109 protein-coding genes, 2 tRNA genes and 3 pseudogenes (1 of these 114 running past the window's edge) are annotated in these 115,343 nt (G+C 32.4%); 50 read left to right on the top strand and 64 right to left on the bottom strand.

The genetic code is table 11. From position 1 onward, the window contains the following. A protein-coding gene (sov, locus tag HNQ03_RS07945; protein WP_173779140.1) for a T9SS outer membrane translocon Sov/SprA crosses the window boundary here: on the bottom strand, positions 1-6,846 show its 5' portion. Its footprint begins 195 nt before the window's first position; 6,846 of the gene's 7,041 nt are visible here — the first part of the coding sequence; its start codon is at positions 6,844-6,846; the stop codon falls past the left edge of the window. A 4-nt stretch (positions 6,847-6,850) separates the two neighbouring features. Beyond that, on the bottom strand, positions 6,851-7,435 hold the full coding sequence (gene ruvA / locus HNQ03_RS07940; RefSeq protein WP_173779139.1) for a Holliday junction branch migration protein RuvA: 585 nt from the start codon (positions 7,433-7,435) through the stop codon (positions 6,851-6,853). Positions 7,436-7,654: 219 nt separating this feature from the next. Here ruvA and HNQ03_RS07935 point away from each other — a divergent pair, with 219 nt between their 5' ends. Continuing rightward, positions 7,655-8,323 carry a hypothetical protein gene (locus HNQ03_RS07935; RefSeq protein ID WP_173779138.1) on the top strand — a complete coding sequence of 223 codons (669 nt, stop codon included), beginning with the start codon at positions 7,655-7,657 and terminating at the stop codon, positions 8,321-8,323. A gap of 48 nt (positions 8,324-8,371) precedes the next feature. Here HNQ03_RS07935 and HNQ03_RS07930 read toward each other — a convergent pair whose 3' ends face one another. From HNQ03_RS07930 to HNQ03_RS07920, 3 genes are all read right to left on the bottom strand, one after another. Further along, complete coding sequence (locus HNQ03_RS07930; RefSeq protein ID WP_173779137.1) at positions 8,372-10,657, bottom strand: NADP-dependent malic enzyme; 2,286 nt, start codon at positions 10,655-10,657, stop codon at positions 8,372-8,374. Between the two features lie 127 nt (positions 10,658-10,784). Next, the gene (locus HNQ03_RS07925; RefSeq protein ID WP_173779136.1) at positions 10,785-11,636 is read right to left on the bottom strand and encodes a BadF/BadG/BcrA/BcrD ATPase family protein; all 852 of its coding nucleotides are present in this window, start codon (positions 11,634-11,636) and stop codon (positions 10,785-10,787) included. 86 nt (positions 11,637-11,722) lie between these two features. Further along, complete coding sequence (locus tag HNQ03_RS07920; protein ID WP_173779135.1) at positions 11,723-11,962, bottom strand: hypothetical protein; 240 nt, start codon at positions 11,960-11,962, stop codon at positions 11,723-11,725. A 198-nt stretch (positions 11,963-12,160) separates the two neighbouring features. Here HNQ03_RS07920 and HNQ03_RS07915 point away from each other — a divergent pair, with 198 nt between their 5' ends. The 4 genes from HNQ03_RS07915 (at position 12,161) to HNQ03_RS07900 (ending at position 16,397) form a co-directional block, all read left to right on the top strand. Beyond that, the gene (locus HNQ03_RS07915; RefSeq protein ID WP_173779134.1) at positions 12,161-12,619 is read left to right on the top strand and encodes a GtrA family protein; all 459 of its coding nucleotides are present in this window, start codon (positions 12,161-12,163) and stop codon (positions 12,617-12,619) included. A gap of 120 nt (positions 12,620-12,739) precedes the next feature. Beyond that, positions 12,740-13,468, top strand: a complete 729-nt coding sequence (locus tag HNQ03_RS07910; protein ID WP_173779133.1) for a lysophospholipid acyltransferase family protein — start codon at positions 12,740-12,742, stop codon at positions 13,466-13,468. Positions 13,469-13,510: 42 nt separating this feature from the next. Next, entirely contained in the window at positions 13,511-15,346 is a 1,836-nt protein-coding gene (locus tag HNQ03_RS07905) for an MFS transporter (RefSeq protein WP_173779132.1), read from the top strand. After that, on the top strand, positions 15,318-16,397 hold the full coding sequence (locus HNQ03_RS07900) for a DUF3810 domain-containing protein (RefSeq protein WP_226927463.1): 1,080 nt from the start codon (positions 15,318-15,320) through the stop codon (positions 16,395-16,397). The genes HNQ03_RS07905 and HNQ03_RS07900 overlap by 29 nt, the downstream gene beginning before the upstream one ends. Before the next feature lie 349 nt (positions 16,398-16,746). On the opposite strand, the gene HNQ03_RS07895 is transcribed toward HNQ03_RS07900, so the two are convergent. The 7 genes from HNQ03_RS07895 to greA all read right to left on the bottom strand — a co-directional run bounded on the left by HNQ03_RS07895 (position 16,747) and on the right by greA (position 22,829). Continuing rightward, positions 16,747-16,820 (bottom strand) — tRNA-Met (locus HNQ03_RS07895). Positions 16,821-16,865: 45 nt separating this feature from the next. Beyond that, the gene (locus HNQ03_RS07890) at positions 16,866-18,155 is read right to left on the bottom strand and encodes a TlpA family protein disulfide reductase (protein WP_173779131.1); all 1,290 of its coding nucleotides are present in this window, start codon (positions 18,153-18,155) and stop codon (positions 16,866-16,868) included. A 59-nt stretch (positions 18,156-18,214) separates the two neighbouring features. Continuing rightward, positions 18,215-18,433, bottom strand: a complete 219-nt coding sequence (locus HNQ03_RS07885; RefSeq protein WP_173779037.1) for a signal peptidase — start codon at positions 18,431-18,433, stop codon at positions 18,215-18,217. A gap of 10 nt (positions 18,434-18,443) precedes the next feature. After that, positions 18,444-20,441: a T9SS type A sorting domain-containing protein gene (locus HNQ03_RS07880; protein ID WP_173779130.1), complete on the bottom strand. Its 1,998-nt coding sequence runs from the start codon at positions 20,439-20,441 to the stop codon at positions 18,444-18,446. A gap of 96 nt (positions 20,442-20,537) precedes the next feature. Next, positions 20,538-21,713 carry an ATP-dependent Clp protease ATP-binding subunit ClpX gene (gene clpX, locus HNQ03_RS07875; protein WP_173779129.1) on the bottom strand — a complete coding sequence of 392 codons (1,176 nt, stop codon included), beginning with the start codon at positions 21,711-21,713 and terminating at the stop codon, positions 20,538-20,540. A gap of 207 nt (positions 21,714-21,920) precedes the next feature. Further along, positions 21,921-22,313, bottom strand: coding sequence for an HIT family protein (locus HNQ03_RS07870; protein WP_173779128.1), 393 nt, complete (start codon positions 22,311-22,313; stop codon positions 21,921-21,923). A gap of 45 nt (positions 22,314-22,358) precedes the next feature. Next, positions 22,359-22,829, bottom strand: a complete 471-nt coding sequence (greA, locus tag HNQ03_RS07865) for a transcription elongation factor GreA (protein WP_173779127.1) — start codon at positions 22,827-22,829, stop codon at positions 22,359-22,361. 97 nt (positions 22,830-22,926) lie between these two features. Here greA and HNQ03_RS07860 point away from each other — a divergent pair, with 97 nt between their 5' ends. After that, the gene (locus tag HNQ03_RS07860) at positions 22,927-23,382 is read left to right on the top strand and encodes a hypothetical protein (protein WP_173779126.1); all 456 of its coding nucleotides are present in this window, start codon (positions 22,927-22,929) and stop codon (positions 23,380-23,382) included. A 9-nt stretch (positions 23,383-23,391) separates the two neighbouring features. Next, positions 23,392-23,841, top strand: a complete 450-nt coding sequence (dtd, locus tag HNQ03_RS07855) for a D-aminoacyl-tRNA deacylase (RefSeq protein ID WP_173779125.1) — start codon at positions 23,392-23,394, stop codon at positions 23,839-23,841. Positions 23,842-23,988: 147 nt separating this feature from the next. Here the strand turns inward: dtd and HNQ03_RS07850 are convergent, their stop codons facing one another. From HNQ03_RS07850 to HNQ03_RS07685, 35 genes and pseudogenes are all read right to left on the bottom strand, one after another. Beyond that, a complete protein-coding gene (locus HNQ03_RS07850) occupies positions 23,989-24,501 on the bottom strand; it encodes a hypothetical protein (RefSeq protein WP_173779124.1) in 513 nt (170 codons plus the stop codon). Between the two features lie 84 nt (positions 24,502-24,585). Beyond that, entirely contained in the window at positions 24,586-25,809 is a 1,224-nt protein-coding gene (locus HNQ03_RS07845; protein ID WP_173779123.1) for a cation:proton antiporter, read from the bottom strand. Positions 25,810-25,920: 111 nt separating this feature from the next. Further along, complete coding sequence (locus tag HNQ03_RS07840) at positions 25,921-26,118, bottom strand: hypothetical protein (protein WP_173779122.1); 198 nt, start codon at positions 26,116-26,118, stop codon at positions 25,921-25,923. A gap of 54 nt (positions 26,119-26,172) precedes the next feature. Further along, entirely contained in the window at positions 26,173-26,628 is a 456-nt protein-coding gene (locus tag HNQ03_RS07835; RefSeq protein ID WP_173779121.1) for a thioredoxin family protein, read from the bottom strand. Between the two features lie 18 nt (positions 26,629-26,646). Continuing rightward, the gene (locus HNQ03_RS07830) at positions 26,647-28,782 is read right to left on the bottom strand and encodes a TonB-dependent receptor plug domain-containing protein (RefSeq protein ID WP_382405000.1); all 2,136 of its coding nucleotides are present in this window, start codon (positions 28,780-28,782) and stop codon (positions 26,647-26,649) included. Between the two features lie 138 nt (positions 28,783-28,920). Next, positions 28,921-29,922: pseudogene (locus tag HNQ03_RS16105) on the bottom strand (DUF4153 domain-containing protein); the annotation flags it as partial. Between the two features lie 18 nt (positions 29,923-29,940). Next, positions 29,941-30,297: a hypothetical protein gene (locus HNQ03_RS16100; RefSeq protein ID WP_226927461.1), complete on the bottom strand. Its 357-nt coding sequence runs from the start codon at positions 30,295-30,297 to the stop codon at positions 29,941-29,943. 167 nt (positions 30,298-30,464) lie between these two features. Further along, on the bottom strand, positions 30,465-30,953 hold the full coding sequence (locus HNQ03_RS07820; RefSeq protein ID WP_173779120.1) for a Coq4 family protein: 489 nt from the start codon (positions 30,951-30,953) through the stop codon (positions 30,465-30,467). 107 nt (positions 30,954-31,060) lie between these two features. Continuing rightward, positions 31,061-31,354 (bottom strand): hypothetical protein, encoded by a 294-nt coding sequence (locus HNQ03_RS07815; RefSeq protein ID WP_173779119.1) that lies wholly within the window; start codon positions 31,352-31,354, stop codon positions 31,061-31,063. A 15-nt stretch (positions 31,355-31,369) separates the two neighbouring features. Next, the gene (locus tag HNQ03_RS07810) at positions 31,370-31,768 is read right to left on the bottom strand and encodes a hypothetical protein (RefSeq protein WP_173779118.1); all 399 of its coding nucleotides are present in this window, start codon (positions 31,766-31,768) and stop codon (positions 31,370-31,372) included. Between the two features lie 91 nt (positions 31,769-31,859). Then, on the bottom strand, positions 31,860-32,153 hold the full coding sequence (locus HNQ03_RS07805; protein WP_173779117.1) for a winged helix-turn-helix domain-containing protein: 294 nt from the start codon (positions 32,151-32,153) through the stop codon (positions 31,860-31,862). Position 32,154: 1 nt separating this feature from the next. Continuing rightward, positions 32,155-32,604 carry a hypothetical protein gene (locus tag HNQ03_RS07800; protein ID WP_173779116.1) on the bottom strand — a complete coding sequence of 150 codons (450 nt, stop codon included), beginning with the start codon at positions 32,602-32,604 and terminating at the stop codon, positions 32,155-32,157. 180 nt (positions 32,605-32,784) lie between these two features. Next, entirely contained in the window at positions 32,785-33,858 is a 1,074-nt protein-coding gene (locus HNQ03_RS07795) for a DUF6688 domain-containing protein (RefSeq protein ID WP_173779115.1), read from the bottom strand. Positions 33,859-33,869: 11 nt separating this feature from the next. Further along, positions 33,870-34,484, bottom strand: coding sequence for a hypothetical protein (locus HNQ03_RS07790; RefSeq protein ID WP_173779114.1), 615 nt, complete (start codon positions 34,482-34,484; stop codon positions 33,870-33,872). A 120-nt stretch (positions 34,485-34,604) separates the two neighbouring features. Then, entirely contained in the window at positions 34,605-35,372 is a 768-nt protein-coding gene (locus tag HNQ03_RS07785) for an enoyl-CoA hydratase/isomerase family protein (RefSeq protein WP_173779113.1), read from the bottom strand. Between the two features lie 34 nt (positions 35,373-35,406). Further along, positions 35,407-36,098 (bottom strand): annotated as a pseudogene (locus HNQ03_RS07780) (SMUG2 DNA glycosylase family protein). Between the two features lie 674 nt (positions 36,099-36,772). Further along, positions 36,773-37,153 carry a GxxExxY protein gene (locus tag HNQ03_RS07775; protein ID WP_173779112.1) on the bottom strand — a complete coding sequence of 127 codons (381 nt, stop codon included), beginning with the start codon at positions 37,151-37,153 and terminating at the stop codon, positions 36,773-36,775. A 99-nt stretch (positions 37,154-37,252) separates the two neighbouring features. Then, positions 37,253-39,745: a phenylacetic acid degradation bifunctional protein PaaZ gene (gene paaZ, locus HNQ03_RS07770; RefSeq protein WP_173779111.1), complete on the bottom strand. Its 2,493-nt coding sequence runs from the start codon at positions 39,743-39,745 to the stop codon at positions 37,253-37,255. 618 nt (positions 39,746-40,363) lie between these two features. Continuing rightward, entirely contained in the window at positions 40,364-41,188 is an 825-nt protein-coding gene (locus tag HNQ03_RS07765; protein ID WP_173779110.1) for an alpha/beta hydrolase, read from the bottom strand. Between the two features lie 181 nt (positions 41,189-41,369). Beyond that, the gene (locus HNQ03_RS07760; protein WP_173779109.1) at positions 41,370-42,062 is read right to left on the bottom strand and encodes a nitroreductase family protein; all 693 of its coding nucleotides are present in this window, start codon (positions 42,060-42,062) and stop codon (positions 41,370-41,372) included. After that, positions 42,062-42,961, bottom strand: coding sequence for a BRCT domain-containing protein (locus HNQ03_RS07755; protein WP_173779108.1), 900 nt, complete (start codon positions 42,959-42,961; stop codon positions 42,062-42,064). Before HNQ03_RS07755 ends, HNQ03_RS07760 begins: the two co-directional genes overlap by 1 nt. 29 nt (positions 42,962-42,990) lie before the next feature. Beyond that, positions 42,991-43,404, bottom strand: coding sequence for a PaaI family thioesterase (locus tag HNQ03_RS07750; RefSeq protein WP_173779107.1), 414 nt, complete (start codon positions 43,402-43,404; stop codon positions 42,991-42,993). Beyond that, positions 43,401-43,604 carry a hypothetical protein gene (locus HNQ03_RS07745; protein ID WP_173779106.1) on the bottom strand — a complete coding sequence of 68 codons (204 nt, stop codon included), beginning with the start codon at positions 43,602-43,604 and terminating at the stop codon, positions 43,401-43,403. Before HNQ03_RS07745 ends, HNQ03_RS07750 begins: the two co-directional genes overlap by 4 nt. Beyond that, positions 43,594-43,848, bottom strand: coding sequence for a hypothetical protein (locus tag HNQ03_RS07740; RefSeq protein WP_173779105.1), 255 nt, complete (start codon positions 43,846-43,848; stop codon positions 43,594-43,596). Before HNQ03_RS07740 ends, HNQ03_RS07745 begins: the two co-directional genes overlap by 11 nt. Beyond that, a complete protein-coding gene (locus HNQ03_RS07735; RefSeq protein ID WP_173779104.1) occupies positions 43,845-44,981 on the bottom strand; it encodes a 3-hydroxyacyl-CoA dehydrogenase NAD-binding domain-containing protein in 1,137 nt (378 codons plus the stop codon). Before HNQ03_RS07735 ends, HNQ03_RS07740 begins: the two co-directional genes overlap by 4 nt. Continuing rightward, positions 44,981-45,805: a GLPGLI family protein gene (locus tag HNQ03_RS07730; protein WP_173779103.1), complete on the bottom strand. Its 825-nt coding sequence runs from the start codon at positions 45,803-45,805 to the stop codon at positions 44,981-44,983. Before HNQ03_RS07730 ends, HNQ03_RS07735 begins: the two co-directional genes overlap by 1 nt. Positions 45,806-45,848: 43 nt before the next feature. Further along, positions 45,849-46,646: an enoyl-CoA hydratase/isomerase family protein gene (locus tag HNQ03_RS07725; protein ID WP_173779102.1), complete on the bottom strand. Its 798-nt coding sequence runs from the start codon at positions 46,644-46,646 to the stop codon at positions 45,849-45,851. A gap of 162 nt (positions 46,647-46,808) precedes the next feature. Continuing rightward, a complete protein-coding gene (gene paaD, locus HNQ03_RS07720) occupies positions 46,809-47,285 on the bottom strand; it encodes a 1,2-phenylacetyl-CoA epoxidase subunit PaaD (RefSeq protein WP_173779101.1) in 477 nt (158 codons plus the stop codon). Positions 47,286-47,601: 316 nt separating this feature from the next. Then, positions 47,602-48,351, bottom strand: a complete 750-nt coding sequence (gene paaC / locus HNQ03_RS07715) for a 1,2-phenylacetyl-CoA epoxidase subunit PaaC (protein WP_173779100.1) — start codon at positions 48,349-48,351, stop codon at positions 47,602-47,604. A 69-nt stretch (positions 48,352-48,420) separates the two neighbouring features. Then, positions 48,421-48,702 carry a 1,2-phenylacetyl-CoA epoxidase subunit PaaB gene (paaB, locus tag HNQ03_RS07710; protein WP_173779099.1) on the bottom strand — a complete coding sequence of 94 codons (282 nt, stop codon included), beginning with the start codon at positions 48,700-48,702 and terminating at the stop codon, positions 48,421-48,423. 133 nt (positions 48,703-48,835) lie between these two features. Further along, positions 48,836-49,141 carry a hypothetical protein gene (locus HNQ03_RS07705; RefSeq protein WP_173779098.1) on the bottom strand — a complete coding sequence of 102 codons (306 nt, stop codon included), beginning with the start codon at positions 49,139-49,141 and terminating at the stop codon, positions 48,836-48,838. A 28-nt stretch (positions 49,142-49,169) separates the two neighbouring features. Beyond that, positions 49,170-50,111, bottom strand: coding sequence for a 1,2-phenylacetyl-CoA epoxidase subunit PaaA (gene paaA / locus HNQ03_RS07700; protein WP_173779097.1), 942 nt, complete (start codon positions 50,109-50,111; stop codon positions 49,170-49,172). Positions 50,112-50,240: 129 nt separating this feature from the next. Next, complete coding sequence (locus HNQ03_RS07695; RefSeq protein ID WP_173779096.1) at positions 50,241-50,504, bottom strand: hypothetical protein; 264 nt, start codon at positions 50,502-50,504, stop codon at positions 50,241-50,243. Continuing rightward, on the bottom strand, positions 50,488-50,757 hold the full coding sequence (locus tag HNQ03_RS07690) for a hypothetical protein (protein ID WP_173779095.1): 270 nt from the start codon (positions 50,755-50,757) through the stop codon (positions 50,488-50,490). The genes HNQ03_RS07695 and HNQ03_RS07690 overlap by 17 nt, the downstream gene beginning before the upstream one ends. Positions 50,758-50,819: 62 nt before the next feature. After that, a complete protein-coding gene (locus HNQ03_RS07685; RefSeq protein ID WP_173779094.1) occupies positions 50,820-51,908 on the bottom strand; it encodes an FAD-binding oxidoreductase in 1,089 nt (362 codons plus the stop codon). A gap of 214 nt (positions 51,909-52,122) precedes the next feature. Between HNQ03_RS07685 and clpB the strand changes: the two genes are divergently transcribed. Together clpB and HNQ03_RS07675 are read left to right on the top strand one after the other, a co-directional pair. Beyond that, positions 52,123-54,714, top strand: a complete 2,592-nt coding sequence (gene clpB / locus HNQ03_RS07680; RefSeq protein WP_173779093.1) for an ATP-dependent chaperone ClpB — start codon at positions 52,123-52,125, stop codon at positions 54,712-54,714. A gap of 148 nt (positions 54,715-54,862) precedes the next feature. Further along, a complete protein-coding gene (locus tag HNQ03_RS07675; protein WP_173779092.1) occupies positions 54,863-55,441 on the top strand; it encodes a YdeI/OmpD-associated family protein in 579 nt (192 codons plus the stop codon). Positions 55,442-55,672: 231 nt separating this feature from the next. Here HNQ03_RS07675 and HNQ03_RS07670 read toward each other — a convergent pair whose 3' ends face one another. The 6 genes from HNQ03_RS07670 to HNQ03_RS07645 all read right to left on the bottom strand — a co-directional run bounded on the left by HNQ03_RS07670 (position 55,673) and on the right by HNQ03_RS07645 (position 61,843). Then, complete coding sequence (locus tag HNQ03_RS07670) at positions 55,673-57,895, bottom strand: M1 family metallopeptidase (protein WP_173779091.1); 2,223 nt, start codon at positions 57,893-57,895, stop codon at positions 55,673-55,675. Positions 57,896-57,989: 94 nt separating this feature from the next. Beyond that, positions 57,990-59,180, bottom strand: coding sequence for a DUF3570 domain-containing protein (locus HNQ03_RS07665; RefSeq protein WP_173779090.1), 1,191 nt, complete (start codon positions 59,178-59,180; stop codon positions 57,990-57,992). A 29-nt stretch (positions 59,181-59,209) separates the two neighbouring features. Further along, a complete protein-coding gene (locus HNQ03_RS07660; protein ID WP_173779089.1) occupies positions 59,210-59,431 on the bottom strand; it encodes a DUF4266 domain-containing protein in 222 nt (73 codons plus the stop codon). After that, entirely contained in the window at positions 59,428-60,321 is an 894-nt protein-coding gene (locus tag HNQ03_RS07655; protein WP_194305170.1) for an FAD:protein FMN transferase, read from the bottom strand. Before HNQ03_RS07655 ends, HNQ03_RS07660 begins: the two co-directional genes overlap by 4 nt. A 39-nt stretch (positions 60,322-60,360) precedes the next feature. Continuing rightward, positions 60,361-60,801, bottom strand: coding sequence for a thioredoxin family protein (locus HNQ03_RS07650; RefSeq protein WP_173779087.1), 441 nt, complete (start codon positions 60,799-60,801; stop codon positions 60,361-60,363). Between the two features lie 160 nt (positions 60,802-60,961). Then, a complete protein-coding gene (locus HNQ03_RS07645) occupies positions 60,962-61,843 on the bottom strand; it encodes an SDR family oxidoreductase (protein WP_173779086.1) in 882 nt (293 codons plus the stop codon). Between the two features lie 124 nt (positions 61,844-61,967). Between HNQ03_RS07645 and HNQ03_RS07640 the strand changes: the two genes are divergently transcribed. Further along, complete coding sequence (locus HNQ03_RS07640; RefSeq protein WP_173779085.1) at positions 61,968-62,480, top strand: hypothetical protein; 513 nt, start codon at positions 61,968-61,970, stop codon at positions 62,478-62,480. Between the two features lie 50 nt (positions 62,481-62,530). Further along, entirely contained in the window at positions 62,531-62,725 is a 195-nt protein-coding gene (locus HNQ03_RS07635) for a hypothetical protein (protein ID WP_173779036.1), read from the top strand. Positions 62,726-63,079: 354 nt separating this feature from the next. Here HNQ03_RS07635 and HNQ03_RS07630 read toward each other — a convergent pair whose 3' ends face one another. The 3 genes from HNQ03_RS07630 to HNQ03_RS07620 form a co-directional block, all read right to left on the bottom strand. Further along, positions 63,080-63,847, bottom strand: coding sequence for a TatD family hydrolase (locus HNQ03_RS07630; protein ID WP_173779084.1), 768 nt, complete (start codon positions 63,845-63,847; stop codon positions 63,080-63,082). 299 nt (positions 63,848-64,146) lie between these two features. Beyond that, positions 64,147-65,103, bottom strand: coding sequence for a GSCFA domain-containing protein (locus HNQ03_RS07625; RefSeq protein WP_173779083.1), 957 nt, complete (start codon positions 65,101-65,103; stop codon positions 64,147-64,149). 106 nt (positions 65,104-65,209) lie between these two features. After that, on the bottom strand, positions 65,210-66,181 hold the full coding sequence (locus HNQ03_RS07620) for a polyprenyl synthetase family protein (RefSeq protein WP_173779082.1): 972 nt from the start codon (positions 66,179-66,181) through the stop codon (positions 65,210-65,212). Positions 66,182-66,319: 138 nt separating this feature from the next. Between HNQ03_RS07620 and HNQ03_RS07615 the strand changes: the two genes are divergently transcribed. After that, positions 66,320-67,186: a GLPGLI family protein gene (locus HNQ03_RS07615; RefSeq protein ID WP_173779081.1), complete on the top strand. Its 867-nt coding sequence runs from the start codon at positions 66,320-66,322 to the stop codon at positions 67,184-67,186. 2 nt (positions 67,187-67,188) lie between these two features. Here HNQ03_RS07615 and mqo read toward each other — a convergent pair whose 3' ends face one another. Together mqo and HNQ03_RS07605 are read right to left on the bottom strand one after the other, a co-directional pair. Continuing rightward, positions 67,189-68,691: a malate dehydrogenase (quinone) gene (mqo, locus tag HNQ03_RS07610; RefSeq protein WP_173779080.1), complete on the bottom strand. Its 1,503-nt coding sequence runs from the start codon at positions 68,689-68,691 to the stop codon at positions 67,189-67,191. A gap of 2 nt (positions 68,692-68,693) precedes the next feature. Further along, entirely contained in the window at positions 68,694-69,725 is a 1,032-nt protein-coding gene (locus HNQ03_RS07605; RefSeq protein ID WP_173779079.1) for an NAD(P)H-dependent glycerol-3-phosphate dehydrogenase, read from the bottom strand. A gap of 163 nt (positions 69,726-69,888) precedes the next feature. Here HNQ03_RS07605 and HNQ03_RS07600 point away from each other — a divergent pair. The 7 genes and pseudogenes from HNQ03_RS07600 (at position 69,889) to HNQ03_RS07570 (ending at position 78,497) form a co-directional block, all read left to right on the top strand. Continuing rightward, positions 69,889-70,882: pseudogene (locus HNQ03_RS07600) on the top strand (M23 family metallopeptidase). A gap of 278 nt (positions 70,883-71,160) precedes the next feature. Beyond that, a complete protein-coding gene (locus tag HNQ03_RS07595) occupies positions 71,161-73,278 on the top strand; it encodes a type IA DNA topoisomerase (RefSeq protein ID WP_173779078.1) in 2,118 nt (705 codons plus the stop codon). A 149-nt stretch (positions 73,279-73,427) separates the two neighbouring features. Then, on the top strand, positions 73,428-73,922 hold the full coding sequence (locus HNQ03_RS07590; RefSeq protein WP_173779077.1) for an FKBP-type peptidyl-prolyl cis-trans isomerase: 495 nt from the start codon (positions 73,428-73,430) through the stop codon (positions 73,920-73,922). Between the two features lie 627 nt (positions 73,923-74,549). After that, positions 74,550-75,944 carry an RtcB family protein gene (locus HNQ03_RS07585; RefSeq protein ID WP_173779076.1) on the top strand — a complete coding sequence of 465 codons (1,395 nt, stop codon included), beginning with the start codon at positions 74,550-74,552 and terminating at the stop codon, positions 75,942-75,944. 309 nt (positions 75,945-76,253) lie between these two features. Beyond that, the gene (gene prfH / locus HNQ03_RS07580) at positions 76,254-76,952 is read left to right on the top strand and encodes a peptide chain release factor H (RefSeq protein WP_173779075.1); all 699 of its coding nucleotides are present in this window, start codon (positions 76,254-76,256) and stop codon (positions 76,950-76,952) included. After that, a complete protein-coding gene (locus tag HNQ03_RS07575; protein WP_173779074.1) occupies positions 76,939-77,454 on the top strand; it encodes a tetratricopeptide repeat protein in 516 nt (171 codons plus the stop codon). Before prfH ends, HNQ03_RS07575 begins: the two co-directional genes overlap by 14 nt. Positions 77,455-77,507: 53 nt before the next feature. After that, positions 77,508-78,497 (top strand): M28 family peptidase, encoded by a 990-nt coding sequence (locus tag HNQ03_RS07570; RefSeq protein WP_173779073.1) that lies wholly within the window; start codon positions 77,508-77,510, stop codon positions 78,495-78,497. A 227-nt stretch (positions 78,498-78,724) separates the two neighbouring features. Here the strand turns inward: HNQ03_RS07570 and HNQ03_RS07565 are convergent, their stop codons facing one another. Together HNQ03_RS07565 and HNQ03_RS07560 are read right to left on the bottom strand one after the other, a co-directional pair. Beyond that, positions 78,725-79,480 carry a murein L,D-transpeptidase catalytic domain family protein gene (locus HNQ03_RS07565; protein WP_173779072.1) on the bottom strand — a complete coding sequence of 252 codons (756 nt, stop codon included), beginning with the start codon at positions 79,478-79,480 and terminating at the stop codon, positions 78,725-78,727. Positions 79,481-79,725: 245 nt separating this feature from the next. Continuing rightward, complete coding sequence (locus tag HNQ03_RS07560; protein ID WP_173779071.1) at positions 79,726-80,667, bottom strand: DUF4349 domain-containing protein; 942 nt, start codon at positions 80,665-80,667, stop codon at positions 79,726-79,728. 265 nt (positions 80,668-80,932) lie between these two features. Here HNQ03_RS07560 and HNQ03_RS07555 point away from each other — a divergent pair, with 265 nt between their 5' ends. From HNQ03_RS07555 to HNQ03_RS07540, 4 genes are all read left to right on the top strand, one after another. Then, the gene (locus HNQ03_RS07555; protein ID WP_173779070.1) at positions 80,933-83,056 is read left to right on the top strand and encodes a Tex family protein; all 2,124 of its coding nucleotides are present in this window, start codon (positions 80,933-80,935) and stop codon (positions 83,054-83,056) included. Between the two features lie 86 nt (positions 83,057-83,142). After that, positions 83,143-84,075, top strand: a complete 933-nt coding sequence (locus HNQ03_RS07550; protein WP_173779069.1) for a fatty acid desaturase family protein — start codon at positions 83,143-83,145, stop codon at positions 84,073-84,075. Next, positions 84,065-84,667 (top strand): hypothetical protein, encoded by a 603-nt coding sequence (locus tag HNQ03_RS07545; protein WP_173779068.1) that lies wholly within the window; start codon positions 84,065-84,067, stop codon positions 84,665-84,667. Before HNQ03_RS07550 ends, HNQ03_RS07545 begins: the two co-directional genes overlap by 11 nt. Before the next feature lie 2 nt (positions 84,668-84,669). Next, positions 84,670-85,533, top strand: a complete 864-nt coding sequence (locus tag HNQ03_RS07540) for a KamA family radical SAM protein (protein WP_173779067.1) — start codon at positions 84,670-84,672, stop codon at positions 85,531-85,533. A 143-nt stretch (positions 85,534-85,676) separates the two neighbouring features. On the opposite strand, the gene HNQ03_RS07535 is transcribed toward HNQ03_RS07540, so the two are convergent. From HNQ03_RS07535 to mce, 3 genes are all read right to left on the bottom strand, one after another. Continuing rightward, entirely contained in the window at positions 85,677-85,931 is a 255-nt protein-coding gene (locus HNQ03_RS07535; protein WP_173779066.1) for a SemiSWEET transporter, read from the bottom strand. A 136-nt stretch (positions 85,932-86,067) separates the two neighbouring features. Beyond that, a tRNA-Ile gene (locus HNQ03_RS07530) sits at positions 86,068-86,141 on the bottom strand. Positions 86,142-86,217: 76 nt separating this feature from the next. Continuing rightward, entirely contained in the window at positions 86,218-86,616 is a 399-nt protein-coding gene (mce, locus tag HNQ03_RS07525; RefSeq protein WP_173779065.1) for a methylmalonyl-CoA epimerase, read from the bottom strand. Positions 86,617-86,955: 339 nt separating this feature from the next. Between mce and rbfA the strand changes: the two genes are divergently transcribed. The 7 genes from rbfA to HNQ03_RS07490 all read left to right on the top strand — a co-directional run bounded on the left by rbfA (position 86,956) and on the right by HNQ03_RS07490 (position 95,418). Continuing rightward, positions 86,956-87,318, top strand: a complete 363-nt coding sequence (gene rbfA / locus HNQ03_RS07520) for a 30S ribosome-binding factor RbfA (RefSeq protein WP_173779064.1) — start codon at positions 86,956-86,958, stop codon at positions 87,316-87,318. Between the two features lie 6 nt (positions 87,319-87,324). Beyond that, positions 87,325-88,530, top strand: coding sequence for an ABC transporter permease (locus HNQ03_RS07515; protein ID WP_173779063.1), 1,206 nt, complete (start codon positions 87,325-87,327; stop codon positions 88,528-88,530). A 47-nt stretch (positions 88,531-88,577) separates the two neighbouring features. Further along, positions 88,578-90,353, top strand: coding sequence for an endonuclease (locus HNQ03_RS07510; protein ID WP_173779062.1), 1,776 nt, complete (start codon positions 88,578-88,580; stop codon positions 90,351-90,353). Between the two features lie 138 nt (positions 90,354-90,491). Beyond that, positions 90,492-91,214 carry a shikimate dehydrogenase family protein gene (locus HNQ03_RS07505; RefSeq protein ID WP_173779061.1) on the top strand — a complete coding sequence of 241 codons (723 nt, stop codon included), beginning with the start codon at positions 90,492-90,494 and terminating at the stop codon, positions 91,212-91,214. 87 nt (positions 91,215-91,301) lie between these two features. Next, positions 91,302-93,347 carry a DUF349 domain-containing protein gene (locus tag HNQ03_RS07500; RefSeq protein ID WP_173779060.1) on the top strand — a complete coding sequence of 682 codons (2,046 nt, stop codon included), beginning with the start codon at positions 91,302-91,304 and terminating at the stop codon, positions 93,345-93,347. A gap of 169 nt (positions 93,348-93,516) precedes the next feature. Then, positions 93,517-94,542 carry a bifunctional diaminohydroxyphosphoribosylaminopyrimidine deaminase/5-amino-6-(5-phosphoribosylamino)uracil reductase RibD gene (gene ribD / locus HNQ03_RS07495; RefSeq protein ID WP_173779059.1) on the top strand — a complete coding sequence of 342 codons (1,026 nt, stop codon included), beginning with the start codon at positions 93,517-93,519 and terminating at the stop codon, positions 94,540-94,542. A 273-nt stretch (positions 94,543-94,815) separates the two neighbouring features. After that, on the top strand, positions 94,816-95,418 hold the full coding sequence (locus tag HNQ03_RS07490) for an IMPACT family protein (protein WP_173779058.1): 603 nt from the start codon (positions 94,816-94,818) through the stop codon (positions 95,416-95,418). Here HNQ03_RS07490 and HNQ03_RS07485 read toward each other — a convergent pair. Next, the gene (locus tag HNQ03_RS07485; protein ID WP_173779057.1) at positions 95,415-96,122 is read right to left on the bottom strand and encodes a zinc metallopeptidase; all 708 of its coding nucleotides are present in this window, start codon (positions 96,120-96,122) and stop codon (positions 95,415-95,417) included. The two genes, HNQ03_RS07490 and HNQ03_RS07485, sit on opposite strands and share 4 nt — an antisense overlap. A 110-nt stretch (positions 96,123-96,232) precedes the next feature. On the opposite strand from HNQ03_RS07485, the gene HNQ03_RS07480 reads away from it, so the two are divergent. The 20 genes from HNQ03_RS07480 (at position 96,233) to HNQ03_RS07385 (ending at position 115,275) form a co-directional block, all read left to right on the top strand. Continuing rightward, positions 96,233-97,357, top strand: coding sequence for a GNAT family N-acetyltransferase (locus HNQ03_RS07480; RefSeq protein WP_173779056.1), 1,125 nt, complete (start codon positions 96,233-96,235; stop codon positions 97,355-97,357). 14 nt (positions 97,358-97,371) lie between these two features. Next, the gene (locus tag HNQ03_RS07475; RefSeq protein ID WP_173779055.1) at positions 97,372-97,668 is read left to right on the top strand and encodes a hypothetical protein; all 297 of its coding nucleotides are present in this window, start codon (positions 97,372-97,374) and stop codon (positions 97,666-97,668) included. 178 nt (positions 97,669-97,846) lie between these two features. Beyond that, a complete protein-coding gene (locus HNQ03_RS07470; protein ID WP_173779054.1) occupies positions 97,847-98,290 on the top strand; it encodes a ferritin-like domain-containing protein in 444 nt (147 codons plus the stop codon). A gap of 182 nt (positions 98,291-98,472) precedes the next feature. Next, positions 98,473-98,661 carry a hypothetical protein gene (locus HNQ03_RS07465; RefSeq protein ID WP_173779053.1) on the top strand — a complete coding sequence of 63 codons (189 nt, stop codon included), beginning with the start codon at positions 98,473-98,475 and terminating at the stop codon, positions 98,659-98,661. A 116-nt stretch (positions 98,662-98,777) separates the two neighbouring features. After that, positions 98,778-99,149 (top strand): NADH-quinone oxidoreductase subunit A, encoded by a 372-nt coding sequence (locus HNQ03_RS07460; protein ID WP_173779052.1) that lies wholly within the window; start codon positions 98,778-98,780, stop codon positions 99,147-99,149. Between the two features lie 87 nt (positions 99,150-99,236). Then, positions 99,237-99,794 (top strand): NADH-quinone oxidoreductase subunit B, encoded by a 558-nt coding sequence (locus HNQ03_RS07455; protein ID WP_173779051.1) that lies wholly within the window; start codon positions 99,237-99,239, stop codon positions 99,792-99,794. 46 nt (positions 99,795-99,840) lie between these two features. Beyond that, positions 99,841-100,335 (top strand): NADH-quinone oxidoreductase subunit C, encoded by a 495-nt coding sequence (locus tag HNQ03_RS07450; protein ID WP_173779050.1) that lies wholly within the window; start codon positions 99,841-99,843, stop codon positions 100,333-100,335. A gap of 72 nt (positions 100,336-100,407) precedes the next feature. After that, positions 100,408-101,631 (top strand): NADH-quinone oxidoreductase subunit D, encoded by a 1,224-nt coding sequence (locus tag HNQ03_RS07445; RefSeq protein WP_173779049.1) that lies wholly within the window; start codon positions 100,408-100,410, stop codon positions 101,629-101,631. A 91-nt stretch (positions 101,632-101,722) separates the two neighbouring features. Then, on the top strand, positions 101,723-102,229 hold the full coding sequence (locus tag HNQ03_RS07440; protein ID WP_173779143.1) for an NADH-quinone oxidoreductase subunit NuoE family protein: 507 nt from the start codon (positions 101,723-101,725) through the stop codon (positions 102,227-102,229). 11 nt (positions 102,230-102,240) lie between these two features. Continuing rightward, complete coding sequence (gene nuoF, locus HNQ03_RS07435) at positions 102,241-103,596, top strand: NADH-quinone oxidoreductase subunit NuoF (protein WP_173779048.1); 1,356 nt, start codon at positions 102,241-102,243, stop codon at positions 103,594-103,596. 50 nt (positions 103,597-103,646) lie between these two features. After that, positions 103,647-104,501, top strand: coding sequence for a hypothetical protein (locus HNQ03_RS07430; protein ID WP_173779047.1), 855 nt, complete (start codon positions 103,647-103,649; stop codon positions 104,499-104,501). Between the two features lie 171 nt (positions 104,502-104,672). Then, positions 104,673-105,677, top strand: a complete 1,005-nt coding sequence (locus HNQ03_RS07425) for a 2Fe-2S iron-sulfur cluster-binding protein (protein ID WP_173779046.1) — start codon at positions 104,673-104,675, stop codon at positions 105,675-105,677. Continuing rightward, positions 105,674-106,735, top strand: coding sequence for an NADH-quinone oxidoreductase subunit NuoH (gene nuoH, locus HNQ03_RS07420; protein ID WP_173779045.1), 1,062 nt, complete (start codon positions 105,674-105,676; stop codon positions 106,733-106,735). Before HNQ03_RS07425 ends, nuoH begins: the two co-directional genes overlap by 4 nt. Before the next feature lie 54 nt (positions 106,736-106,789). Next, on the top strand, positions 106,790-107,338 hold the full coding sequence (locus tag HNQ03_RS07415) for a NuoI/complex I 23 kDa subunit family protein (RefSeq protein WP_173779044.1): 549 nt from the start codon (positions 106,790-106,792) through the stop codon (positions 107,336-107,338). Further along, positions 107,339-107,836 carry an NADH-quinone oxidoreductase subunit J family protein gene (locus HNQ03_RS07410; protein ID WP_173779043.1) on the top strand — a complete coding sequence of 166 codons (498 nt, stop codon included), beginning with the start codon at positions 107,339-107,341 and terminating at the stop codon, positions 107,834-107,836. It abuts the gene before it with no gap. 3 nt (positions 107,837-107,839) lie between these two features. Next, positions 107,840-108,166 (top strand): NADH-quinone oxidoreductase subunit NuoK, encoded by a 327-nt coding sequence (nuoK, locus tag HNQ03_RS07405; RefSeq protein ID WP_173779042.1) that lies wholly within the window; start codon positions 107,840-107,842, stop codon positions 108,164-108,166. A 3-nt stretch (positions 108,167-108,169) separates the two neighbouring features. Continuing rightward, positions 108,170-110,065 carry an NADH-quinone oxidoreductase subunit L gene (gene nuoL, locus HNQ03_RS07400; protein ID WP_173779041.1) on the top strand — a complete coding sequence of 632 codons (1,896 nt, stop codon included), beginning with the start codon at positions 108,170-108,172 and terminating at the stop codon, positions 110,063-110,065. A gap of 3 nt (positions 110,066-110,068) precedes the next feature. Then, complete coding sequence (locus HNQ03_RS07395; protein WP_173779040.1) at positions 110,069-111,562, top strand: complex I subunit 4 family protein; 1,494 nt, start codon at positions 110,069-110,071, stop codon at positions 111,560-111,562. A 103-nt stretch (positions 111,563-111,665) separates the two neighbouring features. Beyond that, entirely contained in the window at positions 111,666-113,045 is a 1,380-nt protein-coding gene (locus HNQ03_RS07390; protein ID WP_173779039.1) for an NADH-quinone oxidoreductase subunit N, read from the top strand. Positions 113,046-113,157: 112 nt separating this feature from the next. After that, positions 113,158-115,275 carry an HD domain-containing protein gene (locus HNQ03_RS07385; RefSeq protein WP_173779038.1) on the top strand — a complete coding sequence of 706 codons (2,118 nt, stop codon included), beginning with the start codon at positions 113,158-113,160 and terminating at the stop codon, positions 115,273-115,275. The last annotated feature ends 68 nt before the right edge of the window (positions 115,276-115,343 follow it).

Genomic DNA, 115,343 nt, shown 5'->3' with positions numbered 1-115,343 from the left:
GTCTAGTAAAATATTGGATATCATGGTTCTATTGTCACGCAATTCTACATCTCCACGGATATTTAAATCGCTGGTTGTTCTAGCTCCTCCTCTTCCTGTTGGTCCGCCAAGATTGCCTAGTCGGAAATCTTTGATAATATATCCAAAACCTAAAACGTAGCCAGTACCGCTATCTTCTGTAAGTGTATGATTGACCAAACCGAGCATAAATAAACGATCTCTATTATATTGTGCACGAAATTGCACATTATTCCTCATCGTAACGTCTACTCCAATCAGTGGTGCAAACTGTTCTACATATCCAACTTGAGAAAATGTGTATGGATTGTAGAAATCTCCATTTACATCTCGAGTTCCGGGATTGTTGAAAAAATCTATACCAGATTGTACACCAGTTGCGGTATAGGTTGAATTGTAGGAATGCTGAATGTCAAATTTTGCAAATTGCCCACTTATGATTGGTATATTTTTAAGTCCAGAATAGATTAACCTCCAGTTTGGAATTGGAATGCCGGATTTTGTGGGATTTCCGAGGGGGCTTTTGGAAGATCTTCCTTCCACAGCTGCACGGAAAGCAGGAATTAATACATATGAATTTGATAATCCGTAACCATCTACAAAACCATCTGCACCTACAGCTCCGGGTATTTGTTGAGAAATTTCCTTAGCATTTGCAATCAAATTCGCGTAAATATCTTCTCCACTTTTGAAAGCGGTTTTCGCCATGATTGCGGTGTTGGAATAGGTTACAAATTCTGTAGCGAACGTAAAATCGTGATTTGCTGTGTTTAAATTTTGTTGAGAATTAAAACCAGATTGGCTGAAATTTCTATTATAAGTGGATAAAACATTAAAATCTATTCTTAAATCGTTTGCTGGAATTACTTGCAAATTTGCAGTGAGAGTTCTATTGCGCAATTGAAGGTAAGGATCCGTCATGAATTCTGAGGTACTCAACCAACCATTTTCTAAGGCTGTTCTTCTAATATCTGCTTGTGAACCGAATAGAAAACCGTACGTTGGGCCACCCAAAGTTTGACCGTATCCTACATAATTAGGTGCAGAAAGTAAACCTGGCAGTACAGTTCCATTATTTTCGGAATAATTAAAATCTAATTGTTTGATTGCTGTAAATGCATAAGCAACCGCCTGCAATGGTTTTAGTTTATTTTTGAACTTGTAGGGTTTGTATGCGTACGATCCCTTCTCCCAAGATTTTGTGTAGGCGTTATTTAAAGAATCTACTTCTCGTTTTCTACCAAGCATTACACTATCAATTTTTTGAAAATATTTGAATTTTTTGAACAATTTTGGAAAATCTACTTTTCCAGTTGCAATTTTATCATTTGTATTTTGCCCAATTGAACCCAAACTTCCATCTGGACTATTGAGTAAAGCAGTAGATCTTGCATTCCAGTTGTAAGCGAAACCATAGCTTAATTCTGCACTAATAAAATCTATCGCAGGTATCAATTGGAATGGCACTCTGTAATTTGCTTGTACCTTGTGATTGTATAAAACTGGTCTCCCTGCTCGGAATGCATTTTGGAATATAGATCTATTGTCCAGAAGATTTACATCTTGATCATCATTTAAAGTTCTGGTGGCAGAATTAATTTCTACTTTGAAGGATTTTGTGAAATTAAAACCTAATGCATATTGCCAACCGAAATAGAAGTTTCTGTTTTTAAGTACATCAAAATCATTTCCAAAATTCCCGTTGATGATGGATTCTATATTTCTAAACTCTAGTTCGTTGTAATTTCTATCTATATCTGTGCGGAAGGAAAATCTTGTAGGAACTGGATTAAAATTAAAATCTTTTATGAATTTATATTTTTTTGCAGATTTTGCGGTATCGCTTATTAATTTATTGAAAGGTTTTATCACAAATGGTTTGAAGCTATAGTTGTATTCCAAATATCCATTTAAATACTGACGATAGTTTCTTTTTGTATAGATATCTCTATAGAAATCGTCATTATAAATCATGGTTAATGATAGATTTTCTACATCATAAGGTCTTGGTTTTCTTGTGGTGTTGGTAATTTCTTTACGCATATTCACAACTCCAATGCTTCTTTGCTGTGTGTAAGTTCTAGCAACTTCTTTCAATTGTTCTTGGTTTGCAGCTTCGGCAAAGGTAACATCTGTATCCAAGGGATTGTATTTTGGATCTTCGATAGTTTGTGAATAAGAATACGTTAAAGGAATTTTCATTCCAGATTTTTCTGGCAAAAATTTATCTACATTAATAGTAGTATTTACACTGTAAGCAGATTGTGACGCTTGACTTCTTTCGGCTGGTCTGGAATCTATGTTTCCAAAACCTACAGATGAGTAAGAAGCATTGGCATTCACGACGGCAAAATCTCCAAGATTAAAATTCAAACTGGCATTTCCTGCATATCCACCTTCATTTTCTATATCTGAAAGTCGTATTTCGTTTACCCAAAGAACTACATCTTTAGAACGTTCTCCAATAGAACTCCCATTTTTTCTTACACCAATCATGATGGTTGAAACATTGCCCAGACTTGGTCTACCTTTTACGTATATTTTTTTATCCGTATCTCCATAATCTGCATCCGTATATCTATTTAAAATAACGCTAGAATTTTTATCTCTTCTAATTTTAAGATCAATGAAATTTTGCAGTTCCAGGTTTACCTCATTTTCTGCGGGCCAAATATCTAAAGGCGAAGTTGCAGAGAAATCTGTATATTGTAAAGAAGATTCGTATTCGTAATAATTGTCTGTTGCATCACTACCAAATCTTATAAAAAATTTAGTGGAAGGATCTAAATAAGAATTTTTATTAATTAAATCTTCTGCGTGTACGAACATTTGAAGCTTTTTGTATCTTCTCATATCCAAAGAAATATTCTTGAAAACACCTCTTGCTTCTGCATTCACATTTCCTAATCCTGTAGCTTTTAAATAAAGAGATGCTTCATTTTGTCTTTGAGCTCCTGCGCTACCAGAAAGCACTTGTCTATCAATTCCCGGAGGCAAAACATAAGGTGGTTGGTTCAGTCCGTTTTCTTCTAAATTTACAGAACCTACTTCAAAATTAGAATTGTCTATCAATTGTGTTCCTTCTTCTGGACCTGCAACTGGGAATATGTTTTTCGTGTATCTTCTGTAGTCTGATCTTACCAAATCAAAAGTACCGAATCTTACTGTAGAAGCTGTTTCAAAACCTGTAAGCAACATTCTAGCAAAACGTACATTATTTAATACAGAAGGATCTGCATCACCACCAATTGTAGATGGATCATAAGCTTCTACTGGAATTCTGAAAAGATACCATTTTACATCCGACTCTTGTCCGTTTTCGAAGGTAGCTTTTACTGTTTTTTCATTAACGATATTATTTTGACCTACTACCAAGCTGCTTTTTTCTAAATTGATGGTGTACTGGTTGTAATTTTCGCTTTGATCTAAATTATAATCTCGGTTGATATCTTCTGCATCTGGTGTTTGAGAAGCTACTTCTAAAGTATTACTCTTAGAATTCCCTTCTAAATTTCGAAAGTATTTGTAACGAGAAGGCACATAAGAAGCTAAATTTCCTTGAAAAAGATCTGATAAATAAAATACAAAATCATCTGCTGATGGATCTGGTGTATTTAAAACTGGATTTACAAAAGTACTTGGGAATTTTGCTGCTTCTTGTGCATTTGTAAGTCCATCATATCCTGCATCTTGTTCTGCTCTTTCTGCACCATCACTAGAAAATGCATATAAAATTGGTGGCTGATTTGGTTGTGTTCCAAGATTGGAGCTGGTTGTAGTAGAAGGAGTAGTAGCTGTAGGCAATCCGTTTTCGTATTGCAAAAGTCCATCTTTTAGTACATCTTCAGAAACGTTTCCTAGTTGTAGTAGAACTTTTGGGTTTGTACCTATTGTGTTTCCATCTGCGTAAGGATCCATCATCCAAAATTCTACATATTCTATATTAGAATTTACAAAATTGGAAACCGAAATAGGTCTCATTAGTCCAGACCATCTTTGTTGTGGCGTTTCAGTATTATTATTATAATTGTAAGGACCTCTTTCTGCAGGGAAAAAACTTAGGTCAAATGTATTGGTGAAAATTTGCTCACCTGCCACAAAATCTCTTGTCGCGAATAGTTCATCCAATCTCACACGTCTAGAAGCGTGATTAGAAACTGCTTGAGCGTCTATTCCATCTGGTGCTTTCCCACCAACGCCATAAAATCTTGGATCAATGTTGTACCATGTTAGCAAACCTCTTCCATTTCCATTTGCCAACGAGTTGTTTTGTCCAGCACCTGCAAATATGGGGTTGTTTTGATTTTTTTCTGGTTTGGAAGCAAGATTCCAAGCGGAAGGTTCTTTTAAAGAAATTTTGGAACTTGTTTGTTCGAAATCATCAATATAGGATTCGCTATTTGTAGCATTATTTAAACCTGGAAAGAGATAGGCTGCCTCCATTTTGAAATTTAAATTGGAAGGTGCTTCAGTATTTATTAATGGTATTTTATCCGTTATTCTCGTTAAAAATGGCAATTTATTATTATACAAGATATTAAAGCCAGCCATTGTATTATTCACCGCTTCTTGCCCAAAATTCACTTTTTGAGTTAAAGGTGTTTCGGAGTAATTTACTACAGATGCAGCAATGAGGAAATTATCGCTTACTTTTCTTTCTAAATTTAAGCCTACAAAACGTTTTCTTTGAGTATTAAATGTTAAATTATTTTCTAAAGAAATATTGATGGCTTGTCCAGATTGTTTTACTTGTTCATTGATAATAGTTACAGATCCTAAAAGATAATTCACCGTATAATCTATCCCTTCTTGAAGTTGAACACCATTTGCCGTAACTTGTACAGAACCTTCTGGTACATTGATAGCTCCTAAGGAAATTCCATCTCCTTGTGCTCCTTTGTATCTACCTTCCATTGTATATCGCAGGGCAAGGTTGCTTTGCGAGGCTACTTGTTTTTGCTGATCATACAGATCATTAAAAACATATTGCGGATTGTTGCTTCCCAAAACGCTTTGCATAAAACTACCAAACGGCTCTACTTTGGTGAAAATTACTTTACCTTCATCTCCTTTTACTGTGATACCTTCTACAAAATCAAAAAGACCATCTCCTGTAGTTGTTCCATTATTTTGAACGTCATTATTAATATTTAATCGATCCCAATTGAATAATTTCAAAAGATTGGTATCTTCTACAATCGTGTTTGGCAGATAATTAACTTTACCTCCGGTTTGAGGATCTCTATAATAAACATTTAAAATAAAACCATCTGGATTTACCTGATAAGCATCTAATGGATAGATATTCTTCATCATTAAATCCCACATTGGCGAGGTGGTTTTTACATTTGTATTTGGTTTTAATACTTTGGTAATAATTACCGGACTTTCCTCTGCAAATTCTCCTACTTTGTAGACTTTATTGCTTCCATTTACGGTGTAAGAAAAAGATGTTGCTAAAAGTTGATTGTCATTCAATCTAGAATTTAAAGAAATATAGCCTAATTGTGGATTGTAGCTGTATTCATTAGAATTTAATTTTCTAGCCTTTCTATTAAATATAAATTGCTCCCCATCTTGGTAAGATTCTGGAACGCCATTTGCGTTTGGGAAAGATTGTCCATTGATGGTATTATAGGCAGTATTTGCATCACGAAGTGGGGCTCCCAAAGCAGAAACAGATTGAAATAGATTATTTTGAGAATTGTCTGGCAAACCAGAAACACCATCTCCTAAATCTCTTACTCCTACAATACTTTTTTGAAAAGCTAAACTTCCGTTTCCTTGATCTAGCACCCAAACTTCCATTTTGGTAATGCTAATTTTTGAATTTATTTGAGGATAATTTAATAAAGATTGATCATAATTATCTCGAAAATAATGCCCGATGAAATAATGTTGATTATCTTCATAATCAATCGCATTTACTTTAAAAGTGCTCAAAACACCTCCTCCTTGCACTACAATATTTCTGGCTTCACCTTGTTGCTGAGAAAATACGGCAGTTCCATTTGTTTTCCCTAGTTGAAATTCTGTTTTCAGACCAAACAAAGATTCTGATCCTCGTATCAAACTGGTAGAAAGTGGCATATTGATATTTCCAAATTCTACTCTCTTTATAATTTTATCTTCACCCGTAATTTTCGGGTTATTGACGCCATTTTGTTGTAAATCTTGCCAAGTTCCTTTGTTTTGGTAGATAAGATTTGTTCTATTTTCGAAGGCAAAACCACTTTGAGTATCGTAATTTGCTTTTAGCGTAAGGTTTTCTCCTACTTTCCCTGTCAATCCCAGTTGTATTCTTTGCTCTATATCAAAAGCAAAGCTGGTTCTATTTTGGGGTAAAATTAATGGATTATCAATTTTTTGATACAAGCCACCAAGATCAAACGAGGCAAAACCATTTGGGATAATTTCTATCGTATTTCCGCCAAATATAGTTTCAAAAATTCTATTTCTTACGTTTAATGTTTGGATAAGTCCTCTTCTTTGAGCTTCCGTATTATCTTTACGAAAAAGGGAACTGTATGCTGCAGATTTATCTTTGTAATACGCTTTTGCTGCTTGAGCCAACATGAATTTTTGATATTCTTCTGGCGTCATCACTATTGCATTTCCGACAATTAATTCACCAATTTTTGGATAGACGTAGTAGACGCCAATTTTTATGTCGTAAAATCCTTCATAATATGTTGGATCTGGTAGTTTGTATTCTTGTCGAACGCTATTTTTACTATCGTCATCTTCTTGTGCAAAAGCAAAAAAGCCAGTGCAAAGCAGAAAAGCGAGTCTTGAAAACTGATATATTAAATATTTTAATCTATACAAAGTGCTACATGTTTTTTAAGATTTGTTTTACCAAATCTTCTATAGAAATTTCTGGATTTAGCTTCAAAATTTTGTCGGCAATTTTCTCGCTCATTCTTTTGGAAATACCCAAAACCTCTAAAGCTGATAACGATTCTTCTTTTACTTTATTATTTACAAAGGAAGAATTATTTTCATCTGAGGTAGAAAATTTCGCCAATTTATCTCGTAAATCTACAATTATTCTTTCTGCTGTTTTTGTACCAACACCTTTCACTTTTTGCAACAAACCGCTGTTTCCAGATTGTATGGCTGTCGCAATTTCCTGTAAACTAATGGAGGATAGCAATATTAAAGCGGAAACCGCTCCTACTCCATTTACGCTGATTAAAAGATTGAACATCTCTTTTTCAGATTGCGTATGAAAACCAAAGAGCAAATTGGCATCTTCTCGTATTATCTGCTGTATATAAAGGAAGGTTGGCTGATTTAAAACTAATTTTTCAGAAGTTTGCAGGCTGATTCCCACATAATATCCAACACCTTGCACATCTAATACGGTATATGTTGGTGAAAGTTCGTGCACTTTTCCTTGTAAAAAATAAATCATAAAACAAGTTTGCGCAAATGTAAAGAAATTAAATAAAAAAACAATGTTCCAATATATCAGCTATTTTTCGGAATTAATTTTAAAATTCAACCAAAATAATTTTTTCCATTTTATAAAAAATTTATGAAATTATGAATTTAGGTACCATTTTTGCAAAAGAACAATTAATTAACAGATAATTAATCTTTTTTATTACTTTTGCATTATTAAAATAATTACATGAAAAATTTATTCATACCAATACTTTTAGGAGTTGCTGTATCATCTTTCGGACAAAATATACGATCTATAGATGATATGCAAAATGGTGGTTACATTTCTTATACCGCTGTGAGCAATTCTGGAACCATCAAATATTCCGACATTGACGGCACACCTTATTTAAATAAAAATTTAAGAATCACTACTATCGCCAATGATTACGAAAAAGTGACTGCTAGATATGATTCTTACCAAGATGTTGTAGAATTTAAACAAAACGATGAGTTGCGAGTTTTGCCAAAAGAAGCTCAATTTAGCCGTATAGAATTTACATCTCCCTCAGAAACTCTAGTGCTAGAAAATTTCCCAGACAATCCTTTGGGCTACTATTTTTTGCTTGTTGAAGGAAACGCATCCTTATATAAAGAAGTGCGAACCGTTTTTAATGAAGCCGAAAAAGCAAAATCTCCTTATGCGGATGATAAACTTGCAAATTTCAAATTAATGGATCCTTCTTATTACATTAAAGTTGGTTCTAAGATTTTCAAAAAACCAAAGAATCAAAAAGAGATTATAGAAGCTTTGCCAGGAAAAAAATCTGAAATTAATAGCTTTGTCAAAAAAAATAATATTAAATTTAATGACGAAAAAGATTTAGTTCGATTCGTGAAATTTTTAAATCAATAAAAAAAAGACTGCAAATTGCAGTCTTTTTTTTTCGTTTGATTTAAACTTCTATGCTTCTTCTCTTCTTTGCGCATCCAAAACTGCTATAGTTGCCAGATTTACAATCTCATCTACGCTTGCGCGCATTTGCAAAACGTGAACAGGTTGCTTCAATCCCATTAATATTGGACCTACTACTTGTGCTACTTTCATTCCACGGATGAATTTATACGATAGATTTGCACTTTCCAAATTGGGGAATATAAATGTATTGGCTGGTTGATCTCCTAATTTCGAAAATGGATAATCGCTCAAGTGGTCTGCACTCATCGCAAAATCTGGTTGTATTTCTCCATCTACAATCATTTTTGGAAATTTCTCATGCAACATCTTAACAGCTTTTGCTACTTTTTTAGATGTTTCAGATTTGCCAGAAAAATTGGTGTATGAAAGCATCGCAATTCTTGGGTTTATGGCAAAAGATTTTACCGTGAAATCTGCCATCTTTGCAATGTTTACCAAATCTTCTGCAGTTGGATTGATATTGATAGAAGTATCTGCAAAAAACATCGGCTTTTTTTCTGTTAAAATCATCATCATAGATGCAATTTTATCAACCCCTTTATCTTTTTCTATTATTTCTAAAATTGGTTTCAACACCGATGCATAGCTTTTAGAAAATCCAACGATAAGAGCATCTGTATCTCCTTTTTTGAGCATCATCGGGCCAAAATAATCTCTTTGGCGCATAAATCTACGCGCTTTATATTCGTTCATGCCTTTTCTTTGGCGGGCTTTCCAAAAATCTTCGCGGTAGATTTTTCTTCTTTCGGCTTGATCTTCATCAGAAGGATCTACAATTTCCACTTGCATATCCATACCATACAATTCCATTTGCTCTTGGATGAATTTTTTCTCGCCCAATAATATTGGCTCAGCAATACCTTCTTCGTAGAGAATTTGCGCAGCTTTTAATACATTATATTCTTCTGCATTTCCGAAAGCAACACGTTTTGGGTTAGATCTTGCTCTGTTTTGCATCATTCGGATGAGTTTTTCGTCTCGTCCCATTCTATCCAGCAATTGATTTTCGTATTCTGCGAAATTTTCAATTGGTTTTTGAGCAATTCCACTTTCCATTGCTGCTTTTGCAACAGCTATAGAAACCTTTGTAATCAAACGATTATCAAAAGGTTTTGGAATAAAATATAAAGTACCGAATTGTAAGTTTTTCACGCCGTAAGCTAAAATCACAGCTTCTGGAACGGGTTCTTTTGCTAAATCTGCTATTGCATGAACAGCAGCAAGCTTCATTTCTTCATTAATTCCAGTTGCCTGTACATCCAAAGCACCACGGAAAATATAAGGAAAGCCTAGTACATTATTTACTTGGTTGGGATAATCGCTCCTTCCCGTTGCCATAATTACATCTTCTCTGGTAGAAATTGCCAAATCGTAGTCTATTTCTGGATCTGGATTTGCCAAACCAAAAACGATAGGGTTTTTCGCCATGGACAATAGCATTTCTGGAGACATTACATTTCCTTTGCTTAAACCGATAAAAACATCTGCATTGCGCAAAGCATCTTCCAGCGTTTCAAGATCTGTATCTGCGACGAAATCTAATTTCTCGGATGTTAGGTTTGTCCTATTTTTATTGATGATACCTTTGCTATCACACATCAAAATATTAGATTTTTTTAAACCTAAAGCGATGTACAAATTCGTACAAGCAATGGCAGCTGCTCCTGCTCCATTAATCACGATTTTTACTTCGTCTATTTTCTTTTCAGAAATTTCTAATGCATTAATCAGAGCTGCGGCAGAAATAATAGCAGTTCCATGTTGATCATCGTGCATCAAAGGAATTTTCAGAGCTTCTTTTAGTTTTTGTTCTATATAAAATGCTTCTGGAGCTTTAATATCTTCCAAATTAATACCACCAAAAGTTGGTGCTATTCCTTTTACGATTTCTATAAATTTATCAGGATCTTTTTCATCTATTTCTATATCAAAAACATTGATGTCTGCAAAAATTTTAAAAAGTAAACCCTTTCCCTCCATTACGGGTTTAGATGCTTCTGCGCCAATATCTCCCAAACCAAGCACCGCAGTTCCGTTGGAAATAACGGCTACAAGATTTCCCTTTCCTGTATAATCATAAGCTTTCTTCGGATCTTTTTCTATTTCTAAACACGGAATTGCGACTCCAGGAGAGTATGCTAAAGATAAATCTCTCTGTGTAGAGTGTGGTTTAGAAGGTACCACTTCTATTTTTCCTTTTGGAGATGCACTGTGATAATCTAGTGCGGCTTGATTAAATTGTTTTTCGTCTCGTTGCGTTTTCCTCGCCATATTTCTTTATTTTTTATGATTTTTTTGCTCGCAGATTTGTCTGAACAAGCAGATTTTTAAATTTTGAATTTTTATTCTTGATTTTTTTTGTAGGTTCTTATTTTTAGACTTTTAAGTCTTCATCCTATCAAAGAATATATTTCCGATGATAATTGACCAAACTTTCGATGGGTTTTTGCACGATGAAACCTACATTTAGATTTAGTTCTGCTGCCGCTGCTTTTAGAATATCTTCGTAAAAGTAGGCAATAGAACCGATGAAATTGATTTCGGCAGTGGCAGATTCTGGATAAGGTACAACATGATAATCAAAGAAATTTTTCATTTCATCAAATATCATATTTTGAAAGTACGGATGCTGCTTCCTTTCCACTACAAATTTATTGAAATCTGCGAGATAAGCATTTGCTCGTGGGTTGTGATACATGTTTTGCAAAGCATCTTCTATGGATAGATTGTAAACTTTCACAAAATCATCATGTAAATCTTTTGGTAATTTTTTCATGAAAAACCTTCTTAGCAAATGTTTTCCAATCGCACTTCCACCTCCTTCATCACCAATTAAAAAGCCAAGAGATGGTAAAATACTTTTCACATTTTCTCCATCAAAAAAGCAAGAATTAGAGCCAGTACCCAAAATACAAACAATAGCAGGTTTCCCGTTGTATGCAGAATAAGCAGCTGCTGTAAGATCTTCGCTCACCAATATTTCTGCAAAAGGAAAAGATTTTTGCAATTCTCGTTGCACAATCGCTCTATTTTCTGCAACACCGCAACCAGAACCATAGAAATATATCTTCTGCAAAGAATTTTTTAAAAGATGTAGTTTGTGATGATTATCAATTTCGGAAGAAATGAGATTTGCTTGTATAATATTTGGATTGAAACCTATCGTTTCTGTTTTGAGATGCATTTTCAGATTTTCATCGAGTATTACCCAATCACATTTTGTGGAACCTCCATCTATAATACCAATCATAGTTTAGCTTTTTATAATGCTAAAGTAATCATTAATACTGAAAATTATATGTAAATATACAGCAAACTTAATTTTAAGATATAAGCCTATGCTTTTTCTAGCAATATAAAGGTGATTTCATCTTCTAAATAGTTGGTTTCCACCTTTATATAATTAATAAAATCGTCTGTAATAGATATCCCTTCTGTTTGCTCTAGATCCCAAAGATTATCCGATAAATAGTCATATTCTTCGTAAATTCTCTTGAATCTTGAATTTTCTTGTAAGAGTGTTTGTACTTTTTCTCTTTGAGATTCGAATTTTTTGCAAGGATTTTGAGTATTCATGGACGAATTTTAACTTTTTTATTTAGAAAACTATCATTTTGTAAGGGAGTTTCAAGATTGGAAATAAATTTCTTCTCAGGTAAATTTGCGTATAATTAAAGAATAAATTTATATAAAATTTGGCAATGAACAAATATTTCTTTACAAAATTTTAAAAGTTTAACATATAATTATAACTTTGCAGCTTTACTATAATTAATGAAAAAATTGCTATTAAAGCACAAACAGATACTTTTTTTCGGATTGGCGGGAGCAATAAGTGCTGTAATAGAGATTGGTAGTTTCAAAATTTTCAGTGTTTTGCTGCCTACATTTATTCCGAAAGAGCCAAATTTTCATGGTGTTTTTTATCCTTTGAGCAATATATCTTCTACTACTTGTGGTATTATAACCAATTATTTTTTGAGCATTTGGTTTGTTTTTGCTCGTGGCAAACATTCTAAAAAAAGAGAGTTCGTTTATTTCATGATCCTCTCCGTATTCTCTACTATTTTAAGTTTGCTTTTCTTTCAAGTTTTCTACAAATATGTTTTCAAATTTAATTTTGATATTAAATATTTCACTTTAAGTTCCGAGATCATGAGTAAAATTTCTGCAATTGTAGTAGTTTCTATTTTGAATTATTCTTTGAAGAAAAAAATTGTTTTCAACGGTTGAAAATAAATAAATTTGGAAAAATGCGAAACTTTGCAGCCCGACTTGAGTGGAAATCCTTTTTTGACAAAAAAAGATTGGGAACGGAAGGCGGATTAAGCTGCCCAAAAAATTAGATAATTGATGACTAAAATTTTAAATTATATTTGGAGAGGCTGGTTTGTATTGCTTGGCTTCATTTTACTTTGTATCTTCTTTATTCCTGTCTACCTATTTTCTTTCCGGAAAAAAGATTATAAATATGCGTACATTTTTATTAGACTTTGGTGCTTCGGGATGTTCTATGGCATGGGTTTTCGGTTTTCTTTGACGAAACTGACGGATAAAAAAATTGATAAAAATAAACAATACGTTTTTATCGCCAATCATACTTCCATCATGGATGTGATGCTTCCTGTAATTATGCTACCAAATCATCCTATTTGTTTTGTAGGAAAGAAGGAATTGGAGAAATTACCAATTTTTGGAACGATATACAAAAGAATTTGCGTGATGGTAGATAGAACTTCCCCAAAAAGCCGCGCAGAAGTATACACAAGATGCGCAGAAAGAATGGAGGAAGGCGATACTATAGTTCTTTTTCCGGAAGGTGGCGTTTCGGATGATGCTTCTATTGTGCTAGATCAATTTAAAGATGGAGCATTTATTTTGGCAGAAACACATCAAAAATCTATTTTGGTTTTTACTTTCGTGGGCTTGAGAAAAATGTTTCCTTTTGATAATAGCAAAGGATTTCCTGGTAGAGTTCAGGTTTATTTTAATGATATTTTGGAGCCAAACCAATCTGTAAGTGAACTAAAATCGACGGCGCATCAAGAAATTAAAAATACGCTCGTTAAAAACAATCCTTGAAATATTTAATTATATTTGTTTTCTAAAAAAATTAACAAAATTATGTCTCAAAATCAAAAAACGAATTTCCCTGCGTTGTATACGCTCATTATTGTATTTTTCTTTTGGGGCTTTATCGCTGCAGGAAATAGTGTTTTCATACCTTTTTGCAAACATTATTTTCATCTAGACCAATTTCAATCTCAACTAATTGATTTTGCTTTTTACACAGCCTATTTTATAGGAGCTTTGCTATTATTTGTTTTAAGCACTATAAAAGGATTTGATATTGTGAGCAAATGGGGATTTAAAAAATCTATTGTCTACGGTTTGTTATTTTCGGCATTTGGCGCAGTTGTGATGATCATTGCAGTTTTGATGAATGTATACTCCGGAATGCTTTTAGGTTTATTCATCGTTGCATTAGGTTTTTCTTTGCAGCAAACTGCAGCCAATCCTTTTGCAGTTTTATTGGGAGATCCCAAAACTGGAGCCTCTAGAATCAATCTAGGAGGAGGCATCAATTCTTTCGGAACCACCATCGGACCGTTGGTTGTAGGTTTAGCTTTATTCGGAACAACTGCAGCAATATCTGATAATGCAATTTCTAAACTTCCTTTAGATAAGGTGGTAATTTTATATGGCGCAGTTGGTTTGCTATTTATTCTTGCGGCAGCTTTGTTTCATTTTTCTAAAAAAGTTCCTGCTGGTATCAATACAGAACCAATGGAGAAAGCTGGAAAGGCTATGAAAACGTTGATAATAATGACATTTTTATTGGTTATTATGTTTGTGCCTGTTTTTATGAGCTACAATTCTGCATCTGCAAAAGAAATTGTAAAAATTGAAGAACGCATAAAACCAAATACCGATATCATTCAAAAAAACATTGATGAAATAGTAAAAACTAAGCACGACGAAAAAATAGAAGAGAACGTAAAACTAACAAAAATTGAATTTTTAGAAGCTATAATTAATAATGAGGAAGCAAAGATAATAACAGAAAGAGCAGAAATTTCAAATTTGAAAGAACCTCTGGAAAGAAAAAGAATGTATTGGCTATTTGGAGCTTTATTTGTGGTAGTATCTACCTTATTATATTCCTATTCCAATGCAAAGAAAAACAATTCTGGGTGGGGAGCGATGCAGTATCCACAATTGGTTTTAGGAATGTTGGGAATTTTCTTTTATGTAGGAGTAGAAGTTGCCGTTGGAAGTAATCTTGGGGAACTGCTAAAAAATAAAGATTTTGGTGGACTTCAATCTTCCGAAATTGCTCCATATATTTCTATGTATTGGGGCGGTTTGATGATTGGAAGATGGGCAGGAGCAATCAGTGCATTTAATATTTCTAGTGGCATCAAAAAAATACTTTTGATTATAGTACCCATTGTTGCATTTTTTATAATAATTGGGGTCAATACTTTGGCAGGTTATGATATGAAAGGTTTACTTTTATTTATAATTTGTGTTTTTATACAGATTTTAGCATTTTTTATTGCTAAAGAAAAACCAGCAAAAACTTTAATGATTTTCGGAATTTTAGGTGTTGTTGCCATGACTATCGGTTTACTAACAACGGGAAATATTGCCATCTATGCATTTTTATCTGGCGGATTGGCTTGTAGTATTATGTGGCCAGCAATTTTCAGTTTATCCATTGTAGGATTAGGAAAATACACCGCACAAGGTTCTGCGTTTTTGGTGATGATGATTTTGGGAGGAGGTATAATTCCCCCAATTCAAGGGAAATTAGCGGACATTATAGGTATTCATAACTCTTATATAATTCCTGTATTTTGCTTCGCTTACCTCGCTTTGTTTGCATTTTTGGTGAAGGGTTTTCTTAAAAAACAAAACATAGATATTGATGATATTGGAGAAAGCAATGCGCATTAAAAACATATTAAATATCAAAAAGAAAAGATTTTGGATAGGTATATTACTTGTCCAATTTTTTTTGTTCTTTGGCTTGTCTAAGATTGATTTTGCCGTAGAATTCTTCAGCGATTTGTTCGAGTATAAAAAATTTACACAGCAATATATGGCTTCACAACTTCCATTTTCAATTGGAGATGTTCTGTATATCGGTTTGGGATTGATTTTGATTTTATCAATTTTTAAATTATTTAGAAAAGAGAAAAGAAATCAATCCGCTTTAAAATTATTGATGATTTTGAATTCATTTTATTTTATTTACCAAATATTTTGGGGCATGTTATATTTTCAAGTGCCATTGATAAATAAATTGTCTGAGGAAAAAATAAGTATTGACGAAGCTAAGGTTTTATCAAAAGAGTATTTAGAGATTTGTATTTCAAATAGGAAAAAGGTAAAAGAAGACAAAGAGGGAGTTTTTAAGATTGAAAATAATTTTATTCTTGAAAAAGAACTTTTAGAAGCTCAAAAAAATCTTCCTAAACATTTAATACAAAAAAAATATGTTGAAGTGAATTCATTAAAGCCAAGCATTTTTAAATTCGTAATGAGCTATACTGGAATTATGGGTTACTATAATCCTTTCACTTCGGAGGCACAATATAACTCCGAACTTCCGGACACTTATTTACCATTCACAATGGCACATGAAAGCAGCCACCAATTGGGATATGCAAAGGAACAAGAAGCTAATTTTGTAGGATTTTTAATCGGTGAAAATTCTGAAAATGCAGAATTGAAATATTCCACAGATCTTTTTGCTTTAAAAAGTTTGCTTCGCTATATACAAATGGGAGATGAAGCATTTGTACAAAATTTAATAGATCATTTTTCTGAAGGGATGAAAAGGGATTTAAAATTTGAAAGAAATTTTAATGAGAAACATGCTGGTTTTTTAGATGATTTTTTTGCGGTAACAAATAATTTGTTTTTAAAATCTAATCAGCAAGAAGGCAGTATTACTTATTCCTATTTTACGGAAATCCTGATCAAATACAAGCGTAATAAATAACAAAAAAGAATCGCATCTTACGATGCGATTCTCAAAACACAAATGATGAAAAAAAATTTATAGTCTTCTTATTCACAATAATTAGTTGCTTCAATTGGACGATGTAAAAGTAACATAAAAATTCTAATTACCAAATATTATATCACTTATTTATTAAATATTTTATCATTGATGAAATCTATAAGGTGAAATTAATTGAAACTTGTTAAAAACGAACTTTTAGAGTTATTAAAAATTTTCGTTAACATGGATCTGAAAGTCAAAATTATTTCTAATTTAAATTGGACAAAACTTCAGATTTAGAAATGAAAAAAGGTGCAAATATTATTTGCACCTTTTTAGTTCTTTGTAGCGAGGAGCGGGATCGAACCGCCGACCTCAGGGTTATGAATCCTGTGCTCTAACCAACTGAGCTACCTCGCCTTTTAAAGTGGTGCAAATATAAATCTTTTTCTAAACAGCACCAAATTATTTTACACCTAAAAACGTAAAAACATCCGAAATACTGTCAGGTTTTGCAATAATTTTGTTGTTGCTGTCCAGAATGAAGTAAGTTGGTGTTGCAGTTATGTTATATGTCTCAGAATACGAACTGTTCCAACCTCTCAATTCACTATCGTTGATCCATGGAAGGGCTTTTACTTTATTATCGTAGGAGGTTTTATCACTATCCAAAGACAATCCAATAACTTCTACGTTGTTGCTTTTTAAAGTGGTGTATTTTCCAAGAATAATAGGTAAATCTTTTTCACAGTGAGAGCAAGTTGAGGCCCAAAACATTATAACCTTTTTGGCATTTTTTACGTCTGCTATAGATTTCAAATTTGTATTTGTAACAGATTTTGAAAAAATATAATTTGGAAATATTGCGCCTAGTTCTACATTGGCGTTAGATTTCAACGTTTTTGCTAATCTAGTATTAATGGTACATTTAAGGTCTTTGGCTTTCGTAAGGTATTTATCTTTAAGGCTTACCATTCCATAAGCACTAAAGATATCTATAAATTCTGAAAGTACCGTTTGGCCTCTTGGTGTTTCCAGAACTAATTTATTTAAGATGGTATCTACTGCTTGTTCTGAATTTGCATTGGTTGCAGCATTTAGATAATTTACTAATATAGGTCTTAGCAAAGATGAAGTTTCTAGCATTTCACCAGATTTAGAGATAAAATCTACAATTTCTGTTTGAGTGGGTGGTTTTACAACAGAACTACTGATCGTATATTTATTATAATTTGTATTATAGTAGTACACAAAAGGATTCTTTTGTGCGTCTATACTTACGGTCTTTCCTAATCTATCTATCTCATTTCTTAGTGCACCACCAAATGTAGAATTTGGAGAGTAATAATCCTTTATTTGTACCAAAGCTGGAAAAATGAGTTCATTTTTATTTTGTAGATCTTGTACCTCATCCATTAAGATATTTGCTTGATCTAGGTAAATTACATCTTCTACTTTATCACTTGTAGTGGTAAGTTTTACACTAACGTCTTTGTTCTCAGAAATGAGATTAAATGAATAATTTATTTCTGGAAAATAAATTTTCATCATCCCTTTATAATTTTGCGGAACCTTAAATTTCCAAATGTTTCCCGATTTACTTTCCTTGGATGATATAATATCTTTAGACCCATCTAAAGTAAATAGTATTGCCTCTTTGGCACTATAGTTTGGATTGGCTTCTACTTGCACAGAAAATTGGGCAAAACTAAAAGTAGAAATAGAAACTGCGATTATAAATGAAAGTTTTTTCATAGTGCAAAGATAAAAAAACCCAATGAAAATTCATTGGGTTTTATATAAATCCAGATTGATTATTTAGAAATTTGTTTAGAATATTTTTTTGAGAAAAATATTACTAAACCTACCGCAACAATTGCTAGTATATAAACATACATATCAATTGGCGAGGCAGTTTGCCCAGGTCCAACTCCACCGGTACCACCACCTGGATCTGGAGGTTGTGCAATTGCTGCAATACTCATAAAAGAGAGTATAATCGAATAAACAAATTTTTTATTAAAGCTTTTCATAGTTTGTGTTTTATCTGATAATTTTAGATGTAAATTTCTCTCCACTCTCATTTGTTCCAGTTACTATATAAGTACCTTGTATTTTATTGGTAAGATTAATAACAAAATCTTGAGCTGTTTTCACATTTTTAGCTGATATTACAATCTTTCCGCTCATATCATATACTTGAACATCTGCTGATTTCCATTTAGGATCAAACTGTACAACATAATTATCAATCGCTTCATTGTAAACTACTAAGGTTCTGCTACCTTTTGGAGCTTCAACCGTACCTAATACTGCAGAGGTAATTGGACCATAGCTTAATCCAAACTCGGTACCTCCATTTGTAGGAATTACCATGTTCTGGGAAATAGCAGCTGTAGCACCGGTAGAAGTTTTGTAATAAAATGCGATACCTGTAGATAAATCTTGTTGTTGATTTGGAAGAAGTTCTACATTTTCTCTAATTTCAAATTTGAGAGATGCAATATCTGAACTATACAATGCTAAAGGAACTGGTTTACCATTAAAATCAAATTCATTCGCCTCATTGATGTATAAGGCATATTTTGAAGTGTAATTATAATCGTACATCCCGTTGATAGGATCTTCCTCAAAAGTTTTTATCACACCTGCTCCACTTGCAGCTTGAACGGTGGTATCTGTATTAGTTTGATGACCAGTAATAGAAGTAGGGGAAACTACATAATATGTTCTACCTATTTCATCACCATTACTATTTAATGCAATTACTCCAAGTTGTTTCAATGTTCCAGTAGTATTTTTGGCTGCAGTAACAGAGTACGAAGTGCCATCTAATCTTGAAACATTTTTAAATCTACGTAATTTATTAAATTTAATATCAGGCACAGCATTACTATTCCTTAATTTCAGCACAAAGGTTTGCATTGGTTTAATCATTATGCTTGCATCGCCAACAGGTAAACCTGTAGATTGAACATAAGTTTGGATTTGAGCACCTATAGAATAAGTAGATCCAGTAGTAAGAGTTTTTACTGTTCCTGGTGAAAATCTAACACCCCAAATGTTTACAATCTGATTATCATCGTTTACTCCACCTGCTTCTGTGTAACCGATTTTACTTAAATCTAAATTTGTGAAAAATGGATTTCCAAACTGATAGATATTTTTTCCGAACGTACCTGCCCAAGCTGAACTCGTTGCTTCAAACTGATCTTGCAAATAGGTATTGTATCTTTCGTTGTAACTATTAAGAGCATTTCCACCTACTCCATAATTAATACCTGCTCCTGCATTTTGCAAACTTGCAGTTAAAGGAACACCAACAAATGGTCCGTCGGAATTTGCTCTACCTTTTAAGGTATAAACAGATCCAGTTGCAGATGGCGCTATAGTAGGTAAAGTAGCTGGTGGCGTACTTGTATCTAAATCATTATTAGAACCTAGCATGTAGTATTTTGTATAACCAGTAGTTGTAGTACTTAGTGGTCCTACATCATCAGAAACTGCAGTTGTATTATTCCAAGTTAGAATTTCGTTTCTAGAGTATCGTACTGTAGAAAATGTTTTGCCAAATTCTGCAGATAGTGTACTTAATGGTTTATCGTAAAATGGGATTGCGATTTGCTGATAAAATAATCCAGTACCATGTTTTGGTGTAAGAAATTCTTTACTTACAATTCCTGTTAAACTAGTTTGTGCTAATCCTTCTATAGATAATTGGCCATAAGTAGAGTTTGCGCCTAAAGGAGCATTCATTCTCAAAACTATGTTTCCACCATCTGTCTTTGGCGTTGTACCATCCATCGCGGTTGTTTTCAACACATCAATAGCTTCACCTACAATCATCATGTTTCCATGATTATCAATCTGTCCATTTCCTTTGGTTTGTACTCCACCTCCACTGTATACTAATGTTCCTTCTGTGATGTAAAAAAGAGCAGCGGGCGTTGTGCCAGTTGCGCTCCCATTTACATTCATCAATTGTGCACTTGCAGACAATGAAACTGCTAAAGCACCAAGAACTAATAAATTTTTTTTCATTTTTATATAATTTGTGTATTATTAAAGAGAAATATCTGAAATGCAAAGGTATCCAATAAATTTATAAATTCAAAATTTATTTTTTTAGTTACATTATTACATTAATTCTCTATCTATCACTATTTCTTTATGTTCCCCAATGTTGAACATATAATCTTCCAGAATCTTTTCCGTAGTACCTCGTAATCCTCTTGCACCTAAACCCATCTCCATCGTGCGTTCTACTATTTGTTCTATTGCAGCATCCGTAAATTCTAACTTGGTATCGTCCATTTTAAACAATTCTACAAACTGATTAATTATAGAATTTTTTGGCTCTTTCATTATCCTAACTAAAGTTTCCTTCGTTAGTTTATCCAAATATGTAACGATAGGAAATCTTCCTAAAAGTTCTGGTATCAATCCAAACTTTTTAAGATCTATTGCATTTAGTTGACGCAAAATCTCGTCTTCGCTCTCTACATTTTCTAGTTTTTCTTTGCTAAAACCTATCGCTTGCTTGTTTAGACGCTTCTCGATAATGTCTTTTATACCATCGAATGCACCACCGGAAATAAATAATATATTTTTGGTATCTACTTGGATGTATTTTTGGTCTGGATGCTTTCTACCGCCTTGTGGTGGTACATTTACAACACTTCCTTCCAATAATTTCAATAAACCTTGCTGCACACCTTCTCCAGAAACATCTCTGGTAATACTTGGATTATCAGATTTTCTTGCAATTTTATCTATCTCATCTATAAAAACGATCCCTTTCTGCGCCCTTTCTACATCATAATCTGCAACCATCAACAATCTTGAAAGTATGCTTTCTACATCCTCACCTACGTAACCCGCTTCCGTAAGGATTGTTGCATCTACAATACAAAATGGTACATTCAACTCTTTGGCAATGGTTTTTGCTAATAATGTCTTTCCAGTACCTGTTTCTCCAACCATTATAATGTTGGATTTTTCTATCTCTACCTCTTTATTTTCTTCATTTGCGTGCAATAATCTTTTATAATGATTATAAACCGCGATGCATAATTGCTTTTTCGCTTGATCTTGACCGATTACGTATTCATCTAGAAACGCTTTAATTTCTTTCGGTTTTTTTAAGTCGCTTAAGCTTTCAGCCATAGAAGGATTTTCTTTTTTGCTTCCTTCCAATACAATTCCGTGCGCTTGCTCTATGCAATTTTCGCAAATGAAACCTTCTTGACCAGAAATTAGCATCTGTACTTCACTTTTTTTTCTTCCGCAAAAAGAACATTGATTTGGGTTCATCTTTTTTGACAAATGATTTTATTTAATAATTAATTTAAAGGAACTTTTCTAAATATCTAGTGATAAAATTTAAACTACAAAAGTAACAAAAGAATGGGTTTAAATTAGTTACAAAGAAAAAATAAAGTGCGAAACTCTTTTTCTATATAAAAAATAAAATCCTCTTCAACTCGCGTTTCTTTTATAGTTTTATAATTAAATTTGGCTTTACAAAGCGTTAGATATCGTTTCCTGTATTTTTTTGTATTCTTCTTTAGACAACTGCAGTCTTTCTTTCCCGAAATCTAAATCTCCAATGTTATGCATGGGTACTAAATGAATATGCGCATGAGGAACTTCCAAACCTATTACCGCAACGCCTACTCTTTTACAGGGAATTGCTTTTTGTATTTTTTTTGCTACCATTTGCGCAAAACTCCACAAATTTTTGAAATCTTCGGTTTCCAAATCAAAAATAAGGTCTATTTCTTTCTTAGGAATCACCAAAGTGTGACCTTCGGCAATTGGCGAAACATCCAAAAATGCTAAGAAATTTTCATCCTCTGCAATTTTATATGCTGGAATTTCATTATTAATGATTTTTGTGAAAATACTGCTCATGAATTTTATTTAAAAAAGAAAATGATTTTAAAATAAGATTAGATTCTACAAAGTAATTTCTAAAACTTCAAAGGATAATTTATTTCCATTCGGCAATTCTATTTCTGCGGACTCGCCAACTTTTTTGTTTTGCAATCCTTTCGCAATCGGCGTATTGATGGAGATTTTTCCATTTTTTATATCGCTTTCATTATCTGGAACAAGAGAAAAAATTTGTTCTTTTTTTGTGGCATTATTCATCAATCTTACGGTTGTGAGGATTCCAACTTTAGAAATATCTATTTGAGATTCATCTAAAACTTTAGAATCTGCGATGCTATTTTTCAATTTAGAAATGCGCATTTCCAGCATTCCTTGAGCTTCTTTTGCAGCATCATATTCTGCATTTTCAGAAAGATCTCCTTTATCTCTGGCTTCAGCAATTTGCATAGTAATTTGTGGACGTTGTACTTTTTCCAACTGTTCCAGCTCTACTTTCATTTTATCTAAACCATCTTTGGTTACATAACTTGACATAATTTCCTAAATTTAACGTTAGTATAAAAAAATAATCCGACATTTGCCGGACAACGTGTAGTTCTAATACGATTTACAAACATACGAAATTATTATAATGAAAAGAAATATTTGCGCCCAACTTTTAGTATTATCATTGGCAATCAGTAGTTTAATATTTTCAAATTCTTGCATCAGTGATAGGAACGATACCGTAAACTGTTTTCCAAATTCTAATATTAATGTTGTCTTAAATTTAAATTTGCCTGCTTATCAAAACCTTCAAACTGTAGGTGGCTGGCTGTATTTAAATGAGCAAAGTTCTGGTACGCGCGGCTTAATAGTAGTGAGAACAACTACTGGTTTTAAAATTTACAATAGAAACGCCCCACATATTTGTCCAGATGGAAATACAACGCTTGTTGTAGAAAATAGCATCAAAATAATTTGTCCGAAAGATGGTGCAGAATGGATTTTACTTACTGGAGAACCAATAAACATTTCGCAATTGCCTCCAAAAACCTACACTTCTACACTGGATAACGTTTCTAACACTCTGTTTATTCAAAATTAAAATTTAAGGATGAAAGTTGTTGTACAAAGAGTTTCTGAGGCTTCTGTGGTAGTTGAAAAAAAATTAATAGGAAAAATTGATTCTGGTTTTTTACTTCTAATTGGCATTCATGAAGATGATATAGAGGCAGATGCAGATTGGCTCATCAATAAAATTATCAATCTAAGGATTTTTGGTGATGAGAACGGAAAAATGAATCTTTCAATTCTCGATATTCAAGGAGAAATTTTGTGCATCAGCCAATTTACGCTTTTGGCAGATTACAAAAAAGGAAATAGACCATCCTTCACAAAAGCGGCGAAACCAGAAAGCGCAATTCCATTATTCGATTATTTTAAAAAGAAACTTGAACAGAGCAGCTTGAAGATTGAAAGTGGTATTTTTGGTGCAGACATGAAGGTTTCTTTGATCAATGATGGTCCTGTGACAATCGTGCTAGATTCGAAAACAAAAATTTAAATTCTGTCTATTAAAAATTCATAGAATTTTAGAATTCATTAAAGGGAAAGATTCAAATTGTATAGAATTATTTCTTTGTGAAAGTAATTTAACCAAAAAAAATCCTGCATTTTACAAAATGCAGGATTTTTGTATAAACTGAAAATATTAATTATTTGGTATCGCTTCACTAGAAAATTGCAGTGATGTTTTTAATTTTATATCTGCAACCGGCGAAGATTTTAATTCGTATACAATTTTTTCTTGTACATTTCCTGATTTCATAATTGCGTCTAAATTTACGGTATTATCTATATCCAAAGCCAAAGAAGTTCCGATATTATTGGAAATATCTTCTCTAGATGCTACCAAAATTTCGTTACCAGAACCGTCTGATAAATATACTTCTATGCTTTTAAAAATCCCAATACTTTGCTCATTGGATGTCACAGTTGCCGTTGCATTACTCAATTTTATATTTTGCACCTTATTGGTAGTTCCCGTTATTTGATTGATGCTATTTCCCAATCCGACGGTAGTTAACTGCGTATTTGGAGAAGATTTTTCTGCAATCACAAAATTGGTATTAAAAGGAAAAGTATTTTGTATAATTGAGGAAACCGTAGAACAGCTAACTAGAACAACAGTTGCAAAAATACTTGAAATGATCATTTTTTTCATAGAAAATTTTTTATTTAAATTTTTTGTGCACAAATTATACCATCAACGGCTATAAGGTTTGTATTGATGAAATATTAACTAATATTATTTCATTTTTGCTACTTTACCAATTGTTAAGCCTTGCACCAAAATACTAAAAAGTACGATGATGTATGTTGCTACCAAAATGATGTCTTTCGCAGGTGAATCTGGTAAAGACAATGCCAAAGCCAAAGACAAACCTCCGCGCAGACCTCCCCAAGAAATTATCCGAGCGTCTGCTCTTGTGAGATTAAAGAATTTTGGGAACGCTTTTAAGGGTACATAAACCAAAACTGACCTTAATAGTAGAATGAAAATAAGAGATAATAAACCTAAGATTACATAATTCCATTGCAATTCAACCACGATTAATACAAATGCAATTACTAAGAATAATAAGGCATTTAAAATTACATCTACCAATTCCCAAAATTTATGAACATACTCCATGGTTACATCGCTCATAGCAACATTGGTGCGGAAATTACCGACCATCAATCCCATCACTACCATAGAAAGTGCACCGGAAATATGGAAATAATTTGCACAATAATAACCTCCCATTACAAATGCTAAAGTGAGTAATATTTCAGTTTCATAATGGTTGATTCTTTTTAGTAAAATATGAAGTGCGTAACCATAAATTAAACCTAATGCTACACCACCAATTGCCTCTTGTACGAATAAAATTCCAAAATAGCCAGCATCAAATTCACCTACATTTAAAGTATGCATTAATGCAATAAAAAGTACTACTCCAACTCCATCATTAAATAAACTCTCCCCAACTATCACAGATTCTACATTTTTTGGAACTCCAGCTTGTTTTAAAATACCTAATACTGCAATAGGATCTGTTGGCGAAATAAGCGCACCAAACAGTAGACAGTAGATAAAATTTATTTCCAGACCCATAAAATGGGAAATATAGTAGAAGAAAACAGCGATGATAAGCGCAGAAATAATAACACCTACCAACGCAAAACTTGCTATAGAACGAATTTGAGATTTTAGATTTCCCCAATTCGTGTGCAAAGCGCCCGCAAAAAGTAAAAACCCAAGAAAAATATCGATAATGAGCTTATCAATTTGGGCTTTTTCTAGATATTCTGCAATTTTTTCTATATGTAAATCAAAAAAGAATTGAGATAAGATTACAATGATAGAAAGCAATGTGGAAAGAAAAAACAAACCAATAACGAAGGGTAATTTCAAATATTTTTGGTTGATAAATGCAAAAGCTGCAGATAAACAAATAAGGATAATTAAAACTTCGTAGGCTCCCATTTTTTTTATTTAAATTAAAAATATGCTGCAAAAATAAGTAAGCAAACCGATTTTAAACTATAAATGCCAAAATTTTTGAAAATCTTGGCATTTATAAATGTTATTTTTACATCATTTTTTCACTTCTACTTCCTCTTTTGGAATTTTACTGTCTATTTTCATAGAATCTTTAATGGCAGAAGAATCTATCTTGTTTTCTGGTGCTTTCACCATCATAGAATCAAAAACGTTTGGATCTTCTCTTATTTCTGCATCTTTTTTACAAGAGAATAAAAGGATTGGAATTGAAAGTATTAGTAATTTTTTCATGGTTAAATTTAATAAATTAAAAGTAATTATTAAACTGAAATTTAGAAAATAATTTTACAATTTTTCACGTAAATTTAAAATATCATCAACTTTCAACAGCTCTTGTTTTTTATACAATAATTCGTTTTCTGCCGTGTAGACGATTGTGGTTGGATACAGATTTTCTCCCCCATTTCTCGTTAATGCATCTGCTAATTGATGATTTCCAGATTTATAACCATTAATTACAGGTCCATATTCTTTACCCATAAATTGAATCGTTGATTTTTCATTTTGATTTAATTCTACAAAATAAAATTTTTCATTGATTATTTTTTCAACTTTCTTATCTGAAAATGTTTTCACTTTCGTCAATTGACAGTAGTTGCACCAATCTGCAGTTACAAATACCATTACAGGACGCTGTTCTGTTTTTTGCAGTTCTTCTACTTCCGCAAATGTGTGCTTTATTAATTGAGCATTTATTTGCGAGGTGATAAATAGTATTATTAAAAGTGAAAAATTTTTCATACGTTTTTGGTTTGTAAATTATTTATTGGGAATTTCATATCGAATTCCTAGAAAAAATCTTATTCCTTGGTTGGCTGCATAAACATAAGACGGATCAAAGGTTAGAGCATTTGGATTATTTGGTGTTGCAACTACTTGTCCTGCAGCATCAAAAGTTACTTCTTTATCAAAAGGATCAAAAGATCTGGCGATAGAATTTGCTGCCGGTGTGAAGTTTAAAAGATTTTTTACACCAGCATAAATTTCCAATCTATTTTTGAATTGTTTGGTCATCTGTATATTTTGAAGCGAATATATGGGTGAAGTTGAAGCTCTATTGTCCAATGGTCCTAAAAGTGGTAAATCCATAGGTCCGTAGATATTTCCGGTATAATCTAAGGTTAAATTCCACGGCTTAATTTGGTAGGCAATGCTCCAAACACCGCTGAAACTTTCGGTGAGCAATTGCCTCATGGTTTCTCCCTCGTTTGTAATAGAAACATCCATCAACGTTGCTCCTATCAAGGCTTTTAAACCATTAGAAAACTTGATATCTGTATTTAAACTCAGTCCTTTTGAAACGGCATAACCTTCTAAATTTGCATAAATAATCTTATTGGGATCTGTTAGATAATCTGCTACAATTCTGTTTTTGAAATAGGTGTAGAAAGCAGTTCCATCTAAATTAATAATAGAAGACCCCAAATATATTTTCTTTTCATAGTTGATATTTCCATTGATAGATTTTTCTGGTTTTAAATCTCCCACAAATTCTACAGTTCTTGCACCTGTTAAAGCGGCATGATCTTCTGTGAAAACATTTGCCACGCGATAACCTGTACCAAAACTAATTCTCAAAATATCTTTTTTACTTTCAGAATTCCATTTGTAATTTACTCTTGGCGTAAAAACATTTCCGTGGATGCTGTTGTAATCGTACCTCATTCCCAACAATAATTTATGAGAAGAATTGAACGTAATTTCATCTTGTAAAAAAACGCCAGGCAAGCTGATTACAGAAGGATTGTTGGTAGTACTTTCATTATTAATTGTAGCTGTTGCAAAAGTATTATCATCATAAAATGTATGTCTGTAAGATGCACCTAGTAAAAAATCGTGCTTACTTAAAATTTTGTTCCATGTTAACTGGCCAAAGCTTATATATTGTTTTGCATTATAGCTGGTTGTGCCATAAAATGAATTTTGATAATGACCATTTAGAGAAAACTGAAACATAATAGGTTCATTAATAGGTAATTGATACAAACCTAAAGCTTCCCATCGGTTTGTGTAAATGCTTTCTCCATATATTTGGTCGCCACCACGAAATTGGCGTTCAAAATTCATATCTCCTCCCCATCTATCTTCATAAACATAGCGCGTCGCAAAATTGAAAGCACGGTTTTCTTTACGTTTTATATTCCATTTATTAAAAATAGAAATTCTGTCTTGCAAGGTTATATCTGTGAAACCATCCTTATTTTTATCTAATTTATTTTGATAATTAAAATAATTAACACCAATTAAAGTTTGTATTTTATCTCCAATATTAAATTTGCTACCTAAATCTAAATTCACATCCAGCCAATCTGAAGAAAACACATCTGCCGAAAAAATGGGTGCATTTTGTGCACTTTTTGTAATAATATTAATCAAACCTCCCACAGCTTCAGAACCATATAAAGTAGAAGCTGGTCCTTTCACAATTTCCACTCTTTCTATTAAACTTTGTGGTATTCCAGTAAGACCATACACGGTGGAAAGACCACTCACAATTGGCATTCCATCTATCGCTACCATGGTGTAAGGTCCTTCTAAACCATTGATGTGAATATCTCCTGTATTGCAAACGTTGCAATTAAGTTGCGGACGAACTCCATTTACATTTTGCAAAGATTCAAAAATAGAAGGTGTAGGATTTGCACGAAAAAATTCTTTGCTATAAATCTCAATTGGAACCGGACTATCAGATTTTTTCACTTCCTTCATCGTTCCAGAAATTACAACTGCGTCTATATCTTTCCCGCGCAATTTTTCAGATTTAATGATCTGCTCTACTTTTATAGAATCTTTCTTCAAAGTATCCGGAATTTGAGAAGGTTTTTCTTGAGCAGAAAACTCTAATTGCAGAGCAAATAATGCAAAAATAAAATAGTAGTTTTTTAGTTTCATCATTTTTTATAAAATATTGTTGTGCAAACATACAATTGTTAGACTTAACTAACAATTATATTTCACAGTTTTAACAAAAATATTTTGGATGAATAATATTGTTTCAGAAAATAAAACATTCCTCTATCTCAAAGAATATTATTATTTAATTTTCACGGTTTCAAAATAAAGACTTTTTGATAAAAAACTATCTGCTTGCCGAGAAAGAACTCTACTTACAATCTCATTTTTCATCGCTGCATTATTGGTTTTCTCTGCATATTCTAGCATTTGTTTTTCGTTAAAATCTATCCCTTTTAAATGAAAATTTTCTGCAAAATCTGCCCTTTTAATATTTTGCGAAGTGATGAAAGCGCCCCAATTTACATAACTGCAGACCAAAATAGTTGCAAAAAAGCAATAAAACATTTGATTGAATAAATAAGCGTTGGTTTTCTGTTTTTGAATTTTTAAAAAGGTAAACAATAAGCCTAACACACTCAAAATCAAAAATGCATAAACGCCTAAAGTTTTGTAGGTATAGCCTAAACTAAGTACTTGTGCTGTGTTTTTCATCATAGTAGAGCTAATTAAAACAGCATTCAAAAATATCCAGATTTTAGCTAAAAGTTTCAATTGCCTTGCTTTTTTATCAAAATTAAATCCACTTTTAAAATAAAATAGAATTACCATAATCGCCATAATGATAGACATGATCACCGCATTCACACCATCGTGCGTGTCTGCACTCAATTGATTTGCTGTTTTTATTGTTTCAAAAAATTGCTCGTAAGTATAGGTTGAGATGAAAATAACTAGAAGAATATTTAAACAAAATAAAGAAATTACGCCGCTTGTTCTTTCATAGTCTATTTCTAAAAATTCGTAAGTTGGTTTCAGTTCTTTTTGATCTTCGGAAAAATCATTATTCAAATTTCTATTTACATTATAAATACCTCTTGGAATAAATAAAAACCAGTAAATAAAACTGATCACAAAACCCAAAATAGCAACTCCAAGCAAACTGAAAAAATTAAAATCTAGCTCATAATCACTAAAAAATTCTGAAAAATGACTGCTTCCTAAACTATAAATTCCAAAAAAAACGGCTACAAAAAAGAATGGAATGACAACGAAAGCGAATATTTTTTTGGAAATATTGGTCTTTTCACTTTTTGGAAACTATTTTTTAAATTGAAAGAAATCATGGAAAAAAGTCGCAATTGCCACAAACCAAACCGGAATTGCAAAAAGCATTTTCAAATTTCTATTTTTAGATTTAAATCTTAAAAATAATAGTGAAGAAAAAACTGCAACAAACGAAATAAAATCTCCGTACCACGCAGATGCTAAAGATGAAAAAATACTTACAAGCAAAAGCATAAGAAAAGTTTTGTCTCTATTTTTTTCCTTGGTTTCTTTTAAAACAAAAAAGGATAAAAACAATCCTAGAATTCCGAGATTGAGACCTACAAATTCATTGTAGAAAAGTAGCGTAAAGATTGAAGTTGTGAGGAAAATTTTGTGGTGTAGTTTCATATGTAGATATTTATTTTTTTTATGGTCATATGGTATCGCCTAATCTTCATTGGTGTTTATCTCAAAAGATAGAATTTTCATAGGATTCGATGATTTTCAATTGTTTGCAAGATTTGTAAATGGCGATTTCATAATAAATAGTTTTGTTTGAGGTAGTATTATTTAGTTTAAAACAAAGAAATTGCTTGCGTATTTTTCGAATAAAATTTTTTTACAATATGAAAGTTGGTTTGTAGTAAATCTTCGAAATCTACATGATAAAAGCGTCTCATTCTCTGTCCTTTTTTGTAGGAATTCAAGTACATTTTAGCATATTCTGGAAGAATTACAAATCCTAAAACAATGGCAGCAAGCAAATGAGCATTGAGTTTGCCATTACCGAGAAGTAAAAACTGCATGGCGATTTCGTCTTCAAAGTTGGTTCCGTAATCTGTGAGCAAATGATGCACATCATGATTTTCCATTTTTGCTATCATAGTAAATCCGTGTTTTTTGTAAAATTCACCCAATTTTCTACCGAGTGTATCTTCTTGAAATTCTAGCAATTGTTTTTCATTGAATTGCCATTGCCTTTTTTTCTTTTTAAAATAGGTTCTGTAGAAATTTTGGGTCAAATTGTAGATAAAAAGAAGGAATTGTACGCGATGTTTTTTCATGAGAATGGGGTTTATTTTGTTTGAAATTGTTTGAAGTTGTTTAATAATGTTCGATAATGTAGTGCATTAACCTTGTCAAGGTTTAAAACCTTGACAAGGTTGTGACGTTAAATTATTGACAAACCAATCCAAACATATAGTATTGAGATTGGAATATTGATGAGTAGAATGGCGACAGATCTTAGACAGATCGACATTTGTTTTTTGTTAAAAATTCCGTAAATAATTAGTCCGATTAATACGATGAGACTTATGAAAGTACCAATGTAAAGTAGAAAAAATCCCGCAACGTCAAAACCTAAATGTTTAAAAAGCATCTCCCCAAAAAGGCAGATGTTTCCTGCAATAAATAATCCCCAAAAGGTGTACTTTCCGATGTTTAAAATTTGTGTATTTTTCATTATTTTTTAATAAAATTATTTATAATAGTTTAGTAAATAGATAATTACTATATTCAGAGGAACGAGAAAAGGAAGTAAAACAGAGAACCAGAAACCCAAATTGAAAACATTTTTTCTGAAATTTTCAGAATTTTCAAGATTGAAATATTTATCAACGGAATATCCCAAATTGAAAAACAAATTGGCAAACAACATCATCAATAAATATCCAAATCCCTGAAAAACCATAGTGAAAAGAGTAATTTCAAAATCGTAATCAATTGGTGCAATTAAAAGAATACCAAGAATTGCATATAAAATAAATTCGAAAATACCTGAAATGAATAATCCACCATTGTAAATGAATCTTTTTTCGCTCCACCATTTTTGAATTTGCAGTTGATTATTTCTAAATTGTAGGTTCATGAATTCCATAATTCTAAATTTTATTAGTGAGTTTATTTACATTTTAAAATTAATACAAAGCACTTTGCATTTCAAAGTTTAATTTCAAAAAAATATACCTCTATTTTGGGTTGATCAATTTTTCTAAAAGAGCCAAATGCTCTTCAAAGGCTTTTCTGCCAAGGTTGGTTACGCGATAAGAAGTTTTCGGTTTTTTGCCTACAAATTCTTTTTTAACTTCTATGTATTCTGCTTTTTCTAAAGCTGCACTATGACTGGCTAAATTGCCATCTGTAATACTCAATAAATCTTTCATTTCAGAAAAATCTACCCAATCATTCACCAACAAAACCGACATAATGCCCAATCGCATTCTGCTTTCAAATTGTTTATTTAAGTTGTTAATATTAAGCATTCTAATTTTCTAATTTTTTCCAGTTATCTTTTTTGAAAAACATATTACCATATTTTTTACTTCTAAAAACATAATAAAAACTCCAGGATTTACGATATAATGTGGGTTCATTTTCTATGAGCAAACTTTTATCATCAGAACTAAAAATTCGCAATTGCGGACTACTATAGCCATTAACAAATATAATTTTTCTTTTAATTGAATCTATTACAATTCCGTCGTTATTCATATTATAAAAAATAAACTCTTCTTCATCAATTTTAAATTTAAAATGATTGTACTGCCAATTTGCATTTTTTCCAGCAAACATTTCCCTATCAATTACATAATTACCGTAAATATCTTTTTTATCAACATTCATTTTAGAATTTATAGCATTAAAAATCCCAGCAGAAATAAAAAATAAAATCAAAAGTATCCAACATCCAGCAACAATTTTACCTATTTCCATTATTTTTAACGCACTACCAACTATAATCACCAAAATAGAAAGTAGTATGAAGAATAAAAAAAAAACTCCAGCAAACATCAGATAATATTATTTGTTGAAAATAGAAATTCATTCACCAACAAAACCGACATAATGCCCAATCGCATTCTGCTTTCAAATTGTTTATTTAAGTTGTTAATATTAAGCATTTTGATATTGCTTTTGGATTAATTGTTCTGGTTTTGTTGAAAAAGTATATATGAAAATTAAGAAAAAATATTCTAAAGGTTTCATCAAATAATACGTTAAATCTGCATAATAAGTATCATTAATTTTCTTTGATAAATTGTAGCCATATTCATCATAATTTTTCCTAATTATTTGGTGAATTTTCGGTAAATAATCTTCTATCAAGGCTTCAAATGCATTGGCAATCTGCAATTGCCTATTGACGATGATAGGATTTTGATGCCTTTTGCCAATAAATAATGGTTTCACCTTCTTAGGATTTCCACATGCTGCAACGGTGCAAAGATAATGACCATTATGATCTAAATATGGTGGGTGTTCTTTTTGCGAATATACCCAATCTGTGGTTTCTGTAAAAACTTTCGTCATCGCATCTGCATCTTGCCCGAACAAAATTAATATCATTAAAACTAAATAATAAACAGGGAAAACGAGTACTATTATTGCCAAATATAAATGATTGGATTTTAATAAAAATTGATTGATTGCATTTAGAAATTCATTTTTATAAATTCTTTTAAATGCATTTACTTTTTCTTTCAAAAATAATTTAATAATGAATAAAAGCGCAATTACAATATTCATTAAAGGAATTAAAACGGCAAAATTAAACTGCTTATCACTTGTACTTGTAAAATTATGAACGATTATTTTACCAGAAATAAATATTCCTATCAAAAGAAAACAATTGCAAACAAGAATAATAATCGGTGGTAATTCCCAATCTTTAAGCCATGCTAAATATACTGATAAATAAAAAAATGAACTAAAAATTACTAGAGGAATACTATATTTTGAGGCCAAAATTTCATAACTATTATCTATAGGATCTATTGGTACATTGTAAGGAAAACCCGATGAAACATAATAAACGTAGCCAATATTACAGAGCAGAAATAGCGTAAATAGTATAAACTCTACATACAAATTTGTACCTGATACTTGTGGACGCAATAGTTTCACTAATTTAAAAATCAGGAATAAAAATAGAACGAAAACTAGTAAAACGACAATACCTGCAGTCATCTGATTTGAAATTATTTATATTTATTATGCATCACCAAACCATACACAATATGCAAAACGCCAAAGCCAATTGCCCAAAAAACCAAACCCCAACCAAGAAATAGAAAGGAAAGCAAACCTAAAAAAATCTGCATAAAACCGAGATATTTTACATCACTCAAGGTATATTTTTCTGCATTTACCAATCCTAAACCATAGAAAATTAGTGTAGAAGGCGCAACCAAAACGAACAAATGATGGTACAATAAAATCAAACAAAACAAGCCGCCAGTTACCAATGGAACTGCAAAACTAAAGAGCAAACGCTTCGTCAACGAATCCCAAATTTTTTGGTTTTTCTTTTTGCTTTCTCGAGCTGTAAAAATATACCCAACGGAAATTGCTGCAATTAAAATTACCGTTCCGATGATTGCCAATTCTAAAACCAAATCCGAGGTAAACACATTTCTATTGCCATCGAAATAATTAATGCCTTCTCTTTCGAAAACGAAATAGACAGAAATTGCTCCGAGCAAAGCAATAATTCCGGCAAAAACGCCAGACAAACCACTCAATGAAATAAAGCGCGAAGATTTTTCCATCATATTTCGGATGTGATTTAAGTCTTCTTGGTAATTCTTATCCATAATTGTAAAGTACTTTGAATTGCAAAGTTAGATTTTATTTTTAAAGTGCAAAATATTTTCTGCACTTTTTTTAAATTAATCCTTCAAGGTTTTAAAAACCTTGAAGGATTGAGAGCTTTGCTACTTTTTTCTCAATCTCTCTTTTATCTTCTCAATATTCGCCTTCGCAGAATCTTCTAAAATCAAACTGGCACTCATTAAAATTCTTTCTGGCATCAATTCCGCAAAATGTTCGCTGCCTTCCCAAGATACTTGTTTTACCAAAGCCAAAGCTTCTGTGGTTCTTCCGCTTAATTTATTTAAAAATTCATTCAATTTCACATCCATTTCTTCTATTGTTGGCGAAATAGAATTGTAAATATTATGGTTCAAACACCATTCTGCACTCCGAAAATCTGCGTCGATTGCCATTGCAGAAAATGCGGCTTTCCCTATTTTTCGTTCCACAAATGGTCCAATTACGAATGGTCCGATTCCTAGATTTAATTCCGTAAGAGCCAATGCAGAACTTTCTGTAGCAAAACAATAATCTGCTGCACAAGCAATTCCAACACCACCTCCAGTGGTTTTTCCTTGGACTCTTACCACAACTATTTTCCCGCAATTTTTCATCGCGTTTAGTACTTTTGCAAACCCACCAAAGAATTTTTTAGAAGTTTCGAGATCTTCAATTTCTAATAATTCATCAAAACTTGCACCTCCACAAAAGGATTTTTCGCCACCAGATTTTAGCAATATTGCTTTTACATCGGTTTTTGCACCTTCTTCCAAAATAGTTTGGGCAAGTAGTTCCAATATTTTTCCAGGTAAAGCATTGCTTTTTGGCGTTCCAAATTCAATGGTGGAAATTCCGTTTTGTAATTCTGATTGTACGTATTCGTTTGTCATTTTTTTTGTTTTTTTTAGTCGCTTTTTTGTGCTATTACTTGATTTTATTTAATGCAATCAAATATTTATCGATATACATTTCCTTCTCTTTGCTTTTATACTGCTGAATATATCTTGGATGTTCTAAAACTGTCATTTTTTCAAATAAATTTTCTTCTGCATTGATTTTTTGTAGAAATTGCGCATTCTTTTTGCCTAAGATAAATACTTCTGAAGTATCTAAACCCAGAGAAATGTGCTCTTTCAAACTTTGTATCATGAAAGGTTTTACAGCTTCAAACAAGTTTTTATCATCATAATAATTAGCATTAATCCATTTACCTTTTTTACTTTGAATTATGGCAAGCGGAAATGGCGAATTGATGTAAAAGTCTTTGTAAAATTTTTCAACTCCACCATAAGCTTCAATCACAGAATATAAATAAACCGATGAGATTTCGTGCGTATGTGCAGATTTCATTTCAATGCCACAAATACTTTTCAATCTTTTGGTATCTGTAAACGGAACTCCCGTTACTCCCGCTCCATTCCGACTTGGATTAATCCCGATTATGAATTTTCTAGCATTAGAATCATTGTAAAATTTTTGATAAAATGCTTTCATGACCATCAAAGTTTCTTGATTATCAAAAAAGGATTCAAAACCGCAAAACCTACCGGCAGTTCACCAGAAAATTTCAGATCTTTATTGAATGTGATAACTTTTTCGGTGATGGTTTTTTTCACAATTTAATTATAATTTTAAAAGTACTATAAAAATCTGTAAGCAGTTGTGCAAATTTGGCTCACGGATTTCACAGATTTGCACGGATAAAACTCTAATTGTTTTAAAAACCTGTGTTAATCTGTGTAATCTGTGGGTAAATTTGGCTCACGGATTTCACAAATTTACACGGATAAAATCTAAACTTTAAAAAATCTGTGTTAAACTGTGTAATCTGTGGGTAATTTGGCTCACGGATTGCACGGATTTGCACGGATAAAACTCTAATTGTTTTAAAAACCTGTGTTAATCTGTGTAATCGGTGGGCAAATTTGGCTCACGGATTTCACAAATTTACACGGATAAAATCTAAACTTTAAAAAATCTGTGTAAATCTGTGTAATTTGTGGGCAAATTGGCTCACGGATTTCACAAATTTACACGGATAAAAGTCTAAATGCTTTAAAAACCTGTATAAATCTGCGTAATCTGGGGGCAAATTCGGCTCACGGATTTCATAAATATACACAGATAAAATTCTAAACATTAAAAAATCTGTGTAAATCCGTGTAATCTGTGGGCAAAATCGGCTCACGGATTTCACGGATTTGCACGATTTAAATTCTAAATGTTTTAAAACTCTTTGTAATCTGTGCGCTGAAAACGCTCTCATAATATATAGCTTTACACGTTTCCATCATTTATAACCATTCAACTTCCTCACAATATTATCCAGAATACAATCTGTATTAAAATTAACCAATATTCCCAAATGCAAATCGGTCAATTTCAAATAATTTAAAATTTGCTTATGATGAATAGGTGCCAATTCAACAACAGACTTCACCTCGATTATAATTTTATCTTCCACTAAAATATCCAAAATAAATCCCAATCCTAAATCTGTCCCTTTATAAATCGCGGGAATTTGAACTTGATTTTTCACTTTCAATCCTAAATTTTCTAATTCTAAAACCATTGCTTTTTCATAAACACTCTCGAAAAGTCCAGCACCCAAAGTATTATAAACTTCAAAAATCGCCTTCCGAATTAAAAATGAAATCTCATGTTCAGTCATAATAAATAATTTAATTTATACAATTCAAATAATTTACGCAGAAAATATCAGCATATCGAAACACCTTAAAATAAAATCCGTGAGATCCTTGGGCTAATTTTAAACCAAACCGAACTGCTCAAAATGATGCGTTACATGTTTTTGCTGAAAAAGTTCCATCATTTCTTTATTCAATAATCCGAAAATTAAATGCAAATGTTCTGTTTTCGGATTTTCTCGGTAATAGATTTGAAATTTTTTCACGGCTTCAATGAAATGCATTTTTGCCTCTTCCAAATTTTTATATTTTAATTCTGGCAATTTTCCATTTTCCAAAAACGGTGCTGGAAAATCTTTGGGCATTTTTCGGAAATTATACAAAGAATCTTGGTACAATTCTAAATGTTCTTCTGCTGTCACACATTGGTCAGCTTTTAATTCTCCGATGCTATACTTAAAAGTAGTTTCCAAATGTTCGAGCATATCTTGCGCTTGCATAGTTCCCCATTTTGCTACCGAATCTTTAGTCAGATTCCTCAATTTTTTTTCAAAATCTTTAAAATTAATTTTAATAAATGGTGATTTTTTAGCAACCAAGGTTAAAATTGTAGCCACACAAACTACTTCTTCCCTTTGGTTTACCACTTCTACCAACCATTTCACCACACCACTTGGCACATTTCTGCCTTTTACGCCTTTGTTTACTTTTTCTTTGGCTGTTAAATAAACGGTGATGGTATCTCCCGCATAAACTGGTTTGAAAAAATTACAATTCTCTAAACCATAATTGGCGATAACGGGTCCTTTTTTACCCGAAACAAATAATCCTGCAGCTGCAGAAAGTATAAAATATCCGTGTGCAACTTTCTGGTCGAAAATTGTTCCTGTCAAACTTGTTTCATCGGTATGTGCATAAAAATGATCCCAAGAAACGTTCCCAAAATTCACAATATCTGCGTCTGTTACTGTTCTTCCAGCGGTTTCCAGCGAATCTCCAACTTCTACATCTTCAAAATATTTTTGAAAAGGATGAAGGTCTGCAAATTTCTTTTCTGCACCCACTTGATAAATTTTTGTAATCGCCGTCAAAACATCTGGTGAACCTTGAATCGCAGTTTTTTGTAAGAAAAAATGCAATCCATTTAGACCACCCATTTCTTCTCCACCTCCTGCTCTTCCTGGTCCACCATGCATCATTGTTGGCAATGGCGAACCATGACCTGTACTTTCTTTGGCGTTATTTCTATTCAAAACAAAAATTCTACCATGAGAAGTTGCCATTTTCCAGGCAGTTTCTGCTACAAATTTTTCATCGTGAGAAATAATAGAACCTACCAAACTTCCTTTTCCGCGTTTCGCCAAAGCAGCAGCTTCTTCTATATCTTTATACGGCATCAAAGTAGAAACGGGTCCGAAAGCTTCTACATCATGAGAAATATTTTTGCTAAAAGGCGCATCATTCAAAAATAATTTTGGCGTCATAAATGCACCATTTTCATAATCTGCGTCTACTAATTCTTGTTTTCCATCATATATAAGTTCCGTTTCCGATTTCAGAATATTTATTTTTTCTAAAACTTCGCTGTACTGATCTTTTCCTGCCAAAGCTCCCATTCTGGTTTCTCTGCTCAATGGATTTCCAATTTTAACTTGGTCTAAAGATTTTATTAGAGCAGATTGAACGTCGCCCATTAAATTTTCTGGAACAATAATTCTACGAATAGCCGTACATTTCTGCCCAGATTTGGTAGTCATTTCGTTGCGAACTTCTTTTATGAACAAATCAAATTCTGGTGTTCCAGGTTTTGCATCCAAGCCCAAAATAGAACAATTCAAAGAATCTGCTTCCATATTAAAACGCACTGCATTTTCGGAAATAGACGGCATAGATTTCAATTTTTTTCCCGTAGATGCGGATCCTGTGAATAATACAGAATCTCCAGATTGCATATTTTCTAGCAGATTTCCGGCGCTTCCACAAATTAATTGCAAAGCTCCTTCTGGTAAAATTCCACTTTCTATGATGTCTTGAAAAACTGCATGCGTAAGGTAACTTGTAGGTGTTGCCGGTTTTACCAAAGATGGAACTCCCGATAAAAGTGAAGTAGATAATTTCTCTAACATTCCCCAAACAGGGAAATTGTAGGCATTTATTTGCACAGAAATTCCTTCACTTGGTGTTAAAATATGCGTGCCCAAAAGTGTTCCGTTTGCAGACAATTTTTGCGTATCTCCATCTACCCAAAATGGTGTATTGGGAAGCATTCTTTTTGCCAAACCAGAATAGGTGAAAAATGTACCAAATCCACCTTCTATATCTACCCAAGAATCTGCATGAGTTGCACCCGTTTTATAAGAAATTTCGTAGTATTTTTTCTTTCTTTCTAATAAATATAGGGCAATATCTTTCAACATTTGACCACGATCATAGAAAGTTTTAGAAGCCAAATTTTTGTAGCCCAAAGTTCTACCGAAATCCAATGCTTGTGCAAAATCTAAACCAGATGTATCTGCAGTTGCCACATGTTCGCCAGTTACAGAATTATACAATTTTGTACCGTCGGAATTGCCTTCAATCCACTCTCCGTAAATGTAATTTTTTAATTTATCCATAAAATATTTGTAAGAATTTTTGTCAGAAATCAATCATTAAGAGTACTTTAATAATGATTTCGGCGAAATTATTTGGTTAAAAATCAATAGGCTCAAGATACAAAAATTATAAGAATTATAAATTTTAGAAGCAGAAAGGTTTTCGCTTTTTTTGAAGCTGGTTTCCGGCTATTCACTATATCTTTTTTGCCATCGAAAATCATCGCGAGGTAAGAAGAACTTTAAAGGCAAAAAAGGATGCCGTTTCTATCCGGGCTAGAATAACGAGTTTCGCTTTTTTGAAGGGATGAATGTTGCGCTAATTTTACCAATTTTCTTTTCAAAGCACAATTTACACAAAGTTTGTCATTCCGTAGGAATCTCTGCTGTGAGATTCCTACGGAATGACAAACATAATTAATCTAATGCATTTAAGTTTAAAATTATATATAGTCTAAATGTTCCTAAGTTATAATTACTCTTGAAATCGTACGAAATCTGCGCCCCGACTTGAGTGGAATTCCTTTTTTTTGGTGGCTGAGCTTGCCGAAGCCAGCAAAAAAAAGAATGGGAACGGAAGGCGGAAATGTGCGCCATAAAAAATGCCTGATTAAAATCAAGCAAATCATTTAGACGAAATTATTTTAGATTTTTATTCATAAATTCTAAAATTTCGGTAGACCTTTTGTTCCATGGTAAAGCGTATTGCAATATCATGGGAACGTGTTTTTTATTAATGAAAATTGGTTGAATTTCGGGCTGAAACTCGTTTAATTTTGTTACAAAATGCTCGTTTGCAGTAATGATAGATGGATAGGTTTTCTTGCCCACGTAAATCATAAACGGTGGCGAATTTTCATCTAAAAAATTGATGGGCGATGCTTGACACCACTTTTCTGGATCGTTGCTCCAAGTTGCCAAATAATTATCTTGCTCTGTTGGCGGATATTTTTCTAGGTAATCCTTCATATCAATTCCGGCAGCATCATTTAATATAATACCCGAAATATCTTTGGGATTGATGCCAAATTTTGGATTTAAGACAGCATTTGCACCCAATTGTCCACCAGCAGAATGTCCCGTGATGAATAAATTTTCTGCATTTCCATGGTAATCTTTAATATTATTTTGAACCCATTTTATAGCCGTCGCAATTTCTGCGGTCATTTGGTTTACGTCTGCTTTTGGACTTAATGTATATTCTGGAATTACCGTAACTACATCTTTTCTGGCGAAATTTCTACCAAAAAAATTGTAAATACTTCGTTTTCCGCTATTCCAATTGCCACCGTAAACGTAGATTAAAACCTGTAATTTCTTATTTTTAGAGTTTTTCGGAACAAAAATATTGAGTTTTAGATCTTCATTTTGGGCAGAAGTTCCGTAGACAATATCTGCATTTTTTGTGGAAGCACAACTGGTAAATAGTAGCATTGCGAAAATTGTGAGGATGGTTGATTTCATAGTTGAATTTACGATATACTTGTACTTTGAGTTTTTTTTCTGTAGTTGAAACTTTTTTTACCGCAAATCAAAGATTCACTGATTCCTATAAATTTAGTAAAAAGAAGAAGTAAAAGATACAGAAGGAACAAATGACCTTAGTTTATGTAGTTATGCAAATGATTTGCGAAATTTAATATTATCATTCGTAAAACTCACTCACTTTATCCAGTGGTTTTCTTGTAATATCTGGAACATAAGTTTCGTCATGAGCGTAACCTACTGGAAATAAAATATATGCACGTTCGTTTTTTGGTCGGTTCAATATTTTTTCTAGAAAATTCATCGGACTTGGTGTGTGCGTCAGTGTTGCTAAACCTGCATTGTGAATGGCGGCGATGAGAAATCCACAGGCAATTCCTACAGATTCGTTGACGTAATAGTTGTTTTGCTTTTCGCCGTTTTCATCTAAATCGTAGACTTTTTTGAATGCGATAATCAGCCAAGGTGCGTTTTCTAAAAAGGGTTTGTGCATATCTGTACCTAAATGTGCCAAATCGTCTTTCCAACGTTCGCTCATTCTTCCTTCATAGCTGATTTTTTCTTCCTCTTCGGCGGCAATTCTAATTTGTTTTTTGATTTCCGCATTAGAAATGGCGCAGAAAGTCCAAGGTTGTTTGTGCGCGCCAGAAGGTGCAGTGGAAGCAGATTTGATAATATTTTCAATAGTATTTTTGGAAACTGGCTTATCGCTAAAAGTTCGGATAGATCTTCTTCTGTTGATTTGCCTTAAAAATTCTTCGCTTTTTTGCAGGGAAATTTCTCCATCGAGATTTGAATCGTCTTCGTAGCGGATGTGTTTGTGATTGTTGATGAGGATGAAATCTTTGGCCATTATAAACTATCGATAGTATCAAATAAATCAAATTCGTGCACTATAATTAAATTTTTACCATTTTTTCTATATTTTATAGCCTGCTCTATTTTTTTTCCATAACATGTAAATGCCCAACAAGCATTTTTTTCGTCACAAACAATTAAATAATCTAATTTTGAAGAAACTGAATTTGTTACAAAGCCGCCATACATTTCAATTTTTTCAGCGATTTCTTTTCTTTTGTAAGTTTGAGATACACCAGTTACACAAAATGTTTTTTCTTGAATTATTATTTCAGGGTCTATTTGATAAAATCCAATTTTTAAACTCTCTAATAAACTCTCAGTATTATTATCAGATTCTCCACTAATTGCTGTACAAAATTCCATGAAAGATTTATGTTCATCGTCTGTAATTACTTTATCTAAAATAACATTCAATGTTAAATTATAAATTTCATCAAATGGATATGTATTTTTTAAATAGTCATTATCATCCAACCAATCTTTTAAAAATGTAAGTTCTTGAATATTAATTTCTTTATCAATTGAAATTCCTTTAATTATACCTAATAACTTTTGGATTCCAGAAGTTATAACTGTATAATAACCAGATTTATTAATATATTGTTCACAATATAAAATAATATTTTGGCATTCATCTTGAGTTAAAATTTCGTCTGAAAGGCTTTCACGAAGTAAACTTATAATTTCTCTATATGGACTCTTATTTTCATATTCGCGATTATAATTTATCCAATTTTGGACTTCGGCCCTTTCTTTTTCATTTATTTCATTATCACTTTGGATTCCATTAATTATACCAATCAAAGTTTGTAAATCTTTTTCAATTGCCGAAGGATTTGAAAATTTCTTGTAATCACCTCTATCGTAAGTGTCAAATTTTTCTAAATTCATTTTGTATATTTTTTTAAGTTTTTAAAATTTTATAAATCCACTGCTTTTTTGTTGATTTTATAAACCGTTCCGCGGAAACTGGCAACCAAATCTTTGTTTTGATTGGTAACTAGAATATCATAAATCCCAGTTTTACGGGTTTCTGTGAGTAATTTACTTTCGGCAAAAAGCGTATCGCCCAAACGAACTGCGGTGGTGAAATTGATCACACAATTGAGTGCAACCGCAGCTTCTCCAGAATTATTAGAAGAAAAAGCCAACGCAGAATCTGCAAATGCAAAGGTAATTCCGCCGTGAACGGTTTTCAAACCATTGATCATTTCTTGCTTTATCGGCATTTCGATAAGGCAATATTTATCTTTTATTTCAATAATTTTTATGCCCATCCATTGCGAGAAAAAATCTTGATTGAGCATGTATTTTACAGTTTCTTGAGGTGTCATTTTGTTTTATTATTTTTAAATTCTTGATAGCCCAAAAATATAACAACTAAAGCCAAAGTTACATACCAACGACTTTTGAAAAATTCCATAAAACTGAGTTCAGATTTATTGATGAACATATCCATTACAAAGCTTAGAATCGTTAATAAAACGTAGGCAACTATTCCTTTTATAAATAAGTTTAGGTATTTATTTTCCATTATTTTTTCCTTTAAATTTATTTAAAACATCGCTCCAGGTTGGATTTTTAGAATCAGTAAAATAGTTAATTAAGAACATTACAAAGAAGACTACTACACCAAATAAATAAAATTTTAGTTTATAAACCTTCTCTATTTCATTGTCATTGTATGCGAAAAGAGCATTCATCAGCAACATAAAAATTGTAAAAAACAAGGCTTTCGCACTTGCCAATTTTATTCTATTAATTTTTTCTGGTTTCATGATAACTTTTTCAAAAGAGGTGATTGTCTATATCTCTCTTCCTGATACGTTTCGTAAAGATTTTGCAAAGTTTCAGAAATTTTATCGAAACCGATTTCTTTTCCCCAAGCCAACAATCCTTTTGGATAATTCACGCCTTTTTGCATGGCCAATTCCAAATCTTCGTCTGTGGCAATTTTTAATCTTTTGGCTTCCACAGCTTCATTGATCAACATAGAAATAATACGCAAGAAAATATCCTGATACAAGTTTTCATCTTTTTCTGGAACTGGTTTTACAGCATCTTTAGCATAACTAAAGAAACCTTTACCAGTTTTTCTGCCGTGCAATTTCGCCTCGCTCATTCTTTGTTGAAGCAGTGATGGTTTGTATTTTGGATCGTAAAAATAATCTGCATAAACCGTTTTGGTAACTGAAAAATTGATGTCGATTCCTATTAAATCCATTAATTCAAATGGACCCATTTTGAAATTTCCGACGGTTCGCATCGCATCATCTACTTGTTCTACGGTTGCAATTTTTTCTTCTACGATTCTCAAAGCTTCGCCATAAAACGGACGAGCCAATCTATTGACGATGAAACCAGGAATATCTTGAGCAATCACAGGAACTTTTCCCCATAATTTCATTAAATCATAGATTTTTTGAGGTAAATTTTCCTCCGTCAATAGTCCAGGAATTATTTCTACCAAAGGCATCAATGGTGCTGGATTGAAAAAATGAATTCCTAAAAATCGAGCTGGATTTTTTAATTCTGAAGAAATTGAAGTGATAGAAATTGAAGAAGTATTGGAAGCTAGAATACATTCATCAGAAACAATTTCTTCTAAATCTTTGAAAACTTTTTGTTTGATTTCTTTATTTTCAATGATGGCTTCGATAACTAAATCGCAGTCTTTCAATTCTTTTAAATCTGTGCAAAATTTAATTCTATATAAAATACCTTCACTTTCTTCTTGAGAAATTTTTTCTTTTTCTACCAATCTTGCTAAAACTTTCTGCAAACCTTCTAAAGATTTTTCAGTTTGCAAAGCGTTTTGGTCATACAAAAAGACTTTACAATTATTTGTGGCTGCAACTTGTGCAATGCCGATTCCCATGGTTCCGCTTCCTATTATACCGATGTTTTTCATTATTTTAGTAAATCTATTTCTATGATGTTGTTATCTTTTGCAATTTCATCTAACCTATATTTTTCAAATTCTCTGAAAATATCTATACCTCGTCTAAATTTCCCACTGCCATCAGTTTGGTCAGGAAAAGAACCAACCATATCTCCTACTGGGTTAATTCTGTAATTTTTGTAAGCTTTAATAAATTTTTGATAAGTTAATTCCACACGAGCGTAATTATTTAATTCAGGATAAATGAAATCATCAGTGAAATTTTTAATACCTTTCAATATAAATTGATGGCTTTTGGTCTCATCTTCAATTTTAACGATTAATCCTGGTAAATTTTTGAATTTATAAGGACCATCTTGAAAAGGAATATCTTTTGCAAACCATGCGATCCATTTTCTGCCACCATATTCTGTAGTTGCTTTTTGTGCTTTATAATTTAAAATTGTAGCATATTCGGGATAAAGCTTCCATTTTAAATTAATTGATTCATCAACAAAATATTCAGTAAAACCAAGTCTCTTTACATATTTAATCTTTTCAGAATTTATAGTTTTTTCAATTCTTTCATTAGTTATATTTTTGTTTGTCGGCATCGGCATTAATCCTTTTTTACTATTTACTAATAATGTAGAATCAGAGATAAATTGATCCAAATTAAAATATTCAGATTTATTTTCAAAAATATTTAAAGCCATGATTTCTGAAGAAACACTATCCATCTTTGTAGAATCTGAAATAAAGCGGTATTCATACAGAAATTGTTTAGTTTGCGAGCTTAATTTATTAAGAAATAGAAACAACAAAATTGTAATTAAAATTTTAAATTCTTTCATTTTATTGGTAAACTGTTACATTGATAAATTGTTACATTAAAATCTATTTTCCTTTATAAACAGGTTTTCTTTTCTGCAAAAACGCCGTAACTCCTTCTTTGAAATCTTCTGAATTTGCAGCGGTTTGCTGAAGTTTTGCTTCTAATTTTAATTGATCTTCCAAGCTATTGTCATAAGAATGCAAGAATGCTTTTTTGGTAATGGAAATTGCAGCGGTTGGAAGTTCAGAAATATTTTGAACGATTTCCATAGATTTCACCTCGAATTCTTCATCTGGGAAAACTTCGGCAATTAATCCGTGGGATTTTGCGTCTGTTGCAGATAATTTTTTACCTGTAAAAGTGAGGTAATTGGCCAATTGACGACCTAATAATCTTGGTAAATAGTAAGTTCCGCCAGTATCTGGAATTAAACCGATATTTACAAATGCTTGCGAAATGTAGGCAGATTCTTTGGCAAGAGAAAAGTCGCAGATTAAAGCGAGCATTGCTCCTGCTCCAACTGCAGGTCCGTTTATTAATGAAATTACCGGTTTTCTGCAATTAGAGATTGCCATAACTAGTGGATTGTAGTAATGTTCTACAATATTTTTGATGACATCTTTTTCTTCTGCACTCGGTCCGCTTAATGCTTCTTCAAGATTTTGACCAGAACAAAAGGCTTTTCCGCGACCAGAAATGACGATGCAGCGCACGTTTTCATCTGTGCTATTTTGGTTCACAAAAGCTGTCAATTCTTTTATTGAGGCTTTATTGAGCGCATTTAAAGTCTTTGGTTGATTGAGAAAAGCAATTTGAATTTTGCCTTCATTGTGAGATTCTACGTCGAATTGTGTGTACATAATTAATTTAAGAATTTGAAAATGAGTAAATTTGAAAATCTAATCTAACAAATATAAAGTTTTTAATTGTAGATTTCTTTAATGAGTTTACTTAATTAAAAAAATTTCAATACGCACTTATTTTTAAATTCTCAAATTAGCTCACTCTCAAACTAAAAACTTTTAGTGACATTTGAAATAATCAAACGGTTCTAAACAATCATTGCATTGGTAACTAGCCTTGCAAAGCGTAGAGCCAAATCGGCTGATTTGTTTTGTGTTTTCCGAGTTGCAACGTGGGCATTTTTTGGGCTTGTTTAATGATGCTTCATGATCTCCTTTATCTGGTGGTACAATTCCGAAAGCGCGAAGTTTTTCTCGAGCTACATCTGTGATCCAATCTGTAGTCCAAACTGGGGAAATTTTTGTGATCACGTTGGCTTTTATTCCCAATTCCATAAATTTCATGATGATATCTTCTTCGATATTATACATTGCTGGACAAGCGGAATACGTGGGTGTGATGATTATTTCTACCTCATCTTCTACTATAAATTTTGCTCCACGAACGATGCCTAATTCAACAATATTGATGACTGGAATTTCTGGATCGGGAATTTCGGAAAGGAATTCTATTAAGTTGAGTTTGCTGTTTACCATTTTAGGAATTTTTACCACATTTACTTGCTTTTTTTTACCACATAAGTAAATTTATATCATTCTGATTTAGTTTATATAAGTTCACATTAGGGGGATGGAAAAATTAAGCACAAAGACACAAAGTTTTAAATTTAAAAATTAATTCAAAGTAAAAATAGTTCATAGAGTTGGACAAATATTTTAACACATAAGTTACATTAGTAATCATAATTTAGTAAACATAAGTTCACATAAAGTGAATGGATATAAAAATTTAATTAAGCAAAAAACAACGATTGTTAAACTGTTACATTGATAAATTGTTACATTAAAAAACCTACCACGTACAACCAGGATATGCTCTTTGCATGTATTGCAATTCGCAGAGAATGTAGCCGAAATATTCTGTATGGATGCCTTTTCTACTGCCTTTTTGCATAAAATCTGATGTCGGAATTTCTATACCGAATGTTGCAAAATCTTTTTCAATTTGAGATTTCCAATCTTGGTGCAATTTTTTGGAAGAGGGAATTAAATCTAATTTTTCTAAATCTGCTTCGCCTTCTACTTCATCAAATAACCCGCCAGTATATTCCCAAACGTTTTCTAATGCTTCGGCTACTCTATTTTTGCTTTCTTCGTTTCCTTGTGCAAAAACTTTGAGCCAAGTGGAAGAATGCGTGTAATGATAGCGCACTTCTTTGATGGATTTTTCTGCCAAAGCCGCCAGTTGTTCGTCTGAACTTTGCATTAAATTTTCGTACAAAAATTTTAGATAAACGGAATAGAAATATACTTTCAAAATAATTTGAGCATAATCGCCATTTGGATATTCTGCCAATTGCGCATTGAGATATTCTTTTTCTTTACGAAGATAGGCAAGATCGTCTTCGGTTTTGTTTTCGCCTTCCAATTTTGCTGCGTATTTGTAGAAATTGGTGGCTTGTCCGAGATAATCTAGGGCAATATTTGTGAGCGCGATATCTTCTTCTAAATACGGACCTTTTCCGCAAAGTTCGGAAAGTCTTTGTCCGAAAATTAAGGAATCGTCGGCTATTTTGAGGGTATACTTGTAAAGTGGATTCATAAAATGGCTTTAAGCTTTTGGCTTTAAGCTATAAGCCAAATGCTTATCGCCTATTGCCTACAGCAATTATTACATATTTTTCACGTCGTTTGGGATTTCGTAAAACGTTGGATGACGGTATAATTTATCATCTGCTGGATCGAAAAACGCGTCTTTGTCTACTCCTTCAGAAGTTACAATATATTTACTTGGTACTACCCAAATAGAAGTTCCTTCCATTCTTCTGGTATATACGTCTCTTGCATTTTGCAATGCCATTTCTGCAGTTGCAGCTTGTACAATTCCCGCATGTTTATGGGATAAACCTGGTTTAGTTTGTATAAAAACTTCCCACACATCTAAGTTGCTCATATTTATATTTATCTTTTTAATTTTCTAACATAATTTGTAATCAAAATATTATCCTGATTTAAAATTAAATTATTTTCATCTAATAATATTATTTTATAACCTTGCCATTTATTAAAAGTTCTATTAAAAATTTTTAAAGAATCTTTGTAGACCTTATATTTAGTTTTTCTTTAACGTTTCTTGCAAAAATAAATTCCTTTGCTACATCTGAATTATCAGAAAAATCAACTTTAAAAAATGGAAAATTCGCTTCACAACTATCTTCAGAATAAAAACTTAACCCTAAATTCTCTCTTGGTGGTGGTGGTGGAAATTCTTCTCCATCTTTGTCATAACTAGTTATGTATGTTTGTTTAGCAGAAATCCATTTTCCTCTTATTTTAGAACTATTATCATCATTGGATCTTTTACAACTAAATAAAAAAAATATTAGTAACATTCCTAAAAATAATTTCATTTAATTAAAATTAAGCATTTACCAATTCCTCCTGCTTCTCCGCAAAAGCAATCGCTGCTTCTTTCACCCAAGAATGTTCTTTTTGGGCATCAATTTTAGTTTTTAATCGCTTTTTATTGCATGGTCCGTTTCCTTTTAGCACTTCCATAAATTCGTCCCAAGGTAAATCTCCAAAATCGTAATGTTGTCTTTCTTCATTCCAAACTAAATTTTCGTCTGGCATTTTTAAACCCAAAAATTCTGCTTGAGAAACCGTAACATCTATAAAACGTTGGCGAAGATCATCATTGCTTTCTCTTTTCACTCTATAATCCATAGATTTTTTAGAGTTTGGCGAGTCTGCATCATTTGGTCCGAACATCATCAAAGCTGGCCACCAAAATCTATTTAATGCATCTTGTGCCATATCTTTTTGCTCTTTTGTGCCGCGACAAAGCGTCATCAAAATTTCGTAACCTTGTCTTTGGTGGAAAGATTCTTCTTTGCAAATTTTCACCATCGCGCGGGAATATGGACCGTAGGAATTTCCCATCAACATTACCTGATTCATAATTGCTGCTCCATCTACCAACCAACCAATTGCTCCAATATCTGCCCAAGAAAGTGCAGCATAATTAAAAATACTGGAATATTTTGCCTTACCTTCCAACATTGCTTGATAAGTAGAGTCTCTATCTGCACCATTTTCACCGTTGTTCAACGTTTCGGAAGCGGAATAAAGGTATAAACCGTGTCCGGCTTCATCTTGAATTTTTGCAAGAAGTGCCATTTTTCGTCTTAAAGAAGGTGCTCTAGAAATCCAATTGGCTTCTGGAAGCATCCCAACTATCTCGGAATGTGCATGTTGAGAAATCTGACGAACCAATAGTTTTCTGTAATCTTCTGGCATTACATCTTTCGGTTCTACTTTATTTTCTGCTTGTACGTATTCTAAAAATTTATCGTGATCCATAATAATTTAATTTAACAATTTAATAATTTAGCAATGAAAAAATGAAAAAATTAACCTAAAAAACGCCGCTCAATTTTTAGATAAATTCTTATCAATTAATTATTTATCAAAGATACTTACTTTAATAATTTAGAGCAAGTTTCTTACCATTAATTTTTCTTTAGTAAAGATTCCTACCTTTCTGTTAGAAAATTCACCAGCTACAAAATTCACTTTTTTGCCGTTACTTTCTATTTCATATTCTTTGAAATGATACAAATGACCTTCAAAAGGATCTCTTACTTCTACATTTCTATCGGTACAATGCCAATAGAAATTCCAGATATTTAATCCATCAACCTCGTAAGAATCATTAATTTCTATGATTGCCGAAAATTTATAATCTATTTCCATAATTTTTATTTTTTTTTAACACAAAAACCTTTCTAAAATATCTTAAAAATAAAATCAATAGAAAAATTGAATTTATTATTAGCAGCCAGATTATTATATTAAAATTAATCCAAACTTCTTTTTGAATTAAATCAATTTCATCAAGATTTCTTATATAATTTAAGCTTCCAACAATTTGAAATGACCACCATAAATCTACAACTATTAAAATTAAAGATAAAACGGGCAAAATAAATTTTATATTTTTTTTCATCTCAAAACAGTCACTTTGAATTAAATTCTCAAATTCTCAAATTTTCAAATTCTCAAATTGAATTAAACATCATAAGTCAACATCACAATATTTGTAGTTGGGTGACATTGGCAAGTCAAGACAAAACCACGCTCTACTTCATCATCCGTTAATGCATAATTTTTTTCCATAAAAACTTCACCTTCCAAAACTTGTGCTTTGCAGGTGCAGCAAACGCCACCTTTGCAAGCAAAAGGTACGGGCAAATTGTCTACCAAGGCTTGATCTAGTATATTATTTTTTTTAGAGTTTAAGTGGAAAGAATATTCGTCGTCGTCGATGATCAAAGTTACCATACTTTCTAAGTTTGGAATGGCTTTAAATTCATCGCTCATTTCCGCATTATCTTCATCATCTGGCGCAGCAAAATATTCGTACATTACTTGCAAAGACGGCACTTTTTTGTCTTTTTTCAAATAATTAGAAATATCTTTTATCATTTCTGACGGTCCGCAAATAAAATAGGTACTTTCTGTAGCAGGTATTTCTGGCATTTGATCCAAAATAGCATCTAATTTTTCTGGGGAAATTCTACCTTCAAACAATTCGCCTTCATGGTGTTTCTCTCTGCTTACAAGGTAAATAATCTTCAATCTTCCTTCAAATTGATGGGCCAATTCATCTATTTCTTTTTTAAAAATAATATCTTGAAAACTTCTATTGCTGAATAAAAGATATGCTGTACTTTTTGGTTCTTGAAAAAGCGCTTCTTTTAAATTTGATAAAACGGGTGAAATTCCGCTTCCTGCAGCCAAACCAACATAAGTTTTGGTATTTGAAGGATGATAATTGGTAAAAAAATGTCCCATTGGTGGCATTATTTCTACCTCATCTCCTACTTTCAGTTTTTGGTTTAAATAAGTAGATACAACGCCGTTTTCCAGACGTTTCACTAGAATTTCTATAGCTGCATTTTTATCCGAAGGTGCATTTACAATAGAATAAGATCTTCTGTATTCTTCTTCCCCAAAATTGAACTTGAGCGTAAGATATTGTCCTTGTTTGTAGGCAAACTCATGACGAAGATTTTCTGGAATTTCAAAAGCGATATGGATACAATCATTGGTTTCTGGGGAAACTTTGGATGTTTTTAAGGTATGAAAATGCTGCATAATATAATCTGGTTTCGTTGAAAACGATTTTCACAAATATAATTATTTTTTAGCAAGGTTGAAAGTGATATTTTATTTCCATTTCAATCATTAATGAGAAATTATGACAGAGAAATGATTCCAAAATTATGATATTCGGAAATATTGTCATATTTTTTTATTAATTTTTAAATTGTATGACTTTTGATGCAATAATAATATAAAAATAAATACAATGAACTTAAATCAATACACCACAAAATCACAAGAAGCCATACAAAAAGCGCAACAAATCGCTATGGAATTTGGCAACCAACAAATAGAACCTCAACATCTTTTGGAAGGAATTTTTCAAATAGATGAGAATATTTCTGACTTTCTAATGAAAAAATCTGAAGCAGAATTAAATTTAGTGAGAGAAAGAAACCGAGAAAATTTAGAGAAACTACCGAAAGTAGAAGGTGGAAACATTTATCTCTCTCAATCCATGAATAAAGTCTTACTTGATGCTCCAAACATAGCCAAAAAAATGGGCGACGAATTTGTGACGATCGAACATTTGTGGTTGGCTCTTTTGGAAACAAAATCAGAAGTTTCTAGAATGTTGAAAGATTTTGGAATTACGAAAAAAGGCTTGGAAATGGCCATTAATGAACTTCGAAAAGGTTCTAAAGCTACTTCCGCAAGCTCGGAAGAAACTTTTCAAGCACTAAATAAATACGCCAAAAACTTCAATGAACTCGCCGCTGCTGGAAAACTAGATCCTGTAATTGGAAGAGATGAAGAAATTCGCAGAGTTTTGCAAATTTTATCCAGAAGAACGAAAAATAATCCAATTTTAATTGGCGAACCAGGAGTTGGTAAAACTGCGATTGCAGAAGGTATTGCGCACCGAATTATTTCCGGCGATATTCCCGAAAATTTGCAAAATAAAACCTTGTATTCTTTGGATATGGGTGCTTTAATTGCTGGTGCAAAATACAAAGGTGAGTTTGAAGAACGCTTAAAAGCCGTGATCAATGAAGTTACCAATTCCGATGGACAAATAATTCTCTTCATCGATGAAATCCATACTTTGGTTGGAGCAGGAGGTGGAGAAGGTGCAATGGATGCCGCAAATATTTTGAAACCAGCTTTGGCTCGTGGAGAATTAAGAGCAATTGGAGCGACCACTTTAAATGAATATCAAAAATATTTTGAAAAAGATAAAGCCTTAGAAAGACGTTTCCAAAAAGTGATGGTAGAAGAACCAGATACAGAATCTGCGATTTCTATTTTACGTGGAATTAAAGATAAATATGAAGCTCACCACAAAGTTCGTATTAAAGATGAAGCAATCATTGCGGCAGTAGAGCAATCTCAACGCTATATATCTGATCGATTTTTACCAGACAAAGCCATCGATTTAATTGATGAAGCATCTGCAAAATTGAGAATGGAAATTAATTCTAAACCAGAAGAATTGGATGTTTTGGATCGGAAACTCATTCAAATGGAAATAGAATTGGCAGCAATTTCTAGCGAGGGAAATACCATTAGAATTAATCATTTAAAAGAAGATATTTCTAAAATTTCTGAACAGCGAAACGAAATCAACGCAAAATGGTTGAAAGAAAAACAAAAATCTGAAGATTTAACCGCTATAAAAAATGAAATTGAAGCTTTGAAATTAGAAGCTGAACGTGAATCTAGAGCAGGAAATTATGCTAGAGTGGCCGAAATTCAATATGGCAAAATAAAAGAGAAAGAAGATGATTTGCATAAATTAGAACTCGAAATGCAAAATCATCAAAATGAACTTATAAAAGAAGAGGTTACTGCAGAAGACATCTCTGAAGTTATTTCTAAATGGACAGGAATTCCGGTAACCAAACTCATTCAATCTGAAAGAGAAAAACTCTTGCATTTGGAAGACGAACTTCACAAAAGAGTGGTAGGACAAGAAGAAGCGATAGAATCTATTGCAGATGCTATCCGTAGAAACAGAGCAGGTTTGAACGATGAAAAAAAACCAATTGGTTCTTTTTTATTTTTAGGAACAACCGGAGTTGGAAAAACAGAATTAGCAAAAGCATTGGCAGAATATCTATTTGACGATGAAAACAATATGACGAGAATTGATATGAGTGAATATCAAGAACGACATTCTGTAAGCAGGTTGGTTGGTGCTCCTCCAGGATATGTGGGCTATGATGAAGGTGGACAATTGACGGAAGCCGTGCGAAGAAGACCTTATTCTGTGGTGCTTTTAGACGAAATTGAAAAAGCGCATCCCGATGTTTTCAATACACTTTTGCAGGTTTTGGATGATGGAAGATTGACGGATAATAAAGGAAGAGTGGTGAATTTTAAAAACTCCATCATCATTATGACGTCCAATTTAGGTTCGCATATTATCCAAGAGAATTTTGAAAATTTGACGGAAGAAAATCAGTTTCAAATTGTCGAAAAAACGAAAACCGAAGTATTTGCATTACTTAAACAAACGCTTCGTCCAGAATTTTTGAATAGAATTGATGAAACGGTTTTATTCCAACCGTTAACTAAAAAAGAAATTGGTAAAATTGTTCAATTTCAATTGAAAGGATTTAACAAAATGTTGGCAAGTAGAGGCATCATTTTAACGGCTACAGAAGATGCAATTGCTTACATCACAGAGAAAGGTTACGAACCAAGTTTTGGAGCTAGACCATTAAAAAGAGTGCTTCAACAGGAAGTTTTAAATAAACTTTCCAAAGAAATTCTGGCAGGAAATGTGAATGATGGCGATAGAATTACGCTGGATTATTTTGTAGAAAGTGGTTTGGTTTTTCGACCAATTGCGTAAAATTTAACATAGTTTTTTTTCATACTAAGTTTTTTGTTGTGATCCGTCTCGAGAATTTTCGAGGCGGATTTTTTTTGATTTTTTGCTCGCAGATCTGTACAGATTTAATTTATAATATTTCATTAATTTAGTTTAAAATTTCAAACCAATGAATGCAAAAGCTAATTTCTACTTCGAAAAGGATTCTAAATTTCAAGCAGAAATAATAGAATTGCGAAAAATCGCCTTAAAATCTGGTTTAGAAGAAGAGTTGAAATGGGGTTGCCCTTGCTATACTTTAAAAGGGAAAAACGTTTTTTTAATTCATCATTTTAAAGAATATTGTGCTATTTTATTTTTTAAAGGTGCTTTGATGAAGGATTCTGAAAAGATATTAATTCAGCAAAGTGAAAATGTGCAATCGGCAAAGCAAATGAGATTTAAAAATTTAGAAGAAATAAAAAATTTTGAAAAAACTTTTGGCGAATACTTCCAAGAAGCCATTAACGTAGAAAAATCTGGCGAGAAGGTAGTTTTAAAAAAGACTAAAGAGTTTGAAATTCCAGAAGAATTGACGGATTATTTCCATCTAGATGAAACTTTAAAAATGGCTTTTGAAAAACTAACACCTGGAAGACAGCGCGCTTATCTATTGTATTTTTCTACTGCGAAACAATCTAAAACCAGAGTTGATAGAATTGAAAAGTATATTCCTAAAATATTAGCTGGCAAAGGTTTGAATGATTGAGATAAACTTCTTTATAATCGTTTCAATTTCTATCTTGGTCTCTTTCGCAGCCCGTCTTGAGTGGAAATCCTTTTTATTTTTTGCACTAAATAAAAAGATTGATTCTATTTTCATTTTTTTATTTGAATTATTGTAACTCGTTCTTCGTTTTGGGACCGAAAGGCGGATTAAGCTGCCATAAAAAAACTTCTCCATTTCTGAAGAAGTTTTGTAATATTTAAAAATTAAAATTTAGTCTTTTGTAAATTTAAAATCTGTACCACTTTGCAAAATGCTGAAACCTTTTTTGTCTGCATTGAATTGAATTTCTATTCCTGCCTGCTCAAAACTAAATTTGTTTGCACCTAGATATTCTAGTGGAAAAGCGGATTGTCCAGTAGCTTGCGCCATCAATTTTCCACCATCTTCCTTCATTTCAATTTTAATTGGCAATGCTGCGCTGCTAAATTTCCCAGTATAATCTGAAATCTTTATCGGATCAATTTTTACTAATTTATCAGACGTCCATTTGTTATTTTTTCTATTTACGTCTGGTAAGTTTCCGTTTGGATCTAATATTACAGATGCAATTTCTTTGGTAGAATTGATCTCAAAATTCCAAGATTTATTTCTCTTCCAAATTTCTACAGGCAGTGTTTTATTGTCCATAGTTCCATCTGCATATTTTATTTGAACATCTACTGGCATTGGCATTTGCTCCATATTCGAAATGGAAATGACTGCACCTTTTTTGTAATCTCCGTTCACGTATTTCACAGCATCTACCGCTTGATCTACCTTCCAGTTTTTAATAAACCATCCATTCCAAAACCAAGATAATTCTTCACCAGCTACATTTTCCATCGTGCGATAAAAATCTTCTGGTTGTGGATGTTTGAATGCCCATCTGCTGATGTATGTTTTGAAGGCTTTATCAAATCTATCTTTTCCAAGCACTGTTTCTCTCAACATTTGCAGACCAGCTGCTGGTTTGTAGTATGCTAGAATACCTAAATTCGCTTCTTTTAAATTATCTGGAGCTGTACTCACAGGTTCTAATCTATCGCTCATCAACATTGGTGCAGATGGACCTAAAGTTTGACGGTCTGCATATTCTCCTTTATTAAAATCTTCGCCAGAAACACTATTGATAAAAGTATTGAAACCTTCATCCATCCAAGCATATTTTCTTTCGTTGGAGCCCACAATCATTGGAAACCAATTGTGACCAAATTCATGATCTGTAACTCCCCAAAGCTCTGCACCTTTAGAATTTAAATTACAAAAAACGATACCTGGATATTCCATTCCACCTTCATTTCCTGCAACGTTTGTAGCATTAGGATAGGTGTACGGATACCATCTTTTAGACATATTTTCTATGGAATACTTCGTATATTCTGTAGATCTTCCCCATGCTGCATCTCCCATACTTTCAACTGGATACGCAGAAATAGCTAAAGATTTCTTACCATCAGGTAAATTAATTCTTGCTGCATCCAACATAAAAGCTGCGGAAGAAGCCCATGCAAAATCACGTGTATTTTCTATTTTAAATTTCCAAGTTTTTGTACCACTTGCAGATTTTGTAGCATTTGCATCTTCTGCAGAACGGATTATCACTGTTTTATCGCTATTTTTTGCTGCATCCCACTTGCTGATTTCTGAAGAACTGTAGACGTCTTTTGGATTTAATAATTCTCCCGAAGCAACTACATATTGATTGGAAGGAACGGTGATTTCCGCAGTTACATTTCCATATTCTAGATAAAATTCTCCTGCACCAAGGTAAGGAAGTGTATTCCAACCCATCACATCATCATACACACACATTCTTGGAAACCATTGTGCTATGGTGAAAATTTTACCATTTTTAGTAGGTTCAACTCCCATTCTATCAGATCCGTAATCTGGCGAAACGAAAGAATAATTTATTTTTAATACAATTTCGCCACCTTTAGATTTTAAATCTTGCGGCAAATCTACTTGCATTCTGGTATCTACAACAGTATATTTTGGACTTACTTTTGTAGCTTTCCCATTTTGGGATAAAATTTCTATGCTGGAAATTGTGTAACCACCATCAAATTCTTGACCTTTAGCTCCATTTCTACTTCCACCAGTTGGGATTACGGCGTTTCCGCGAGAATCTTTTTTAAATAAGTTCTGATCCATTTGCAACCAAAGAAATCCTAAATCATCAAAACTGTTATTTTTATAAGTAATTTCTGCTGATGCGGTAATTTCCTTTTTAGCATCGTTTAGACTAGCTACCAATTTGTAGTCTGCCCTATTTTGCCAATAATTATGACCAGGTTGTCCGCTTGCAGATCTTGTTTCTGTAGCATTATTTTGGTAAAAATTATTACTAAACGCTTCTGTATAATCATATTTAGAAGCAGTTTCTTGTGCAAAAGCAACGCTAGAAAAAGCGATTGCAATAGCCAAAAATGGTTTTGAAAAATTTAATTTCATTGGATAGATTTATTTAGGGATAAGTATGAAGTACTACTATATTTGTTACAAGTTAAAATTATTTTTTATATGTTTCCCTACTTAAAAACAAATTTTACTTAAACCTTAAATTTAAAGAAATAATATTCGATTTCATGCCGATAGATTTGGTGTAATGTCCATATCTTATTTCAAGCATATTCAATCTTGATACTCCAAACAAGCCGTTTTTTGGATTAAAACGGATTCCTGCTCCATAAAAATTACTATTAAATGTAGATAAATCGTAGTTGCTGGTATAAAAATCATCAAATGCGGTATGCTCTTGATATGGCGAAAAATATTTGGTTCCTGTTTGCGTATAATACCTGTAAAAAGGGCTTACAGAAACAAATGGCGAAATTTTCACAGGTGCTTCTATATTAAATGTTTGAGATTTCAAACCCCAATTATCGGTGTAATATCTGTAATATGTTTTAAAAATAAATTGATCGCCCAAAAAATAATTGGCTCGAATGCCTATCGGTAGTTTAAATCTTTTATTGGGTAAATTTTCTTGATGAACCGTATTATCATTAAAATAAACACGATGAAATGGCAAACTTAAATACCCAGTTTGTTGCACTGCATCCGTCATCAATTCAACCTGAAAATTATGATTGATAATTTGCGAATACGATAAAGAAACTGCGTATGTACTTCTACCACTCGTTCCGTAATTATCATGTTCCCCACCATTTGAGTTTCCTGTCCTTAATTCGATTGGTGCAATTAAAGTAACTTGATCTTGAAAAGTTTGAAATTTTGCAGTAAACTCTCCCATTTTGTTTGGCGTTTTTTGAGAAAAACCAATATTTGCTCCAATAGATTGATAATCAAACTCTCCGGAATAAGAAACTCCTGCCATTATTGTACTTCCTTTGGTTTCATTTTCTCTGCTCCATCCAAGAGAAGGATAAAATCTTGTGTCTGCACTTGAAGCGGAAGAATTTGCTTTTAAATCTATTTGATCTGAAGATGCGGAAGTATAATGATCGATACCAAGATCAAAAGTGAATTTATTTTTCCTTAATTTACTGTCGTTTTTCACTAAAACTACATCAATAGAATTGGAAATATCTGTTAGTTTTTCTGAACCAATTCCACCTGTAACTGCAGAATTATTGCCATCTTGTTTATAATAACTTGATACAAGGTTTACCTCTTCTAAAGTTAATTTTTTTGAAGGTTCAGAATTGGTATTCTCTTGTGCTTTTGCGTTAAAGATGCCGAAAAGCGCAATGATACTGATGAATATTTTTTTCATTATTTAAAAATATAAAATTTAGAACTCTATTAGTTACAACCGCAACCACCACCAACTTTTCCTGCATTTGCACCAGAAGATCCTTCCCTATACGATTGAAAGTTGAGTTCTGTTTTTTCTATTGTCCTATTTCCAAGTGCCATTTCGGCATCATTTAGTTTATTTTTTTCATATTCTTTCACAACCGTGCAAGAGTGAATTAAAGAAAAAAAGAAAAATCCGATTGCTAATTTCAGCCCAATTTTTTTCATTTGAAATTAATATTTTTAGATGAATGAATTTTATTTTTGTCATCAATGATGATGCATTCTACTTGATGAATTTGATTTATGAGATTTAGTGCGTCTTTTGTTTCCATAATCCCGACAGGTGTTGCCATTGCATCTGCAATTTCTGCGTTTGGACAAATAATCGTAACACTTTTGATTCCGGAAATTGGAATTCCAGTTTTTGGATTGATGGTATGAGAATATTTTTTGCCATCGATGATTACAAATTTCTCGTAATTACCAGAAGTTGCGATAGAAGTATCGGTAATATTAAGGTATGAAAATGGCAAAGTTGCATTTTCTGGATCTGCAATTCCTATAGTCCAAGGTTTTCCATCTGCTTGAGTTCCCCAAGTTGTAAGATCTCCGGAAGCATTTACAATACCAGAAACAACACCTCTTCTTTGTAAAATATTTTTTGCCATTTCTGCTGCATATCCTTTACCAATACCTCCGAAACCAATTCTCATTCCTTTTTCTTTCAATAAAACTGAATTGTTTTCATGGTTTAAAAGTATATTTTTATAATTCACTAATTTTAGTTGATTTTTTATCAATTCTGGATTTGGAAGTTGCTGCATTTCTCTATCAAAATTCCAAAACGTTTTATCTATTCCGCCATAAGAAATATCGAAAAAACCATCTGTAATTTGGCTGATTTTTAAACTTCGTTCTATCAATTGAAAAACTGCTGCATCTACTTCTACATAATCAATTCCAGCATTTTTGTTGATGAGATTTGTTTGGCTAATTTCATTAAAAGTAGTAAGCAAAATTTCTATTCTTTGAATTTCCGAAATAGCGGTTTCTATATGTTCAAAAGCCATATTTTCATCATCATTTACGACAGTGATTTCAAAAATATTTCCCATTAATTTTTGAGATTTTCGGAATACTTTCTGCACTTTTATTTACTTTTTATGGTAAAAAGCTAAAATTTCTTGTGTAAAAGATTTCGCATCTTCGGTTGGTAAACCTTCCCAAGTTTTCAAGATTTTTCCATCAGCATTCAATAAAAGTGTCAGAGGAAACAAACCTTTAGCATTGTATTGATCTGCAAGAGCAGTATTTTCCTTTTTAAGATTTGCAGCAATTTGATTTTTTTTATTTCTTGGAAAATCTGCATTGAGATATACAATTACACCATCGTTTGTCAATTTTTTGAAATCATCAGATTCAATAATATTTTTATGCAATTTTATACAGGGAATACACCAATCTGAACCAGAAAAATTGAGCAAAATTAATTCATTCTTTTCCAATGCTGTTTTTTTTGCTAATTCAAAACGAGTTTGTGCATTTGTAAATCCTAAAAAAAATAGGAAAGCAAAGATTGAAAATAGTGTTTTCATTTTTGATAAATTTTAAATATTTTGCATTGAAACGCAAAATTGAATATATTATTTGTGAAAAAAATTTTTATATTAAATATTAACATTATTTTAACCAATAAAAAACCCTTTCATGCTTTGGAAGGCTGAAAGGGTAAGTATAATTAGTCGGCATAAAATTCTACGAATTCTTTTTCGCACGTATCATCGCTTCCATTTGATCCCACATTTCTTGCGGAATTGCTTCCAGCATATTAAATTCTCCTGCTCCTTGAAGCCATTCTCCACCATCAATAGTTACTACTTCTCCATTCACGTAAGCAGAAAAATCTGAAACCAAATAGGCTGCAAGATTTGCCAATTCTTGATGTTCTCCTACTCTTCTCAACGGAACTTTTTTTCTCATGTCAAATTTTTCTGCTAAATCTCCTGGTAAAAGTCTTTCCCAAGCTCCTTTTGTAGGAAATGGACCAGGTGCAATTGCATTGAATCTGATATTATATTTCGCCCATTCTACCGCCAAACTGCGTGTCATCGCCAAAACCCCAGCTTTTGCGCAAGCAGAAGGAACTACATAAGCAGAACCTGTCCAAGCATAAGTAGTTACAATATTAAGTACCGTTCCAGGAATTTTATTATCAATCCAATATTTCCCGATAGAAAGTGTGCAGTTTTTTGTGCCTTTCAAAACGATGTCTAAAATAGAATCAAACGCAGAATGCGTCAACCTTTCTGTTGGTGAAATAAAATTTCCGGCGGCATTATTTAGTAAAATATCTATTTGCCCAAACTCTTTGATGGCCGCATCTTTCATGGCTTCTACTTCGTCCCAATTTCTTACATCGCAAGCTACACTAAGTATTTTTCCGCCAGTTTGCTCCTCCAGTTCCTTTGCCGTATTTTGCAACTTTTCTAAATTTCTAGAAGTGATGACTACTTTTGCGCCTAATTCTAAAAAATATTTTGTCATTGCTTTTCCAAGACCGCTACCTCCGCCAGTTACGATGGCTACTTTATTTTTTAATGCATCTTCACGAAGCATTGGTTGTGTGTATAAACTCATAATTTTATTTTAATTTTAATAAGTCTTAAATTTAACACTAATTATTTAGCAATGAAAATTATTATTTGGTAAAAATAATGTGATGCCCACTAATTTGTATATTTGCTATAAATTGATTAAAAAAATGAAAAATAAGCAATTACTTTTCTTGATCCTCTTTACTTTCATATTAATACAATGTAAATCGCAAAATTTTGGATTATCAATTTCGACAATAAAAAAAATTGAATCTATTTACACAAAAGATGATGAGATATATTTGACAAAATTAAAGACAGAAAGCAAAAAACTTGCTGATAGTTGTGAGAAAAATAAACTGAATTGCTTTTTTGATCCTTTTGAAAAAGCTCCAACATTTGCTGGCGGAATAAATAAATTCAGAGAATTAGTTTATAAAAATATTGATCAAACTAAAATTAAAAAATCTTCAAAAGCGAGAATAAAATTCAGTGTAGAGAAAAATGACAAAATTGCAGATATTTCAGTAAATAGTGATGATAAAGATTTACGTAAGGAAATTTTTCGGGTTATGAATTTAGATGAAATAAAAAATAAATACTGGCAATCTGGAAAAATTTCCAATAGAAAGGTGTTATATTTATTTGAGTTTGAATTAGAATTTAATGATAAAAAATAAAAAAAAATATTATAAAAATAAATTATTTAATAATGGAAAATATAGCGAAATTGAAAAAATCAGAAAATGAAAGCGAAAACTTTGCAATGTTAGAAAAAAAACTAGTAAAAGCAATGAATCTTGTTTATGTTAATTTAATTAAATTTAAAAAAGAAAAAAACTCACCGTTGGTGGTTATGCGAGAGGGAAAAATCGTGCATATAAAAGCAGAAGATTTGGAAATGCCATTGATAAAAAATGATTAATTTTCTTCGATATTTTGGGCTAATTTCTTATTCATTAATTATATTAAATGGATCAATGATTGCTCTGCCATTTTTCTTTTGGCTGCTTTTTACAATTTTTGATTTCGGGAATATCGATCAGTTATTTGCGATATTTGCTCTGGTTGGTATTATCCTAAATTTTACTAAATTAAAAAATTATGTACCAATTGCTTTAATATCATTCATATTAATGCTATCACCAATTTTAAGTAGGTTATACCAGGTTCCTAATCATCTTTTCAATTACAATGGTTTCAAAATTCCACTGTTGTTATATTTTATTTCTTTCTCAACTATGATATCGCTTTTAATAAAAAAGAAAATTTTTACAAATTAATTTCTTCCAAATATCCTCTCCGCATTTTCCGTTGTAATTCTATCAATCTCGGAAAATTCAACACCGTAAATATCTACCAGTTTTTCTGCGACCAAATTCACGTAAGAACTTTCATTTCTTTTTCCACGATGCGGAACGGGTGCCAAATAAGGCGAATCTGTTTCTAATACGACATTATCTAATGGAATCTCCTTTAAAAACTGATCTATTTTTCCATTTTTGAAGGTGACAACTCCTCCTATTCCTAATAAAAATTGCAAATCTATCGCGTGTTTCGCTTGTTCTAAATTACCAGAAAAACAGTGGAAAATTCCTCTTAATTTTGGATGTTTTTTTCTTTCTAAAACTTCAAAAACTTCATCAAAACTGCTTCTGGTATGGATTACGATAGGAATATCTCTTTCAATTGCCCAATCTATCTGAATTTCAAAAGCTTTTACTTGAATATCTAGTGTAGATTGATCCCAATATAAATCGATACCGATTTCGCCAATTGCACAAAATTCTCTTTTATCTAGATAATTTTTAACAATTTCCAATTCCTTTTCCCAAGATTCTGGCTTCACAGAACAAGGATGAAGTCCCATCATTGCTGTAATATTTTTAGGAAATTCAGATTCTAAACTCAACATAGATTCATGCGTTTCCGAATCTATAGCTGGCAAATAAAAATGGAAAACACCATCTTCAATTGCTTTCTGAATGATAGAATTTCTGTCTTCGTTAAATTCTGTAGAATATAAATGGGTGTGCGTGTCTATCATTATAATTGATTATTGATAAAAGATGATTGATGTAAAATACTTGATGAAAAAGTTATTATATTTTCGGAAGTCTAACGCAATATTTAGCAGCCCGACTTGAGTGGAAATCCTTTTTGTGTAGCGAAGCGGAACAAAAAGATTGGGAACGGAAGGCGGATTAAGCTGCCCAAAAAAGGATTGCTTTGCCGACCATAAAACGGGACAGGCTGTTCCTCGCAATGACTCACTTCACAATTAGTGCTAAACTTTGTCAAAGCACAATTTTTACGCTGAAAGCTTTGTCAAAGTGAGGCAGAATCTTAAAGATTAAAAATCTTGTGCTTCACTTTCGCTTGATGTTCTTTCATTTTTATTTCTAAATTTCGCTGAAATTCTAGATATTTGATGCTTTTGCTATCCGAAGGTTTATGTTGCAAACTTTGTTTTATTTTCAAGCTCTCTGCAATAAATTCTTTTGTTTGAGAAGAAAAATAGGCATCCCCAAACTTTTCCCAAATATAATGTATCGCTTGAGAATTCGGGTGTATCATGTCTTCTTTGTAAAAACGATAATCTCGCAAATCGTCCATCATTATTTCGTAAATTGGTAGATAATGCACATTTTTTTCGGCATAAATGGTTTGATGCAATGCTGTAATCAAGTTAGATTTGCTCCAGGTATTTTCTATTATCCCATCTTTCGTATGTCGAACTGGCGAAATGCTGTACAAAATCTGAACATTATCTTTGCAAATGTCTTTTAATAATGAAATTGATTCTGAAATTGATTCGCAAATTTCTACATGAGTGAGCAATCTTTTCTTAAAAAATTTTGCAGGAATTTTGTGACAGTTCGCTACCAGAACATTTTTGGGCAAAAATTCATAAATAAATGAAGTTCCCAAAGTGATAATTACCCAATTTGCTTGTTGCAGAAACTGCTTTCCTTTTTCAATTTCTGAATTTATTTTTTCTAATGCCAAATGCGGAAACTGCGCCGTGAAAGAAGAATGATGATCCAAAGAATGCACCTCATCTTTGTACAGTACCAAATCTTCTTCGGTATATTTTTCCCCAGAATGCATTTTTTTTATGGCATTATTGATGCTGAAAGGATTAAACAAGGTTCCAAAAGGATTGTTGAAAACCTGCAATTGCCCATCTGCCAAAAGATTAGAAATTTCTGTAGAAAAGCAAGATCCTATGGAAAATATGGCGTGGTTTGTCTCTATTTTAAAATCCGAAACGGGGATATCTACTTCTGTGCGGAATTTCATTTTTAATTTGAATTGTGAAAATTTGAAAATTTGAGAAGGTAAAAATTTGAGAATGCTTTGATAATTTAATTTTCAAATTGGCTAATTCTCAAATTAACTCATTATTTTAACTATCTCTTCTTAAAAGATAATTCGCCAATTCTATGAAAGGTTTCTTTTTTTCTTCTGGAGCATCCATTTTTTGCAAATATTCCTGAGCGATTTCGTTGTGCTTTTGTACCAAACGCAATGTTTTTTCGTCTACTTTTGTTCTGCGGAATATTTTTTCTACGCCATAAACTTTATCAATGTTGTCTGTTTTTTTGGAATACCAAAAGTCCAATTCTTTCTCTTCTTCTTCTGTTGCATGTTCTTTTGCGAGAAGATAAAGTACGGTTTTTTTGTTTTCGTAGATATCTCCGGCATGTTTTTTACCAAAGCTTTCTTGTTCACCAAAAACATCTAGATAATCGTCCATTATTTGGAATGCAATCCCGATATGTTTTCCAAAATTAAAGATTGCTTTTGCATTTGCATAATTTGCACCAGCGATTAATGCTCCTATTTCAAAAGAGCAAGCGCTCAACATCCCTGTTTTGTAGGTAATCATACGAATATAATCATTGTACGTCACGTCTTCTTTTACTTCAAAATTGATGTCGTATTGTTGGCCTTCACAAAGTAATAATCCTGTATGCGTAAAGATTCTAATGCAAGCTTTAAATAATTCTGGTTCTAAATCTTCAAAATATTTGTAGGCTTTTAGTAATAATGCATCTCCAGAAAGAATTCCTGTATTCAAACCATAAACGGTATGAATTGTTGGTACATTTCTACGAAGCGGAGCTTCATCCATAATATCATCATGAATTAGCGTGAAATTGTGAAAAAATTCTATGGCTAAAGATGGTTTTATAGCTTTTTGCAAATCTCCGCCAAAAAGATCACATGCCATGAGAACCATTATCGGACGCAACCTTTTTCCACGATGACCGATAATGTAATTCATTGGTTCATAAAGTTCTACAGGTTTTTCCTTAAACTTGTATTTTTCTATTGCTGCGGTAATAATTTCTTGATAACGATCTAAAAATTCCATAAAAAATCTTAATTTTCACAAAAATACAATTTTGAAATAATTTTTGGGTTATAAATAGAAAGTTGTTTAAAAATTTAGTAAAAAAAAGTAATTCTATTCTTTTAAAAAAAAGTATTTTTACTAGAATATTTTCCAATTATGAATTTGAAACCATTATTTACAATCGCATTTTTATTTATTTTAAATTTTGCTAGCGCACAAAACAATCAATTTATATATGATTACAAATTTAAAATGGATTCTCTGAACCGAGATCAAGTGGAAAATGAAGTAATGATGCTTGAAACTTCTAAAGAAGGTTCTAAATTTTATAGCTATGTAAAGTATGTTTACGATTCTACGATGACGGCTACTTTCAAACAGGCAAATATGAAATCTCAAACCAATTTTGATTTCACAGGACTGAAAAACGCTAAAGTTAAATTTTCTGTAACTAAGAAATACCCAAATTTTTCGACGATTTTGCGCACAGAAATAGGTTCTACAGATTTACTACTAGAAAGTAAAGATAAACTGGTTTGGAAAATAACCCCAGAAAAAGATGAAATTTTGGGCTACAAAGTGCAAAAAGCGACCACAAAATGGGAAGGTAGAAATTGGATTGCTTGGTTTGCAACTGCGCTTCCAATACAAGATGGGCCGTATAGATTTTTTGGTTTGCCAGGTTTAATTTTAAAATTAGAAGATGCGAAAGGCGATCATCAATTCAATATAATTGCTATTAAAAAAAGCGACGAAATATTAAATCAAAAAATTAATTTTGGCAAATCTCCCACAGAAATATTGGTAAGCGAAGAAAAATTTAGAAATCTATGGGCAGATTATAAAAAAGATCCTGCGAAAGATTTTAGACAAACTTTAAATTCTAATACAAAGTTATCTGTATCTGTTACGTTCGATGGTAAAACGTACAACGGTGATGAAATGGCGCGACAAATAGAAAAGGAAGGTAGAGAGAGCATAATATCTACCAACAATTTTATTGAATTGAACCTTTATAAATAAGCTTAATAATTTAATTCTAATTTTTCTTTAGAATAATTCCGGATTTGCTCTGTTAATTCGGCATTTTCAGAAAGTTTTTGGCCATAACTTGGGATTATTTCTAATAATTTTTCTCGCCATTCATTTTGAATTTTATCCGGAAAACATTCTTCTAAAACATGTATCATGGCAGAAGCTGCCGTTGATGCTCCAGGTGAAGCGCCCAAAATAGCGGCAATAGTTTTATTTTTATTGATGACTACTTCTGTCCCAAATTCCAATTTTCCACCGTCTTTTTCATCTTTTTTGATAATTTGCACTCTTTGTCCGGCTTCCAAAAGTTCCCAATCTTTTTCGTCTGCATCTTTTACAAATTGCTGCAAAGCGGAAATTCTTTGAGCTTTAGACATCGTAACTTGCTGTATCAGGTATTTCGTTAATGGTAAATTGTGCCACCAAGCTCCAAAAAGTGAACGTATATTTGAGAAATTAACGCTATCTGGTAAATCTAAATAACTGCCTTTTTTCAAAAATTTTGTAGAAAAACCTGCAAAAGGACCGAAAAGTAGGGATTTTTTGCCATCAATTATTCTTAAATCCAGATGCGGAACGCTCATTGGTGGAGCATCCAAAGCTGCTTGTGTATAAACTTTGGCTTGGTGTTGAGCAATTAAATCTTCATTATGCGAAACCAACCATTGCCCAGAAACCGGGAAACCGCCATATCCTTCACTTTCTTCTATGTCTGAACTATCCAATAATGGCAAAGCATAACCTCCTGCTCCTACAAATACAAAGTTTGCAGAAACGTGCTGGCTTTCTGCAGACATTCTATTTTTAACTTTCATCTTCCAAGTGCCGTCTTTTTCTAGGTCCAAATCTTTCACTTCATGATAAAGAAAAACATCTACCAAAGAATCTTCTGCTAAAAAGCGCCCCATTTTTCTCGTTAAACTTCCGAAATTCACATCGGTTCCTAAGTCAATTTTCGTGGCCGCTAGAATTTCGTTTTCTTTTCTTTTAGACATTATTAGAGGAATCCAATCCTTCAATTGCTCAAAATCAGTAGAAAATTTCATGTCTTTGAAGAGCGGAGAATCTGTCATTTTTTGATGTCTTTTCCTCAAAAATTCAACATCATTTTCCCCAAAAACCAAACTCATGTGTGGGCAAGAATTAATAAAAGTTTTGGGTTCTGCTATGTGATTTTTGGAAATCAAATAAGACCAAAACTGTTTGGAAACCTCAAATTGTTCTGCAATCTTCTCTGCTTTAGAGATATCAATTGTTCCATCTTCCTTTTCTGGCGTATAGTTGAGTTCACAAAAAGCTGAATGTCCTGTTCCAGCATTATTCCATGGCGCAGAACTTTCTTTGGCAAACCTTCCCAATCTTTCAAAAATGGCAATTTTAAGATGAGGTTCAAATTCGTGAAGTAAAGTACCTAATGTGGTACTCATAATTCCACCTCCGATTAAAACAACATCGTAATGATCGAGAGGAATTCTGTTGGTTAGTTCGTTCATTTTTAATTTAACTTTTGTGTCAATTTTTTAAAAGATTTTTCCGCATTTTTTTCTTCATACAAAATTTGATAAACCGTTTTGATAATTGGTAGATCTAATCCTTTTTCTTTGCTCGTTTTGTATACAGAATCTGCTGCATAATATCCTTCTGCAACCATATTCATAGATTGTATTGCAGATTTTACGGTATATCCCTTCCCAATTAAATTTCCTAAACTTCTATTTCTAGAAAATAAAGAATAAGCTGTAACCAATAAATCTCCCAAATATGCACTTTCATTCACATCTCTTGGTTCTTCATAAATTGCTTCCAAAAATATCTCCATCTCGCGAATAGCATTTGAAACCAAAACTGCGGCAAAATTGTCTCCATATCCCAAACCGCTTGCCATTCCGGCACCAATGGCATAGATATTTTTTAAAATCGCGCTATATTCATTTCCCAAAATATCTTTACTGGTATGTACTTTTATAAAATCTGAAACGAATAATTTCTTCAAAACTTCGCCCACAACTTCCTCCGCACTGGCGATGGTAAGATACGACAATCGCTCCATTGCGACTTCTTCTGCGTGACAAGGACCTGCAATTACAGCTTGACATTTGAAGCCAATTTTAAACACATCTCGTAAATAATGTGCGACTACATCATTGTGCTTCGGCACGATACCTTTGATGGCAGAAACGAAAATCTTATTAGAATAATCGCAAGTCATCTTTTCTATCGTATCTGATAAATAGATAGATGGTGTGGCTAAAATAATGACATCGCATTGAGAAACCAACTCATTGATATCGGTTGTTATTGCAAGATTGTCTTTTTTAAAACTTACAGAAGTAAGATAAGTAGGATTGTGTCCGCGCAGTTCAATAGCACCTTTCACAAATTCATTTCTCACGCACCAATGCACCAATTTAGAATTTTCTACCAGCATTTTTACAATTGCTGTAGCAAAACTTCCGCTACCTACAACCCCAACTTGAGGATTTGTAAGTTCAGAAATGTGTTTTTTTTTCAAATTATTTTCAGACATAATTTCTTTTGAATAAATACAAATATAGATAAAAGCAATTATGAATGCAACCTAATTTGTAATGTGGTTCATATGATTTTTTAATTTTAAAAATAATTATTTATAGCACAATATTTTTATATTTTTGGCGTCTTGTTAAATTATAAATTCATCCTCATAGTTCATGAAAAGACTAAAAAAATTAAAAAATAAGAAGAGAAATAGCTTCATAATTTTAATAGTATTATCTTCAATCATATTTGCGCAAGCATTAATAATTGCAAAGTTTTATAAAGAAAAACAAGATAAAAAATACGTGGTAAATCTTGTCGCCATCAATAAAGAAAAAGATAGTATAGATTACCCTCAATTGAAAAATGATCTGGAAAATGTAGATCGTCTAGTGAACTCACTCAATGGCTATTTGAAATCCAAAAACATTGGTAATGAAAACGTGGAAACACTTGCAAAAGATAGTTTAAATAATACCATCTATCTCGCACAATCAAGCAATAGATACAGCCAATATCTTGTAGATCTTCAAAATAAATTGATGGGTGTTCCCATAGGAATTCCTGCAAAAGGCTATATTTCTTCTCAATTTGGCAAAAGGAAAAATCCTATTCCATCAAAAATTATTGCTAAAAAAACGGAAACAGTTCCTTCTCCAATTCCATCCGTGGATAATGAAACAAACATCAATACTGCGCCGCAAATTTTAAAAATAAGAGACAGTCTTGGAAATGTGATTGATGAAATTACCATCTATCCAAAAATAAAGGCGTCTGTAGCAAATGCAGTAAAAACACCTCCACAAAAACCGGCGGTACGAGAAGAAAACAATGCACCGAGTGAAGCAGATCAAATTCAATTTCACAAAGGTTTGGATATTGCCGTAGCGTATGGATCTCCTGTGAATGCTGCAGCTGCAGGAACCGTTATTTTCTCTGGTGTGAAAGGTGGTTATGGAAATTGCGTCATCATTTCACACGGAAATGGTTTGGCAACTTTATATGGTCATTTATCCGAATTGTTGGTGAAAGCCAATGACCAAGTGTTTAGCAATCAACTTATTGCAAAATCTGGAAATACCGGAAGATCTACTGGTCCACATTTGCATTACGAAGTTCATAAAAAACAATGTACCCGTAAATCCTAAATTGTTTTTGAATTTTTAGAATACTTTAACACAAAAAGCACAAAAGCATTATTATAATGTCTAGTGAAGAATAATGGATGAAATTTATTTTACGCTAAATTTATCAAAGCGGAAAACAATCTCTTTATCCTTTTCTAAAGAATTTTTAAAAAAACGTTTACCAAAAAAATCAAAGATTTTTCAAACTATTATTTTCTTATATAAATCTAAATAAGAAGTATTTTAATAAAATTTATGTGTTAAAAATGTTTCTGTCCTAAATTTTTTAGTTGAAATTTGCACCACAATTAATGTTGAATGAAATTATGTATCGCAGAAAAACCCAGTGTAGCCAGAGATATTGCAAAAGTCTTGGGCGCAAATGTTGCCAAACAAGGCTATTATGAAGGCAATGGATATTGTGTAACCTATACTTTTGGGCATTTTTGCACGCTCAAAGAGCCTCATGATTATTCTGCGCACCTCAAATCTTGGAATTTATTTTCGCTTCCCATTATTCCCAATCCTTTTGGAATAAAATTAATAGACAATCCTGGCGTAAAAAGACAATTTGAAACCATAGAAAAATTAGTTTTAGAATGCGATGAAGTCATCAATTGTGGTGATGCAGGACAAGAAGGTGAACTCATCCAACGTTGGGTTTTGCAAAAAGCAAAGTGCAAAAAACCCATAAAAAGATTGTGGATTTCTTCGCTCACAGAAGCTGCCATCAAAGCTGGATTTTCTAATTTGAAACCTTCAGAAAATTATCAAAACCTATATTTAGCCGGCAATGCAAGAGCAATTGGAGATTGGCTTTTGGGCATCAATGCAACAAGATTATTCACCAAAAAATTTGGCGGAAACAAAATTGTACTTTCTGTAGGACGAGTTCAAACGCCCACTTTAGCAATGATTGTCTTGCGACAAAAAGAGATAGATGCTTTCAACACAGAAGAATATTGGGAACTGAAAACTCGCTATCGAGATGTCGTTTTCAATGCGGCAATAGATCGATTAAAAACAAAAGAAAAAGCTGAAAAAGGATTAGAATATTTAAAACAAAATGAGTTCGAAATTGTTTCTTTTGAAATAAAAGAAGGCAAAGAAAAAAACCCCAGATTGTTTGATCTTACCGCTTTGCAAGTAGAAGCCAATAGAAAATATGGCTATTCTGCAGAAAATACTTTAAAGTATATCCAAAGTTTGTACGAGAAAAAACACACCACTTATCCTCGTGTAGATACTACCTATTTATCAGAAAGTTTGCACCCACAAATTCCAGGAATTTTGCAAAGCATGCATTTTTACAAAGAATTAATAGCACCACTTTTGTTGCAACCGATACCCAATTCTAAAACAGTTTTTGATGATTCTAAAGTTACGGATCACCATGCAATTATTCCCACAGAAATTCCGCCAACTACCCAATTAAGCAAAGAAGAAAAGCTTATATATGATTTGGTTGCAAAACGTTTTATCGCTGTTTTCTATCCAGAATGCAAAATCTCAAACACTTTGGTAGAAGGACAAGTTGGTAGCATTCCATTCAAAACTTCTGGTCGGCAAATTTTAGAATTAGGATGGAGAGAAGTTTACATAAAAGATAAAAAAGAAGATACAGACAAAAAAGAGAAAGATGAAGAGCAAAGCATTCCAGAATTTAAAATAGGCGAAAAAGGCGCTCACAAACCACTCATTCATCAAGGAAAAACCAGTCCGCCAAAACCATATACCGAAGCTACATTGCTGCGAGCGATGGAAACTGCGGGAAGGCAAATAGATGATGAGGAACTTCGAGAGGCAATGAAAAATAGCGGAATTGGCCGACCTTCTACCCGAGCCAATATTATAGAAACACTATTTCGCAGAAAATATATAGAGCGAAAAAAGAAAAATATACTGGCCACATCCACCGGAATTCAATTGATAGATACCATAGATGATGATTTGCTGAAAAGCCCAGAACTCACGGGAGAATGGGAATATAAACTGCGCAAAATTGAAAGTGGAGAATATGATGCCACCCAATTTAAAAATGAGCTGATAGAAATGGTCACCAATCTTACCAAAAAAGTAATTCATGAGAAAGCCAAAGCAATTGTAATTCAAGAAGATACAGCGGTAAAAAGCACAACAAAAGCAGTTGCGAAAAAACCGACAAAAACCACTTGGGAAGATTTGGATTGCCCAAAATGCAAGACTCAAAAATTAATGAAAGGCAAAACCGCCATCGGTTGTTCCAATTTTAAAGATTGCGGTTTCAAAATTCCCTTTGAAATCTTTGGTAAAAAACTGACGGAAAAGCAAATTCAGGATTTAGTAATGAAGAAAAAAACCAGCAAATTAAAGGGTTTCAACAATCATCCAGAAAACATTTCGGAAGGAGTTTTAATCTTAAATAATCAAAATCTGGTTGAATTACAGGCAATTTAAATTTTTAAAAGTATATTTTTTAGCAATCAAAAACTCAAATTATTTTAAGTAAATTTCGCATCAAAAATCAATCTGAAAGAAAATTCTTACCTTTGTATTTAGTAAATAATAACATCCGGGAAAAACAAAATCCCAAACAATTTTAAGAGATGACAGTAGAGAAAAATCACATCGTATCCGTACATTACACCCTAAATGCGATTGAAGAAAATGGCCAACAAACATTCATAGAAAAAACAGAAGCAGATCTACCATTTACATTTTTGTATGGTGTAGGAATGATGTTGCCAAAATTTGAAAAAGAATTAGAAGGTATGATAGCCGGTGACAAAAAATCTTTTACCATAAAGCCAGAAGAAGGTTATGGTATTCGCAATGAAGAAGCCAAAACACAACTTCCAATCGCAATGTTTGAGCAATCCGGTCTTCCACCAATTGGCGCAATTTTACCTTTGCAAGATCCAGAAGGAAACCAAATAAATGCAATGGTAATGGAAGTAACCGCAGAAACCGTGAATGTAGATTTAAATCATCCAATGGCAGGTCAAACCTTAAATTTTGATATAGAATTAGACTTCACAAGACCAGCTACAGAAGAAGAATTGAGCACTGCACCAATAGGAAACAGCTCGCAACAACAATAAAATTTAATTTTTAAAAACAGAAAAGCTGCAATCTAATTGCGGCTTTTTTTGTTTGAATTATCAGCAAATTCATGACGTAAATTACAACAAATTGATAAAAAATTCTACAAAAGTTTGCAGTTTCAAAAATAATCCTATATTTGCACCTGAAAATTAAGTCTAACAATTAAAAAACAACGAAGCCATGTTCAAATTTACACAGCATTCAGCAGTAGGATTGCCACTTTTGGTGGTGCAGCTTCGTGGTATGGTACATTCTTAATACAACAATTTTGAAATATACAAACCCGAAGTCGCAAGATTTCGGGTTTTTCTTTGGATAAATTTCACACCACAAAATTTCCCGATTTCTTTTTAAAGGAAAACCGTTTCCATTTCAAAATTTTACAAAAAATATTTGATTTGGAGCTAATTCCCGCTATCCGTTGCAATCTTTTTTTCAAATGCAAAAAAAGGATTTCCACTTCTATCGGGGCTAGAAAAGTATTTCCGCCTACAAAACTATCAACCAATTCAACAACTAAAAAGAATAGATTTTTTTGAACAATAAATTCAACACACGAATTGAAAATCATTTATCAATCATCTTATATCAAATATCTTATATCTTATTTCAAATATCTCTAAATGGGAACTTTAAAACTCAAAGGAAAAGACCTTTTAAAACTGGGATTTCCAAACAATCAAAGCATCAATATCGCATTAGAAGTTATGAAGAGAAACTTCGCGACAAAAAATATACATCACGTGAAAACACTATTAAAAAACATACTACACGAACCTCAAAATTTTGCAGACGACCTCACTTTTGGTCAGATTGCAGAAGCACTTTTAACCTCAAATAAAACAGAAAAAAGAATGCTGTTACAAAATAGAGTTCCGTTTCAAATATTCGGAAACAATATTTCAGACGAAACCAAAAACCAACTGTACACCGGTTTGAAATTACCAATTTCTGTGCAAGGCGCATTAATGCCAGATGCACATCTCGGTTACGGATTGCCGATTGGCGGCGTTTTGGCGGTAGAAAATGTGGTAATTCCGTATGCAGTTGGAATGGACATCGGTTGCAGAATGAGTTTAAGCATTTTGGATACGCCAATTTCTTACCTAGATGGCGCAAAAGACAAATACGAAAAAGCCTTGGCAGAACACACCAAATTTGGAATGAACGAAGTGCATAAAACTCACATCGACAATGAAATTTTCGAGAGAGACACCTTTGATTTAATCCCCATTCTAAAAAGAATGAAAGGAAAAGCCCACAAACAAATGGGAACTTCTGGTGGCGGAAATCATTTTGTGGAATTTGGAGAAGTAGAAATCACGGAAGAAGAAGCACAAATTGATTTACCAAAAGGCAAATATTTGGGTATACTTTCGCACAGCGGATCTCGTGGTTTTGGAGCAGAAATTGCGCAATATTATTCAAGAGTTGCAGCAGAGCAATGTCCATTACCAAAGGAAGCGCAAAATTTTGCCTGGCTTTCTCTAGACTCGCATCTTGGTTTGGAATATTGGACCGCAATGACGCTTGCCGGAGATTATGCATCGGCTTGTCATGACGATATTCACCGCAGATTGCTGAAAGCAGTTGGCGGAAGAGTGAAAGCTAGAATAGAAAATCACCACAATTTTGCGTGGAAAGAAATTCACAACGGAAAAGAAGTGATCGTTCATCGAAAAGGAGCAACACCAGCAAACGAAAACGAACTGGGCATTATTCCTGGCTCAATGACGGCAAAAGGTTTTATCGTACGTGGAAAAGGAAATCCAGATTCTCTACATTCTGCTTCTCATGGTGCTGGAAGACAACATTCTAGAGGAGCTTGCAAAAATTTATTTACGCAAAACGACATCAAAAAGGAGTTGAAATTAAAAAAAATCACCTTGCTTGGTGGAAGTACGGAAGAAGCACCAATGGCTTATAAAAACATCAACGAAGTGATGAATGCCCAAAGCGAATCGGTAGATATTCTGGGAACTTTTCAACCGAGAATTGTGAGGATGAAAGGGAAATGATGGATGATAGATGATAGATGATAGATGATAAATAATGAAAATCGACAATTTATCGAAGGAAATCTTCTTAAAATTTAAATTTTAGTAAATGAAAAATAATATTGAAAAAAAGCGACTATTTGCTCTCGTCATTTCTGACGAGATGAGTGGATCCCGATTTTTCATCGGGAGAGAACGGAAGGCATAAACGAAATTGAAGCGAAGGCTTTAATTGAAGTTTACGAACGAAGTTCATGTCTGCCAAAAAAATAAAATGATAGATATTCGACAAAGTCAAATGTCTGCCCAAAAAATAATTAATAATAAAAAATGGACAAAATAATACAGATTTCTTCTGGAAGAGGACCTTTGGAATGCCAATTTGTAGTGGCAAAAGTGCTGAAGGTTTTCCTAGAAGAAGCTACAGAAAACAAAATAGAATACGAAATCATCCACAGAGAAACGGGCGATGAAAATTTAACTTTAAAATCCGCAAGCTTACTTTTGAAAGGCAAAAATGCAGAACAATTTCTGAAAACATGGATTGGAAGCATCTGCTGGATTGGCAAAAGCACCTTCCGAAAATTGCACAAAAGAAGCAATTGGTTTATCGGGGTTTTTGAACTGGAAAATGTAATGAAAATAGAATTTAACGAAAAGGATATTCAATTTCAAACCACCAGAAGCCAAGGAAGTGGCGGACAAAACGTGAATAAAGTAAGCACCGCAGTTCGTGCTACACATTTGCCTACCAAAATTTCGGTTTTTGTGCAAGACACGCGTTCGCAATTGGAAAATAAGAAAATTTCTATCGCAAGATTAAAAGAAAAAGTTTTGGAATTAGATTTAAAAAAAATAGAAAATCAAATGCAAGAAACGTGGAAAAATCAAATAGAAATAGAGCGTGGAAATCCTGTGAGAACTTTCTCTGGCAATGATTTCAAAAAAAGTACTGCCGATAAAACCTTTAAAACAAAAAGAGGCAGACTGAAAAATGAACTAAAAAAAGAACAAAATGAACTTAACTAAAAATAAATATTACTTTGAAGCTTTAGATTGCTTTCCGTACAATTTACCAGAATGCTTGGAAGCCTTAAACTACGCACTTTCCTACGATCCGGAAGATGCAGATGCTTTGTGTTTGATGGCGAGAATCCATTCTGAAATATTGAAAGATTATGAAACCGCGAAAAAATATTTCGCCGAAGCAATGATGCATGATGTCGCAAATATCAACACGCCAGAGTTTTACATCAATTGTTTGATCAATAATGAAGATTTTGAAGAGGCAGAAAAATTAATTAATTATTCCTCAAAAATAAAAGGAATAGACCAATCTGTAATTTGGATTTTGCGCTCTTATCTTTCAGAAAAGAGAGGGAATTTCATCAACGCGATACATTTTTTAGAAAAAGCGAAAAAATATTGCTTCAATTCTTGTAGTTTGGAACACATCAAAGAGCGAAAAAAATTTGTTAAATCTAAAATTATAAAGAAAAAATCTAAAAAGAAGACGAAGGAAACCGATTGAGGTTTCCTTTTTTTGATTTAAAGAATGTACCTTTATATCTATTTTTAAAAACAATGAAAAAGAATTCTACAAATAACAATAAATCATTTTCTTGGAAAAAATTTTTCTTTTTTTCTGCACTGATCCTGTTTGCATTTCTCTCTTTCCAATTTTATGAACCTAAGTATCCTGCAAAAATCTTAGATAAAAAAACGGATTCAACTTTGGTGAAAAAACATTTGAATGCACTTACCGAAATACCAAATTTTAGAAACGCTGATCATTTATCACAACTAGATTCTACAGCAAATTACCTCAAAAAAGATTTTGAAAAATATGCTGATGACGTTTCCTTTCAAAATTTTGAAGTTGATGGCAAAAATTATAAAAATGTAATTGCCTCTTTTGGTACCGAACATAAAAGCAGAATTATAGTTGGTGCGCATTACGATGTTTGCGGAGAGCAAGCTGGAGCAGATGATAATGCTTCTGGAACTACTGCGCTTTTGGAATTAGCAAGAATGTTAAAAGGCGAAAAACTGAATTTTAGAATAGATTTGGTGGCTTATACTTTGGAAGAACCACCCTATTTTCGGACAGAAAACATGGGAAGTTACATTCATGCAAAATCTTTGAAAGATAAAAATATTGATGTTTTTGGGATGGTTTCTGTCGAAATGATTGGTTATTTTTCTGATGAACCCAATTCTCAAGATTATCCACTCGGTTTGCTTTCAATTTTTTATGGCGACAAAGGTAATTTCATCACGGTTGTGAAAAAATTTAATGCTGGAAAATTTGCCAACGCATTTAATAAAACCTACAAAAAATCTGGTCAAATAAAAACGCAAACTTTCACGGCACCTCAATTTCTGCAAGGCATAGATTATTCTGATCACCTCAACTATTGGAAATTTGATTACAGCGCTTTGATGCTCACAGATACTTCATTTTTTAGAAATAAAAACTACCACAAAGCAAGTGATACCGTAGAAACTTTGGATATTCCGAGGATGTGCAAAGTAATAGACGGTTTGTATTATACTTTGAAAAATTTAGAGTAAATTATTCAGTACACGACATAAAATAAAATGTGAAAAATTTACCGCAAAAGCAGATGTTTTTTAGACTGAAAAAGATTAAAAAATTTAAAAGTCAAATATTTTCAAACTTATTTTAACTTTTCCACTACTTTTTTAGCAGTTTGCTTTTGTTCCTTTTATGGTTGAAAATTTTTGTCATGTACTAAAATTAATTGTAAAAAATTCAGTCCGTTGGAAAGGAATTACAATTAAATTGTAGTCTTCAACCATTTTGAATTTGCCAAATAATTTTGATCTGGAGCATAAATAAAAAGGCAATTTTTTCCTTTAATGGTATTTATTATTGGCTCTGCCAATTCTTTTGGAACTGCCGGACAACCCCAACTTCTGCCCAATCTTTTTTCATTTTTTATGAAATTTTCACTCACATAATCTGCGCCATGCATTACAATTGCGCGTTCTAGCGCTTTATCATTATAACCATCATCCATCCCAAGAAGTTTTAGAGAATATCCGTTGGATCCGTCGTAAGTGCTTTCTGTAATGTAAAAACCAAGACTGCTTTGCAAAGAACTTTCAGTATTAGAAAATTTTTCTGCAAATTCTTCGCCTGTATTTTTTCCGTGAGCCACCAAAGAATTAAAAACCACTTTCCCTTCGTGCACATCTATTACCCACAATCTTTTTACATTTGACGATAAAGAAAAATCACAAATCGTTAGCAGATGAGAATTTCCATCTAATTCACCCGCTTTTTTCAAGTTTTCAAAACCAAGAAATGCTTTATAAAAAACATCCGCATTTAGCCGATTTATATTTTCAAAATTAATAGAAAGATAAACTTCTTCTGCCAAACTAGACGCTTTTTTTGCAGGCGCTTCTTTTTTTGCAATTGGTAGTATCATTAAATTATTTTTTTCTGTAATAAATTTTCGCGTATCTCGCTTGTAGAAAGATGTAGATAAAAATAGAACGGAAATTAATAATAAAAATACTTTTTGCATAAAAAAATTGTTTAATAAATCAGATTGCAAAAATACAATTATTTAATTATCAAGCAGTTAAATATTAGTAATTTAACTCTTATTTAAGAAAAATTTAACGTAAATAGCTACTACAAAAATCGAATACTGCTTTTATTTTTAGCAAAAAAAAAGGAAACCTCAAAAAAGATTCCCTTTTTATATTTAATTTTTCAAAATTTATTTAAATCCCTTTCTTGTATTTATCGAAATGGAATTCATTTAAATTAAACTTTTTCCGCTTTCTTTTTTTTCACGAAATAATAAACAATTCCACCAATTAAAAATACTGGCCAAAAAGGTAAAATAAATAAGAAAATCTCTTGTATCACATTCCAACCACTTCCTACAGCACCCAAAGTTCTTCCACCAAAACTTGTTGGTGTTGTAGCAACACTAGCATTTTCTGTATTGTTCGCCAAAGTAATTTCTAGATTGCAAATAGAATTTTTGGCATAATCTTGTCCGGTAATTTCTACATTTCTGGAGACAATTTTTCCTACATAATTTTCTAAATCTTGGATCAAATATTCAGATTTTTCTAATGGAACAGCTACTTTCAAATAGGTATATTCTTCATCATTATAGCTAGAATTTTTTTCATTTTTAATGATTCCATCATATTTTTCAATCTGTTCTTTCGTTGCATCTTTCGCCAAAGAAACATCTTCTACCAGAATTTCCAATTGTCCATTTTTCACAATTCTTGGAGCTGCTTCTTGCTTTTCTGCTCTTGGTGTTTCTCTGTAAACAACCTTCGTTTCCCGAATAATTTTTGGAGCAGTGCTTTTTGTATTCACTTTTGTTGCAATAGAATTTTTCACAGAATCTATTTTCTGTTGTGCTATTTTAATTTCAGAAACAATGGTTTTTCTTGTCGCAGAATCTAATTCTTTAGCTACTTTTTCTGTTAGCAGTTCTTTTTCTTCTTTCAATTCTGCAATTTTTCCTTCAGCAGTTCCTTTTATGGTTGCCAAAGCAGCATCTGTTTGCTCTTTCGTCAGTTTTGGAAGATTATCTAGAGAGCTAGAAACAGAATCTGCGCTCATCGTAGATAAATTTTCAGCTATTTCAGAATTTTCTACGGCGTTTTTCGCAGCATCTACCTCACTTTTTTGGCAAGCAATTAAACTAAATACAGTTATTAATGTTAAAACAATTTTTTTCATAATAGAATATTTTTATTGGTGATTATTTGATATTGTAAATCTACCTAGAACAAAAAATTTATATTTGAAAAAGAAATGTAAAGAACTCGTAAATTATAATTTACTGATTTTCATATAGGTAAAATTGTATAAAGCAAATATTTACAAAATTTAATGGTAATGAATTATTTTTTTGCATTTTAAAAATCTATTTATTTCTATAATTAATAACTAAATTTTCTATCATCCTTTAAAGTTCTTATTTTAGCCAAACTAAAAACGCATCATGACTTCTACTTTATATATAAAAAATACGCTTCAACTATCTGAACAAAACATCAATGCCACTTTAAAACTTTTGGCAGAAGATTGCACCATTCCTTTTATTTCAAGATATAGAAAAGATGCAACCGGAAATCTTGATGAAGTACAAATTGAAAATATTTTTAAATTAAATAAGCAATTTGAAGAAATCATCAAAAGAAAAGAAAGTATTTTAAAATCTATCGAAGAGCAAGATGCTTTGACACCAGATTTGAAAAATAAAATAGAACAAAGCTTTGATCTGCTAGAATTAGAAGATTTGTATTTACCTTACAAAAAAAAGCGAAAAACAAAAGCAGATACCGCTAAAGAAAAGGGTTTAGAACCATTGGCAAAAATCATAAAAGAGCAAAATTCTAGAAATTTAGAAGATATTGCTTCCAGATATTTGAATGAAAATGTAACATCTATTGAAGATGCTTTGCAAGGTGCGAGAGATATCATCGCCGAATGGATCAATGAAAATATGTACGTTCGGAAAAATCTGCGCCGATTGTTTCAAAGAAAAGCACTTATTTCTTCTAAAATTATTAAATCTAAATTAGAAGACGAAGCCGCCAAAAAGTATCAACAATATTTTGAATGGGAAGAAAATTTAAATAAAATTCCATCCCATCGTTTACTGGCAATCTTGCGCGCAGAAACCGAAGGATTTGTGAAAACTAAAATTGAAGTTGATAAAATAGAAGCGTTAGATATAATTGCAGATGCCATCATCAATTCTAATAATGAATGCACAGATCAGATAGAATTAGCCATAAAAGATAGTTACAAAAGACTTCTAGAACCTGCAATTTCCAACGAAATCTTGCAAGAAGCAAAAGCAAAAGCCGACATCAAAGCCATTGATATATTTTCTGAAAATCTACGCCAACTTCTGTTGGATTCACCTTTAGGCGAAAAGAGAATTTTAGCAATAGATCCTGGTTTTAGAAGTGGATGCAAGGTAGTTTGTTTGGATGAAAAAGGCGACTTAATCTACAACGAAACCATCTTTCCGCATGCACCACAAAATGAAAGCGGAATGGCGATGAAAAAAATTCGTTCTATGGTCAACGCAAATCAGATTGAAGCAATTTCTATAGGAAACGGAACTGCGAGTAGAGAAACGGAATTCTTTATAAAAAAAATAGCTTTTGATAAACCGCCTTTGGTTTTTGTAGTTTCGGAAGCTGGAGCTTCTATATATTCTGCCAGCAAAATAGCGAGAGACGAGTTTCCGACGTATGATGTTACGGTTCGTGGTGCAATTTCCATTGGCAGAAGATTGCAAGATCCACTGGCAGAATTGGTGAAAATTGAAGCAAAATCTATCGGAGTTGGTCAATATCAGCATGATGTAGATCAAACATTATTAAAAAATGAACTGGATTCTACGGTTATGAAATGCGTAAATTCTGTAGGCATTAATCTAAATACAGCAAGTAAATCTCTCTTAAGTTACGTTTCTGGCATTGGCGAAAAAATGGCTGAAAACATAGTAAATTATAGAACAGAAAACGGAGCTTTTGAAGATAGAAAACAACTAAAAAAAGTACCAAGATTGGGCGAAAAAGCATTTCAGCAAGCTGCAGCATTTATTAGAATAACCAATGCAAAAAATCCGTTGGATAATTCTGCTGTACATCCAGAAGCGTATAAAATAGTAGAAAAAATGGCGAAAGATTTAGGTTTAAAGACTGAAAACCTCATCGGTAATCGGGAGCACATTCAAAAAATAAATCCAGAAAAATACATCACCTCAACTATTGGAATTTTAGGAATAAAAGACATTTTGAAAGAATTGGAAAAACCTGGTTTAGATCCCAGAAAAGCAGCTAAAGTTTTTGAATTTGATCCGACTGTAAAATCCATCAAAAATTTAAAAATCGGCATGATTCTTCCCGGAATTGTGAACAACATTACGGCTTTCGGTTGTTTTGTAGATGTGGGAATAAAAGAAAGCGGACTGGTGCACATTTCCCAACTAAAAGAAGGTTTCGTTTCGGACGTGAATGAAGTAGTAAAACTAAATCAACATGTGCAAGTGAAAGTTTTGGAAGTAGATGAAGATCGAAAACGAGTGCAGTTGAGTATGGTTTTGTAGGTGAAATTTTTCAATAATCATTTATTAAATAAAAATATAACCGAAAATAATTTAGTACTTTCAAGCTTTGATATTCTATATTTATAATGAACATCCATAAAAATAGCAAACTTATTCTCGAAACTGTTTTTATATTTATTGCAAATAGTTTTCTTGCTTGCAGCATCATTCAGTATATTCAAAATCCATTTTTAATGTATGCTTTGTACTTGCCATTGCTTATATTTCAAGGGTTTTGGTATTACAGAATTTATATTGTAGGGCATGAAAGTGCGCACAAAAAATTATTTAGCAATAATCTAAAGTTGAATGATATTGTAGGAACCTTGATGCTAATTCCTCTTTTTGTTCCGATCACTATTTACAGGAAAATACATTATTTTCATCATGGTTTCAATAGAAAAGATGAGCATACTTCCGCGCTTGATACATTCATCGTAAAAGGAAAATTTAAAAAATTGAAAACGATCTATTATTACATCATTTGGTATTTGAATGTGTTTTTTGGTGGATTCTTTTTACACTCATTAGTTTCCGTATTTCTATTTTTATTTATGCCGCCAAAATTAGCCTTGAAAATTTCCCCTGCTTTTAAAGGCTGGACATTTAAAGATCAGCTCAAGTCTATTGCGCTTTTTTCTTTAAGTGTTGCCTTCCATTTTTCAGCATATTTGCTATTAGGTAAGGAAGTTTATTTGCTCTCATTTGGCTATCCATTGCTTTCATTTGCGTGGATATTGTCTTTGTTGGTCTACATATTTCACTATGATACCACGATAGGAAATGAGGTAAGATACAATGTGAGATCTGTGAAATCTGTACCATTTTTATCCTGGATCTTGATGAATTTTAATGATCATGCAACCCATCATCAATATCCAAATATTCCGTGGCACGAATTGCCGAAAAAAAGAAAAATATTGCCGCAATATTATTTAGAAAAAAACCAAACAACCTGGAGTTTTTTCCGTGCAATTATTAATCAACTAAAAGGACCCCATATTTATTATGAAAATTAGGCAAGCCGTAGAATCAGATGCTCAATATTTTATCGAAATTAAAGACCAACTTCATTTTAAAAATGTACAAGGGGAAACTACTTCAGGTGGTTTTTTATTGGGAACAGATATTGAAACCTATCAAAAATACATCAGGGAAGAAAATGTTTTGGTAGGAATTGATGATGGAAAAATTGTAGGTTTTGGTATTATGCTGAAAAATGATACCGTGAAAAATACTGATCTTTGGCAACGGAAAGAAATGGCAAATTGGACGATCAATATAGAAAAATATGATTTTATTCCTACCTGCTATTTTGAACAATTGGCATTTTTGAATGGTTACAGCCGTTTAGCAATGCGTTTGTGCTATGCTCTTGCACAAAAAGCCTTTGAAACCCATGATGCGCTTTTCACAACCACAGTACATTCACCAATTTTAAATTTGGCCGCTGTTCCTTATATTTTAAAATCGGGTGGAAGCAAAATTGGGAATATAAATGAATATTATGAGCAAATAGGAAATATAATATCTGATATTTATAAAATTGATAAAGTGGATTTTGAAGAAAAAGTGCAGAAATCTATATTTTTTAAATTTTTAAATTCTTAAGAATGAGAGAAAAAACGACCCCTTTTTTAAGAAATTTATTAGAAAATACAAGCATTTCGAAACAATATTTAATAGCAGAACAACCCGAAGACATTGAAAATAATTACAATGATCCTTTGATGGAAGATAAACATGAAGTTGTGAAAGGCCTCATCCATAAATACAAAAACAGGGCGCTTGTAAAAGTGAGTTATCAATGCGCTGCACATTGTAGATTTTGCACCCGAATCCGGCAAATTGGAAATCCAGAAGGTACGCTAAAATCAGATGAGATTGATAATATTGTAGAATATTTAATAAATCATCCGGAAATTGACGACGTTATATTATCTGGTGGCGATCCTTTGTACACACCAAAACTCACCTACGAAATATTACTAAAAATAAAAGAAATTGAAAGTATAAAAGTAATTCGCATTGGAACAAGAATGCCGTTTCAATCCCCAAAATCTTTTGAAAGTCCAGTTTTTCTTGAATTATTTAATCTGATAAAAACCATACAACTCACAAAGCCATTTTATATTCTAGTTCACATAGAACATCCCGCGGAAATAGTTCCAGAGTCAATTGCTGCGATAAAAATATTAAAAGAATTAAATGTAACCTTACTTTCTCAAACAGTATTTTTAAAAGACATCAATGATGATGAAGTTGTATTAGAAAAAATGTTTAAAAAACTCTATTATCTTGGTGTGATGCCATATTATTTATACCATTGCGATAACGTGAAAGGATTAGAACATTTTATAGTGCAAAAGGAAAAAGAAAAAGAGATCGCACAAAAATTAAGAACATTATTAAGTGGCATTGCAACACCATTATTGGTAGAAGATTTAGAAAATGGATATGGAAAGATTCCTATTTAAACCTTGAACTATAAACTGAAAATTTTTACAACCTTAAAATTTTAGAAATAGTAAGTTTTACAGAATTGAGGTTATTGCTTTAAAATTTTTTTCATATTTTTTGATAAAAATGAACTTTTGAATTTATAATGGAAAAAATTCTATTATTTTTTAAATTTAAATAGACAAACCAGCAAAACCAAATTCACCAAAACCGCAAAACCATTTGATAAAATAATAGACCATTCTTCTTTCAAAATTCCAAACCAAACCCAAAGAGAAAGTCCTGTGATGAGAATTGCGGACATCAACCAAGAAATATCTTCCACATTTTTTTCTTTCAAAACTTTTATGAGTTGTGGCAACATAGCAACGGAAGTCAGAATTCCAGCGATTATTCCTAATGTATTTGCGTCCATAATTTAAAAAATTTTTCGGAATTAAAAATAAGATTTATTTAGAAATGATCACAAAAAAATTAATTGTTGAAATTTTTAAATAAAATATTTTGATGATTTAAACAAAAAAAAACACTCTTAAAAAAGAGTGTTTCCGTGGTCCCACTTGGAATCGAACCAAGCACCTACTGATTATGAGTCAGTTGCTCTAACCGAATGAGCTATAGGACCTAAAACTAAGAAAGACTAGCTTTCCGTTTTATTGAGGTGCAAATGTAAGGAAATTTTATAATCCTCAAAATTTTTTTTACTTTTTTTCTTGGCAAAGTTCAATCAATACTCCATTTGTTGATTTTGGATGCAAAAAAACTACAATTTTATTGTCCGCACCATCCTTTGGTTCTTCGGATATAAATTGAAATCCAGCATTCTTTAATCTTGCAATTTCTTCCAAAATATTTTCTACACCAAAAGCGATATGATGAATCCCCTCTCCTTTCTTATCAATAAATTTCGCAATCGGGCTTTCTTCCCTACTCGCTTCTACTAATTCTATTTTACTTTCGCCAAGTTGATAGAAACTTGTTGTAACGCCTTCTCGTTCTACAGATTCTTGTTTATAATTTTCCGTTCCTAAAAGTTTTGAAAACAATTCGTCTGATAAACCCAAAGATTTTACTGCAATTCCGATATGTTCTATTTTCATATTTTTAATTTTGTTTAAGATGGTTTGATCTAATTCAAATTTATTTTAAATTTATATTTTATTGAAAAATGTTTAAATTATCTTTAAAAAACAAATCTTGGATGAATATTTTCTCTATTGATTATTATTTATTTCGTGATTTCTACTTTTAAAATCCTTTGCGTTTGGTTGTAGGTGAAACTTTTTTTACTAAGATTTTTCTTTAGAAATTTTCAAAAAAAAGTGGAAACCGTAGACTGACTACTTTATTTTTGTCGCACAACGAGCATTGTGAGATGTGCTGCAAAAATATTGTGGGCACGTCCAAAATCTTATCTACAAATTTAGTAAATTTGCAGCATGAATGAAAGCAATAGACAGAGAAAAGTAGCGCAAATAATACAAGAAGATTTTGCAGAGTTTTTTAGAAAGCAAGCTTCCGAGAGTGCACAAAGCTTTTTGATTACCGTATCTGACGTGAAAATTTCTGCAGATCTTGGTGTTGCAAAAATATATTTAAGCATATTCCCAAGTGAACACCGCAATGCGATAATGAAAGAAATTGAAGCAAACAAGCAGCAGTACAGATTTTTCTTAGGCAAAAAAGTGGGCGCACAATTGAGAATTGTACCGCAACTGAGCTTTTTTCTAGATACCACTTTGGATGATGTAGAAAGAATAGAAAAGGAATTGCGTGGAGATGGAGAAAATCCTTTATTGTAGATTTTTGTGGCAAGCGTAGCATTTTATATAGCGAAAAGATACCTTCTTGCAAAAAAAGGCAGTACTGCTGTCACGTTTATTACGTGGTTGGCCGTGCTTGCAATGACGGTTGCTGTAGCTGCAATGTTCATTATTATTTCTGTTTTTTCTGGTTTAGAGGATTTAAATAAAGACCTTATTTCTAACCTTCATGCAGATATTACAATAAAAAGTACCAAGCAAAAATCTCTAGTAGATATCCCAAAATTGGAAAAAATTCTACAAGAAGAAAAAGCTATTTCCCATTTTTCTAAATTAATTGAGGAGAAGGTGTACATAGATTACCAAGGAAAGGGTGATGTAGCCTTTTTGCGTGGTGTAGATTCTGCTTATACGACCGTAAACCCAATTGATAAAACCATCCTCTATGGCAAATATCCCTCTTTTGTGTATAGCAACGAGGTTTTGATGGAAAATCAACTAGATATTAGGCTTTCACTTCCACCAGGTTCTGATGCGGGTTTTGCAACTTTATACATGCCCAAACCTGGGAAAGGACTCATTAATAAGGAAGAAGATATTTTTAATAAAAAGGAATTTTATGTAAGTGGTGTTTTTCCAGGAAACGATCAATTAAACAGCTACATAATATCACCTATCGAGCTTACACAAGAACTTTTAAACCTTCCAAAAGGTTCCGCATATCAAATAGTAATCAAACTAAAAGACCCGGAACTTGCAGATGACATTAAAAATAATTTATCTCAAAAATTGGGCTCGGCTTATGAAATTAAAACCAAAAGCGAAGAGAATGCTGCTTTTTGGAAAATGATTAATATCGAAAAATTATTTATTTATTTAATATTTGTGCTCGTTATTTTTATCACTACCTTCAATTTGGCTGGTGCAATTATCATTTTGCAATTAGACAAAAAAGAACAATCAAAATCTTTAATTTCACTTGGTTTCCAATTAAAACATTTGCGAAAAACATATTTTTATACGGGATTATTAATTGTTTTCATAGGAGTAAGTGCTGGTTTGATCATAGGAACTTTGGTGTGCATTGTACAATTGCAAACTGGAATTTTCAAAGCTAATGAAACGCTACCTTTCCCTGTGAGATTGCTATTGAAAAACTATCTAATTGTAGCATCAACGGTAGCTTTTTTCGGAGTTTTAATTTCTTGGTTTTTTTCGAAAATCAACAAACAATATCTTATTAATAATTAAGATTATATGAGAATTTTTGTAAATTCGCGCTCTTAAATTTAAATCTAATGAAAAAAATATTTAGCTCTTTTATTCTTGCATTTTTATGCCAATTTTCTTTTGCGCAAATTCCTGCAGGATACTACAATGGTACAACCGGACTTTCTGGTGCAGCATTGAAAACAAAACTCTTCCAAATAATCTCTACGGGAACTGTGGATAATGGATATGGCGGTCTTTGGACAGCATACCAAACTACAGACAAAGACAATTTCTATGAAAATGATAACACAGTATTAGATATTTACTCCGAAAATCCAAATGGTCCAGATCCTTATAATTACAATTTTGGAACAGGGCAATGTGGAAATGTAGGTGCGGAAGGTACTTGCTACAATAGAGAGCACGTTGTACCGCAAAGTTTGTTTAATTCTGTAGCGCCGATGGTATCAGACATCCACTTTATTAGACCAACCGATGGGAAAGTAAATGGTGCAAGAAGCAATTACCCTTTCGGAAATGTAGGTACAGCAACTTTCACCTCTTTGAATGGATCTAAGGTAGGAAATTCTACATCTTTAGGATATGGAGGAACTGTTTTTGAACCTAATAGTGCTTTTAAAGGAGATATTGCCAGAATGGTTTTATATTTTGTTACTAGATACGAAACTCAACTTTCTGGTTTTTCTACAGGAAATTTGTTGGGAGGAAGTTCTTTTCCTGGACTTCAAGCTTGGGAATTGCAACAAATGCTAATTTGGAATGCGCAGGATCCCGTTTCTGCAGAAGAGATTGCCAGAAATAACGCATCTTACACATATCAAGGGAATAGAAATCCCTTCATAGACAACAATCAATATGTTACAGACATTTGGGGATCAGTAGTTGTAGATACTACTCCGCCAACAGTACCTACAAATTTGGCAGCTTCAAACCCAACTTCTAATACTATAGATCTCGCTTGGACTCCTTCTACAGATAATGTAGGTGTTTCAGGGTATGATGTATATGTAAATGGTATTGGCACTACAACAGTATCAGGAACTACTGCAACCATTAGTAATCTATCACCAAGTACAACATATAATTTTTATTTAAAAGCGCGAGATTTGGCAGGCAATACATCTGCTCAAAGTAATACGGCGACTGAAACTACATTGGCTGGAGCTCCAGCAGGAACAAGCTGTGGTGCAGAAGATTTTGAAAATATCCCTACAAGTGCAAGTAATTATGATACGAGAACTTGGACAAACAATTTCATAAATTGGACAGCTACAGATGCAAGAACAGACCAACCATTAAATGGAAGAGCAATAACCATAAGAAATGGAACACTTTCTTCAAGTTCTATCGGAGGTGGAATTAAAAAAATCACAATCTCTACAAAGTTAATATATGGAAGCGTTGCAGGAACTTTTACGGTTAGAATAAATGGAACATCCGTAGGAACTGTACCATACAGCACTTCAACAGGTACATTTTCAATTGATAATATAAATGTTACTGGAAGTTTTACGCTTTCACTTACAGATAATTCTGTAACTGGTAATCGTGTTGCTTTTGATGATATTACTTGGGAATGCTATTCTTTATCAACTTCTGAAATAGAAGCAGGAAATCAATTCCAAATCTATCCAAATCCTGTAATTGATGGAAAATTGAATGTGAAAGGAGAAAATTTAAATAAAATAAAATTCGCAGAAATCTACGATACCAACGGGAAATTAATTCAAAAAATTTCCGCACCATTTGAAAAAAGCACTAGCATAATTTTAAATAAAATTCCTACTGGTTTATATATTTTAAAAACTTCAGAATTTAGTACAAAATTCATAGTGAAATAATTTATTGATTCCTTATATATAAAGACCGATTTTTTGTCGGTCTTTTTTATTGAATTAAATTTGCAAAGAATATATCATTTTCACGGTTTTTACTTTATTTAAAAGTCGTGTATTAGCAATAAATATTAAAAGCAAAAGATGAAAACAAAAAAATTGGGTTTAATAGGCAAAAACATTTCCTATTCTTTCTCAAAAATTTATTTTGAAACAAAATTCAAAAATTTGAATGCAGATTTCAACTATGATTTGTTTGATATTCCATCAATAAATGATGTAGAAGAATTATTTAAAATTGAAAATATTGTAGGTTTAAACGTTACGCAACCTTATAAAGAAGCAATCATCCCGTTTTTAGATGAATTGAGTGAAGAAGCATTACAAATTGGTGCGGTGAATACTATTTTAATTCAGAACGAAAAAAAAATCGGCTACAACACAGATGCTTTTGGTTTTGAAAAAACATTACTATTAAAAAAGAACGCTAAGCACGAGCAAGCACTGATACTAGGAAATGGTGGAGCCGCAAAAGCCATTCAATTTGTGCTAAATAAACACAACATTCCCTTTCAAATAATTTCTAGAAAAGGCGATATTACTTTTGAAGATTTAGATGAAAATTTGATTTCAAACCATCAAATAATAATTAATAGTACACCCGTTGGTACTTTTCCAGATATAAAAGAGCACATTCCGTTTCCGTTTCAATTTTTGACAGAAAATCATTTAGTAATAGATCTCATTTACAACCCAGAAATAACAGAATTTTTACGAAAATCTGCCAATTTTGGAGCAAAAACACTGAATGGACAATACATGCTAGAGCAACAAGCAGAAAAAGCATGGCAAATATGGAATAGTTGAAAAATTTTATATATATTTATTGATATTTTCAGAAAAGAAAAAACAGATATCATTTGAAAATATTTTACCGTAAATAAAAGCTGCATTATGACTACAGAAAATTCTGAAAAAGATCTATCTCAAGATCAAAACGAAAATCTACAAAAAAATCTTTCCGATACAAACCAACCCAGTACAATTGAAAATACTGAAGCGGAACCTGTAAACGAACTTGCCGATGCATTGGTAGAAGAACATATAGAAAATGCAGAGGAAGTGCAAGATGCATCAAATGAGAATTCTGAAGAAGATAAAGCAAAAGAACATACAAAAACTGAATTAGGACAATCAGAAGAAGTAAACACGAATGATTTATCTACTAACGAAGAAAATTCTGAAGAGAAAGCAATAGAAAAAGAAACCATTGGAGAAAATTCTACTGCAGAGAAATCTTCTAATGAAGCCACTGGAAAACAAGAAATAGAAAAATTCTTGACACTCCCTGATATTATTGAAGGATTAGCTGCTTTGCAAAAAACAGCAACCGCAGAAAGCTGGAGTAGAGATTCTAAAGAATTTAATAAATATAAAGCTCTTGGCTACGCACATTTGCACGCAATAGAAAAAACGGAGAAGGAAAAATGGGCAGAAGGCGAAAATTCTGCAGAAGATTTCAAATTTGAAAATGAAAACAATGATAGATTTGGAGAGTTGATGCAAGGCTTTAAAAAAGTGCAGGAAGAATTTCACCAAAATCAAGATCAACAGCAAACTAAAAACCTGGAAATCAGACAGCAGATTATTGAAAAATTGAAAAATTTAAATAGCAATGCAGATGCTGGCACAAATTTATTTAAAGAAATAAGAATTATAAAAGAGCAGTGGACATCTGCAGGACAAGTGCCAAAAGCAGATTTCAAAATAATTAATAATAATTATTTTCATCATCTTACTCAATTTTACGAAATATTAGATCTTAAAAAAGAATACCTAGAGCAAGAGTACGCACACAATCTCGAAAAAAGAGAACATATTATATTGCGTGCAAAAGAATTGCTAACAGAAGAATCTGTACAAAAAGCACTAAACGAACTGCAGTATTTACACAAACTTTGGAAAGAAGAAGCAGTTCCAGTTGCAGAAGAATTCCGCGAAAAAACTTGGCAAGAATTTAAAGATATTTCTGATAAAATACATGATAGACGTGCAGAACTATCAGAAATGATGGATACAGAACATGCTGAAAATCTTGCAAAGAAAAATGCCATCATTGAAGAAATAAAAAAACTGACTGCCCCAGAAAAAGAGCCTAACCATAGTTATTGGCAAAATAGCCTGAAAAAAATTGAAACATTGCGTGCAGATTTTTTGAAAACAGGTAGCGTTAGTAGAAAATTATCCAATCAAAATTGGCAGGATTTCAAAGATGCGTTAAAGATTTTTAATAATAATAAAAACCATTATTATAAAGATCAAAAAAATTCTCAACAAAAAAATCTGGATGATAAGCTTAAATTAATTCAAACTGCAAAAGACAATAATACCTCAGAAGATTGGGATACCATGGTTTCTATGTACAAAAACTTGCAAGAAGATTGGAAAAAAATTGGACATGTACCAAGAAGTATGGCAGACAAAATCTGGAATGAATTTCGTGATGCTTGCAACGTTTTTTTCGAGAATTTCAGAGATAAAAGCAAAGCGGAAGGCGAAGATTGGAAGGCAAATTTCGCCACCAAAAAAGACCTTTTGGAACAACTGAAACAAGTTACCAATGAGGAAGGAAGTGTAGGGAAAATTGAAGAAATAAAAACAGCTTGGAATGCTGTTGGAAAAATACCAAAAGACAAACTGCAGCTTCACACAGATTTTAATAAAACACTGCGTGACAAACTAAAACTGAACAATATTCAGGAGTATGCATTAAAAGAAGAAGGACTTTCAGAACATCAGATCACAGATAAAGCCCGCAGAATAAAAAGCCAAATATCTGATATGGAAGCCGAAATTGCAAAACTAGAAAACAACCTTGGTTTCTTCAGCAATCCATCTAGAGAAAATCCTTTATTATCAGCAACTTATAAAAACATTGACGATAAAAAAGCCAATTTGGAAGCTTTGAAAAAGAGTTTGCATGAGATAATTGCAGGATAACAAAAATTTGAAAATGAAAATGAAATAGAAACTGAAAATTTCGATAAGCTTTATCTGACAGTTTAGTTGTATTTATTTTATCACTATTTGTCAAGTTGAGCTTCTCGAAATCTATTTTTAAATAATTTAAAAATCTCAACACTTAACTTTCGTTAAGTGTTTTTTATAAATGAAAGAAGAAGATATATATATTGGTCGTTGCATTCAATTGGCCAAAAAAGCTTTAGGAAACACCTATCCAAATCCTTTGGTGGGTGCAGTAATCATACATGATGGCAAAATAATTGGCGAGGGATATCACAAAAAAGCTGGTGAACCTCATGCAGAAATAAATGCCATCAATTCTGTAGAAGTTTTATCGCTTTTACCAGAAAGTACCATCTACGTTTCTTTAGAACCCTGTGCACACTTCGGGAAAACGCCGCCGTGCGCTTTGAAATTGAAAGAAATTGGTTTCAAAAAAGTGGTGATTGGTTGTAGAGATTCGCACGGAAAAGTGGACGGAAAAGGCATAGAAATATTGAAAAATGCTGGAATAGAAGTTCAATCTGGAATTTTAGAAAAAGAATGTCGAGATCTCAATAAAAGATTTTTCTGTTTTCACGAGAAGAAAAGACCTTATATCATCTTAAAATGGGCGCAATCTGCAGACGGATTTTTAGATAAAGATTTTCTACCAACCGCCATCGGAAATTCACTCACAAAGCAATTTGTGCATCAATTAAGAAGCGAAGAACATGCAATTTTAGTAGGAACAAACACTGCAATTGTAGACAATCCAAGTTTGACCACGAGGGAAATTGAAGGTAGAAATCCCACCAGAATTCTATTAGATTTTGATCTAAAAGTTTCAAAAGATTCTGAGATATTTAACAATGAAGCTCCTACTCTAGTTTTTAATCAAATTAAGAATGAAGAAATTGGAAATCTAAAATTCATTAAAATTGAGAAAGAAAATTTATTGCAAAATTTATTGCAAAAATTATATGAAGAGCAAATACAGTCTGTAATAATTGAGGGAGGAAGTTATACTTTGCAAAAATTTATCAATGAAAATCTTTGGGACGAAACCATTATCATAAAAAACAATGAACTTTTAGTAGAAAACGGAACGAAAGCACCAACTTTTGAGGGCAAGCTTCAATATTCCAAAAAATTTCTAGATTGTGATATTGAATTTTACAAAAATTATTAATACCCATTTAAATAATAAAACCAAAAATCGAAGATTGACTTCGTCGAACCACTTCGTTAGGTTTCACTGAATCCATCAAAATATTTACAAACAAGTGAAGTGAAATAAAAGTGTAAGAAAATTAAACATGTTTTAAAGTTAATATATGTGTAATATCCCTTATTTTCACTTTAACAAGAATAAATTACGCTCATTCTTTTGTTCCTCTTGTGGTTTAAATTTTAATTTTATATAATTTAAACAGACTCTAAAAAACTTAATTTTTAAAATCCAATGTCTTTTTCCTATCAAACCATCAAAAAACCCGTTACAGAAGTTGTTTATAAAGACAAAGGCAGCAAATTTGTGGGTTTTGGAGTTCCGGTTTGCAACGAAGAAGAATTTAAAATAGCATTAGAAAAAATAAAAACATCGCACCCAAAAGCTACACATCACTGCTACGCTTATCGTTTTGGAATTTCTGGAGAAGAATATAGAGCAAATGATGATGGAGAACCTTCTGGTAGTGCTGGTTTGCCAATTTACAATCAATTGTTGGCTCATGAAGTTTCAGATATTTTGGTGGTGGTCGTTAGATATTATGGTGGTACAAAACTGGGCGTCGCAGGTTTGATAAAAGCCTATAAAGAAACGTCAAAATTGGTTTTAGAGGAAGCAAAAATATCGATCAAAATTTTAGAAAGTAGGTTGATGATAGAATTTCCATATTCCGAACAGCATTTGATTTTTACATTGTTAAATAAATTTGATGCGAAGATTTTAGAATTTAATACCGAAAAAAGCTGCACAATTTCTGCAAGCATAGCTACCGAAAAATTAAAAAGCATCTCTGAAAAACTATCAGAGATGCAATATATTGTATTTGAGATTTCTTAATTTCGATTTCCGCTCAACATGGAAGCGAAATAAATAAGTTGTGCAAGCGAACCAAGCGCCGCAACTACATAGGTTCTAGCTGCCCATTTCAAAGCATCTTTTGCACCTGCATATTCCGTTCTACCTAATGTTCCAGATTTTTCTAGCCAAGCCAGAGCTCTATTGCTCGCATCATATTCTACTGGCAAAGTTACAAACGCAAATAAGGTTGTAAATGCAAACATGGCGACACCAATTGCCAAAACCATCGTGTTTCCATTTGGATTATCAATAGTTCTTGTAGCTGCCATCAACATTATTCCACCTATCAAAACAAATTGCATTAAACGTGAACTTATATTCACCACCGGAACCAATTTTGAACGCAATTGCAACATAGAATATCCAACTGCATGTTGCACAGCATGTCCACATTCGTGCGCTGCAACTGCTGCAGCTGCTGCATTTCTTTGCATATAAACGCCCTCAGAAAGGTTTACCGTTTTGTTTGCTGGATTATAATGATCTGTCAATTGTCCTGGCACAGAAATTACTTGTACATCATTAATGTTGTTATCTCGCAACATTTTTTCTGCAATTTCTTTCCCAGACATTCCATTTTGCAGATGAACTTTAGAATAAAATGCAAATTTTGACTTTAATTTAGAAGAGACCAACCAGCTTATAAGCATGGAAACTCCTATAATAATATAATAACCAAACATAATTTTTAATTTTAATTAATGGCTATCATGGAAAAAGTGTGCCAAAGAATTGATAGATTTCTTTTCAAAATTTCTTTAATAATGATTACATTTGAAGCAAATATTTTGCAATGTCCGCCATTTCTATTACCGAAATTAAATCTCCCACAGATATATTAAAATTCATAAAATTCCCGATGGATTTATATAAAGAAAATCCAAACTATGTACCATCATTATTTAAAGATGAAAAGGAAATATGGGATCGAGAGAAAAACCCTATCTACAAACATGCAGAAGCGAAATTGTATTTAGCATTTAAAGATAATAAAATCGTGGGCAGAATTGCTGTCATGATCAATCATAAAGAAACAGAAGTACTTGCCGAAAAAAAGGTACGTTTTGGTTGGTTGGATTTCATTGATGATGAAGAAGTCTCTAGATTATTAATAGATCAAGCCATTCAATTTGCCAAAGAAAATAAAGTGAATTTAATTGAAGGACCAATGGGTTTCACAAATTTAGATAAATCTGGAATGCTCACAGAAGGTTTTGAAGAATTGGCGACCATGATTGGTTTGTACAACTTTTCCTATTATCCCGAGCATTTGAAAAAATTAGGAATGAAGGATGGTAAAATTTGGGTAGAATTTTCCATGCGTTTTCCCGAAGTTTTGCCTGAAAAAATAATAAAATTTAGCAAATTAATTTCGGAAAAATACAAGCTAAAAGTGCTAGACTTTAAATCTAAAAAAGAAATTGTACCTCATGTAGATGCCATGTTTAAGCTTTTAGACGAAACCTACCGCACGCTTTCTACTTACACACCAATTTCGCCAGAGCAAATAAAAATATATAAAGAAAAATATTTCCCTTTTATTTCGAAAGATTATGTAATTTGTATTGCCGATGAACATGATGAGTTGGTAGCTTTTGCCATTACGATGCCTTCGTATTCCAAAGCTTTGCAAAAATCTAAAGGAAAACTTTTTCCTTTTGGTTGGTGGCATTTTCTACAAGCGGAAAAAAAGAATGATAGAGCCAATTTTTATTTAATAGGTATAAAACCAGAATTTCAAAGGCGTGGAGTAACGGCAATCATCATGAAAGAAATTTTTCATAGGTTTCACAAAATGGGCATCAAGTTCGCGGAAACCAATCCGGAATTAGAAGACAATAAAAGCGTACAACTTTTGTGGCAAGATTATAATCCGGTGCAACATAAGAAGAGACAGACTTTTGTTTTGGAGGTTTAAAAAATAACCATTCAATGAAAAAACTACTCGAACTTCAAAATAGATATTTGCTTATAATTTCCATTGCTGGAATATTATTTTTGATCGCTGGTGCATTTTTAAAAATTACACATTTTGCTTTTGGTTTTGCCAAAGGTAATTCTGTTCTTTACATTGGTTTAGTAATCTCCACTTTTGTTTGGATTTTAGTATTCGTAGATATTTTTAGAACCAAACAGCAGAATGGAATTTTTTGGATTTTGTTTATGTTTCTATTTTTCTCGATCACACCAATTATTTATCTTATCGTAAATAAAAAAGAAACATATTAGCTAATTTATTTTTAATTATAATAGTAATTTTCAATAAATTACAACTTCATTTTATATAAATTTAATACTATAAATTAATATTTAGTAAGATTTTTGGAAAAATTTATCAAATTATAAGTTTTACTTTTTTTGAATGTTTTAATGCAATAGTTTTGGCTAAACAATTAAATAAAACAAAATGGAAAACGAAAAAGTAGTAGATCTATTAAATGATTTAATAACGAAAAATTACGACGCAGAAAAAGGTTACCAAGAAGCAGGCGAAAAAATTGAACATACTTCTTTGAAAGCTTATTTCGAGGCTCAAGCAAAAAACCGATACGATTTTGGACATGAAATCAAAACTCTCATTGCAAAATATGGCGGAGAAGTAATTAAAGGTACAAGCATTACGGGAGATTTGCATAGAACTTGGATTGCAATTAGAGATGCATTCACAAGTGGAGACAAAGCAATCTACGATGAATGCATACGTGGAGAAGAGGCCTTCGTTCAGGAATACGGAGAAATGATGACTGACAATATATTACCTCAAGACGTAAAAGATGTTTTGCGCAACCAAAAAGATTCTGCAGAAAAAGCATTGACTTCATTAAAAGTTATGGAGGGATTTGCTTCCTAATCTAGGGAAATGTTCACAAAAAGAAATACCTTGCAATTACTGTGAGGTATTTTTTGTCTTTAATAGTAGATAATTATTAAATATATATTGAGATTACTTAGACTTTTAAAAATTTGGTAACTTTGCAGAAATTTATATTCAATAAATTTGAAGATAAATTTTCACATTAAATTATAATTATTTTGAAGAAACAACTCGCCTTTTATTTATCAATGATTGTAGCATTTATCGTTTACAATCAGTTTTTTCAGGTAGATGATGAGAAGTTGAATACCATCATCAATATTGTATTTGCAAGCTTTTTATTTTTATACATCGGATACATTGCTTGGTTAGTTTTACAAAAAATAAAAAAACCTTCTGGTAAATAATAAGATTTTTTTCTATTAAAATATATTTATAAAGAAATAATACTATTTTTTTCACTTCTAAATTTCGCAATTCACACTTTATTCATTAACTTTGTAGAACTTAAATAACATATTTAATGAGTTTACCAGAAAGTTACATTCCAATATTGCTTCAAGCCTCTGTAGGAATAGGTTTTGTTGCTATTTCTTTAATAGGAGCAAAATATCTTGGACCACAACAAAAAGACACAACATTACAAAAAAATTCTAGTTTTGAGTGTGGTGTAGAAGTTGAAGGAAATGCAAGAACACCATTTTCTATCAAGTATTTTCTTACCGCAGTTTTATTTGTGCTTTTTGATATAGAAATTGTCTTTTTCTATCCTTATGCTATTAATTTTAGAGAATTTGGAATGGAAGGTTTCTTAGCAGTTGTAATGTTTGTTGCTGTATTTTTCATGGCATTTATTTATGTCTGGAAAAGAGGAGCTTTAGATTGGGATAAATAGTAAATTCTACTTGTAATGAGTTTTTAAAAAGTGATTTTTCAATTTTAAATATTTTGAAAATACACTTCTAACTTTAAATTAAAAAAAATGTCTGACATAAAACCAACAATAATAACCGATGCTCCCGCACCAGAGGGATTTGAAGGAGAAGGATTTTTTGCAACAAAACTAAGTGATGTAGTTGGTATGGCGAGAAAATTTTCGCTTTGGCCACTTCCGTTTGCAACATCTTGTTGTGGAATAGAATTTATGGCTACACTAAATCCAACGTATGACGCTTCTAGATTTGGAATGGAAAGAAATTCATTTTCACCTCGCCAAGCAGATATGTTGATGGTTTGCGGCACGATTTCTAAAAAATTAGGTCCTGTTTTACAACAAGTATACACACAAATGGCAGAACCAAAATGGGTAGTTGCTGTTGGAGCTTGTGCAAGCAGTGGTGGAATTTTTGATAGTTATTCTGTACTTCAGGGTATAGACAGAATCATACCTGTAGATGTTTACGTACCAGGTTGTCCACCAAGACCAGAGCAGATTATAGAAGGTGTGATGCAAGTTCAAGCTCTGTGCGAAAGTGAAAGTTTGAGAAGAAGAGATTCCCCAGAATATGCAGAAATGCTATTATCTTACGGAATTAATTAATTTAAATAAATAAATTTTAGAAATTTCTAAAGGTATATTATCAATTATGACCAACGAATTTTTACTTGAAGCCATCAATAGAGAATTTCCTGGAGCAATAATTTCCAGCAAAGACTCTTTTGGAATGTTGACTTTAGAAATAAAGAAGGAAGAGATAAAGAAAGTGATCCACCATTTGAAAGATTCTACCTTACAGATAGATTTCCTTACAGACATCTGCGGTGTTCACTATCCAGAATTTCCCGAAAAAGAATTAGCAGTCGTTTATCATTTACATGATATGCGAACCAACTACAGATTAAGATTAAAAGCATATTCTCCTAAATTAAATGCAGAATTTGATAGCCTTACAGATATTTATGCTGGTGCAAATTGGATGGAAAGAGAAACCTACGATTTTTACGGTATTTTATTTAAAGGGCATCCAGATTTAAGAGTAATTCTTAATATGGAAGACATCGGCTATCACCCAATGTTGAAAGAATATGCCTTAGAAGATGGAACAAGAGAAGACAAAGACGACGCAATGTTTGGAAGGTAAAACATGAATGATTTAAGATAATTGATGGTCAATTTCTTCAATTATCAATTATCAATTATCAATTTTAAAAATATGAAAGACAACGCATTATCAGATATCATTAATGAGTATGATGTTTCAGATCATGATGATAGCCAGATCTATACACTAAATCTCGGACCAACACATCCTGCAACACATGGTATTTTCCAGAATGTTTTGACGATGGATGGGGAAAGAATTTTACATGCCGAACAAACCGTAGGTTACATTCATCGTGCTTTCGAAAAAATTTCCGAACGTAGAAATTACACTCAAATTACTACACTCACAGATCGATTAAACTATTGCTCTGCACCAATTAATAATTTTGGTTGGCACATGACAATGGAAAAACTACTTAATATAAAAGTACCAAAAAGAGTAGATTACCTTCGCGTTATTTTTATGGAATTAGCTCGTATCGCAGATCATATTATTTGTAATGGTGTTACAGCAATGGATGCAGGTGCTATTACTGGTCTTACTTACATCTTCCAAGATAGAGAACGTATCTATGAAATGTACGAAAGAGTTTGCGGTGGTAGATTAACAACAAACATGGGTAGAATTGGTGGTTTTGAAAGAGACATCGACGAAAAATTTCATGAACTGATACAAGCCTTTATAAAAGATTTTCCAGGTAGGTTTCAAGAATTTTGTGATCTGAATGAAAGAAATAGAATCTTCATGGATAGAACCATAAATGTTGGCGGTATTTCTGCAGAAAGAGCATTAAGCTATGGTTTCACAGGTCCAAATTTACGTGCAGCCGGAGTAGATTATGATGTGCGAGTTGCCTCTCCATATTCCTCATATGAAGATTTCGATTTTGATATACCAGTTGGAACATCAGGTGATACTTATGATCGCTTTATGGTAAGACAGCAGGAAGTTTGGGAAAGTATGAAAATAATCAAGCAGGCGTATGAAAATCTTCCGGAAGGAGCTTTTCATGCAGACGTTCCAGAATTTTATTTGCCAGAAAAAGCAGATGTTTATAATAAAATGGAAGCATTGATCTATCATTTTAAAATTGTAATGGGAGAAACTGAAATTCCAAAAGGCGAAGTTTATCACTCTGTAGAAGGTGGAAACGGCGAATTAGGATTTTACCTTGAAAGTGATGGTGCTAGATCACCATATAGATTGCATTTCCGTAGACCTTGCTTTGTATATTATCAAGCATATCCAGAAATGATCAAAGGATCTTTTATTTCAGATGCCATTGTTACAATGTGTAGTATGAATATAATTGCCGGCGAACTGGATGCATAGCTTTTTGTATTAAGTACAAAGTAAAATGTATTAAAGATAAAAAATGAAGTACGCTGTACATTGTACATTGTACGTTTTACAACAAAATAGAATGAACGAAATAGCTTTTAGACCAGAAGTTTTGCAGAAAGTGCAGCTAATGAAGACCAGATATCCAGAAGGCAAACAAAAATCTGCTTTACTTCCTGTTTTACATTTGGCACAAGAAGAATTTGGAAATTGGCTAGATATTCCAGTGATGGATTATGTAGCAGAACTTTTAGAAATAAAACCAATTGAAGTGTATGAAGTTGCAACTTTCTACACAATGTTTAATATGAAGCCAGTTGGAAAATACGTATTAGAAGTTTGCCAAACTGGACCATGTATGCTCAATGGTAGTGATCAAATAATCACTCATATCAAGAATACATTGAACATAAAAAATGGAGAAACTACCGCAGATGGTATGTTTACATTAAAAACTGCCGAATGTCTTGGAGCTTGCGGTTATGCACCAATGATGCAATTGGGGAAATTTTACAAAGAACATTTAACGATAGAAAAAGTAGACGAAATCCTTCAACTTTGTAGAGAAGGTAAAGTTGCTTTAAATTAATAAAATTATAAATGAGTAAAAAACTTTTACTTAAAGACGCACATATAGAAGGTATTCGCTATTTCGAAACTTACCGAAAACAAGGTGGTTATGAAGCAGCAGAAAAAGCTTTTAAAATGCCAATTGAAGAAATTTTGGAAGAAGTGAAAACTTCTGGACTTCGTGGAAGAGGTGGTGCAGGATTTCCTACCGGATTGAAATGGAGTTTCATCGCAAAACCAGAAGGAGTACCAAGACATTTGGTCGTAAATGCAGACGAATCTGAACCCGGAACTTTTAAAGATCGATACCTGATGGAATTTATTCCACATTTATTGATTGAAGGAATGATAATTTCTTCCTTCTGTTTGGGAGCAAATGTTTCCTACATTTATATTCGTGGAGAATATGCTTGGATTACAGAAATTTTGGAAGAAGCGATAGAAGAAGCAAAAAAAGCAGGATTTCTTGGGAAAAATATTCTCGGAACTGGATTCGATCACGAAATTTACGTACAGCGAGGTGCAGGAGCATATATTTGCGGCGAAGAAACCGCACTATTAGAATCTTTGGAAGGAAAACGTGGGAATCCAAGATTGAAACCACCATTTCCCGCAGTAAAGGGAGCTTGGGAAAGACCAACCGTTGTAAATAATGTAGAAACAATTGCTGCAATTGTACCAATCATAATGAATTCTGGAGCAGAATATGCAAAAATTGGAGTTGGTAAATCTACTGGAACAAAATTAATATCAGCTTGTGGTAACATCAATAAACCAGGAGTTTATGAAATAGACATGACTATTTCTGTAGAAGAATTTATTTATTCTGATGAATATTGTGGCGGTATTCCAAATGGTAAGAAACTTAAAGCTTGTATTCCAGGTGGAAGTTCAGTTCCAATTTTGCCGGCAAATTTATTACTAAAAACTATAGACGGACAACCCAGAATGATGAACTACGAGTCTCTAGCAGATGGTGGTTTTGCGACGGGAACTATGATGGGATCTGGAGGTTTCATCGTCTTAGACGAAGATCAATCTGTGGTAAAACATACTTTAAGTCTAGCACATTTCTACATGCACGAAAGTTGTGGACAATGCACACCTTGCCGAGAAGGTACAGGTTGGATGTGGAGAATTTTGAAAAATATTGCTAATGGGAAAGGCACAATGGCAGATATAGATTTGCTTTGGGACATCCAAAGAAAAATAGAAGGAAATACTATCTGTCCACTTGGAGATGCGGCAGCTTGGCCAGTTGCAGCAGCCATTCGCCATTTCCGAGATGAATTTGAATGGTATGTAAAAAACCCAGAATTGTGTTTAACGCAGAACTATGGATTGGCAAATTATGCAGATCCAATTCCTGTAGCAGCAACAAATTAAGTCACGAAGTGACGATATAATAAAGAATAGGATGAAATCCTATTATGAAAATGAAGAAAGCAATAGTTTTAATAGGTTTATTTTTAGGATTTAGTTTTGCAACTGCGCAAAAAATAGATTCTTTAAGAAATGTTCATGACGGAGATTTTGCAAAAAAATTTGTGAGCAAAGGGCATATGTTCATTTTTTGGGGATATAACAGAGCGGCTTTCAGCAATTCTAATATTCATTTCCAAGGTAATGGTTATGATTTTACTTTAAACAAAGTTGTCGCAAATGATCGTCCTACTACTTTTGGCATTGATTATTTTGATCCTTTGAGTTTGACGATACCCCAATTTAATGCAAAAGTTGGCTATTTTATCAAAGATAATTTAGCATTGGTTATTGCACAAGATCATATGAAGTATGTTATCGATCAAAACCAAAATGCAAACTTTGAAGGAAGTATTTCCGATCCGAAATATGCAGCATATGTTCAAAATGGCGAAGTAAATTTATCAGACGGAGAATTTTTAACCTTCGAACATACGGATGGACTGAATTATGTAAATCTTGGATTAGAAAAATATAAAAGTTTTTACAATAGCAAGAATGTTGATTTGATGTGGGCTTATGGAGGTGGTGCAGGTGTACTTTTCCCTAAAAGTAATGTGAAATTATTCAATAATGAAAGAAGCGACAGATATCACGTTGCAGGTTTCGGATTGGATGCCAGAACAAATTTAAATCTCGTCCTGTGGAATCATGTGATGGTAAGACTAGAAGGGAAATTAGGTTACATCAACATGCCAGATATAAAAACAACATTAAACGATAAACCAGATAAAGCAAGTCAAGATTTTGTATTTGCACAAATTAATTTTGGACTAGGATATACTTTTGATACACGAAGAAATAATTAATCAAAAATAATAAGATAAATTGTTAACCTAATTTATTTGTTAAAAAGTTCTTAAAATGGGCTTTTTTTTAATACTTTTGAAGCAAATTTTTAAGCATGATTTATTATAACAAATAATGCTAAAATCTTTTAATAAAATGGCAAAAGCCAACTCAATGATAATCGCAAGAATATGAGCGAAGAGAAAAAAACATTTACATTTACAATAGATGGGCAAACTGCAGAAGTTGAGCCTGGAATTACGATATTAGAAGCTTCCAGATTGATTGGTGGTAAATCTGTTCCGCCTGCAATGTGCTATTATAAACCACTTGAAACAAGTGGAGGTAGATGCAGAACTTGCCTGGTAGAAGTTTCCAAAGGATCGGAGAAAGATCCTAGACCAATGCCGAAACTAGTTGCGAGTTGCAGAACTGGAGTAATGGACGGAATGGAAGTGAAAAATCTTTCTTCAGAAAAAGCACAAGAAGGTAGAAAAGCAGTTACAGAATTTCTATTGATCAACCATCCTTTGGATTGCCCAATTTGCGACCAAGCAGGAGAATGCCATTTGCAAGATCTTGGATATGAGCATGGTTACGAGCAAACCAGAACGGAGTTTGAAAGAAGAACCTTCGAACCAGAAGATATTGGTCCTTATATAAAACTAAACATGAATCGTTGCATTTTGTGTGCAAGATGTGTTTTAGCAGCCAATCAACTTACAGAAAAAAGAGAACACGGAATTTTATTTCGTGGCGAACATGCAGAAATATCTACAGGTTTGAATAAAGCACTAGATAATGATTTCATCGGAAACGTAATTGATGTTTGTCCAGTTGGAGCTCTTACCGATAAAACTGCAAGATTTGCAAGCAGAGTTTGGTTCACAAAACCAATGAACGCCACTTGCGAATGTACCAAATGCTCTGGAAAAGCAGTTGTTTGGATGAAAGGAGAAGAAATAATACGAGTAACCGCCAGAAAAGACCAGTACGATGAAGTACAAGATTGGATCTGCAACACTTGTAGATTTGACAGAAAAGATACAAAATTGTGGAACTTTGAAGGACCAAGACATATTGATAGACATTCTGTAATTTCTTTGAATCATTATCAAAAGCCGCAAGACGAACAAAGATTATTAAATAATCCTGATGCAAAAGAAATCAGCGAAAAAGACGAAATTGGATTATGAGTTTAATAGTTTTTAAAATAATACTGGTACTCGCACTTTTCCTACTATCATTAACGATAGCAGCATATTCTACTTGGGGAGAAAGAAAAGTTGCCGCAATTTTACAAGATAGAATTGGACCAAACAGAGCCGGACCTTTCGGACTTTTCCAGCCATTGGCGGATGGAGGAAAATTTTTCTTTAAAGAAGATTTTACACCAACAGGTGCAGATCGTTTTCTATTTATTTTGGGACCATCTATTACCATGTTTGTTTCATTATTAACAGGCGCTGTTATTCCTTGGGGAAAAACCGTTAATATTGGTGGAACTTCTTTTGATTTGCAAGTTGCAAATATAGATGTAGGAGTTTTATTTTTAGTAGGTATGGTATCCATCGGAGTTTATGGAATGATGATTGGAGGTTGGGCTTCTAATAATAAATATTCTTTAATCGGTGCGATTCGTGCTTCTTCACAGATGATTTCTTACGAATTGGCGATGGGTTTATCTCTAATTGCAATCATTATGATGGCAGGAAGTTTAGATTTAAAAGTGATTACAGAATCTCAGAGTACTGGAAAATTATGGGGTCTCTTCCACGTTGATGGTATGAACTGGAATATTTTCTATCAACCACTCGCATTCATCATATTTTATGTAGCAGCTTTGGCAGAAACCAATAGACATCCTTTTGATTTGCCAGAATGTGAATCTGAATTGGTAACAGGATATTCCACAGAATATTCTTCCATGAAATTAGGATTGTATCTTTTTGGCGAATATGTGAATATGTTTATCTCTAATGCATTGATTGTAACTTTATTTTTAGGTGGCTACAGTTTCCCAGGTATGGAATGGGCATCGGAACATTGGTCAGAAAATACTGTAGGTATTTTGAGTGTTGCCTCTTTCATGATAAAAACAATCATCGGAATTTTGATATTCATGTGGATAAGATGGACAATACCAAGATTTAGATATGACCAATTGATGCATTTGGGATGGAAAAAATTAATCCCATTAGCATTAATAAATGTATTGATAACAGGTGCCGTTATTTTGGCATTTGCAAATTAAATTTAATTAAAAGATAAAGCATTTTAGAATTGCAGCATCTAATTATATAAAGAAATGAAATTAACAGATCGATCTAAAATAGTCTCAAATAAAGAGATGACTTTTTCGGAAAAAATCTACCTTCCAGAGATTTTCAAAGGAATGGCAATTACTTTGAAGCACGCAATTAAGGGTGCAAAAGGTAAGGTTTATTCTTATCCAGAAGTAGAAAAACCTCGAGCGCAAGTTTGGAGAGGTCTTCACGTATTAAAACGTGATGAAGAAGGCAGAGAAAGATGTACATCTTGTGGATTGTGCGCTGTAGCTTGTCCAGCAGAAGCCATCACCATGATTTCTGGGGAAAGAACAAAAGAGCAAAAACATCTCTACCGAGAAGAAAAATACGCAGAAGTTTACGAAATAAATATGTTGCGTTGCATCTTCTGTGGAATGTGTGAAGAAGCTTGTCCAAAATCTGCAATATATATGACGGATCGTTTGGTAGATGTAGAAACCAACAGAGGATCTTTCATTTATGGAAAAGATAGATTGGTAGAAAAAATAAATGAAAGGATTGATATTTCTGTAAGACAATCTGAAAGACAAAAAAAATCTGTGAAATAAATGGAGTTAATTATATTTTTCTTTGTTGCATTTTTAGCTGTTTCCAGCGCAATTTATTTTGTTTTTGCAAAAAATCCTTTATATTCGATATTATCATTGATAGTTACCATGTTCTCTATCGCTGGCTTATACATTTTGTTGAATGCGCAATTTTTAGGAGTTGTACAAATCATCGTTTATGCAGGAGCAATCATGGTTTTGTTCTTATACATCTTAATGATGCTGAATTTGAATAAAGGAGATGAAAGCATTAAAAAAAATTATTTAAAATTCGCAGGAATTTTCGTTGCAGGAATTTTACTTGTTGGGATCTTGGGTGCATTCAGAGGTTTTAATGAAAATTTAATCACCGTTGCCGATGCGAATCCAAATGTAGGTTTAACAAAAAATTTAGGCTACCTTTTATTTAATGAATATGTTTTGCCTTTCGAATTGGCATCTATATTAATATTAGCAGGAATCGTAGGAGCAGTACTTATTGGTAAAAAAGATTTGTAAATCATGGAAGTAAATACATTTATACAAAGCGTACCGCTTAATTATTTTGTCATATTATCAGCATTTCTATTCTGTTTAGGAGTAATGGGTGTTTTGTTGAGAAAAAATGCTATTATCATTTTAGGATGTGTAGAATTGATGTTGAATTCTGTCAACCTTTTATTAGCTGCATTTTCTAGCTATAAAGGAGATGGTAACGGACAAATTTTAGTTTTTTTCATCATGGTGGTTGCCGCTGCAGAAGTTGCTGTTGGATTGGCTATAATTGCAATGATGTACAGAAATACAAAATCCGTAGATGTGAGTATATTTAATAAATTAAGAGGATAAATAATGGAGAATCTAATATATACAATTATACTTCTACCACTCGTAGGTTTCCTTTTCAATGGATTATTTGGTAAGAATTTGCCGAAAATATTTGTTGGAAGTTTGGCTACCTTGATGGTATTTGCATCATTTTGTATCACAGCATATTTATTCGTAAATTTTGATAGTAATTCTGGACCCGTAATCGCAAAAGCTTTTGAATGGTTTACGATTGATGGAATGCAAATAAACTTCAGTTTTCAGATTGATCAGTTATCATTGATGATGATGATGATCATAACCGGAATTGGATCGCTTATTCACCTCTATTCTATTGGCTACATGAGCCACGACAAAGGTTTCTACAAATTTTTTACGTATTTAAATCTATTTATATTTTCCATGTTGCTTTTAGTAATGGGAAGTAATTATTTAATACTTTTCATTGGTTGGGAAGGAGTTGGAGTTTGTTCTTATTTACTTATTGGGTTTTGGTACAGCAACAAAGAATACGGAAAAGCTGCAAGAAAAGCTTTCATTATGAATAGAATTGGCGATCTAGGATTGTTGGTTGGTATTTTCATGATTGCATATTATACCAATTCTTTGGAATATGTAACGGTTAAACAAAATTCTTCTGTTTTTGAGCTAGATAGCACCATTATCATTTTCATCACTTCATCATTATTCATTGGTGCCGCAGGGAAATCTGCACAAGTTCCATTGTATACTTGGCTTCCAGATGCAATGGCTGGTCCTACTCCAGTTTCAGCATTAATCCATGCTGCAACAATGGTTACCGCTGGAATTTATTTAATCGTAAGATCAAATTTCTTATTCTCAAATGCGCCAACAGTAATGAATGGCATTATGTACATCGGTTTATTAACTGCTGCATTAGCTGCATTTTACGCATTAAGGCAAAACGATATTAAGAAGGTTCTTGCCTATTCTACAATCTCACAATTAGGATTTATGTTTGTGGCTGTAGGTTTAGGAGCTTATACCGCAGCAATGTTTCATTTGATGACGCATGCATTTTTCAAAGCCTTATTATTTTTAGGTTCAGGTTCCGTAATACACTCAATGAGTGGCGAACAGAATATGATGAAAATGGGTGGGTTGAAATCTAAAATTAAAATAACACACATCACATTTTTAATAGGAACATTTGCAATTTCTGGAATGCCCTTATTTTCTGGGATGATTTCTAAAGATGAAATTCTTATTTCCGCTTGGGCAAAAAATCCAATATTTTGGGTGATATTATTTATCATTGCAGCAATGACGGCAACTTACATGTTCCGTTTATATTATCTAACGTTTCATGGAAGTTTCCGAGGAACAGAAGATCAGAAGAAACATTTACATGAAAGTCCGTTAAGCATGACTTTGCCATTGATGATACTTGCAATACTTGCGGTAGTTGGTGGTTTTATAAATCTTCCTCATTTCGTAGCTCATGGAGAATTATCAAATCTTCATCATTGGCTAGAACCACTTTACGTTTTTGATACAACATTACCAGAAGTGCCTTTCAATACAGAAATGATACTTTTAGGAATTACAATATTGATGTTTTTCGGCATTTGGTTTTATGTAAGAAATCTATATGTTTCAAAAGGTAAATTGGCTACATCCGAAAAAAAATTGATTGGCTGGGAAAAACTTTCTGCAAAAAAATTATATATCGATGAGTTGTATCACGCTTTAATCGTAAAAACAACCGAAGGATTTGGCCATGGTGGAAAAATGTTTGACGATAATGTATTGGACAAAGCAGTAGATTTTATTGGAGAAGGCGCAGAAGATAGCGGAAAATCTATGAAAAAAATACAAAACGGAAATGTAGAAAATTATGTTTTGATAATGTCTTTGGCTATCGGAATTATTTTAATTGTTAACTTTATATTACAATAATAAATGTCTTATTATTTACTAGCATTGTTGCTATTGCCTCTTGTAGGTTCAGGAATCATCTTTGCATGGAAAGGCAATAATAGTAAGCAGGCTGCTTTTGGCATTGCTTTGCTGCAAATGTTGCTCACATTTTATATGTTGGTAGATTTTGATTTTCAACCAACTGTAGATAGTGTTTTGCAATACGAAATCAATCAACCTTGGTCGCAATTTTTTAAAAGCTCCATCCATTTTGGTATAGATGGTATGGGTATGCTTTTGTTGCTATTGACGAATATTTTGATGCCTTTAATCATACTTTCCTCTTTCAATGAAAAGATAAATTATTCTAAATCATTTTATGGCTTAATTATATTAATGCAATTTGGATTAATTGGCGTTTTCACTTCTTTAGATGGTTTATTATTCTACGGATTCTGGGAGATTACGTTAATCCCAATCTGGTTGATTGCGGGAATTTGGGGCCAAGAAAATAAGAGACTAGAATTTACCACAAAATTTTTCGTCTATACTTTTGTAGGTTCTCTGTTTATGTTGATTGGATTAATTTACGTTTACAATCACTCTGCTTCATTTGCTTTAATAGATTTATACAATGCAGATTTAGATATAACACAACAAACGATAGTTTTCTGGGCAATATTTTTTGCTTTCGCAGTTAAATTACCCGTTTTTCCATTTCATACTTGGCAACCAGATACTTATACGTATTCGCCAACACAAGGAACGATGCTTTTATCTGGTATCATGCTGAAAATGGCTATTTATGGAATTCTAAGATGGCTATTGCCAATTGCACCAGATGCAATTGCTGGAATTTCTGGTTACATCGTTATTGCATTATGCGTAATTGGAATTTTACACGGAGCATTAATAGCTCTTATACAAACAGATATTAAAAGAATATTAACCTATTCTTCATTTTCCCACGTTGGTTTAATGGTAGCAGGTATTTTCGCTTCTGCAATGTTGGTAATGAAAGGTACATTTACCATAGAAGGAGCAGAAGGAGCTTTGGTACAGACTTTTGCACACGGGATCAATGTTGTTGGTTTATTTTATTGTGCAGATATATTGTACAAAAAATTTAAAAGCCGGGACATTCGTCAAATGGGTGGTTTAGCAAGTGTAGCACCAAAATTTGCAATATTGTTTATGATATTACTATTCGGTTCTATGGCTGTTCCATTAACGAATGGTTTCATTGGTGAATTTATTTTGCTAAAAGCAATTTTTGATTTTAATGTTTGGGCAGCAGTTTTTTCTGGAATTACGATTATACTTTGTGCAGCTTATCTACTAAGAATGTATGGAAAAACAATGTTCAATACGGGAGACAAAGAATTGCTTGCAAACATTGGGGATTTGTCTAATGTAGAATTTTCTGTATTGGCGAGTTTGGCTGTTTTTGTATTAATGCTGGGTATTTTCCCACAACCGATTTTAGATATGGTACACAGTCCATTGACGTTTATCTATCAATCGATGTTGAAATAAATAAATTAAATAGAAAATTTATAGCTAAATTTTCTCTAAAAAATAAAGTGAAACATTTGCAATCTTATCACTATTAATTTGCAAATAAATCTCAAATAAGAATATGGGTGTTTTAATAATTATCTTCCTTACTGCAGTTATCGCACTGTTTGCTGGAGTTTTTGAAAAAGGAAAATTTTCAAGATATATTGGTATTGCAGGTTTGTTGGCTGCTCTTTTTGTAAGTTACCAACCAGAACTAGCATTTTTTACAAAATATGATGCGATGTTTATGTTTGACGACACTGCTAAAATGTTTACAAAAATTACTATTTTCATCACAATTTTGATTTTCTTCTTGGGAGGTTTTGCCTTCAACAATCACAGAAGTCATCAATCAGAATTGTATGCGTTAATGATGTTCTCTCTTTGTGGCGGAATAGTTTTATTTAGTTATCAAAATTTAGTAACCTTATTTCTTGGAATTGAAATTTTATCCATTCCACTATATGTTTTGGCAGGTGCAAACAAAACAGATTTAAGATCTAACGAGGCATCTATCAAATATTTTTTGATGGGAGCATTTGCAACAGGATTTTTACTTTTTGGTATCGCATTAATCTACGGAAGCAGCAGTAGTTTTGATATTTCAACGATACAAAAATTTGGTATAGATAATGCCAAAGACGGTATGTTTATTTTAGGAATGGTATTAATGATTGCTGCAATGGCCTTTAAAGTTGCATTGGCACCATTTCATATGTGGAGTCCAGATGTTTACCAAGGTTCGCCTTCATTGATTTCAGTTTTCATGATGACGGTAGTAAAAATCTCTGGATTTTACGCTTTCTACAAAATAATGACCCTAGTATTTATAGGAGTTTCCGCAGAATGGATTAATATTTTAGGTGTATTGGTTATCATTACCTTATTCCTCGCAAATACAATGGGACTGGCTCAAAGCAACGCAAAACGAATGCTTGCCTACTCTTCCGTTTCCCATGCAGGATATATTTCTCTAGCGTTTTTTGGTTTGAATAATCTTTCTACCTACAATTTAGCATTCTATTTATTTGCTTATTCTATCGCAACAGTTGGTGTATTCATCAGTTTAATTTGGGTAGAAAAGTTGAAAAAAGAAACCAGTTATGGAGCATTTAAAGGTTTGGCAAAAGCAGAACCTTTGCTTGCAGTTACCGCAGCAATATCTATGCTATCTATGGCAGGAATTCCATTAACGGCAGGTTTTATGGCAAAGTTTGCATTATTTTCTCAGGCTATGAATGGTGCTGCATTTTTGGTATTAGTAGCAGTTTTAGGTTCAGCAATATCTATTGCATATTATTTAAGATTGATCATTGCAATGTTTTTCTTTAAAGAAAGCACCTTCAAAACTTCTGAAAAAGCATCGATTACCTACAAAATCGTTGCTGTATTTATTTTGATCTTAATAATAGGTTTGGGCGTTTATCCAGATGCATTTAGCATGCAGTTTTCTAAATAAAAACTTCACAACATTAAATAAATTACAAAACGCAACTTGAAAGGGTTGCGTTTTTTTCTTATATTTAGTTGTTAATAAAAATGATTGATATCCAAAAAAAATGTAAATAAATATGCTTAATCCTACAATAGAAGACACAAAAATTTGGCAATCCGCTTTTAATTTAGATCAAACAAATGATTTAGACAAAGATAAATTAAAATTGTCTTTTATAGAAAGCCGAGAAAAAATTAAAAAACTTGTAAGCAAAGTATCTGCAGATTTTCCAGGTTTAACTCTACACGATATAACACATTTAGATAAACTATGGGAAATGGCTGATTTATTACTAAATGGTAAATTTCATTTAAATCCTTTAGAAGTTTATATTTTAGGTATATCAATATTATTGCATGATGCTGGATTGACATTATTTGCTTACGAAAATGGACTTGATTTTATTAGAACAAATGTTTTTTGGCAGGATACAATTGCAAAAATGCAAGCAGACTATCCTAATAAAGGTAAAAAAGAAATTGATAAAATTGCTGACTTTTTGACAATCAGAAAACTGCATGCTTCACAAGCAGAAGTTTTGGCAACAAAATATTGGGAAACGTTAGATAAGCAACAAATCTATTTAATAGACGATTATGATTTAAGAAACTCTATTGGAAAATTATGTGGAGAAATCGCAGCAAGTCATCACTTAAATATTGAAGATGTAGAGTATAAATTCGCAGAAAAAAGAAATGCACCAGCATTTTTACCACAAGGGTGGTCAATTAATACGCTGCAAATTGCAATACTTGTAAGATGTGCTGATGCGGCACATATTACAAATGATAGAGCCCCAAATTTCGATTACACGTTATTAAAGCCTACTGGAATTTCAGGAGAACACTGGAAATTTCAAAATAGAATTTCACATCCTGATTATCATATTATAGAAAATAACAAAATTGTATACAATTCTACAACGGATTTCTATGAAAGTGATCAAGATGCATGGTGGTTAATGTATGATACATTAACAGTATTAAACAAGGAAATTATAAATTCAAATAAAGTTTTAAATAATAATAATTTTACTGCATTATTTGCAACAGGCGTAAAAGATATTGAGGATCCAGAGAAAATTTCTAAATTCATAAAACCTAACGGATGGACACCTAAAAACGTATCTATACATATAAGTAATGTTGAAAAAATGATAAAAAATTTTGGTGGTGAAAAATTATATGGAAGTGTAACCAATGATGAAAAAATCGGAATTGTTTTAAGAGAGTTAATACAAAATGCAAGAGATGCAATAAAAGCAAGAGAGTTTTTAGATAAAGATTTCATCGATGGTAAAATTCAAATTGAAATAAAAAAAGAAGCAGAAAACGACTTACTTATTATTAAAGATAACGGTGTTGGTATGTCTGAAAGAGTTTTGTTTGATGTATTATTAGATTTTGGAAATAGTTTCTGGTCTAATGATTTGATTAAAAGTGAATTTCCTGGTTTATTAAATAATAACTTTGAATCAATTGGAAAGTTTGGAATTGGATTCTATTCTGTGTTTATGATTGCAGATGAAATAAAATTAATTACAAGACAATGGAATAAAGGAGTTAAAGACACTACAGAATTAACTTTTTCTGAAAAGAATATTCTTCGACCTTTAGTAAAAATTAACAAAACCGAATTATCAAGTACAATCTCAACTGAAATTATAATTAAATTAAAAGATAATATTCTTAATAGTGATAATGTTATAAATGTTAAATCAAATGAAATAAAAAAAATAGGTTATAATATTCCATTAAGTAATTATATTTCAGCAATTTCTATAGGTCTTGATTGTAATATTTATTTAAACAATATTTTAATTCACCCTGATATTTCAAAAACTTTTGATGTAGAGAAATGGCTAATAAATTCTACTTATTGCCATTTTAATCCTAATATAGATTTAAATAAAACATTAAAAGTAATAAAAGAAATTGCACCAAAAATGAAAAAATTTTATAGCAATGATAAACTTATAGGCTTGGGCTATTTCTATTTTGGATCTCAACAATTATTAAATTTCACAAATTACACAGTAGGAGGATTACAATCAAGATTTCATTGTGATGGAGGGCATAACTATTTTATTGGTTTTCAAAATAATTTAGCAGAAACCGTTGATAGAAAAATTAAAAATGTACTAGATAACTCATATTGTAGGCTCCCCCAAAAACAGTACAATTTAGAAGTATAAAAATACTAACTTTAAATTGTAAAAAATATTATGAAAAGAAGCAGATTTAGTCCGGAGCAAATTGCTAA

The organism is Frigoriflavimonas asaccharolytica, assembly GCF_013294015.1.
GTDB classification, from domain to species: domain Bacteria; phylum Bacteroidota; class Bacteroidia; order Flavobacteriales; family Weeksellaceae; genus Frigoriflavimonas; species Frigoriflavimonas asaccharolytica.
Note: the sequence above shows the minus strand (reverse complement) of the source record. Positions and strands in the feature narration are given on the sequence as shown.

Excerpts from the sequence above, each read along its gene's own strand:
- ruvA (WP_173779139.1), bottom strand. The coding sequence starts at position 7,435 with ATGATTTATTTTTTACAAGGAAAAGTGCACGAACTTTCACCAACATAT.
- HNQ03_RS07935 (WP_173779138.1), top strand. The coding sequence starts at position 7,655 with ATGAAAAATTTATTCATACCAATACTTTTAGGAGTTGCTGTATCATCT.
- HNQ03_RS07930 (WP_173779137.1), bottom strand. The coding sequence starts at position 10,657 with ATGGCGAGGAAAACGCAACGAGACGAAAAACAATTTAATCAAGCCGCA.
- HNQ03_RS07925 (WP_173779136.1), bottom strand. The coding sequence starts at position 11,636 with ATGATTGGTATTATAGATGGAGGTTCCACAAAATGTGATTGGGTAATA.
- HNQ03_RS07920 (WP_173779135.1), bottom strand. The coding sequence starts at position 11,962 with ATGAATACTCAAAATCCTTGCAAAAAATTCGAATCTCAAAGAGAAAAA.
- HNQ03_RS07915 (WP_173779134.1), top strand. The coding sequence starts at position 12,161 with ATGAAAAAATTGCTATTAAAGCACAAACAGATACTTTTTTTCGGATTG.
- HNQ03_RS07910 (WP_173779133.1), top strand. The coding sequence starts at position 12,740 with ATGACTAAAATTTTAAATTATATTTGGAGAGGCTGGTTTGTATTGCTT.
- HNQ03_RS07905 (WP_173779132.1), top strand. The coding sequence starts at position 13,511 with ATGTCTCAAAATCAAAAAACGAATTTCCCTGCGTTGTATACGCTCATT.
- HNQ03_RS07900 (WP_226927463.1), top strand. The coding sequence starts at position 15,318 with ATGATATTGGAGAAAGCAATGCGCATTAAAAACATATTAAATATCAAA.
- HNQ03_RS07890 (WP_173779131.1), bottom strand. The coding sequence starts at position 18,155 with ATGAAAAAACTTTCATTTATAATCGCAGTTTCTATTTCTACTTTTAGT.
- HNQ03_RS07885 (WP_173779037.1), bottom strand. The coding sequence starts at position 18,433 with ATGAAAAGCTTTAATAAAAAATTTGTTTATTCGATTATACTCTCTTTT.
- HNQ03_RS07880 (WP_173779130.1), bottom strand. The coding sequence starts at position 20,441 with ATGAAAAAAAATTTATTAGTTCTTGGTGCTTTAGCAGTTTCATTGTCT.
- clpX (WP_173779129.1), bottom strand. The coding sequence starts at position 21,713 with ATGAACCCAAATCAATGTTCTTTTTGCGGAAGAAAAAAAAGTGAAGTA.
- HNQ03_RS07870 (WP_173779128.1), bottom strand. The coding sequence starts at position 22,313 with ATGAGCAGTATTTTCACAAAAATCATTAATAATGAAATTCCAGCATAT.
- greA (WP_173779127.1), bottom strand. The coding sequence starts at position 22,829 with ATGTCAAGTTATGTAACCAAAGATGGTTTAGATAAAATGAAAGTAGAG.
- HNQ03_RS07860 (WP_173779126.1), top strand. The coding sequence starts at position 22,927 with ATGAAAAGAAATATTTGCGCCCAACTTTTAGTATTATCATTGGCAATC.
- dtd (WP_173779125.1), top strand. The coding sequence starts at position 23,392 with ATGAAAGTTGTTGTACAAAGAGTTTCTGAGGCTTCTGTGGTAGTTGAA.
- HNQ03_RS07850 (WP_173779124.1), bottom strand. The coding sequence starts at position 24,501 with ATGAAAAAAATGATCATTTCAAGTATTTTTGCAACTGTTGTTCTAGTT.
- HNQ03_RS07845 (WP_173779123.1), bottom strand. The coding sequence starts at position 25,809 with ATGGGAGCCTACGAAGTTTTAATTATCCTTATTTGTTTATCTGCAGCT.
- HNQ03_RS07840 (WP_173779122.1), bottom strand. The coding sequence starts at position 26,118 with ATGAAAAAATTACTAATACTTTCAATTCCAATCCTTTTATTCTCTTGT.
- HNQ03_RS07835 (WP_173779121.1), bottom strand. The coding sequence starts at position 26,628 with ATGAAAAATTTTTCACTTTTAATAATACTATTTATCACCTCGCAAATA.
- HNQ03_RS07830 (WP_382405000.1), bottom strand. The coding sequence starts at position 28,782 with ATGATGAAACTAAAAAACTACTATTTTATTTTTGCATTATTTGCTCTG.
- HNQ03_RS16100 (WP_226927461.1), bottom strand. The coding sequence starts at position 30,297 with ATGAAACTACACCACAAAATTTTCCTCACAACTTCAATCTTTACGCTA.
- HNQ03_RS07820 (WP_173779120.1), bottom strand. The coding sequence starts at position 30,953 with ATGAAAAAACATCGCGTACAATTCCTTCTTTTTATCTACAATTTGACC.
- HNQ03_RS07815 (WP_173779119.1), bottom strand. The coding sequence starts at position 31,354 with ATGAAAAATACACAAATTTTAAACATCGGAAAGTACACCTTTTGGGGA.
- HNQ03_RS07810 (WP_173779118.1), bottom strand. The coding sequence starts at position 31,768 with ATGGAATTCATGAACCTACAATTTAGAAATAATCAACTGCAAATTCAA.
- HNQ03_RS07805 (WP_173779117.1), bottom strand. The coding sequence starts at position 32,153 with ATGCTTAATATTAACAACTTAAATAAACAATTTGAAAGCAGAATGCGA.
- HNQ03_RS07800 (WP_173779116.1), bottom strand. The coding sequence starts at position 32,604 with ATGGAAATAGGTAAAATTGTTGCTGGATGTTGGATACTTTTGATTTTA.
- HNQ03_RS07795 (WP_173779115.1), bottom strand. The coding sequence starts at position 33,858 with ATGACTGCAGGTATTGTCGTTTTACTAGTTTTCGTTCTATTTTTATTC.
- HNQ03_RS07790 (WP_173779114.1), bottom strand. The coding sequence starts at position 34,484 with ATGGATAAGAATTACCAAGAAGACTTAAATCACATCCGAAATATGATG.
- HNQ03_RS07785 (WP_173779113.1), bottom strand. The coding sequence starts at position 35,372 with ATGACAAACGAATACGTACAATCAGAATTACAAAACGGAATTTCCACC.
- HNQ03_RS07775 (WP_173779112.1), bottom strand. The coding sequence starts at position 37,153 with ATGACTGAACATGAGATTTCATTTTTAATTCGGAAGGCGATTTTTGAA.
- paaZ (WP_173779111.1), bottom strand. The coding sequence starts at position 39,745 with ATGGATAAATTAAAAAATTACATTTACGGAGAGTGGATTGAAGGCAAT.
- HNQ03_RS07765 (WP_173779110.1), bottom strand. The coding sequence starts at position 41,188 with ATGAAATCAACCATCCTCACAATTTTCGCAATGCTACTATTTACCAGT.
- HNQ03_RS07760 (WP_173779109.1), bottom strand. The coding sequence starts at position 42,062 with ATGGCCAAAGATTTCATCCTCATCAACAATCACAAACACATCCGCTAC.
- HNQ03_RS07755 (WP_173779108.1), bottom strand. The coding sequence starts at position 42,961 with ATGAATTTAGAAAAATTTGACACTTACGATAGAGGTGATTACAAGAAA.
- HNQ03_RS07750 (WP_173779107.1), bottom strand. The coding sequence starts at position 43,404 with ATGACACCTCAAGAAACTGTAAAATACATGCTCAATCAAGATTTTTTC.
- HNQ03_RS07745 (WP_173779106.1), bottom strand. The coding sequence starts at position 43,604 with ATGGAAAATAAATACCTAAACTTATTTATAAAAGGAATAGTTGCCTAC.
- HNQ03_RS07740 (WP_173779105.1), bottom strand. The coding sequence starts at position 43,848 with ATGAAACCAGAAAAAATTAATAGAATAAAATTGGCAAGTGCGAAAGCC.
- HNQ03_RS07735 (WP_173779104.1), bottom strand. The coding sequence starts at position 44,981 with ATGAAAAACATCGGTATAATAGGAAGCGGAACCATGGGAATCGGCATT.
- HNQ03_RS07730 (WP_173779103.1), bottom strand. The coding sequence starts at position 45,805 with ATGAAAGAATTTAAAATTTTAATTACAATTTTGTTGTTTCTATTTCTT.
- HNQ03_RS07725 (WP_173779102.1), bottom strand. The coding sequence starts at position 46,646 with ATGTACACACAATTCGACGTAGAATCTCACAATGAAGGCAAAATTCAA.
- paaD (WP_173779101.1), bottom strand. The coding sequence starts at position 47,285 with ATGGTAAACAGCAAACTCAACTTAATAGAATTCCTTTCCGAAATTCCC.
- paaC (WP_173779100.1), bottom strand. The coding sequence starts at position 48,351 with ATGAATCCACTTTACAAGTATACCCTCAAAATAGCCGACGATTCCTTA.
- paaB (WP_173779099.1), bottom strand. The coding sequence starts at position 48,702 with ATGAGCAACTTAGATGTGTGGGAAGTTTTTATACAAACTAAACCAGGT.
- HNQ03_RS07705 (WP_173779098.1), bottom strand. The coding sequence starts at position 49,141 with ATGTTACTAATATTTTTTTTATTTAGTTGTAAAAGATCCAATGATGAT.
- paaA (WP_173779097.1), bottom strand. The coding sequence starts at position 50,111 with ATGGATCACGATAAATTTTTAGAATACGTACAAGCAGAAAATAAAGTA.
- HNQ03_RS07695 (WP_173779096.1), bottom strand. The coding sequence starts at position 50,504 with ATGGAAATAGATTATAAATTTTCGGCAATCATAGAAATTAATGATTCT.
- HNQ03_RS07690 (WP_173779095.1), bottom strand. The coding sequence starts at position 50,757 with ATGAAAAAAAATATAAAATTTATTTTGCCCGTTTTATCTTTAATTTTA.
- HNQ03_RS07685 (WP_173779094.1), bottom strand. The coding sequence starts at position 51,908 with ATGCAGCATTTTCATACCTTAAAAACATCCAAAGTTTCCCCAGAAACC.
- clpB (WP_173779093.1), top strand. The coding sequence starts at position 52,123 with ATGAACTTAAATCAATACACCACAAAATCACAAGAAGCCATACAAAAA.
- HNQ03_RS07675 (WP_173779092.1), top strand. The coding sequence starts at position 54,863 with ATGAATGCAAAAGCTAATTTCTACTTCGAAAAGGATTCTAAATTTCAA.
- HNQ03_RS07670 (WP_173779091.1), bottom strand. The coding sequence starts at position 57,895 with ATGAAATTAAATTTTTCAAAACCATTTTTGGCTATTGCAATCGCTTTT.
- HNQ03_RS07665 (WP_173779090.1), bottom strand. The coding sequence starts at position 59,180 with ATGAAAAAAATATTCATCAGTATCATTGCGCTTTTCGGCATCTTTAAC.
- HNQ03_RS07660 (WP_173779089.1), bottom strand. The coding sequence starts at position 59,431 with ATGAAAAAAATTGGGCTGAAATTAGCAATCGGATTTTTCTTTTTTTCT.
- HNQ03_RS07655 (WP_194305170.1), bottom strand. The coding sequence starts at position 60,321 with ATGGGAAATATTTTTGAAATCACTGTCGTAAATGATGATGAAAATATG.
- HNQ03_RS07650 (WP_173779087.1), bottom strand. The coding sequence starts at position 60,801 with ATGAAAACACTATTTTCAATCTTTGCTTTCCTATTTTTTTTAGGATTT.
- HNQ03_RS07645 (WP_173779086.1), bottom strand. The coding sequence starts at position 61,843 with ATGAGTTTATACACACAACCAATGCTTCGTGAAGATGCATTAAAAAAT.
- HNQ03_RS07640 (WP_173779085.1), top strand. The coding sequence starts at position 61,968 with ATGAAAAATAAGCAATTACTTTTCTTGATCCTCTTTACTTTCATATTA.
- HNQ03_RS07630 (WP_173779084.1), bottom strand. The coding sequence starts at position 63,847 with ATGATAGACACGCACACCCATTTATATTCTACAGAATTTAACGAAGAC.
- HNQ03_RS07625 (WP_173779083.1), bottom strand. The coding sequence starts at position 65,103 with ATGAAATTCCGCACAGAAGTAGATATCCCCGTTTCGGATTTTAAAATA.
- HNQ03_RS07620 (WP_173779082.1), bottom strand. The coding sequence starts at position 66,181 with ATGGAATTTTTAGATCGTTATCAAGAAATTATTACCGCAGCAATAGAA.
- HNQ03_RS07615 (WP_173779081.1), top strand. The coding sequence starts at position 66,320 with ATGAATTTGAAACCATTATTTACAATCGCATTTTTATTTATTTTAAAT.
- mqo (WP_173779080.1), bottom strand. The coding sequence starts at position 68,691 with ATGAACGAACTAACCAACAGAATTCCTCTCGATCATTACGATGTTGTT.
- HNQ03_RS07605 (WP_173779079.1), bottom strand. The coding sequence starts at position 69,725 with ATGTCTGAAAATAATTTGAAAAAAAAACACATTTCTGAACTTACAAAT.
- HNQ03_RS07595 (WP_173779078.1), top strand. The coding sequence starts at position 71,161 with ATGAAATTATGTATCGCAGAAAAACCCAGTGTAGCCAGAGATATTGCA.
- HNQ03_RS07590 (WP_173779077.1), top strand. The coding sequence starts at position 73,428 with ATGACAGTAGAGAAAAATCACATCGTATCCGTACATTACACCCTAAAT.
- HNQ03_RS07585 (WP_173779076.1), top strand. The coding sequence starts at position 74,550 with ATGGGAACTTTAAAACTCAAAGGAAAAGACCTTTTAAAACTGGGATTT.
- prfH (WP_173779075.1), top strand. The coding sequence starts at position 76,254 with ATGGACAAAATAATACAGATTTCTTCTGGAAGAGGACCTTTGGAATGC.
- HNQ03_RS07575 (WP_173779074.1), top strand. The coding sequence starts at position 76,939 with ATGAACTTAACTAAAAATAAATATTACTTTGAAGCTTTAGATTGCTTT.
- HNQ03_RS07570 (WP_173779073.1), top strand. The coding sequence starts at position 77,508 with ATGAAAAAGAATTCTACAAATAACAATAAATCATTTTCTTGGAAAAAA.
- HNQ03_RS07565 (WP_173779072.1), bottom strand. The coding sequence starts at position 79,480 with ATGCAAAAAGTATTTTTATTATTAATTTCCGTTCTATTTTTATCTACA.
- HNQ03_RS07560 (WP_173779071.1), bottom strand. The coding sequence starts at position 80,667 with ATGAAAAAAATTGTTTTAACATTAATAACTGTATTTAGTTTAATTGCT.
- HNQ03_RS07555 (WP_173779070.1), top strand. The coding sequence starts at position 80,933 with ATGACTTCTACTTTATATATAAAAAATACGCTTCAACTATCTGAACAA.
- HNQ03_RS07550 (WP_173779069.1), top strand. The coding sequence starts at position 83,143 with ATGAACATCCATAAAAATAGCAAACTTATTCTCGAAACTGTTTTTATA.
- HNQ03_RS07545 (WP_173779068.1), top strand. The coding sequence starts at position 84,065 with ATGAAAATTAGGCAAGCCGTAGAATCAGATGCTCAATATTTTATCGAA.
- HNQ03_RS07540 (WP_173779067.1), top strand. The coding sequence starts at position 84,670 with ATGAGAGAAAAAACGACCCCTTTTTTAAGAAATTTATTAGAAAATACA.
- HNQ03_RS07535 (WP_173779066.1), bottom strand. The coding sequence starts at position 85,931 with ATGGACGCAAATACATTAGGAATAATCGCTGGAATTCTGACTTCCGTT.
- mce (WP_173779065.1), bottom strand. The coding sequence starts at position 86,616 with ATGAAAATAGAACATATCGGAATTGCAGTAAAATCTTTGGGTTTATCA.
- rbfA (WP_173779064.1), top strand. The coding sequence starts at position 86,956 with ATGAATGAAAGCAATAGACAGAGAAAAGTAGCGCAAATAATACAAGAA.
- HNQ03_RS07510 (WP_173779062.1), top strand. The coding sequence starts at position 88,578 with ATGAAAAAAATATTTAGCTCTTTTATTCTTGCATTTTTATGCCAATTT.
- HNQ03_RS07505 (WP_173779061.1), top strand. The coding sequence starts at position 90,492 with ATGAAAACAAAAAAATTGGGTTTAATAGGCAAAAACATTTCCTATTCT.
- HNQ03_RS07500 (WP_173779060.1), top strand. The coding sequence starts at position 91,302 with ATGACTACAGAAAATTCTGAAAAAGATCTATCTCAAGATCAAAACGAA.
- ribD (WP_173779059.1), top strand. The coding sequence starts at position 93,517 with ATGAAAGAAGAAGATATATATATTGGTCGTTGCATTCAATTGGCCAAA.
- HNQ03_RS07490 (WP_173779058.1), top strand. The coding sequence starts at position 94,816 with ATGTCTTTTTCCTATCAAACCATCAAAAAACCCGTTACAGAAGTTGTT.
- HNQ03_RS07485 (WP_173779057.1), bottom strand. The coding sequence starts at position 96,122 with ATGTTTGGTTATTATATTATTATAGGAGTTTCCATGCTTATAAGCTGG.
- HNQ03_RS07480 (WP_173779056.1), top strand. The coding sequence starts at position 96,233 with ATGTCCGCCATTTCTATTACCGAAATTAAATCTCCCACAGATATATTA.
- HNQ03_RS07475 (WP_173779055.1), top strand. The coding sequence starts at position 97,372 with ATGAAAAAACTACTCGAACTTCAAAATAGATATTTGCTTATAATTTCC.
- HNQ03_RS07470 (WP_173779054.1), top strand. The coding sequence starts at position 97,847 with ATGGAAAACGAAAAAGTAGTAGATCTATTAAATGATTTAATAACGAAA.
- HNQ03_RS07460 (WP_173779052.1), top strand. The coding sequence starts at position 98,778 with ATGAGTTTACCAGAAAGTTACATTCCAATATTGCTTCAAGCCTCTGTA.
- HNQ03_RS07455 (WP_173779051.1), top strand. The coding sequence starts at position 99,237 with ATGTCTGACATAAAACCAACAATAATAACCGATGCTCCCGCACCAGAG.
- HNQ03_RS07450 (WP_173779050.1), top strand. The coding sequence starts at position 99,841 with ATGACCAACGAATTTTTACTTGAAGCCATCAATAGAGAATTTCCTGGA.
- HNQ03_RS07445 (WP_173779049.1), top strand. The coding sequence starts at position 100,408 with ATGAAAGACAACGCATTATCAGATATCATTAATGAGTATGATGTTTCA.
- HNQ03_RS07440 (WP_173779143.1), top strand. The coding sequence starts at position 101,723 with ATGAACGAAATAGCTTTTAGACCAGAAGTTTTGCAGAAAGTGCAGCTA.
- nuoF (WP_173779048.1), top strand. The coding sequence starts at position 102,241 with ATGAGTAAAAAACTTTTACTTAAAGACGCACATATAGAAGGTATTCGC.
- HNQ03_RS07430 (WP_173779047.1), top strand. The coding sequence starts at position 103,647 with ATGAAGAAAGCAATAGTTTTAATAGGTTTATTTTTAGGATTTAGTTTT.
- HNQ03_RS07425 (WP_173779046.1), top strand. The coding sequence starts at position 104,673 with ATGAGCGAAGAGAAAAAAACATTTACATTTACAATAGATGGGCAAACT.
- nuoH (WP_173779045.1), top strand. The coding sequence starts at position 105,674 with ATGAGTTTAATAGTTTTTAAAATAATACTGGTACTCGCACTTTTCCTA.
- HNQ03_RS07415 (WP_173779044.1), top strand. The coding sequence starts at position 106,790 with ATGAAATTAACAGATCGATCTAAAATAGTCTCAAATAAAGAGATGACT.
- HNQ03_RS07410 (WP_173779043.1), top strand. The coding sequence starts at position 107,339 with ATGGAGTTAATTATATTTTTCTTTGTTGCATTTTTAGCTGTTTCCAGC.
- nuoK (WP_173779042.1), top strand. The coding sequence starts at position 107,840 with ATGGAAGTAAATACATTTATACAAAGCGTACCGCTTAATTATTTTGTC.
- nuoL (WP_173779041.1), top strand. The coding sequence starts at position 108,170 with ATGGAGAATCTAATATATACAATTATACTTCTACCACTCGTAGGTTTC.
- HNQ03_RS07395 (WP_173779040.1), top strand. The coding sequence starts at position 110,069 with ATGTCTTATTATTTACTAGCATTGTTGCTATTGCCTCTTGTAGGTTCA.
- HNQ03_RS07390 (WP_173779039.1), top strand. The coding sequence starts at position 111,666 with ATGGGTGTTTTAATAATTATCTTCCTTACTGCAGTTATCGCACTGTTT.
- HNQ03_RS07385 (WP_173779038.1), top strand. The coding sequence starts at position 113,158 with ATGCTTAATCCTACAATAGAAGACACAAAAATTTGGCAATCCGCTTTT.